Source organism: Pantoea sp. alder81 (assembly GCF_020179835.1).
In the GTDB taxonomy this organism is placed as follows: Bacteria; Pseudomonadota; Gammaproteobacteria; order Enterobacterales; family Enterobacteriaceae; genus Pantoea.
On sequence record NZ_JAIUDA010000002.1, the window covers coordinates 576,717 to 692,059 of the forward strand.

General features: G+C 52.9%; 103 protein-coding genes, 1 tRNA gene and 1 riboswitch (1 of these 105 only partly in view). Of the genes, 45 read left to right on the forward strand and 59 right to left on the reverse strand.

Annotated features, from left to right (window positions below; translation table 11 throughout):
• Positions 1–702: 702 nt before the first annotated feature.
• Complete coding sequence (locus LBW88_RS07570; protein WP_224931231.1) at positions 703–1,242, forward strand: recombinase family protein; 540 nt, start codon at positions 703–705, stop codon at positions 1,240–1,242.
• A 529-nt stretch (positions 1,243–1,771) separates the two neighbouring features.
• Here LBW88_RS07570 and LBW88_RS07575 read toward each other — a convergent pair.
• Both LBW88_RS07575 and LBW88_RS07580 read right to left on the reverse strand, forming a co-directional pair.
• Positions 1,772–2,902 carry an HNH endonuclease gene (locus tag LBW88_RS07575; RefSeq protein WP_224931229.1) on the reverse strand — a complete coding sequence of 377 codons (1,131 nt, stop codon included), beginning with the start codon at positions 2,900–2,902 and terminating at the stop codon, positions 1,772–1,774.
• A 1-nt stretch (position 2,903) separates the two neighbouring features.
• Entirely contained in the window at positions 2,904–4,181 is a 1,278-nt protein-coding gene (locus LBW88_RS07580; RefSeq protein WP_224931227.1) for a tyrosine-type recombinase/integrase, read from the reverse strand.
• 66 nt (positions 4,182–4,247) lie between these two features.
• Positions 4,248–4,342, reverse strand: a riboswitch (TPP riboswitch).
• 234 nt (positions 4,343–4,576) lie between these two features.
• On the opposite strand from LBW88_RS07580, the gene LBW88_RS07585 reads away from it, so the two are divergent.
• On the forward strand, positions 4,577–4,870 hold the full coding sequence (locus tag LBW88_RS07585) for a hypothetical protein (RefSeq protein WP_224931225.1): 294 nt from the start codon (positions 4,577–4,579) through the stop codon (positions 4,868–4,870).
• Between the two features lie 64 nt (positions 4,871–4,934).
• Here the strand turns inward: LBW88_RS07585 and ahpF are convergent, their stop codons facing one another.
• Positions 4,935–6,503 carry an alkyl hydroperoxide reductase subunit F gene (gene ahpF / locus LBW88_RS07590; RefSeq protein WP_224931223.1) on the reverse strand — a complete coding sequence of 523 codons (1,569 nt, stop codon included), beginning with the start codon at positions 6,501–6,503 and terminating at the stop codon, positions 4,935–4,937.
• 70 nt (positions 6,504–6,573) lie between these two features.
• Positions 6,574–7,137 carry an alkyl hydroperoxide reductase subunit C gene (gene ahpC / locus LBW88_RS07595; RefSeq protein WP_224931221.1) on the reverse strand — a complete coding sequence of 188 codons (564 nt, stop codon included), beginning with the start codon at positions 7,135–7,137 and terminating at the stop codon, positions 6,574–6,576.
• A 337-nt stretch (positions 7,138–7,474) separates the two neighbouring features.
• Here ahpC and LBW88_RS07600 point away from each other — a divergent pair, with 337 nt between their 5' ends.
• The gene (locus LBW88_RS07600; RefSeq protein WP_224931219.1) at positions 7,475–7,927 is read left to right on the forward strand and encodes a GNAT family N-acetyltransferase; all 453 of its coding nucleotides are present in this window, start codon (positions 7,475–7,477) and stop codon (positions 7,925–7,927) included.
• Here the strand turns inward: LBW88_RS07600 and apbC are convergent.
• Positions 7,924–9,036: an iron-sulfur cluster carrier protein ApbC gene (gene apbC, locus LBW88_RS07605; RefSeq protein WP_224931217.1), complete on the reverse strand. Its 1,113-nt coding sequence runs from the start codon at positions 9,034–9,036 to the stop codon at positions 7,924–7,926. The two genes, LBW88_RS07600 and apbC, sit on opposite strands and share 4 nt — an antisense overlap.
• Positions 9,037–9,124: 88 nt before the next feature.
• Here apbC and metG point away from each other — a divergent pair, with 88 nt between their 5' ends.
• The 6 genes from metG to sanA all read left to right on the forward strand — a co-directional run bounded on the left by metG (position 9,125) and on the right by sanA (position 16,064).
• Positions 9,125–11,212 carry a methionine--tRNA ligase gene (gene metG, locus LBW88_RS07610; RefSeq protein ID WP_224931215.1) on the forward strand — a complete coding sequence of 696 codons (2,088 nt, stop codon included), beginning with the start codon at positions 9,125–9,127 and terminating at the stop codon, positions 11,210–11,212.
• Positions 11,213–11,269: 57 nt separating this feature from the next.
• Positions 11,270–11,644: a CidA/LrgA family protein gene (locus LBW88_RS07615; RefSeq protein ID WP_224931213.1), complete on the forward strand. Its 375-nt coding sequence runs from the start codon at positions 11,270–11,272 to the stop codon at positions 11,642–11,644.
• Entirely contained in the window at positions 11,637–12,329 is a 693-nt protein-coding gene (locus tag LBW88_RS07620) for a CidB/LrgB family autolysis modulator (RefSeq protein ID WP_224931212.1), read from the forward strand. Before LBW88_RS07615 ends, LBW88_RS07620 begins: the two co-directional genes overlap by 8 nt.
• 124 nt (positions 12,330–12,453) lie before the next feature.
• On the forward strand, positions 12,454–13,350 hold the full coding sequence (cdd, locus tag LBW88_RS07625; RefSeq protein WP_224931210.1) for a cytidine deaminase: 897 nt from the start codon (positions 12,454–12,456) through the stop codon (positions 13,348–13,350).
• A gap of 160 nt (positions 13,351–13,510) precedes the next feature.
• Positions 13,511–15,208 carry an NAD-dependent malic enzyme gene (locus LBW88_RS07630; RefSeq protein ID WP_224931208.1) on the forward strand — a complete coding sequence of 566 codons (1,698 nt, stop codon included), beginning with the start codon at positions 13,511–13,513 and terminating at the stop codon, positions 15,206–15,208.
• A 136-nt stretch (positions 15,209–15,344) separates the two neighbouring features.
• Complete coding sequence (gene sanA, locus LBW88_RS07635) at positions 15,345–16,064, forward strand: outer membrane permeability protein SanA (RefSeq protein WP_034824903.1); 720 nt, start codon at positions 15,345–15,347, stop codon at positions 16,062–16,064.
• A gap of 288 nt (positions 16,065–16,352) precedes the next feature.
• Here the strand turns inward: sanA and mglC are convergent, their stop codons facing one another.
• The 7 genes from mglC to LBW88_RS07670 form a co-directional block, all read right to left on the reverse strand.
• Entirely contained in the window at positions 16,353–17,363 is a 1,011-nt protein-coding gene (gene mglC, locus LBW88_RS07640) for a galactose/methyl galactoside ABC transporter permease MglC (RefSeq protein ID WP_038645867.1), read from the reverse strand.
• An 18-nt stretch (positions 17,364–17,381) separates the two neighbouring features.
• Positions 17,382–18,902: a galactose/methyl galactoside ABC transporter ATP-binding protein MglA gene (gene mglA, locus LBW88_RS07645; protein WP_224931205.1), complete on the reverse strand. Its 1,521-nt coding sequence runs from the start codon at positions 18,900–18,902 to the stop codon at positions 17,382–17,384.
• A gap of 70 nt (positions 18,903–18,972) precedes the next feature.
• The gene (gene mglB / locus LBW88_RS07650) at positions 18,973–19,968 is read right to left on the reverse strand and encodes a galactose/glucose ABC transporter substrate-binding protein MglB (RefSeq protein WP_224931203.1); all 996 of its coding nucleotides are present in this window, start codon (positions 19,966–19,968) and stop codon (positions 18,973–18,975) included.
• A gap of 272 nt (positions 19,969–20,240) precedes the next feature.
• Positions 20,241–21,281: an HTH-type transcriptional regulator GalS gene (gene galS, locus LBW88_RS07655; RefSeq protein ID WP_224931201.1), complete on the reverse strand. Its 1,041-nt coding sequence runs from the start codon at positions 21,279–21,281 to the stop codon at positions 20,241–20,243.
• A 141-nt stretch (positions 21,282–21,422) separates the two neighbouring features.
• Complete coding sequence (gene yeiB, locus LBW88_RS07660) at positions 21,423–22,583, reverse strand: DUF418 domain-containing protein YeiB (RefSeq protein WP_224931199.1); 1,161 nt, start codon at positions 22,581–22,583, stop codon at positions 21,423–21,425.
• A gap of 51 nt (positions 22,584–22,634) precedes the next feature.
• On the reverse strand, positions 22,635–23,300 hold the full coding sequence (gene folE, locus LBW88_RS07665) for a GTP cyclohydrolase I FolE (RefSeq protein WP_100701043.1): 666 nt from the start codon (positions 23,298–23,300) through the stop codon (positions 22,635–22,637).
• A 125-nt stretch (positions 23,301–23,425) separates the two neighbouring features.
• Positions 23,426–24,556: a YbfB/YjiJ family MFS transporter gene (locus LBW88_RS07670; protein ID WP_224931198.1), complete on the reverse strand. Its 1,131-nt coding sequence runs from the start codon at positions 24,554–24,556 to the stop codon at positions 23,426–23,428.
• A gap of 104 nt (positions 24,557–24,660) precedes the next feature.
• On the opposite strand from LBW88_RS07670, the gene ptrR reads away from it, so the two are divergent.
• Genes ptrR through fghA form a run of 3 tightly spaced genes read left to right on the forward strand, consistent with a single transcriptional unit; the run spans position 24,661 to position 27,598 of the window.
• A complete protein-coding gene (gene ptrR / locus LBW88_RS07675) occupies positions 24,661–25,572 on the forward strand; it encodes a putrescine utilization regulator PtrR (RefSeq protein WP_224931196.1) in 912 nt (303 codons plus the stop codon).
• A gap of 46 nt (positions 25,573–25,618) precedes the next feature.
• On the forward strand, positions 25,619–26,743 hold the full coding sequence (locus LBW88_RS07680; protein WP_100701046.1) for an S-(hydroxymethyl)glutathione dehydrogenase/class III alcohol dehydrogenase: 1,125 nt from the start codon (positions 25,619–25,621) through the stop codon (positions 26,741–26,743).
• A gap of 12 nt (positions 26,744–26,755) precedes the next feature.
• The gene (gene fghA / locus LBW88_RS07685) at positions 26,756–27,598 is read left to right on the forward strand and encodes an S-formylglutathione hydrolase (RefSeq protein WP_224931194.1); all 843 of its coding nucleotides are present in this window, start codon (positions 26,756–26,758) and stop codon (positions 27,596–27,598) included.
• A gap of 139 nt (positions 27,599–27,737) precedes the next feature.
• Here the strand turns inward: fghA and LBW88_RS07690 are convergent, their stop codons facing one another.
• The 6 genes from LBW88_RS07690 to LBW88_RS07715 form a co-directional block, all read right to left on the reverse strand.
• On the reverse strand, positions 27,738–28,526 hold the full coding sequence (locus LBW88_RS07690) for an ABC transporter ATP-binding protein (RefSeq protein ID WP_224931193.1): 789 nt from the start codon (positions 28,524–28,526) through the stop codon (positions 27,738–27,740).
• Positions 28,526–29,605, reverse strand: coding sequence for a FecCD family ABC transporter permease (locus tag LBW88_RS07695; protein ID WP_224931191.1), 1,080 nt, complete (start codon positions 29,603–29,605; stop codon positions 28,526–28,528). Before LBW88_RS07695 ends, LBW88_RS07690 begins: the two co-directional genes overlap by 1 nt.
• A gap of 250 nt (positions 29,606–29,855) precedes the next feature.
• A complete protein-coding gene (locus LBW88_RS07700) occupies positions 29,856–31,322 on the reverse strand; it encodes an amino acid permease (protein ID WP_224931189.1) in 1,467 nt (488 codons plus the stop codon).
• Between the two features lie 137 nt (positions 31,323–31,459).
• Entirely contained in the window at positions 31,460–32,326 is an 867-nt protein-coding gene (gene yieE / locus LBW88_RS07705; protein WP_224931187.1) for a DNA-binding transcriptional regulator YeiE, read from the reverse strand.
• 9 nt (positions 32,327–32,335) lie between these two features.
• Positions 32,336–32,713 (reverse strand): YkvA family protein, encoded by a 378-nt coding sequence (locus tag LBW88_RS07710; RefSeq protein WP_224931186.1) that lies wholly within the window; start codon positions 32,711–32,713, stop codon positions 32,336–32,338.
• Positions 32,714–32,833: 120 nt separating this feature from the next.
• Positions 32,834–33,151, reverse strand: coding sequence for a hypothetical protein (locus tag LBW88_RS07715; protein ID WP_224931184.1), 318 nt, complete (start codon positions 33,149–33,151; stop codon positions 32,834–32,836).
• A gap of 230 nt (positions 33,152–33,381) precedes the next feature.
• Between LBW88_RS07715 and nfo the strand changes: the two genes are divergently transcribed.
• On the forward strand, positions 33,382–34,227 hold the full coding sequence (gene nfo / locus LBW88_RS07720; RefSeq protein ID WP_224931182.1) for a deoxyribonuclease IV: 846 nt from the start codon (positions 33,382–33,384) through the stop codon (positions 34,225–34,227).
• A gap of 51 nt (positions 34,228–34,278) precedes the next feature.
• Here the strand turns inward: nfo and fruA are convergent, their stop codons facing one another.
• From fruA to fruB, 3 genes are read right to left on the reverse strand one after another with little or no spacing between them, the layout of a single operon-like run.
• Complete coding sequence (gene fruA, locus LBW88_RS07725; protein WP_224931181.1) at positions 34,279–35,973, reverse strand: PTS fructose transporter subunit IIBC; 1,695 nt, start codon at positions 35,971–35,973, stop codon at positions 34,279–34,281.
• A 16-nt stretch (positions 35,974–35,989) separates the two neighbouring features.
• Positions 35,990–36,928: a 1-phosphofructokinase gene (gene fruK / locus LBW88_RS07730; protein WP_224931179.1), complete on the reverse strand. Its 939-nt coding sequence runs from the start codon at positions 36,926–36,928 to the stop codon at positions 35,990–35,992.
• Positions 36,925–38,055 carry a fused PTS fructose transporter subunit IIA/HPr protein gene (gene fruB / locus LBW88_RS07735; RefSeq protein ID WP_224931177.1) on the reverse strand — a complete coding sequence of 377 codons (1,131 nt, stop codon included), beginning with the start codon at positions 38,053–38,055 and terminating at the stop codon, positions 36,925–36,927. Before fruB ends, fruK begins: the two co-directional genes overlap by 4 nt.
• On the opposite strand from fruB, the gene LBW88_RS07740 reads away from it, so the two are divergent.
• Positions 38,026–38,220, forward strand: a complete 195-nt coding sequence (locus LBW88_RS07740) for a hypothetical protein (protein ID WP_224931175.1) — start codon at positions 38,026–38,028, stop codon at positions 38,218–38,220. The genes fruB and LBW88_RS07740 overlap by 30 nt on opposite strands.
• A 111-nt stretch (positions 38,221–38,331) precedes the next feature.
• Here the strand turns inward: LBW88_RS07740 and LBW88_RS07745 are convergent, their stop codons facing one another.
• Positions 38,332–38,586 (reverse strand): YkgJ family cysteine cluster protein, encoded by a 255-nt coding sequence (locus LBW88_RS07745; RefSeq protein ID WP_200569278.1) that lies wholly within the window; start codon positions 38,584–38,586, stop codon positions 38,332–38,334.
• A gap of 152 nt (positions 38,587–38,738) precedes the next feature.
• On the opposite strand from LBW88_RS07745, the gene yeiP reads away from it, so the two are divergent.
• The 9 genes from yeiP to yejF all read left to right on the forward strand — a co-directional run bounded on the left by yeiP (position 38,739) and on the right by yejF (position 49,677).
• Complete coding sequence (gene yeiP / locus LBW88_RS07750) at positions 38,739–39,311, forward strand: elongation factor P-like protein YeiP (RefSeq protein ID WP_224931173.1); 573 nt, start codon at positions 38,739–38,741, stop codon at positions 39,309–39,311.
• 95 nt (positions 39,312–39,406) lie between these two features.
• Positions 39,407–40,381 carry a CobW family GTP-binding protein gene (locus LBW88_RS07755; RefSeq protein WP_224931171.1) on the forward strand — a complete coding sequence of 325 codons (975 nt, stop codon included), beginning with the start codon at positions 39,407–39,409 and terminating at the stop codon, positions 40,379–40,381.
• A gap of 45 nt (positions 40,382–40,426) precedes the next feature.
• Complete coding sequence (locus tag LBW88_RS07760) at positions 40,427–41,134, forward strand: phosphatase PAP2 family protein (protein ID WP_224931169.1); 708 nt, start codon at positions 40,427–40,429, stop codon at positions 41,132–41,134.
• 516 nt (positions 41,135–41,650) lie between these two features.
• Positions 41,651–42,226 carry a bifunctional murein DD-endopeptidase/murein LD-carboxypeptidase gene (mepS, locus tag LBW88_RS07765; protein ID WP_224931167.1) on the forward strand — a complete coding sequence of 192 codons (576 nt, stop codon included), beginning with the start codon at positions 41,651–41,653 and terminating at the stop codon, positions 42,224–42,226.
• A 298-nt stretch (positions 42,227–42,524) separates the two neighbouring features.
• Positions 42,525–44,090: a cyclic di-GMP phosphodiesterase gene (locus LBW88_RS07770; protein ID WP_224931166.1), complete on the forward strand. Its 1,566-nt coding sequence runs from the start codon at positions 42,525–42,527 to the stop codon at positions 44,088–44,090.
• Between the two features lie 65 nt (positions 44,091–44,155).
• Positions 44,156–45,964 (forward strand): extracellular solute-binding protein, encoded by a 1,809-nt coding sequence (locus LBW88_RS07775; protein ID WP_224931164.1) that lies wholly within the window; start codon positions 44,156–44,158, stop codon positions 45,962–45,964.
• Positions 45,965–45,974: 10 nt separating this feature from the next.
• Positions 45,975–47,066: a microcin C ABC transporter permease YejB gene (locus tag LBW88_RS07780; protein ID WP_224931162.1), complete on the forward strand. Its 1,092-nt coding sequence runs from the start codon at positions 45,975–45,977 to the stop codon at positions 47,064–47,066.
• A complete protein-coding gene (locus LBW88_RS07785; protein WP_224931160.1) occupies positions 47,066–48,091 on the forward strand; it encodes an ABC transporter permease in 1,026 nt (341 codons plus the stop codon). Before LBW88_RS07780 ends, LBW88_RS07785 begins: the two co-directional genes overlap by 1 nt.
• Positions 48,088–49,677, forward strand: coding sequence for a microcin C ABC transporter ATP-binding protein YejF (gene yejF / locus LBW88_RS07790; protein ID WP_224931158.1), 1,590 nt, complete (start codon positions 48,088–48,090; stop codon positions 49,675–49,677). The genes LBW88_RS07785 and yejF overlap by 4 nt, the downstream gene beginning before the upstream one ends.
• Here yejF and LBW88_RS07795 read toward each other — a convergent pair.
• From LBW88_RS07795 to rsuA, 3 genes are all read right to left on the reverse strand, one after another.
• Positions 49,671–49,997: a hypothetical protein gene (locus LBW88_RS07795; RefSeq protein ID WP_224931156.1), complete on the reverse strand. Its 327-nt coding sequence runs from the start codon at positions 49,995–49,997 to the stop codon at positions 49,671–49,673. The genes yejF and LBW88_RS07795 overlap by 7 nt on opposite strands.
• 415 nt (positions 49,998–50,412) lie before the next feature.
• A complete protein-coding gene (locus LBW88_RS07800; RefSeq protein ID WP_034824979.1) occupies positions 50,413–51,603 on the reverse strand; it encodes a Bcr/CflA family multidrug efflux MFS transporter in 1,191 nt (396 codons plus the stop codon).
• A 12-nt stretch (positions 51,604–51,615) separates the two neighbouring features.
• On the reverse strand, positions 51,616–52,338 hold the full coding sequence (gene rsuA / locus LBW88_RS07805) for a 16S rRNA pseudouridine(516) synthase RsuA (RefSeq protein ID WP_224931154.1): 723 nt from the start codon (positions 52,336–52,338) through the stop codon (positions 51,616–51,618).
• Positions 52,339–52,506: 168 nt separating this feature from the next.
• Here rsuA and LBW88_RS07810 point away from each other — a divergent pair, with 168 nt between their 5' ends.
• Both LBW88_RS07810 and rplY read left to right on the forward strand, forming a co-directional pair.
• Positions 52,507–54,261 carry a DEAD/DEAH box helicase gene (locus LBW88_RS07810; RefSeq protein WP_224931153.1) on the forward strand — a complete coding sequence of 585 codons (1,755 nt, stop codon included), beginning with the start codon at positions 52,507–52,509 and terminating at the stop codon, positions 54,259–54,261.
• A 128-nt stretch (positions 54,262–54,389) separates the two neighbouring features.
• Positions 54,390–54,674: a 50S ribosomal protein L25 gene (rplY, locus tag LBW88_RS07815; protein ID WP_224931151.1), complete on the forward strand. Its 285-nt coding sequence runs from the start codon at positions 54,390–54,392 to the stop codon at positions 54,672–54,674.
• Between the two features lie 56 nt (positions 54,675–54,730).
• Here rplY and yejK read toward each other — a convergent pair whose 3' ends face one another.
• A complete protein-coding gene (gene yejK / locus LBW88_RS07820; protein ID WP_224931149.1) occupies positions 54,731–55,735 on the reverse strand; it encodes a nucleoid-associated protein YejK in 1,005 nt (334 codons plus the stop codon).
• A gap of 158 nt (positions 55,736–55,893) precedes the next feature.
• Here yejK and LBW88_RS07825 point away from each other — a divergent pair, with 158 nt between their 5' ends.
• The 4 genes from LBW88_RS07825 to LBW88_RS07840 all read left to right on the forward strand — a co-directional run bounded on the left by LBW88_RS07825 (position 55,894) and on the right by LBW88_RS07840 (position 59,040).
• Complete coding sequence (locus tag LBW88_RS07825) at positions 55,894–56,121, forward strand: YejL family protein (RefSeq protein ID WP_034824987.1); 228 nt, start codon at positions 55,894–55,896, stop codon at positions 56,119–56,121.
• A 23-nt stretch (positions 56,122–56,144) separates the two neighbouring features.
• On the forward strand, positions 56,145–57,896 hold the full coding sequence (gene yejM / locus LBW88_RS07830) for an LPS biosynthesis-modulating metalloenzyme YejM (RefSeq protein WP_224931148.1): 1,752 nt from the start codon (positions 56,145–56,147) through the stop codon (positions 57,894–57,896).
• A 72-nt stretch (positions 57,897–57,968) separates the two neighbouring features.
• Positions 57,969–58,045 (forward strand) — tRNA-Pro (locus LBW88_RS07835).
• A gap of 347 nt (positions 58,046–58,392) precedes the next feature.
• A complete protein-coding gene (locus LBW88_RS07840; protein ID WP_224931146.1) occupies positions 58,393–59,040 on the forward strand; it encodes a hypothetical protein in 648 nt (215 codons plus the stop codon).
• A 207-nt stretch (positions 59,041–59,247) separates the two neighbouring features.
• Here the strand turns inward: LBW88_RS07840 and LBW88_RS07845 are convergent, their stop codons facing one another.
• From LBW88_RS07845 to LBW88_RS07885, 9 genes are all read right to left on the reverse strand, one after another.
• On the reverse strand, positions 59,248–59,472 hold the full coding sequence (locus LBW88_RS07845) for a hypothetical protein (protein ID WP_224931144.1): 225 nt from the start codon (positions 59,470–59,472) through the stop codon (positions 59,248–59,250).
• A gap of 71 nt (positions 59,473–59,543) precedes the next feature.
• On the reverse strand, positions 59,544–60,560 hold the full coding sequence (locus LBW88_RS07850) for a major capsid protein (protein WP_224931143.1): 1,017 nt from the start codon (positions 60,558–60,560) through the stop codon (positions 59,544–59,546).
• Between the two features lie 17 nt (positions 60,561–60,577).
• A complete protein-coding gene (locus LBW88_RS07855) occupies positions 60,578–60,997 on the reverse strand; it encodes a hypothetical protein (protein WP_224931141.1) in 420 nt (139 codons plus the stop codon).
• 458 nt (positions 60,998–61,455) lie between these two features.
• Complete coding sequence (locus LBW88_RS07860) at positions 61,456–61,815, reverse strand: hypothetical protein (protein ID WP_224931139.1); 360 nt, start codon at positions 61,813–61,815, stop codon at positions 61,456–61,458.
• 105 nt (positions 61,816–61,920) lie between these two features.
• On the reverse strand, positions 61,921–62,538 hold the full coding sequence (locus LBW88_RS07865) for a hypothetical protein (protein WP_224931137.1): 618 nt from the start codon (positions 62,536–62,538) through the stop codon (positions 61,921–61,923).
• 11 nt (positions 62,539–62,549) lie between these two features.
• Positions 62,550–63,446, reverse strand: coding sequence for a hypothetical protein (locus LBW88_RS07870; RefSeq protein ID WP_224931136.1), 897 nt, complete (start codon positions 63,444–63,446; stop codon positions 62,550–62,552).
• Positions 63,424–63,621, reverse strand: coding sequence for a hypothetical protein (locus LBW88_RS07875; protein WP_224931134.1), 198 nt, complete (start codon positions 63,619–63,621; stop codon positions 63,424–63,426). Before LBW88_RS07875 ends, LBW88_RS07870 begins: the two co-directional genes overlap by 23 nt.
• A gap of 85 nt (positions 63,622–63,706) precedes the next feature.
• On the reverse strand, positions 63,707–64,165 hold the full coding sequence (locus tag LBW88_RS07880) for a hypothetical protein (protein WP_224931132.1): 459 nt from the start codon (positions 64,163–64,165) through the stop codon (positions 63,707–63,709).
• Between the two features lie 397 nt (positions 64,166–64,562).
• Entirely contained in the window at positions 64,563–64,799 is a 237-nt protein-coding gene (locus LBW88_RS07885) for a hypothetical protein (protein WP_224948296.1), read from the reverse strand.
• Between the two features lie 1,401 nt (positions 64,800–66,200).
• Between LBW88_RS07885 and LBW88_RS07890 the strand changes: the two genes are divergently transcribed.
• From LBW88_RS07890 to LBW88_RS07910, 4 genes are all read left to right on the forward strand, one after another.
• A complete protein-coding gene (locus LBW88_RS07890; RefSeq protein WP_224931128.1) occupies positions 66,201–66,752 on the forward strand; it encodes a tyrosine-type recombinase/integrase in 552 nt (183 codons plus the stop codon).
• A 469-nt stretch (positions 66,753–67,221) separates the two neighbouring features.
• Positions 67,222–67,482: a type II toxin-antitoxin system HigB family toxin gene (locus LBW88_RS07900; protein WP_224931114.1), complete on the forward strand. Its 261-nt coding sequence runs from the start codon at positions 67,222–67,224 to the stop codon at positions 67,480–67,482.
• The gene (locus LBW88_RS07905) at positions 67,482–68,693 is read left to right on the forward strand and encodes an ImmA/IrrE family metallo-endopeptidase (RefSeq protein ID WP_224931112.1); all 1,212 of its coding nucleotides are present in this window, start codon (positions 67,482–67,484) and stop codon (positions 68,691–68,693) included. The genes LBW88_RS07900 and LBW88_RS07905 overlap by 1 nt, the downstream gene beginning before the upstream one ends.
• 16 nt (positions 68,694–68,709) lie before the next feature.
• Positions 68,710–69,834: a beta family protein gene (locus tag LBW88_RS07910; protein WP_224931110.1), complete on the forward strand. Its 1,125-nt coding sequence runs from the start codon at positions 68,710–68,712 to the stop codon at positions 69,832–69,834.
• Between the two features lie 84 nt (positions 69,835–69,918).
• Here the strand turns inward: LBW88_RS07910 and LBW88_RS07915 are convergent, their stop codons facing one another.
• Together LBW88_RS07915 and LBW88_RS07920 are read right to left on the reverse strand one after the other, a co-directional pair.
• On the reverse strand, positions 69,919–70,908 hold the full coding sequence (locus LBW88_RS07915; RefSeq protein WP_224931107.1) for a tyrosine-type recombinase/integrase: 990 nt from the start codon (positions 70,906–70,908) through the stop codon (positions 69,919–69,921).
• A gap of 168 nt (positions 70,909–71,076) precedes the next feature.
• A complete protein-coding gene (locus tag LBW88_RS07920) occupies positions 71,077–71,628 on the reverse strand; it encodes a GNAT family N-acetyltransferase (protein ID WP_224931104.1) in 552 nt (183 codons plus the stop codon).
• Positions 71,629–71,838: 210 nt separating this feature from the next.
• On the opposite strand from LBW88_RS07920, the gene LBW88_RS07925 reads away from it, so the two are divergent.
• Positions 71,839–72,042: a hypothetical protein gene (locus tag LBW88_RS07925; RefSeq protein WP_034824993.1), complete on the forward strand. Its 204-nt coding sequence runs from the start codon at positions 71,839–71,841 to the stop codon at positions 72,040–72,042.
• A gap of 80 nt (positions 72,043–72,122) precedes the next feature.
• The gene (locus tag LBW88_RS07930) at positions 72,123–72,848 is read left to right on the forward strand and encodes a 4'-phosphopantetheinyl transferase family protein (RefSeq protein ID WP_224931100.1); all 726 of its coding nucleotides are present in this window, start codon (positions 72,123–72,125) and stop codon (positions 72,846–72,848) included.
• Positions 72,849–73,003: 155 nt separating this feature from the next.
• On the opposite strand, the gene LBW88_RS07935 is transcribed toward LBW88_RS07930, so the two are convergent.
• The 3 genes from LBW88_RS07935 to apbE all read right to left on the reverse strand — a co-directional run bounded on the left by LBW88_RS07935 (position 73,004) and on the right by apbE (position 76,436).
• Entirely contained in the window at positions 73,004–74,656 is a 1,653-nt protein-coding gene (locus tag LBW88_RS07935) for a multidrug ABC transporter permease/ATP-binding protein (protein ID WP_224931097.1), read from the reverse strand.
• 85 nt (positions 74,657–74,741) lie between these two features.
• On the reverse strand, positions 74,742–75,383 hold the full coding sequence (alkB, locus tag LBW88_RS07940; RefSeq protein WP_224931094.1) for a DNA oxidative demethylase AlkB: 642 nt from the start codon (positions 75,381–75,383) through the stop codon (positions 74,742–74,744).
• 15 nt (positions 75,384–75,398) lie between these two features.
• Positions 75,399–76,436, reverse strand: coding sequence for an FAD:protein FMN transferase ApbE (gene apbE, locus LBW88_RS07945; protein WP_224931091.1), 1,038 nt, complete (start codon positions 76,434–76,436; stop codon positions 75,399–75,401).
• Between the two features lie 399 nt (positions 76,437–76,835).
• On the opposite strand from apbE, the gene LBW88_RS07955 reads away from it, so the two are divergent.
• On the forward strand, positions 76,836–76,988 hold the full coding sequence (locus tag LBW88_RS07955) for a hypothetical protein (protein ID WP_224931088.1): 153 nt from the start codon (positions 76,836–76,838) through the stop codon (positions 76,986–76,988).
• Positions 76,989–77,303: 315 nt separating this feature from the next.
• On the opposite strand, the gene ompC is transcribed toward LBW88_RS07955, so the two are convergent.
• Positions 77,304–78,404, reverse strand: a complete 1,101-nt coding sequence (gene ompC, locus LBW88_RS07960; protein WP_224931084.1) for a porin OmpC — start codon at positions 78,402–78,404, stop codon at positions 77,304–77,306.
• A gap of 910 nt (positions 78,405–79,314) precedes the next feature.
• Between ompC and LBW88_RS07965 the strand changes: the two genes are divergently transcribed.
• Genes LBW88_RS07965 through rcsB form a run of 3 tightly spaced genes read left to right on the forward strand, consistent with a single transcriptional unit; the run spans position 79,315 to position 83,802 of the window.
• Positions 79,315–80,469, forward strand: coding sequence for an MFS transporter (locus LBW88_RS07965; protein ID WP_224931081.1), 1,155 nt, complete (start codon positions 79,315–79,317; stop codon positions 80,467–80,469).
• 23 nt (positions 80,470–80,492) lie between these two features.
• A complete protein-coding gene (rcsD, locus tag LBW88_RS07970) occupies positions 80,493–83,150 on the forward strand; it encodes a phosphotransferase RcsD (protein ID WP_224932013.1) in 2,658 nt (885 codons plus the stop codon).
• A 1-nt stretch (position 83,151) separates the two neighbouring features.
• Positions 83,152–83,802 carry a response regulator transcription factor RcsB gene (gene rcsB, locus LBW88_RS07975; protein ID WP_034825012.1) on the forward strand — a complete coding sequence of 217 codons (651 nt, stop codon included), beginning with the start codon at positions 83,152–83,154 and terminating at the stop codon, positions 83,800–83,802.
• 41 nt (positions 83,803–83,843) lie between these two features.
• Here rcsB and rcsC read toward each other — a convergent pair whose 3' ends face one another.
• Complete coding sequence (gene rcsC / locus LBW88_RS07980) at positions 83,844–86,696, reverse strand: two-component system sensor histidine kinase RcsC (protein ID WP_224931079.1); 2,853 nt, start codon at positions 86,694–86,696, stop codon at positions 83,844–83,846.
• A gap of 168 nt (positions 86,697–86,864) precedes the next feature.
• Positions 86,865–89,501, reverse strand: a complete 2,637-nt coding sequence (gyrA, locus tag LBW88_RS07985; protein WP_224931075.1) for a DNA topoisomerase (ATP-hydrolyzing) subunit A — start codon at positions 89,499–89,501, stop codon at positions 86,865–86,867.
• A gap of 177 nt (positions 89,502–89,678) precedes the next feature.
• On the opposite strand from gyrA, the gene ubiG reads away from it, so the two are divergent.
• Positions 89,679–90,404, forward strand: coding sequence for a bifunctional 2-polyprenyl-6-hydroxyphenol methylase/3-demethylubiquinol 3-O-methyltransferase UbiG (ubiG, locus tag LBW88_RS07990; RefSeq protein WP_224931072.1), 726 nt, complete (start codon positions 89,679–89,681; stop codon positions 90,402–90,404).
• A gap of 180 nt (positions 90,405–90,584) precedes the next feature.
• Here the strand turns inward: ubiG and lsrG are convergent, their stop codons facing one another.
• Complete coding sequence (lsrG, locus tag LBW88_RS07995) at positions 90,585–90,878, reverse strand: (4S)-4-hydroxy-5-phosphonooxypentane-2,3-dione isomerase (protein ID WP_200570469.1); 294 nt, start codon at positions 90,876–90,878, stop codon at positions 90,585–90,587.
• A 210-nt stretch (positions 90,879–91,088) separates the two neighbouring features.
• Here lsrG and lsrK point away from each other — a divergent pair, with 210 nt between their 5' ends.
• From lsrK to yfaE, 4 genes are all read left to right on the forward strand, one after another.
• The gene (gene lsrK, locus LBW88_RS08000; protein WP_224931069.1) at positions 91,089–92,660 is read left to right on the forward strand and encodes an autoinducer-2 kinase; all 1,572 of its coding nucleotides are present in this window, start codon (positions 91,089–91,091) and stop codon (positions 92,658–92,660) included.
• A 466-nt stretch (positions 92,661–93,126) separates the two neighbouring features.
• Entirely contained in the window at positions 93,127–95,412 is a 2,286-nt protein-coding gene (nrdA, locus tag LBW88_RS08005) for a class 1a ribonucleoside-diphosphate reductase subunit alpha (RefSeq protein WP_224931066.1), read from the forward strand.
• A gap of 65 nt (positions 95,413–95,477) precedes the next feature.
• Positions 95,478–96,608 carry a class Ia ribonucleoside-diphosphate reductase subunit beta gene (gene nrdB, locus LBW88_RS08010; protein WP_224931063.1) on the forward strand — a complete coding sequence of 377 codons (1,131 nt, stop codon included), beginning with the start codon at positions 95,478–95,480 and terminating at the stop codon, positions 96,606–96,608.
• A gap of 2 nt (positions 96,609–96,610) precedes the next feature.
• Positions 96,611–96,871 (forward strand): class I ribonucleotide reductase maintenance protein YfaE, encoded by a 261-nt coding sequence (gene yfaE / locus LBW88_RS08015; protein ID WP_224931060.1) that lies wholly within the window; start codon positions 96,611–96,613, stop codon positions 96,869–96,871.
• A gap of 81 nt (positions 96,872–96,952) precedes the next feature.
• On the opposite strand, the gene LBW88_RS08020 is transcribed toward yfaE, so the two are convergent.
• Both LBW88_RS08020 and elaB read right to left on the reverse strand, forming a co-directional pair.
• Positions 96,953–98,149 carry a nicotinamide mononucleotide deamidase-related protein YfaY gene (locus tag LBW88_RS08020; RefSeq protein WP_224931057.1) on the reverse strand — a complete coding sequence of 399 codons (1,197 nt, stop codon included), beginning with the start codon at positions 98,147–98,149 and terminating at the stop codon, positions 96,953–96,955.
• Positions 98,150–98,415: 266 nt separating this feature from the next.
• Complete coding sequence (gene elaB / locus LBW88_RS08025) at positions 98,416–98,724, reverse strand: stress response protein ElaB (RefSeq protein ID WP_084934616.1); 309 nt, start codon at positions 98,722–98,724, stop codon at positions 98,416–98,418.
• A gap of 291 nt (positions 98,725–99,015) precedes the next feature.
• Here elaB and LBW88_RS08030 point away from each other — a divergent pair, with 291 nt between their 5' ends.
• On the forward strand, positions 99,016–100,674 hold the full coding sequence (locus LBW88_RS08030) for a glucan biosynthesis protein D (RefSeq protein ID WP_224931054.1): 1,659 nt from the start codon (positions 99,016–99,018) through the stop codon (positions 100,672–100,674).
• A gap of 151 nt (positions 100,675–100,825) precedes the next feature.
• Here LBW88_RS08030 and LBW88_RS08035 read toward each other — a convergent pair whose 3' ends face one another.
• From LBW88_RS08035 to nuoC, 13 genes are all read right to left on the reverse strand, one after another.
• Entirely contained in the window at positions 100,826–101,278 is a 453-nt protein-coding gene (locus tag LBW88_RS08035) for a GNAT family N-acetyltransferase (protein WP_224932012.1), read from the reverse strand.
• A gap of 132 nt (positions 101,279–101,410) precedes the next feature.
• Positions 101,411–102,757, reverse strand: coding sequence for an HdeD family acid-resistance protein (locus LBW88_RS08040; RefSeq protein WP_224931051.1), 1,347 nt, complete (start codon positions 102,755–102,757; stop codon positions 101,411–101,413).
• 116 nt (positions 102,758–102,873) lie between these two features.
• The gene (gene nuoN, locus LBW88_RS08045) at positions 102,874–104,337 is read right to left on the reverse strand and encodes an NADH-quinone oxidoreductase subunit NuoN (protein ID WP_224931049.1); all 1,464 of its coding nucleotides are present in this window, start codon (positions 104,335–104,337) and stop codon (positions 102,874–102,876) included.
• A gap of 6 nt (positions 104,338–104,343) precedes the next feature.
• The gene (gene nuoM / locus LBW88_RS08050; RefSeq protein WP_224931046.1) at positions 104,344–105,864 is read right to left on the reverse strand and encodes an NADH-quinone oxidoreductase subunit M; all 1,521 of its coding nucleotides are present in this window, start codon (positions 105,862–105,864) and stop codon (positions 104,344–104,346) included.
• Positions 105,865–105,948: 84 nt separating this feature from the next.
• On the reverse strand, positions 105,949–107,784 hold the full coding sequence (nuoL, locus tag LBW88_RS08055) for an NADH-quinone oxidoreductase subunit L (protein ID WP_224931043.1): 1,836 nt from the start codon (positions 107,782–107,784) through the stop codon (positions 105,949–105,951).
• On the reverse strand, positions 107,781–108,083 hold the full coding sequence (gene nuoK / locus LBW88_RS08060) for an NADH-quinone oxidoreductase subunit NuoK (RefSeq protein ID WP_034825057.1): 303 nt from the start codon (positions 108,081–108,083) through the stop codon (positions 107,781–107,783). The genes nuoL and nuoK overlap by 4 nt, the downstream gene beginning before the upstream one ends.
• Entirely contained in the window at positions 108,080–108,631 is a 552-nt protein-coding gene (gene nuoJ, locus LBW88_RS08065; protein ID WP_200569185.1) for an NADH-quinone oxidoreductase subunit J, read from the reverse strand. Before nuoJ ends, nuoK begins: the two co-directional genes overlap by 4 nt.
• Before the next feature lie 10 nt (positions 108,632–108,641).
• Entirely contained in the window at positions 108,642–109,184 is a 543-nt protein-coding gene (gene nuoI, locus LBW88_RS08070) for an NADH-quinone oxidoreductase subunit NuoI (RefSeq protein WP_084934609.1), read from the reverse strand.
• Between the two features lie 11 nt (positions 109,185–109,195).
• A complete protein-coding gene (nuoH, locus tag LBW88_RS08075) occupies positions 109,196–110,173 on the reverse strand; it encodes an NADH-quinone oxidoreductase subunit NuoH (protein ID WP_160869127.1) in 978 nt (325 codons plus the stop codon).
• Positions 110,170–112,893 (reverse strand): NADH-quinone oxidoreductase subunit NuoG, encoded by a 2,724-nt coding sequence (gene nuoG, locus LBW88_RS08080; protein ID WP_224931040.1) that lies wholly within the window; start codon positions 112,891–112,893, stop codon positions 110,170–110,172. Before nuoG ends, nuoH begins: the two co-directional genes overlap by 4 nt.
• A gap of 104 nt (positions 112,894–112,997) precedes the next feature.
• Positions 112,998–114,338, reverse strand: coding sequence for an NADH-quinone oxidoreductase subunit NuoF (gene nuoF, locus LBW88_RS08085; protein ID WP_224932011.1), 1,341 nt, complete (start codon positions 114,336–114,338; stop codon positions 112,998–113,000).
• Positions 114,339–114,340: 2 nt separating this feature from the next.
• A complete protein-coding gene (gene nuoE, locus LBW88_RS08090) occupies positions 114,341–114,856 on the reverse strand; it encodes an NADH-quinone oxidoreductase subunit NuoE (protein ID WP_224931038.1) in 516 nt (171 codons plus the stop codon).
• Positions 114,857–114,858: 2 nt separating this feature from the next.
• Positions 114,859–115,343, reverse strand: partial view of an NADH-quinone oxidoreductase subunit C/D gene (nuoC, locus tag LBW88_RS08095; protein WP_224931035.1) — the 3' end only. Its footprint extends 1,315 nt past the window's final position; 485 of the gene's 1,800 nt are visible here — the last part of the coding sequence; the start codon falls outside the window, past its right edge — the gene reads right to left on this strand; it ends in the stop codon at positions 114,859–114,861.

Sequence of the window (115,343 nt, forward strand, 5' to 3'; positions counted from 1 at the left end):
CAAAGCTTTGCATGATGCTCTTCAGAAACCTGAAGAAGGTTAATATAAAAAAAAATTCCCTCGTCAGGGGATGGCGAGGGAAAACACAAGATAAGCGATGGATTTCGTAACACTTCCAGCTTAGCCCTTCAGTTTTAACCGTGCCACATTTTTTCATAATCTTTTCATATTTTCTTATTGGATTCCTCCACCTAATAATTCAATCTCTAATGTGTTCTGGCCTTGTGCCGCCCTACTAAGAGAGGTGAATGTGTCTGTATTGAGCCAACAACTGGAACAGAACTTCGATGATGCGTGCCAGATTATTGGGCAAGTGGCTATCCAGAAAGCAGCCAGGGGAGAAGATACGAGCCGCCCTCTTCTTGTTGCGGAGATTAACAAGCTAGCTGACAGATACAAGGAACTGACTGGAGAGGAACATCTAGCTATGAGGATGGCAATTGAATCCCTAGCGCACCCTGTCTGACTATCCATAATTTTTGTGAGCTACCAGAAAGGGGCTATGCATGTAGTGACAAGCCCCCGTAGCCCCCCTTATAGCCCCCAGCAAAGCAGGCAGGATAATTTCAAAGGGAGGGGGCAATCTTTCAGTAGATCAATATTACCAATCTCCGTCAAGCTATTTAATTTGTGTACACAGTCTTGTGAAACAGTGAACAATACATCACAATAACTACTTTATTAACTAGGTAGGTATTAGTGATGAAATACGGATATGCCCGAGTGAGTACACAGGAACAGAATACAGGCTTACAGGTAGCCGCATTAACTGAGCTTGGCTGTGAGCGTGTATATCAGGAGAACATCTCAGGGAAGAATGCTGAGAGGCCTGAGCTAATGCGTATGCTTGCTGATGCACAGGCTGGAGATACTGTGATTGTGATGAAGTTAGACCGCTTAGCGCGTAATACACGTGATGCTCTGTCTATTGCTGATGACCTGAAGGCTAAAGGGGTTGGCTTGGTGTGTATGGATTTAGGGCAGACTGACATCAATTCAGATATAGGCCGAGTTATATACACTGTTATTGCTGCTGTTGGTGAGTTTGAACGTAAGCGTATTCTAGAGCGTACCAACGAAGGTAAGAGAGCAGCAATGGAACGTGGAGTTACCTTTGGGCCTAAGCCTGATGAAGATCTTCACGCTTCTATCCGTGAGCTATACGCACAGGGAATGAATAAGCTAACCATTAGTAAACACCTCTCTATCTCACGCACTACAGTACACAAGGTATTGGGCTAACTATTTCGGTAGTAGGTATTACACATCCTGAAAATTAGACATGTTTAAACGGTAATGTCAGTCAGGACACAGGGTGTTCAATTTAGAATTTAATTCGGTAGTAGGTAGTAACAAAGGGAACGAATAGCCCTAGCTGTGAGAGAGTCTTGGTGCGTTTCTGTTGACCTATGCAGCTCTGCTGCGTGCCCTATGATAGCATTGTTGGGTTAGTCAAAGTGATAAACGCCAGTGCCCTCCCGTGCACCTTTCCATTCATACACCCTCCATAGACCATTCAAATCTCCCCCTAAATTTATATACTTTTAAATACCCTCTCGTTCAGACTATTGTTCTCTCCTCTGTACATGCGTACGAATTCACTGACGTGTAGCAGAGTGTTAACGATGCTGTACGCTGACTCCAACACACTTGTTCACAGGAGTGAACGGGAGTCTCTGCTCCTCATATCGGAAAAAAAAGAAAATATTCATTTAGGCTTAACGCGAGCACTGCTATTGAGCTTGGGAGTCAATAAAAGTATGCGTAAAATTTAGCACCCTCCTTTTTTAATTCGACTTAATATGTAAGGTAGAAGCTGAGAGTTGCTTAATACCTCATTATATATTTGGCTAAACTCTTGCCGAGTAAATTCATTTTCAAGCTGACTCAGCTTGCTTATTAACTCATTTGAAAAAGATTCTGTCACTCGGTTTCTCTCCCTGTCTTCCCCTTTCACCTGAGTATAATTCAAAAACTCAACCATACTGGCCCTTTGAATTGATGCATCACATTTTCTATATGAATAAACATCATTTAGTTCTTTAATAGAAACGTTAATTTCAAAATCAAATTCACTTTCCTCCCAATCTTCAGGAGCTAAACAATAAGATGACTTGAAAGCATCTCCTTTATATTCATTTGAAAGGCATGCAACAATTCTCAATACCCCGAAGAATTCAAGATAGCCCAATAAAGTTCCTTCTGAAGGATTTCCCTGTATAGCTAAACAGTGCATAGGTTTGGTAAAGTTTCGTTTTATAATAATATCATCTTCTTGATAATACCATCCAAAACATGCTTCCCCTTCTTCTCTTAAAAAAGAGAGAGCTGTATTACACATTGATGGTGCAATACCTCTACTAAAACAGAATGCAAGAAGAGATTTTATCAATGATCTACCTTCATTCAGACCTCCAAAACGTAACTCCATATGCAAGGGATCATCTGTAATATAAACTTCTTCTACTTTCATGTTGCCTAGATAACTGTCTATATCGAAATTAGGAAAATCTCTTTTAATACTTTTCAGAAATTGCTGAGCTTCTCTTTCATCTCTAGCCACAAAAGAAAAATTGTAGCCTTTATCCATAGGAGTTTTATTGAAAGTAGGTTTGAAAGGAATCATCGAGCCATTTGCTCTTAAGTAATACTCCTTGCCAGATATAGTCTTGAAGGCTTGTGGTCTAACCTCACCTCTATCTCTTCTGATTACCAAAAGTAGATTGAGTGGATTGAGTTGGTTAGTAAGCTTAACATCCCAATCCTTACCAGTTTTATTATTACAAGGATTACATATAAAACCTTTAATTGTCCTTCGACCTCCTATAGCGTTTGGAATGATATGCTCATTACTATCATTAGATGAGGTGATTTGATTTCCACACAAAAAGCAATTATTCATATCAATTCTCCATTCGCCAATTTAGCCCATCAATAATATGACAAATTATTTGTAACGGAAAGGTGTGCATGTATCTAGCCGTGATGCCTGTCCCTGTCTTCTCGTGCCCTATCACCTGTTGTAAATGAGCAATGTTATTCACCCATCCGGAGGCAGCAGTGACAACGCTATGCCTGAAGCTGTGCACTATGCGGCGCTGATTATGGATGTCCCTGTATGGAATCCCCAATCTCTCCCTCAGCTCCGCCATCTCCTTACTAATCTTATTCATGTTAGAGCCTGACACTTCAGGGAATAACTGATGCTCACAGCTTTCGACAAACTCAAGGAAACCAAGCTCAATAAGATATTGATGTAACGGCACTTGCCTAGCTGCGTTATCAGTCTTACCGTCAGTAATGAGAAGATAATGTCGAAAGCTATCATCATCAAAGCAAACCTGAGCTTTGGTAAGCGTTGCTATCTCACCACGTCTAGCGCCAGTGTATGCCAATAATAAGATGATCCACTTAAGCCATCCATCAGCATGATTGATTGCGTATGAGACAAACGAGCGCATCTCTCCAACTGAGTAGGCACCAAACCTTTTGGAAGATGGGGGAGCTGTTACACCGTCTGTAGGAGATTTGGTTAATATTCCCTTATCATCTGTCAGGAACGTTTTGAACAGAGATTTATACAGCTTCAGGTGTTTGTGTATTGCTTCAGTGCCTATCAGGTCTTCCTGTGCTACATCGTCACAGGCTAACAGCTGTTGAATAGTCATAGCCCTGTAAGGCTGTACAACTCGTTTAGGCAGCCCCTCCACTGCTTCCATCACGATGTGTATATCCCGTTTACTTATCCTCTCTATATCGCTCTCAGCCCCTAATAAAGCCAGTAATGGCTCAATGTATCGCTCATTGGCTGAAGCTATGGCAACTGTCCAATTGCTCCCTCGCTGAGCTTTGTATTGATTCCATGCAGCACCAAGCGTGAAAGCTGGAGGTTCAACAATAACGGGAGCTGGCTTAGCCACTGGAGGAGGAAGCGCTCTGTCTGCCCTCTTGACCATCCTATTTTCAATCAAAGAACTGATGGCAATGTTGAACTCTTCAGAGGAAGACAAGCCCCCCTTAACCATTAGGAGTTGAGGCATTAAAGCTATCATCAATGCGCTAGCTTCCCTGTGGCTATCGGTGTCCAGAGATCTCCTGAACATCTTTCCCTCGGGGAGAGAGAATTGAACGTAGTAGATTGAGCTGCGTTTGAAGGTGTAACGAATGCGTTTAGATAACAAAGCTGTTCCTCATCTTGTATCAGTAGTGAATGAAAACAAGATGGAAATATCTTTATCTATATGAAGGGAAAGGGAAAGTAGCCCCCTACGCTGGCATTATCCAGATCAGGTCAGCGGGTGTATCTCAGCCCTGCTTTACAGGGGCACCCCGAGTCATGGCATGGTAAACATGCCGCACACAGGATAAGACGCGTAGGGGGAATTGTAAATCGTGGTGGTGTGCAGGGCGCGCAAAATGGCACTGAATCAAATGAGTGAAAATAATTTGATATCGTGAATTTAAAAAAGGCCTGCCTCGATCAATTTTTATTAATATTCAACCTGCGACTGAATCTGCCAAATTTATTCTGATCATTGAAAAATCGACTAATAAACACGCGCATAAGCATTCATTGATGCACATCAACGCTACGCCCGGCGTGGCAAGGCCTAATCCCCCTCCGGACTTGAAGAGAGTCACTGCCAATCCAATTCCGGAATCGATAATGATCTCAAAATTATTCAGCTTTATTCCGCACGCCCATAAATGGCACGACATTCGTATTTCACGTAAAGGCGCAATTTGCCCTTCCGGCCGCCATTATTTTTCTACCCATGTTGAAGCCCAATGCAAAGGTTGCGGCGAGCGTTTGCATAAAATTTATTATCGCGACATTAGCGATGCGGAAGCACGCCGTTGGTTAGGATGAATAACAGGCAAAAAAAAGCCCCGCAACATCCGTTGCAGGGCCTTGGTGTGGCTATCGCAGAAACTTATTCAGCAGGCTGGGTGCGGATCAGGTAGTCAAACGCGCTGAGTGAGGCTTTCGCGCCTTCACCGCTGGCGATGATGATCTGCTTGTACGGCACCGTGGTGCAGTCACCCGCCGCGAACACGCCTTTCAGGCTGGTTTCGCATTTGGCGTCGATGATGATCTCGCCCATCTTGTTACGTTCTACCGCGCCTTCAAGGAAGGTGGTGTTCGGCAACAGACCAATCTGCACGAAAATACCGCTCAGCGCGATCTCGTGGCTGGTCTGGTTGTTACGATCGATATAAGCCAGACCGGTGACTTTGCTGCCGTCGCCTTTCACTTCGGTGGTCTGCGCATTGAGAATCACATCCACGTTTTTCAGGCTGCGCAGTTTGTCCTGCAGCACTTTGTCAGCGCGCATTTCGCTGGCGAATTCCAGCAGTGTCACGTGCTCAACCAGACCTGCGAGGTCGATAGCCGCTTCAACGCCGGAGTTACCGCCGCCGATCACCGCCGTGCGCTTGCCTTTGAACAGCGGGCCGTCGCAGTGTGGGCAGTAGGTCACGCCTTTGGTGCGATACTGCTCTTCACCCGGCACGCCCATGTTGCGCCAGCGTGCGCCGGTGGCAATGATGATGCTGCGTGATTTCAGCACCGCGCCAGACGCGGTTTCAATCGCGTGCAGACCGCCCTCTTTCGCAGCTGGGATCAGCTTGATGGCGCTCTGAGTGTCGATAACGTCAACATCGTAATCATCGACGTGGGCACGCAGTGAACCGGCCAGCTTAGCGCCTTCGGTTTTCTGTACTGAGATGTAGTTTTCGATGTCCACGGTGTCGAGCACCTGGCCACCAAAACGCTCGCCCATCAGGCCAGTGCGGATACCTTTACGTGCAGAATAAATCGCTGCCGCTGCGCCCGCTGGGCCGCTGCCGACGATCAGCACTTCATAGGCGTCACGCTTGTTCAGCTCTTCTGCTGCACGCTTCTCTGCGTTGGTGTCCACTTTGCCGACGATTTCCGCCAGGCTCAGACGGCCCTGACCGAACTCTTTACCGTTAAGGAATACGGCTGGAACGCCCATCACATTACGTTCGGTGATCTCGTTCTGGAACATGCCGCCGTCAATCGCGGTGTGGCTGATGCGTGGGTTCAGCACCGCCATCAGGTTCAGTGCCTGTACCACATCAGGACAGTTGTGGCACGACAGTGAGTAATAGGTTTCGAAATGCAGGTCGGTGTCCAGAGCCACCACTTGCTCCAGCAGGCTCTGCGACTCTTTCGAAGGGTGTCCACCGGTCTGCAGCAGGGCCAGCACCAGTGACGTAAATTCGTGCCCCATTGGCGAGCCGGCGAAACGCGGGCCGTTATTGCTGCCAGGGTTAGTGATCAGGAAAGAGGGTTTACGAACCGGACGATCATTCTCTTCACGGAAGCTGACTTTTTCTGACAAGCTCGCGATATCGGCTAACAGAGAACGGATCTCCGCAGATTTAGCGCCATCATCCAGTGTGGCAATCAACTCAACCGGTTTCGTTAATTTCTCAAGGTAAGCCTTGAGCTGTGTTTTTAAATTGGTATCGAGCATAGTGAGTTCCTGTCATGAAAATCGGGTGCCGTAGCACCCGATTGAGAAAGATCGAATGGCTGGGTGTTGCTTAGATTTTGCCAACCAGGTCCAGAGATGGAGCCAGTGTTGCTTCGCCTTCTTTCCATTTAGCTGGGCACACTTCACCTGGGTGAGAAGCCACATACTGAGCCGCTTTGATTTTACGGATCAGGTCAGATGCGTCACGACCAATGCCTTCAGCGGTGATTTCGATAGCCTGGATGATGCCCTGTGGGTCAACAATGAAGGTACCGCGATCTGCCAGACCTTCGTCTTCGCGCATGATTTCGAAGTTACGGGTCAGTGCGCCAGTTGGGTCGCCGATCATCGCATATTTGATTTTTGCGATGGTGTCAGAAGAACCGTGCCAGGCTTTGTGGGTAAAGTGCGTGTCAGTAGAAACAGAGTAGATATCTACGCCCAGTTTCTGCAGTTCTTCGTGATGGTCTGCTACGTCACCCAGTTCAGTCGGGCAAACGAAGGTGAAGTCAGCCGGGTAGAAGAAGAAAACACTCCATTTACCTTCAACGTCTTTCTCGGTTACGTCGATGAATTCGCCGTTTTTGAACGCTGCATTTTTAAATGGTTTGATTTTGGTATTAATGATGGACATAGGTGACCTCCGTTAAAAGATGTGATGCAAGTTACAGTTTTTTCGGGCCAACTTCTAATACGCAGACGTTATCAATCAGATAATCAAAAGCTATCAAAACGCTGATGCCAGATTCCATGCGGCTTGCCGCGGCATTCTACACAGAAAGCCTGATGATTTGACAGGCTTTATCTTTTTCCGTCGGCTACTGTTACCTGGGGTCGCCATTTAACGCGACCGTCACGAATGACAAACGGTGCGCATAAATGCTTACCCTACGAAAATCCTGCTTTGTTGTAGGGTTGCCATTTATGGCGACCGTCACGCGTCATCCCTTTTGATATGCTGGAGCCCCTGTTTGGACATTCGATTATTTGAGGAAGCCGACCGCCCTTTTCTGCGCACGCTGTTTCTGGCGTCGCGTCGTCATAACTGGACCTGGCTGGATGGCGATGATTGGGCGCTGGAAGATCTGGATGGCGTGATTTTGGGGGAAACGGTGTTAGTGGCTTTAATCGATGGGCATCGCGCCGGATTTGCCGGCATCCTGCCTAACGATAATTTTTTGCATAGCCTGTATGTCGATCCCGCGTTTCAGGGACAAGGGGTGGGCAGCGCCTTGCTGGAAGCGGTGCATCAGCGCTTCACCTCAACCGGTGCGTTGAAATGCCTGATGCTGAATGAGCCCGCGCAGGCGTTTTACCTGAAACATGGCTGGCAACGTGAAGCCACCGGTGAGAGCGAACAGGGAAAATATGTGTTGATGCATTTTCCGCTGACGACACGCGCCAGCGGAAAAAGGGTGCGTTAAACCGCGCGGAAAGCAATATCGGCCGGAATCACTTCGCCCTGCCAGTAGAGCTGGGCGGCCACGCGACCGGCTAGCTGACGATACAGCGCGGTGAATTCGCTGTCCGGACGGCGGATCACCGTCGGTTCACCATCATCCAGATCCTCACGCAGATTGATGTGCAGCGGCAGTTGCGCCAGCAGTTGGGTGTGGTAATCCGCCGCCAGTTTCTGCGCGCCACCGGTGCCAAAAATCGGCTCATGATGGCCGCATTCGCTGCAAATATGAATGCTCATGTTCTCCACCACGCCCAATACCGGCACGCTAACCTTCTCGAACATCACAATGCCTTTGCGCGCATCAATCAGTGCGATGTCCTGTGGCGTCGTCACCACCAGCGCGCCGGTCACCGGCACGTTTTGCGCCAGCGTCAGTTGGATGTCGCCGGTACCCGGTGGCATATCCAGGATCAGATAATCAAGATCCGGCCACATCGTCTCGTTCAGCAGCTGCATCAGCGCTTTGCTGGCCATCGGGCCGCGCCACACCATGGCATTCTCATCGGTGACCAGGTAGCCAATCGAGTTGGTCGCCAATCCGTGCGCCATAATTGGCGCCATGTGCGTGCCATCCGGCGAGGTCGGACGCTGGCTTTCGGTGCCGAGCATATTGGGAATCGACGGGCCGTAAATATCGGCATCGAGAATGCCGACCTTTGCGCCTTCGGCAATCAGTGCCAGCGCCATGTTCACCGCGGTGCTGGATTTGCCCACGCCGCCTTTACCGGAACTCACTGCGATGATGTTCTTCACACCTGTCGCGCCGGGATGATTTTTCACGCGCTTGAGCGTGGCGATGTCATGGCGCAAGCGCCAGTCAATGGCGCTGGCCTGCGTCAGACGCAGCAATTCGGCACTGACTTGGGCTTTCAGCTCTTCAAAGGCGCTGGCCCAGGCAAAGGGCATCACCAGTTCGATGTGCAGCTTGCCATCCAGCAGAGCCACATGGCGCAAGGCTTTCAAGGTCGTCAGATTGTGATGCAGTGTCGGATGTTCAAAGTCACTCAGCACGCCGATAACCACAGCGCGCAATGCTTCGGGTGAATGATGTTCCCGGGATTGTGATGTCATCCCAACTCCTTGTGTTTTCATCACGCCAGATATCGGCGATGTGCTTTCAATAATATCAGATGCTGTCCAGTTGTGTTTACGCCAGAGGGTGCTTCGGGTAACATCTAAGCCCGATTTTTATTCACGGAACGCTACGCAAACTATGACTCAAGTCGCTAAAAAAATTCTGGTAACGTGCGCACTGCCGTACGCAAACGGTTCAATCCATCTCGGTCACATGCTTGAGCACATTCAGGCTGACATTTGGGTCCGTTACCAGCGAATGCGTGGCAACCAGGTTTACTTCATCTGCGCAGACGATGCTCACGGCACGCCGATCATGCTGAAAGCACAACAGCTCGGTATCCCACCTGAGCAGATGATCGCCGAGATGAAGCAGGAGCACGAAACTGACTTCGCTGGCTTCGACATCAGCTACGACAACTATCACTCCACGCACGGCGACGAAAACCGTCAGCTGTCAGGGTTGATCTACGCTCGTCTGAAAGAGAACGGTTTCATCAAGAACCGCACCATTTCACAGCTGTACGATCCGGAAAAAGGCATGTTCCTGCCCGATCGTTTTGTGAAAGGCACCTGCCCGAAATGTAAGTCACCGGATCAATACGGCGATAACTGTGAAGTGTGCAGCGCGACCTACAGCCCAACCGAGCTGATCGATCCGAAATCCGTGGTATCCGGCGCGACGCCTGTGCTGCGTGATTCTGAGCACTTCTTCTTTGATCTGCCTTCATTCAGCGCGATGTTGCAGACCTGGACCCGTTCAGGTGCGTTGCAGGAGCAGGTCGCCAATAAGATGCAGGAGTGGTTCGACTCCGGTCTGCAGCAGTGGGATATCTCCCGTGATGCGCCTTATTTCGGTTTCGAAATCCCTGACGCGCCGGGCAAATACTTCTACGTGTGGCTGGATGCGCCAATCGGCTATATGGGTTCCTTCAAGAACCTGTGTGACAAGCGCGGCAACATCGATTTCGACGAGTTCTGGAAAAAAGATTCTTCTACCGAGCTGTATCACTTCATCGGTAAAGACATCGTTTATTTCCACAGCCTGTTCTGGCCAGCAATGCTGGAAGGCAGCAACTTCCGCAAGCCGACCAACCTGTTCGTGCACGGTTATGTGACGGTGAACGGCGCGAAGATGTCCAAATCGCGCGGCACCTTCATCAAGGCCAGCACCTGGCTGCAACATCTGGATGCGGACAGCCTGCGTTACTACTACGCGGCGAAACTCTCTTCACGCATCGACGACATCGACCTGAATCTGGAAGATTTCGTGCAGCGCGTGAACGCCGATATCGTCAATAAGGTGGTGAACCTCGCGTCCCGTAACGCCGGTTTCATTACTAAACGCTTTGGCGGCAAACTGGCGAGCGAACTGGCCGATCCGGCGCTGTATCAGACCTTCGTGGATGCGTCAGAGAAGATTGGTGAAGCCTGGGCGAGCCGCGAGTACAACCGTGCCATCCGTGAAATCATGGCGCTGGCAGATATCGCCAACCGTTATGTGGATGAGCAGGCACCGTGGGTGGTGGCGAAACAGGAAGGCCGCGATGCTGACCTGCAAGCAATCTGCTCAATGGGTATCAACCTGTTCCGCATTCTGATGACCTGGCTGAAGCCGGTGTTGCCTTCACTGAGCGCACGTACTGAAGCCTTCCTTAACACGGAACTGAGTTGGGATGCGATTGCGCAGCCGCTGCTGGATCACGATGTGGCACCGTTTAAAGCCTTGTATGGCCGTATCGAAATGGCCAAAGTTGAAGGGCTGATTGAAGCCTCTAAAGAGGATGCGGCTGCGGCGAACAAGCCTGCGGTTACCGGTCCTCTGGCTGACGCGCCGATTGGTGACACCATCACCATCGACGATTTCGCCAAAGTCGATATGCGCGTGGCGCTGATCGAGAAAGCCGAGCTGGTTGAAGGTTCTGACAAGCTGCTGCGTCTGGAACTGGATCTTGGCGGTGAGAAGCGTCAGATTTTCTCGGGCATTCGCGCGGCTTATCCGGATCCATCGGTACTGGTTGGCAAGATGACCATCATTGTCGCTAACCTGGCACCGCGTAAGATGCGTTTCGGCATCTCAGAAGGCATGGTGCTGTCAGCCGGTTCCGGTGGTTCAGACCTGTTTGTGTTGTCCGTTGATAGCGGTGCACAACCTGGGATGCAGGTGAAGTAATTGAACAAGCCGCCTTCAGGGCGGCTTTTTTATCGAGCCTCTGTTGTGGAGCCTTTCGTGCTAACTGCCTGCTGGCACTATTTGCGTGCCTTTATGATTATTTATGCCGCGCTCTATGCCGGAAACGGTATTGCTGCCCTGCTGCCGTTTACTATTCCGGGCAGTATTATCGGCATGCTTCTGCTGTTTACCTTGCTGGCGCTGCAAATCCTGCCGGTCGGCTGGGTGAAACCGGGCTGTCATTTGCTGATCCGCTATATGGCGCTGCTGTTTGTACCGATCAGCGTCGGCGTGATGGGTTACACCGATATCCTGAGCGCACAGTTTGGACCGATTGTCGTCTCCTGCGTGGTGAGCACCTTTATGGTGTTGCTGATCGTCGGCCTGAGCGCCGAGCGTTTGCAACGTCCAAAGGAGCAGCCTCATGACTGACGCCTGGTGGTCATTGCCGCTCACCGTAGTGGCTTATTTGCTGGCGCGTAAGCTGGCAGCCAAAATCAATATCTCGATCATTAACCCGCTATTAGTGGCGATGGCGATTGTCATCCCGATTCTGCTGCTGACGCATATCCCTTACACACGCTATTTCGCGGGCAGCGCATTCCTCAATCAGCTGTTGCAACCCGCCGTGGTGGCACTGGCCTTGCCGCTGTATGAGCAAATGCATCAGATTCGCGCACGCTGGAAAACCATTATCAGCGTCTGTTTTATTGGCAGCATTACGGCGATGGTCTCCGGCACGGCTATTGCGCTGTGGATGGGGGCAACGCCGGAAATCGCGGCGACGATTATGCCGAAATCCGTCACCACGCCGATTGCCATGGCAGTGTCCGGTTCGCTGCACGGCATCCCGGCCATCAGCGCCATCTGCGTCTTGATTGCGGGCGTGCTTGGTGCGGTATTCGGCCATATGCTGCTGAATCTGTTTAAGGTGCACAGTAAGTCTTCACGCGGTCTGGCGATTGGCAACGCCTCGCATGCGTTAGGCACAGCGCGCGCGGCGGAGATCGATTATCAGGAAGGGGCATTCAGTTCGCTGGCGTTGGTGATCTGCGGCATTATTACCTCGCTGCTGGCACCCTTCCTTTTCCCGCTGCTGATGCACTGGTGGGGCTAAAACTTGCGAGAGATCTCGCAAAGTTGAAACAACTCAATCAGCTTACATTGTCACAGCGACACAGATCACATATAACCCTTCAGGCGGCGCATCGCCGCTAACGCGTTAATGAGGTCATCACATCATGCATCCACGATTCACTGCTGCTTTCTCCGCCCTGCCCGCTGACTTGCAAACTGCGATTCATCCCTTGCTGGATTCAGCTGATTTTGACGGCGTACTGCGCCCACAGGACGTGGCACGCCTGAAGCAGGAAACGGGGCTGGATGAGGATGCCTTAGCGCTAGCGCTGCTGCCGATTGCCGCCTGCTGCGCGGTCGCACCGGTGTCTCACTTTAATGTGGGCGCCATTTCACGCGGCGTGAGCGGCCACTGGTACTTCGGTGCCAACATGGAGTTTGAACACGCACCGCTGCAGCAAACCGTGCATGCCGAACAGAGCGCCATTACCCACGCCTGGCTGCATGGCGAAGAGAAACTCGACGCCATCACCGTCAATTACACGCCTTGCGGCCACTGCCGTCAGTTTATGAACGAACTGAACAGCGGCACGGCGATTCGCATCAGTCTGCCAGGACGTGCAGTGAGTACGCTGGGCGATTATCTGCCGGATGCTTTTGGTCCTGCCGATCTCAATATCACTGAACGTCTGCTGACACCGATTCATCACGGATTCGCGGTGCACGGTGATGCGTTACAACAGGCGGCTATTGAAGCCGCGAACAATAGCCATGCGCCTTACAGCCACAGCTACAGTGGCGTGGCCTTGCGCAGCCAGAGCGGCAACATTTTTACCGGGCGCTATGCGGAAAATGCTGCTTTCAACCCAAGTCTGCCGCCGTTGCAGGCTGCGCTGATTCTGATGAACATGCGTAATGAAGCGCTGGATACCATCCAACAGGCGGTGCTGGTCGAATGTGAAGTCAGTACTTTGAGCCAGCGCGATGCCACGCGCGCCACCCTCGCGGCGCTGGGCTGTGAAGATTTCTCAGTTACTTTAGTTTCGAAAACATCAGTTTAGTGATCCTTTCATCGCTTTTGTGACTTTCTATTAACAAAAGCTGTACATCCGCAAGAATCCTCTTAGGATCGGGCGCCAGAACCACTTCACAAGAACCTGGTCTGGCGTTACCTTTTCCCGGTGATACGTCAGCAAACACTGCAACCGGAGCCAACATTGCATGGAACTCGACTACGAAAGTAAACGTCCGCTGTATATTCCTTACGCGGGCCCGATTCTGCTGGAATTTCCGCTGTTGAATAAAGGCAGCGCCTTCACCCTGGATGAGCGTAACGAATTTAACCTTAACGGCTTACTCCCTGAAGCCGTTGAAACCATCGAAGAGCAGGCCGAACGTGCCTGGCGTCAGTTCCTGGACTTCAAAAACAATAACGACAAGCATGTCTATCTGCGTAACATCCAGGACACCAACGAAACCCTGTTCTACCGCCTGCTCGACAATCATCTGGAAGAGATGATGCCGATTATCTACACCCCAACCGTCGGCGCGGCTTGTGAACACTTCTCTGAAATTTATCGTCGTGCACGCGGGGTTTTCATCTCGTATAACAACCGCGATCGCATTGAAGACATGCTGCAAAACGCCACCAAGCAGAACGTGAAAGTGATCGTGGTAACCGATGGCGAGCGTATTCTCGGCCTCGGTGACCTCGGCATCGGTGGTATGGGTATCCCGATCGGTAAGCTGTCGCTTTACACCGCGTGTGGCGGTATCAGCCCGGCTTATACCCTGCCCGTGGTGCTGGATGTCGGCACCAACAATCAGCAGTTGCTGAACGATCCGCTGTATATGGGCTGGCGTCATCCGCGTATTACCGGCGAAGAGTACGAAGCCTTCGTGGATGAATTCATTCAGGCAGTGAAACGCCGCTGGCCGAACGTGCTGCTGCAGTTCGAAGACTTCGCGCAGAAGAACGCCATGCCGCTTCTCGAACGCTATCGCGACGAAGTGTGCTGCTTTAACGATGACATTCAGGGCACCGCCGCTGTCACCGTCGGCACGTTGATCGCTGCCAGCCGTGCCGCAGGCAGCCGTCTGTGTGAGCAAAAAGTCGTGTTCCTCGGCGCAGGTTCTGCCGGTTGTGGTATCGCCGAGCAAATTATTGCCCAGATGAAGTCTGAAGGTCTGAGCGATGACGAAGCGCGTGCCCGCGTGATGATGGTGGATCGTTTTGGTCTGTTGACCGACAAATTGCCAAACCTGCTCGATTTCCAGAGCAAGCTGGTGCAGAAGAGTGAAAACCTGAAAAGCTGGGATGTCACCAGTGACTCAATTTCACTGCTGGACGTGGTGCGCAACGCCAAGCCAGATATCATGATTGGCGTGTCCGGTCAGCCAGGTCTGTTCACGGAAGAGATCATCCGTGAGATGCATAAACACACCAAGCGTCCGATTGTAATGCCGCTGTCGAACCCAACCTCACGCGTTGAAGCCACACCAGCGGATATCATCTCCTGGACCGACGGTGAAGCGCTGGTTGCTACCGGCAGCCCCTTTGCGCCGGTGACCTGGAAAGGTAAAACCTACCCGATTGCCCAGTGCAATAACTCCTATATCTTCCCAGGTATTGGTTTGGGTGTTATCGCCGCAGGAGCCACCCGCATCACCGATTCGATGCTGATGACCGCCAGCCGTGCATTGGCTGACTGCTCACCGCTGGTGAACGATGGAGAAGGCCCGGTGCTGCCAGAATTGAAACACATTCAGGGCGTGTCGAAACTGATCGCCATGGAAGTGGGCAAAGCAGCCCAGTTGGCTGGCGTGGCCGTGGTCACTTCAGAAGACGTACTGTCTAAAGCCGTGAATAATAACTTCTGGCTGCCGCAGTATCGTCATTATCGCCGTACTTCTATTTAATCAGCCAGCGCAGCCGGTGAATACAGTACCGGCTGCGCTTAAAATATCGCCAGCCAACTTGCGTAAACTTGCTTCATGTCCCCGCCTCAAGTAGCCTTTAGCCATCCTGAATTTTGCCATCCGAGTGCTTACGCGCATGATTAAACGCGTTTTCTTTGGTCTGTTTTTCATCATCTTATTGATGGTGGCGACCGCGCTCGGCCTGGATCGCTGGATCAGCTGGAAAACTGCCCCGTTTATTTATGAAGATGTCACCTCGCTGCCGCATCGTCAGGTCGGGGTGGTCTTAGGGACTGCTAAGTATTACCGCACCGGCGTGATCAATCAGTATTACCTTTATCGCATACAGGGTGCGCTCAACGCCTATAACAGTGGCAAGGTGAATTACCTGCTGCTGAGCGGTGATAACGCGCTGCAAAGCTATAACGAACCGATGACCATGCGCCGCGATTTGATCAAAGCCGGTGTCGATCCTGCTGATATCGTGCTCGACTATGCCGGATTCCGTACGCTGGATTCGATTGTGCGTACGCGCAAAGTGTTCGATACCAATGATTTCATCATCATTACGCAGCGTTTCCACTGTGAGCGCGCACTGTACATCGCCCAGCATCTGGGGATTCAGGCGCAGTGTTATGCGGTGCCGTCTCCGAAAAATATGCTGTCAGTGCGTTTCCGCGAGGTTGGCGCACGTTTAGGCGCATTAGCCGATTTGTATCTGATGAAACGCGAACCTCGTTTCCTCGGCCCGCTGGTGCCAATTCCGGCGGTGCATGAAGTGCCAGAAGATGCACAGAGTTATCCGGCGGTGACGCCTGAGCAGCTGTTGGATTTGGAAGAGAAGTTGCAGAAGTGAGTGCGTTTTAGCCGCTGAGTTTGCAGTGATAACGTTGTCTGGTGTCGCTTAGGGCTACTGTGATAACGCTGTCTCTGGTGCCGCTTCAGGCATTGTGATTACGCTGTCTGGTGTCGCTTTGGGGGCTGGCGGTCCTCGCCCTTCGCAGTTGCAGTTGCAGTCGCAGTTGCAGTCGCAGTTGCAGTTGCAGTTGCAGTTGCAGTTGCAGTTGCAGTTAGCGCAAATAAAAAAGGCTACCATTCATAAAATGGCAGCCTTTTACAGTGATGTTTTGCTGTGTGCTAAGTCTTATTTTTTACGTGCGTACTTCAGTGAATCCAGTGCAACGGCGAAGATAATGATGCCGCCCTTGATAATGTACTGCCAGTAAGGGTTCACGCCGATATAGGTCAGACCGTAGTTGATGACGGTGAAGATAATCACACCGGTCACTACGCCCGCAACGGTACCCACACCACCGGCAAACGACACGCCGCCTACCACACAGGCCGCAATCGCATCCAACTCATACATAAAGCCGAGGTTGTTGGTGGCACTCCCGATACGGCCCGCTTCCAGCATCCCGCCGAAGGCGTAAAACACACCTGAAAGCGCATACACCAGAATCAGGTTCAACGGCACGTTAACGCCTGAAACACGTGCGGCTTCCGGGTTACCGCCGATAGCGAAAATGTTCTTACCGAAGCGCGTCTTGTTCCACAGAATCCACACGAAAATAATGGCAATGAATGCATAGAAGGTGATGAACGACAGCTTAAAATCACCGAAGCGCAGGAAGCCCTGAGCGAAGGTAGAGAAGCCGGAGTCAAAACCAGCCACCGGTGATGCGCCAACAAAGTCGTAATACAGCGAGTTAATGCCGTAAACGATAATCATGGTGCCCAACGTGGTAATAAACGGGGTCACTTTCAGGTAAGCGATGATGACGCCGTTCACCAGACCAATCACGCCACCGATGATGCACACGGTCAGAATGACCAGTGGAATCGGCACGGTATCCAGATGTGGGAACACCTTGTTGGCGTTATCCATGGATTGCAGCAAGGTAGCCGCAACCACTGCTGCCAGACCAACCTGACGCCCTGCTGACAGGTCTGTACCTTGTGTTACGATCAATCCGGCCACGCCCAGTGCAATAATAATACGCACCGAAGACTGGGTCAGAATGTTACTCAGGTTCATCAAACTTAAAAACGTCGGATCCTGGAAAATAATAATTGCCAGCAGTACCAACAGGACAACGTAAATGCCGCCCTCTTTTAACCAGGTTAGCGCATTCTTTTTAGTAGTCGCTTTCATGTTAAAGCCCTTGCTTCATTAAAGGTGTAATGACGCTAAACGCAGGATTTCATTCTGCGAGGTCGTTTTGGTCTCGACAATGCCCGCTACCAGGCCATTACTCATCACTAAAATACGATCGGTAATTCCCAGCAATTCTGGCATTTCAGAAGAGATAATAATGATGCCCTTCTCTTTCTTCGCCAACTCAGAAATCAGCTGATAAATTTCGAACTTAGCACCGACGTCAATGCCGCGCGTCGGTTCATCCAGCATCAATATTTCTGGCTGCGTTAATAACCAGCGACCAATAATAACTTTCTGCTGGTTACCACCGGAAAGCGAACCAATTTGCGTATGATGACCCGGTGTTTTCACGCGCATCGAATCGATCACCCATTGGGTGTCGCTTTTCATACGTTTATTGTCGAGCAAGCCGATGCTGGATTTATACTTCTTGATATTGGAAATGAGTGAGTTAAATCCAATATCCAGATAAGCATAAATACCGGTTGAACGACGCTCTTCCGTCACCAGCGCAAAACCGTGGTTAATGGCTTCATTGGCGCTGTGGTTATTGATCGCTTTACCGTGCAGCTTAATGGTGCCGCCTGATTTCTCGCGAATACCAAACAGCGTCTCAACGATGTCAGTACGTTTTGCGCCCACCAGCCCCGCTACGCCCAGGATCTCGCCTTTACGCAGGTCGAATGAGATATCGCGAATCGACGGCTGACGCAACGAGGTTAAATGGCGCACCTCAAGAATGGTTTCGCCCGGCACGTTGGTCTTGTCGGGGAAGCGCTGATTCAATGAACGGCCAACCATCATCGAGATGATCTTATCCATGTCCAGCCCTTCCAGCGGCTGGGTGGCGATCCACTGTCCGTCACGTAAAATTGTAATCTCATCACACAGCTGGAAGATCTCTTCCATCTTGTGCGAGATATACACAATGCCGCAGCCACGATCTTTCAGCTTACGGATAATGGTGAACAGGTGATTCACTTCTTTTTCGGTCAGCGACGAGGTTGGCTCATCCATGATGACAATTTTCGCGTCATAGGAGAATGCCTTGGCAATTTCAATCATCTGCATTTGCGAAACAGACAGATTGGCTACTTTATCGCGCGGATCGATATCAATATCTAATTCATCAAAGATCGCTTTAGTATCGCGATACATTTTATCCTGATCGACAAACACGCCTTTACGTGGATAACGGCCAAGCCACATGTTATCCATTACGTTGCGCTGTAATACCAGGTTTAATTCCTGATGCACCATCGAAACGCCATTTTCCAGCGCTTCTTTGGAGCTCTTGTAATCAATCTCTTCACCCTGAAACAGGATGCTCCCCGTATCTTTTTTATAAATGCCAAACAGGCATTTTAATAATGTGGATTTTCCGGCGCCGTTTTCGCCCATTAAGGCATGGACTGAGTGCGGCCGCACTTTCAAATTCACATTATCTAAGGCTTTCACCCCTGGAAATGATTTCGAGACATTCGTCATCTCCAGCAGATATTCACGCTGTGCGGTCGGATTCTCACTGGCCATAATTTACCTGGCTAAATAAAACGTGGGGCAGATGCAATAAGGCGCGGCGTACTGCCGCGCCCGGTACGTATTACTTCACAAACTGAGACAGGTTTTCTTTATCTACTGGTACGTAAGGAACACGTACGATTTTGTTTTCCATCTTGAAGTTTGTACCGGCAGTTGGCTCTTTGCCATCGGCCAGGTTCTTCGCGATATCAATGGTGGCTTTCGCCTGGTTTTCCGCATCGTTCAGCACGGTACCGGCCATCGCACCGGATTTCACCAGCGACAGTGCTTCTGGCAGCGCATCCACGCCAAACACAGGAATGCTGGTTTTGTTGTGGGCTTTCAGCGCTTCAACCGCACCCATCGCCATCGCATCGTTGTTAGCGATAATCACTTCAATTTTGTTGCCGTTCGGGCCAGACAGCCAGGCATCCACTTTGTCTTTTGCCTGAGCGGTATCCCACATTGCAGTGTCCATCGCCAACTGCTGAGTTTTCATGCCATCGGTGTTCAGGGTTTCGATCACGTATTTGGTACGCGCTTCAGCATCCGGGTGGCCTGGCTCGCCTTTCAGCAGGGCAAACTGAATCTGACCATCTTTGTTCAGATCCCAGGCTGGAGTGGCTTTCCAGTGCTTCTCAATCAGCTTGGCCTGAATGATGCCTGACTCTTTAGAGTCGGTACCCACATAGTAGGCTTTCGGGTAGCTGGCCAGCACTTTCGCGTTCGGTTCTTTGTTGAAGAACACTACCGGCACGTCATTGGCTTTTGCTTTGTCGATCACTACTGCCGCAGCAGCAGGGTCAACCAGGTTGATTGCCAGCGCTTTCACGCCTTTGGCCATCAGTACGTCAATCTGGTCGTTCTGGGTTGACTGGCTGTTCTGCGAGTCATTCATCAGCAACTGAATGCCGCCCAGTTTTTTGGCTTCGCTGTCGATGTCCTTGCGAACCATAGACATAAAGTTGTCGTCATATTTATAAATTGTCACGCCAATGCGGGTATCGGCGGCGTGCGCAGTTGCACCAAACATCATGCTGGCAACCAGTGCTGTGAGCGTGAAAACCTTCTTATTCATGGTATCTCCGGTTTTTATGTAGGGCATATCATCGCGCTGTGCTGCCTGCGGGCAACCAGCGCAGTCGGTTCAAACTCATTCACCATCGCAATCCTGACTTCCCTGTACGTAAACGCTTCCTGAAGAGTGTTGTGAACTATTTCAATCGGCTACTGAAACCTGACGGGAGAAGGAGAACCCGGCGTTACATGATGTTTCAGTCCGGTAAGACGCTGCCATCATAGTGAGCGCCATGTTAATTAACTGTGAATGTAATCACAGATTGGAAACGGTTACACAGCGCTATCGCCTGAATTAGTGACCGACTCCACAGTTTGCCGTTGAGCAACGGAATGGCGGCGCACCAGGGTCGGCATAAAGCAGTGTGAGGATTCAGGATCAAGCTCTCCCGCCGCGCCTTTCAGGGCCAGCTCAGTGGCTAATTTTGCCATAGAAACAATAGGATAGCGCACAGTCGTTAATTGCGGGTCGGTGTAACGCGAAATCGGAATGTCATCAAAGCCCACCACAGAGAAATGCTGCGGTACCTGAATGCCGTTGTCTTTCAATGCAGTCAGCGCACCGGCGGCCATGCCATCGCAGTAGGAGAAGATGGCGGTCAAATGCAGGTTACGGCCCAGTAACTCAACCATTGCAGCTTCGCCGCCCTGCATGTCCGGTTCACCGTGCGCAATCCAGGACTCCTGCGGGCGGATGCCCTGCTCTGACAGGGCCTGCAGCCAACCTTCACGCCGTTGCGTCACATCTTCAATCGGGTGGCTGGAGCTGAGATAACCAATGCGTTGATGCCCCTGTTGTAACAGCATGCGCGTCGCCATCAGCGATCCCGTTACATTATCCAGGCAGACACAACGATGCTCGTAACCGGGAATAGTCCGGTTAATCAGCACCATACCGGGAACCTGGTCCATAAAATGGCTTAGTTCTGCGTCTGAAAGCGTTTTCGCGTGTACCACCAGAGCGTTACATCGTTGACGTATCAGCACCTCAATGGCATGACGCTCTTTCTCTTCCTGATGCCAGGAGTTGCTGATTAACACGTGTTTGTGCACGCGCTGGGCGACGGTATCCACCGCTTTTACCAGCGCGCCAAAGAAGGGATCGGAAACGTCCATCACCACCACGCCAATGGTATCGCTGACCTGGGTCGCGAGTGCCTGCGCGTTGGCGTTGGGACGATAACCCAGTGATTCCGCCGCCTGGAGTACGGCTTCACGGGTATCAGGGGTGACTGCACTGCTGTTATTGAGCACACGCGACACGGTGGCTACTGATACACCGGCCTGACGGGCGACATCTCGAATCGTTATCATGCAGCTGTTCCACAGAGGAGAAAATGCGCGACAAGCGCGTAACGGCGCTATTTTGTCAGGGCATTTTGTTCAGCTGCGTGAATCACGTCACACGAATGAAAACGGTTACATACAAATCTGCAACCTTTGTGATGAACATCATTATCTGATGCGTGAGGAAGGTGGTGTTTTGCCGGCAGCGAGACGCGTAAGTTTGCGCCAGATCCACTCCATCGGGCCCTGCGGGAAAAAGCGCAGCCAGAGCACAGAAAACAGGATGTTAACCAACCAGATAGCCGGGACCAGCGCCAGCAGGTGCAGGCGATCAAACTTGAGGAACAGATTGAAGCGATAGAACAGCGTGGTGCAGATGAGGGTCTGTAACAGGTAGTTGCTGAGCGCCATACGGCCAACGCATTGCAGCGCATAGCTGAAGCGCGTTGCACCAATTTGCGGCCAGAATCCAAAGCAAAGTGCCGCATAGCCAAGACTGATAAACGGGCTGGCGAGATCGCGCGGTACCTGCAGTAAGAAGCCACTCCAGCGGAATTCCCAGCCCAGCAACCACTGCGCCACAATACCGGGGATGGCAATCAGCCAGCCGACCGTCAGCAGCAGCGCTGCCGAGCGACGATAGTGCTGCACGCTAAACTCGCCCTTCAGCCAGCCGCTGCGCATCAACGCCGCGCCAATAAGCATCAATCCCGCCAGTTGCCAGCCGTATTGTGCGGCGAGCGCCATTAAACCCGATGAGAGATGATCGAGGCGGTTCTGTATCGCTTCCCAGCCGCCGGTCAGTTTCCAGTAGCTTTCATACTCGATATCAGCGGCACCCGGCAGCCACGAACGGCCAGGTTCCGGGCTGGAAATGCCCCAAAACACCAGCAGCACGCCGCAACCGATCAGGTAAAGCAACGCGCCAGTTTGCAGCAGAGCTTTGTCCGAAGGCACTTCACGCAGCATCCGCCAGATAATCAGCCCAATCAGGCCGTAATCCAGCAGGATATCCCCTTCCCAAAAGAAGATGCTGTGCATGAAACCCAGCAGAACCAACAGCGTCAGGCGCGCCGACATCCAGCGGCTGCCGCGCGAGATTTGCAGATAAAGGCCACCACCGAACAACAGCGCAAACAGGGTGAGGAATTTCAGCTGCGCCAGCCCATCCATCATCGCCCAGGTCCAGGCATCAGAAAGCGAGATATCGCCCTGCCACGCCGGATTGAGATAGGCGGCAGAGGGCAAGCCAAACCCTACGATGTTGAGCAATAGAATGCCGAGAATGGCGCAACCACGAATGAAATCCAGCGCAAGATAGCGTTGCATCGAGTGACCTGACGGAGAGAGAAAACGGGCGGCAATAAGCCGCCCAAAGGATTAGCTGTGACGCACCGCGCGTAAGAACTCCTGGCGCGTATTCTGGCTGGACTTGAACAGGCCACCCAGTGATGTGGTGGTGGTGGCGCTGGTGGCATCTTTCACGCCACGCGCTTTCACGCAGTAGTGCACCGCATCAATCGACACCGCCACGTTGTTGGTGCCGAGCAAGGTTTGCAGCGCCACCAGCACTTGCTGGGTCAGACGCTCTTGTACCTGTGGACGCTGAGCAAAGAACTGCACGATGCGGTTGATCTTTGACAGACCAATCACCTTCTCTTTCGGGATGTAAGCGACAGTGGCTTTACCATCGATAATCACGAAGTGGTGCTCACAGGTGCTGGTCAGAGTGATATCGCGCACGGTGACCATCTCATCCACCTTCATCTTGTTTTCGATGACGGTGATTTTCGGGAAGTTGGCGTAATCGAGGCCTGAGAAGATCTCGTCCACGTACATCTTGGCGATGCGATGTGGCGTCTCCATCAGGCTGTCATCTTCCAGATCCAGATTCAGCAGCTGCATGATTTGGGTCATATGACCGGCGATTTCATGCTTGCGGGTTTCGTCATCCATTTCACGCACCGGGGCGCGTAACGGCGTTTCCAGGCCACGCGCCAGCAGCGCTTCGTGAACCAGGGCGGCTTCCTGACTTAAGGTGCTCATCGTACTCTTTCTCCGGCAGGTGATGCGCCCGCAGATCGTCGCCTGCGGGGGAAATTCTGAGCGCGTATTGTGAAACACAACGCGCGCGTAATCCAGCAATCAATCCAATCGGAGATGAAAGCTTTTCATAGTGTCGAACGGCGCAGCACCAGCAAACCCGCCAGAATCAGCGCGCCACCCGCCACCCACAAGGCAGGATCGAGGCGATGCCACAGCACACTGGAAATCCAGGACAGCAGCGGTCCGCCCAACTGTCCGACCGCATAACCGGTGGTCAGCAATCCGGCCAGATAACGCGCATGATGCGGTGCCAGTTCACGGCCATATTGCAGTGCCAGCTGCACCACGCACAAGAATCCGCCGCCGACTAACAGCGCGCTCATCAACAATCCATCCAGCCCCGGCAGGACAATGGCGGAGATGACACCAAGCGCCTGCGCCCAAAGCACGATCGCCAGCCGCACGTGGCTGCTGCCCCAGCGCCGCGTCAGAATGCCGAGCACGATGCCGATCACTGCTGCGCCGCCAAATACCGGCCAGACAAACTGTGCCAGCGCGCTGTCGGGGAAACGCGCGGCGGTCATCTGCGACAAGAAGGTCGCAGGCAGAATGTAGCCAAAACCGGCGAGACTGTAGCTCAACACTAAGCGTTTCAGGTCACCGTTCAGTACCAAAGGCGCGGGGGCCTGATCGGGACGATGTAACTGTCCTGTGCGCGGTAAAAAACGTGCAATGGTTGCGATAAGAATCAATGCCAGCAAACCATAAGCCGCCCAGCCCAATGCCGCACTGGCACCGCTGGCATGCAGCGCCACCGCCAGCATGCCGCTGATGAAAATACCGGTGCCGGGTCCGGCAAACACCGCCGCGGACAATCCTGGACGCCCATGATGCAGCAGCTGCTCATTGCTCCAGGCTGCTAACAGCACCATGGCCCAACCGCTGGCGCCGCCAATCACGAAGCGGATCAGACCGTGCAGCCACGGCCCGCTGACGCAGGCAGACAGCAGCGTCAGGATCACCGCGCCCCATACGCCAGCCTGCAGCCGCCATTCGACACGCTTATGCGCGCGCATGGCATCAAAGGAGCCACACAGATAGCCGAGATAGTTGAGCGCTGCCACCAGACTGGCGCTGGTGAGGGTTAACTGATGGTCCTGAATCATCAGTGGCACCTGCGGGGTGAAAGCAAATCGCCCAATCCCCATTGCAACCACTAAACTTAAAAACGCGCTCAGCGCGACACGAAAAGCCATTTCCACTCCCGTTCAGATTCTTTTAGCACTTGTCATTAGCATGCATGACGATTAAACTCACGAAAAGTGAATAATATTAACCAAGTTGTTTACGGAAAGAGAATATGGATTTAGTACAACTCCGCATGTTCTGTTCTGTGGCCGAAACCGGTTCGCTGGCGCGCGCCGCAGAGTTGCTGCATCGCGTGCCCTCCAATCTCACCACTCGTCTGCGCCAGTTGGAAGAAGAGATAGGTGTGGATCTGTTCATCCGTGAGAAGCAGCGTATTCGATTATCGCCAATGGGCCACAATTTCCTTAATTATGCCCAGCGTATTCTCAGCCTGAGCGATGAGGCAATGAACATGGCGCGCGCCGGTGAACCGGGCGGGAATTTTGCCTTCGGCTCGATGGAGAGCACCGCGGCCACCCGTTTACCGGGTTTGCTGGCGGCCTATCATCAACGATTTCCCACCGTGGCGCTATCGCTGGTGACCGGCACCTCGGGCGATATCATCGATAAAGTGCGCGCCGGTACACTGGCCGCCGCGCTGGTAGATGGCCCAGCCACCCATGACGATCTCAACGGCTGCATCGCGTTTCGCGAGGAGATGGTGCTGATCACCAGCCTCGATCACGAGCCGATTACCAGCGCCCGCGACACGCAGCATGACACTCTGTTTGCCTTTGGTAATAGCTGCTCGTATCGCAGCAAACTCGAGTCCTGGTATCGCGAAAGCCAGACCTCACCGAAAAGCGTGATGGAGATTCAGTCTTATCACGCGATGGTGGCGTGCGTGGCAGGCGGCGCGGGCGTGGCGATGATCCCGGCGTCGGTACTGACGCAGATGCCCGGCCGCGCGCGCGTGCAGGAACATGCACTGCCGCCCGCTTACCGCGATACCGCCACCTGGCTGATGTGGCGCCGTGACGCCTTCACGCCCAACGTGGAAGCGCTGAAATATTTGATTATTGAAATGTTTGACGACCGCCCACTCAACGATGAGTTGCTGCATCCGCTGCAAACCGCTGAGTGAGTTTTTAATTTTAAGTAAATCACGACATCTGAAGAAGAGGGATTGCATGAACATGATTAAAACCCGCGCTGCCGTTGCCTGGGCAGCGGGCGAACCGCTGAAAATCGAAGAAGTGGATCTGATGCCACCGCAGAAAGGTGAAGTGTTAGTACGCATCGTCGCCACCGGCGTATGCCACACCGATGCCTACACCCTGTCCGGTAAAGATCCGGAAGGCGTGTTCCCGGCAATCCTCGGTCACGAAGGCGGCGGCGTGGTGGAAGCAGTGGGCGAAGGCGTGACCAGCGTGGCGGTCGGCGATCACGTGATCCCCCTATATACGCCAGAGTGCGGCAAATGTAAGTTCTGTCTGTCGGGTAAAACTAACCTGTGCCAGGCGATCCGCTCCACTCAGGGTAAAGGCCTGATGCCAGACGGCACTACCCGCTTCTTCAAAGACGGCAAGCCGATCTTCCACTATATGGGTACTTCAACTTTCTCTGAGTACACCGTGGTGCCGGAAATTTCACTGGCAGTGATCAGCAAAGAAGCGCCACTGGAAGAAGTGTGCTTGCTGGGCTGCGGCGTGACCACCGGTATGGGCGCAGTGATGAACACCGCCAAAGTCAAAGAAGGCGATACCGTGGCCATCTTCGGTCTGGGCGGCATTGGTTTGTCAGCGATTATCGGCGCGAAAATGGCGAAAGCCGGTCGCATCATCGGTATCGATCTGAACACCAGCAAATTCGACCTGGCGCGCAAACTGGGTGCCACCGATCTGATCAACCCGAAAGATTACGATAAGCCGATTCAGGATGTGATTGTTGAGCTGACCGACGGCGGCGTCGATTACTCCTTCGAATGTATCGGTAACGTTAACGTGATGCGCTCCGCACTGGAGTGCTGTCACAAAGGTTGGGGCGAGTCAGTGATTATCGGCGTTGCCGGTGCCGGTGAAGAGATTTCCACCCGTCCGTTCCAACTGGTGACCGGTCGTGTATGGCGCGGTTCCGCATTTGGTGGCGTGAAAGGCCGTACCCAGCTGCCGGGCATCGTGCAGGATTATCTGGACGGTAAGTTCGCGCTGAATGATTTCATCACGCACACCATGCCGCTGGAAGAGATTAACGAGGCCTTTGATCTGATGCACGAAGGGAAATCCATTCGTTCGGTTGTGCATTTTAACAAGTAAAAAGGAGGCGTTATGGCATCCACTCTGGAACTGCTGGAAGAACATCGTATCTTCGGCGGCTGGCAGCAGCGCTGGCGTCATCAGTCGGCGGTGCTGAACTGCCCGATGACCTTCAGCATTTTCCTGCCGCCACCGCAGGATGACACGCCGCCGCCGGTGGTGTGGTTTCTCGCCGGACTGACCTGTACCGACGAAAACTTCACCACCAAAGCCGGTGCGCAGCGTGTTGCCGCTGAGCTGGGTCTGGTGCTGATTATGCCGGACACCAGCCCGCGCGGTGACGAAGTGGCCAACGACAGCGGCTACGATCTCGGTCAGGGAGCAGGTTTTTACCTCAACGCCACGCAGCAGCCCTGGGCGGCACACTATCGCATGTTCGATTACCTCAGCGAGGAGTTGCCGGCCCTGCTGGCGGACAACTTCAAAGTGAGCGAACGTCAGTCGGTAATGGGCCATTCGATGGGTGGCCATGGCGCGCTGATATTGGCGTTGCGTCAGGGTGGACGTTTTGCTTCGGCATCCGCGTTCGCTCCCATCGTCAATCCAACCGAAGTGCCGTGGGGACAAAAAGCCTTCGCTGCCTATCTGGGTGAAGATCGCCAGACCTGGCGCGAGTGGGACAGTTGCCTGCTGATGCGTGAAGTGGAACAGCGCTTACCGATTCTGATCGATCAGGGGGATAGCGATCAGTTCCTCGCCGATCAGCTGCGTCCGGATCGTCTGGAAGCGGTAGCGCGTGAGCAAGGTTTCCCGCTGGAGCTGCGTGTGCAGCCGGGTTACGATCATAGCTACTTCTTCATCGCCAGCTTTGTCGAGGACCATCTGCGGTTCCACGCGAAGCATTTGTTGGTGTAGAACGGGATAGTTGATGTCGATGACATAAAGGGCGCACCGGGTGCGCCCTTTATGGTTCTGGCAGGCGGCTAAAAATTCGCCCCCTGCCGCCGCTCTTCGGCACGATGTTAGCGTCGAACCTCAGCGTCTTTTCCAACGTTTAGACCAGCGATTCCGCCACCAAACCATCGATCATCACCTGCGGCATACCCTGCGAGCAGTGCTCAATACGACCCCGCACGCCATACACCTGCGCCAGCGTTTCCGGCGTAATCACTTGTGACGGCTCGCCGTCCGCCAGTAAGGTGCCCTCTTTCAACATCAACGCATGATCGGCATGACGCAGCGCGATATTGATATCATGCACCACCACCACGGTCACAATATTGCGCAGGCGGGTTTCGCGGCGCACCAGATCCATTACGTGGAACTGGTAGTTCAGATCGAGCGCACTTAGCGGTTCATCCAGCAACAGCAGTTCCGGACGGCGAATCAGCGATTGCGCCAGACCCACCAGCTGTTTCTGGCCACCCGACAGCTGATCGAGATAGCGCATCGCCAGATGGGCGATACCCAACTGCTCCAGCAAGTTCATGATCTCGGCTTCACTGGATGCGCTGTGCAAGCCACCTGACGCACGTTGCGCCACGATGATCGACTCCAGCACATGCAGGTGCACGCCTGCCGGCAAACTTTGCGGCAGATACACCACGCGCTGAGCACGGCGGGCAAACGGCTGTGACATCAGCTCTTCGCCGTTCAACCACAGTTCGCCCTGCCCTTTGCTCAGGCCTGCCAGCGCACGCAGCAAGGTAGATTTACCGCAGCCGTTGGGACCGAGCAGCACGGTGATCTTGCCACGCGGCAGCAATGGCACGTTGAGATCTTCAATGACTTTACGCTTCGGATAACCGGCGTAGAAATGGCTGAGACCTAATCCTTGTTCCATTACACCGTCCCCCTATGACGCAGAATAATACTCAGGAAGAACGGCACGCCGACCAGCGAGGTCACAATGCCCACCGGTATGATCACACCTGGAATCAGGTTTTTCGAGGCGACGGACGCCAGCGACAGCACCAGCGCACCGACCAACGCACTGGCTGGCAGATAGTAGCGGTGATCTTCACCAAACATCATACGGGCGATATGCGGCGCCACCAGGCCAATAAAGCCAATCGGGCCAACAAAGGCTACTGCCAGCGCGGAGAGAATACTGATACGCAGCAGTGTGGCGAGGCGCAGACGGCGCACGTCGATACCGAAGCTCACCGCACGATCTTCGCCGAGGCGCAACGCGGTCAGTTTCCAGCTGCTGAGCATCGAGAAGGGCACCAGAATGGCGAACGCGGCGGTCAACACGCCGAGTTTCTCCCAGGAGGCTCGCGCCAGGCTGCCCATGGTCCAGAACACCAGGCCCTGCAAGGTATCTTCACTGGCGATGAACTGCATCATCGAGACTAGCGCGTTAAAGGTGAACACCAGCGCTATACCGAACAGCACCACGCCAGAAGTGGACACTTTGGTCCAGCGCGTCACGCCATCCAGCATCAGTGCCGCAAACAGCGCAAACACAAAGGCGTTCGCTGAGATAAACCACTGGTCTGGCACGCCGGGAATACCGATGCCAAGAATAATCGCCAGCGCCGCGCCGAAAGCGGCTGCTGAAGAGACGCCGAGTGTAAACGGACTTGCCAGTGGGTTATTGAGGATAGTTTGCATCTCAGCACCGGCGAGACCCAGCGAGAAACCAACAACCACGGCCATCAACGCATAAGGTAAGCGGATATCCCAGACGATCACGCGCGTGCCCGCATCTACCGCATCGGGATGGGTAAGCGTTTGCCACAGAGTGTTAAGGGAGAGCCCGGCCGGGCCGAGGGTGAAATCAAGAATCACTGACGCCAGAATGGCCAGCACCAGTACGCCAATCAGCATCAGGCGCTGACGTAATACCTGACGATAACGCGTCATGGTATCGGCTTCGCGGTTATTATCCGCCAGCAGCGCGGAATCCGTGGTCTGCATTGTTCTACCTGTTTCTTATCGAAATCATAACGGCAGCCACAATAGTGCAGGTGATAATAATTATCAATTATATCTGTATGACAAAGCCCAAAAAGCATGTGCGTGTAGACGCGTCATTTAACTTATGCGGTTGTGGACTTGGTGCGCATGAATACGTGAGAGAAATGAAGCGGTTATCGGCCATGTGCGCATCAATAATGCGCACCCTAGGATTTGTAGGGTCGCCATGAATGGCGACCCGGACGGGGTATTACTCTTTAAAGGTCGGGAATTCCATTTCGCTGTACTTCACGAAGCGCGAGCCGCGTGTCAGCTTATAGCCCAGCCAGATCAGCAGGAACAGTGGAATGCCGATGTACGTTGCCGCCACGCCATACCAGTCGATACGATCCGCCAGGAAGGCCTGGTAGTTCTGCCCTAAAGTAATAATCAGACACAGCACGAAGGCAAAAATCGGACCCAGCGGGAAGAAGCCGGAACGGTATGGCAGAGCCGCTAAATCAAGCCCCTGCGCCACGTAGCCGCGACGGAAGCGATAATGGCTAATCGCAATGCCCAGCCAGGCGATAAAGCCTGTCATGCCTGAGGTATTCAGCAGCCACAGATACACTTCCTGATTACCAAATTTCGAGCTGAGGAAGCAGAGCCCCGCCACCACGGTGGTCGCAATCAGTGCATTACGCGGTACACCGCCTTTCGACAATTTGCCAAAAATACGCGGGGCTTTGCCTTCACGCGCCAGATTGAACAGCATGCGCGTTGAGGCATACATGCCTGAGTTACCCGCTGACAACACGGCGGTCAGGATTACCGCATTCATCACCGCGGCTGCTGACAGTAAACCGGCATTCTGGAACACCAGCGTGAACGGGCTGATGGCGATATCGGTGACATCGTTATGCAGCAGCTTCGGATCGGTGTACGGCAGAATCAGGCTGATAATCAGAATCGCGAAGATATAGAACAGCAGAATACGCCAGAACACCTGACGCACGGCGCGTGGAATATTTTTCGCCGGATCCTGCGATTCACCGGCGGCAATACCGATCAACTCTGTGCCCTGGAAGGAGAAGCCGACAATCATCGCCACACCGATCATCGCGGAGAAGCCACCGGCAAAAGGTGCATCGCCCACGGTCCAGTTGTGCCAGCCAGCATTTTCAGCGCCGCCCATGATGCCGACGATCATCAGCACGCCAACAATAATAAAGACGACTACCGTGACCACTTTGATCAGCGAGAACCAGTATTCCGCTTCTCCGAAGCCTTTGACCGAAATGTAGTTCAGTAAGAACATCAGGCCGAGGAAGAGCGCGCTCCAGATCCAGCCGGGCGTATCCGGGAACCAGTAGTTCATCACCAGCTGTGAAGCCACAAGATCGACGGCGATGGTGACTGCCCAGTTGTACCAGTAGTTCCAGCCCAGCGCGAAGCCGAAACCTTCTTCAACGTATTTGGCGCCATAAGTGGCGAAAGAGCCCGAGACCGGCATAAATGCCGCCAGTTCGCCCAGGCTGGTCATCAGGAAATAAACCATCAGGCCAATCAGCGCATAAGAGAGTAATGCACCGCCGGGACCTGCCTGAGAAATGGTGGCACCTGAGGCGACAAACAGGCCGGTGCCGATGGAACCGCCGATGGCGATCATGGTGAGATGGCGCGCTTTTAATTCACGGCGCAGCCCAGGTTGTTGTGTTGTTTTTGAGTCATTATGCATGTGTAAACGCTATGCTGGATAAAAATAAGGCGCGATTGTAGCAGCTAACCCCTGGCTGTATAGCATTCACGGCGGGTTATTAGTTACCTTCATAATCGGCGCGAAATTATTAGCCGTTCACGTCATAACAGCCGCGATTACTCGCGGCAGTAGGAGAGAAATCGGTTTAACGCTTTCGACAAATGCTTCTGCCGATGATGGATGCGATACAGCGTGCGCGTCAGGCGTGGCAAGGGTACGGCCACTTCCACCAGCGTGCCTGCCTCCAGCAGATCGCTGATCACCCGGCGTGATAAACAGCTGATGCCCATGCCGTGTCGCACTGCATGTTTGATCGCCTCGGAATTGCCTAACTCCATGCCGAGTTGAAACTGCGGCAGGTGTGAGAGCAGCAGGTAATCGACAATTTCACGCGTGCCTGAACCGCGCTCACGCAGGATCCAGGGCGCGGCCGCCAGCGATTCCAGCGTGATCGGCTGCTGCAGGATGTCGGCATCCGGTGCAGCAAACACCACCAACTCATCTTCCAGCCATGCTTCACTAACGATATCCGGCTCATGGCACGGCCCTTCAATCAGACCGATATCCACGCGGAAATCCGCCACAGCGTTAATCGCATCCTGGCTGTTACCGACGCTAAGTTCGAGCGGCAGCATCGGGAAGTCACGGCGATAGGCAGCGATCATCCCTGGCAGTAAATAGTTGCCGATGGTGCTGCTGGCGAACAGGCGAATGGCACCATTATCTTCTTTAAACAGCTGTTCAATCTCTCCAGCCTGTTCCAGCAATCCTACCGCACGCGGATACAGCAGACGGCCATGCTCATTCAGCGCCAGTCGTTTGCCCACTCGGTCAAACAGTTTCACCCCGAGCTGATTTTCCAGATCGGCCAGCGCAGCACTGACCGCTGACTGCGACAGTGCCAGCACCTGCGAGGCCTGAGTGGTTGAACCGCTTTTCAGCACTTCGGTAAAGACTTCAATCTGACGCAGCGTGATATGCATGCGCCCTCCTCACATTGCGTAACGTTGCACAAGATAAGCCACTACCGCTAACCAGACGATCACCGTCAGGAAGAATCCTGCCCAGCTGACGATCTTCTTGCCGCGTGCCCGCTGTACATCAGCCCGCTCTGCGCTGCTGATCCGAATTTCACGTGGGAGCAAACGCAGCAGGATGATCACACCCAGCGGGACGATGATGGCGTCGTCGAGTAAGCCGATGATGGGAATGAAATCAGGAATGAGATCGATGGGGCTGAGTGCATAGGCGACAATGCTAAATGCCAGCAACTTAAACCACCAGGGGGTACGCGGATCGCGGCAGGCAAACCACAGCGTAAGCACATCACGTTTAATTAAGCGTGCCCAGCGGCGCAAGCGCATAAACATCCCGACTCTTCCTTATTAGTTATACTGGTCAATGGACAATATATTACCAATTTAACTTTTAAACCAGTCAGGCATGGGCGCAATTAAGCTGCCGCCATGTGAATGGCGGCGGAGTGAGTGTCAGGCTTTCATACCAATCAGTTCTTCCAGTTCTGTGTCACAGGCCGTGAACTCATCGGTGATAGTGCGGATCAGCCAATCCTGGTAGCCGAAGTTTTCCCGGCGAGAGTAAAGGCATTCAGAGCGGTACAATTTTTTCGGATCGCCGTGATTTACACCATAACGATAGAAGTGGACCAGCGAATTATCGGTATCGGGCACGGCAAGCGTGAAACCGACTGCGCCGTTTCCATTATAAAAAAGGGTGACTGCGTTGGTTTTACCTAAAGTTAATTTATGGATTACGTTGAATTTTTCATGCTGCAAAGCGGTATCCAATGTACTTCTATAGGCTGTTTTCATGGTTATAGTTAAAAGTTTCTAATTTGTTAAACTATAGTTAACCAGAAAAAAAGTGCACCTGCCAAATTTAGTAGGTGTCTCTCCGTGTTAAATAAGTGTCTACCCGTGCCGTTTTTATCCCTGCAGGCAATGCGACATTTCATGGGCGTAACGCATCCGCTATGATGTGCGCTTTGCAGCAGCAATCGCCCAATCAGGAGAGCGGCATGAAATATATCGGCGCACACGTCAGTGCATCAGGCGGCGTAGACCAGGCAGTTATCCGTGCCCATGAACTCGAAGCCACAGCCTTTGCGCTGTTCACCAAAAATCAGCGCCAGTGGAAAGCCGCCCCGCTTTCAGGTGAGGTGATCGATGCCTTCAAAACCGCCTGCGAGAAATACAACTTCACTTCCGCGCAGATTTTGCCGCATGACAGCTACCTGATTAACCTCGGCCATCCGGTGATGGATGCGCTGGAGAAATCCCGCGAGGCATTTCTTGATGAGATGCAGCGCGCCGAGCAACTGGGGTTAACGCTGCTGAATTTCCACCCTGGCAGCCATCTGAAGCAGATTGACGAAGAGGCCTGCCTGAAGCGCATCGCCGAATCAATCAATATCGCGCTGGATAAAACGCACAACGTGGTGGCGGTGATTGAGAATACCGCTGGTCAGGGCAGCAATCTCGGCTTCCGTTTTGAACATCTCGCCACCATCATCGACCACGTCGAAGATAAGTCGCGCGTCGGCGTGTGCATCGATACCTGCCACGCGTTTGCTGGCGGTTACGATCTGCGCACCGAAGAAGCTTGCGTGGAGACCTTTGCGGAATTTGAACGTATTGTCGGTTTCCAGTATCTGCGCGGCATGCACCTGAATGATGCCAAAAGCGCGCTTGGCAGCCGCGTGGATCGTCACCACAGCTTAGGTGAAGGCAACATTGGCAAGACGGTGTTTAGCTGGCTGATGAAGGATAAGCGCTTTGATGGCATCCCGATGATTCTGGAAACCATCAATCCGGATATCTGGAAAGATGAGATCGCGTGGTTGAAGTCGGAACAGCAGGCGTAACGCAGACAGCAAAAAGGGAGCCGCAGCTCCCTTTTTCATATCCCGTGAAGATTACGCCGCTTTCGCCAGCTCTTCTTCCGGACGTTTCAGAATCGCGTAGCCGAGGCCAGCCACTGCGGTACCAATCACAATCGCCATCAGGTAACCCAGCACCGGAGTGATTGCGCCTGGAATCAGCAGGACGAACAGACCACCGTGCGGTGCCATCAGTTTCGCGCCAATCGCCATCGAGATTGCACCCGTCACCGCACCACCGATGATGCAGCAAGGCAGTACACGCATTGGGTCACGCGCCGCAAACGGAATCGCACCTTCAGAGATGAAGCACAAGCCGAGCACCAGTGCCGCTTTGCCACCTTCCTGCTGACCTTTGTTGAACTTGCGACGTGCCACAATTGTCGCCAGACCCATCGCTAACGGTGGCACCATACCGGCGGCCATGATCGCGGCCATCGGCGCATAGGTTTGCGAACTTAGCAGGCCGACACCAAAGGCGTACGCCACTTTGTTCACCGGCCCCCCCATATCGGTACACATCATGCCACCGAGAATCGCGCCCAGCAGTACCGCATTGGCGGTGCCCATGTTCGCCAGCCAGTGAGTCAGGCCGCTCATGATGCCCGCAACAGGTTTACCCACCACGTAAATCATCAACAGGCCGGTAATCAAACTCGCTACCAGCGGAATGATCAGAATCGGTTTTAACGCTTCCATACTTTGCGGCAGTTTGACTTTGCTGCTCAGCATCTTCGCTGCGTAACCGGCAATGAAACCGGCGATGATCCCGCCAAGGAAACCGGCGTTAATGCTGGTGGCGATCATACCGCCAATCAGACCTGGGGTCAGACCCGGACGGTCGGCAATCGAGAAGGCAATAAAGCCTGCCAGCACGGGTACCATCAGCGCAAAGGCACTACCGCCACCAATCTGCATCAACGCAGCCGCTAAAGTGCCCTGCTCTTTGAATGCGGTGATACCAAAGGCGAAGGAGAGCGCGATGCTCAAACCACCCGCCACCACCATCGGCAGCATGTAAGACACGCCGGTCAGCAGGTGACGATAAGCACCGGCTTTCTCTTTGCTGTCGCTTTGCGTGCTGGCAGACGCGTTGCCGCTGGGTTGATAGGTTTTGGCTTCAACCTGCGCTTTATCCAGTTCCTGCGCGGTTTTCTTCAGCGCCAGGCTGGTTGAGGTGCGGTACATCGGCTTCCCGGCGAACTTCGCCAGGTCCACATCGATATCCGCCGCCACGATCACCAGATCGGCCGCCGCAACTTCTTCTGGGGTGATGGCGTTGCCGGCACCCACAGAACCGCGGGTTTCGACTTTTACCCACCAGCCGCGTTTGGTCGCTTCAGCCTGAATAGCTTCTGCCGCCATAAAGGTGTGCGCTACGCCGGTTGGGCATGCGGTTACCGCGACAATGCGTTTCTGACCGGTGCTCTGAGCGGTAGCCGGAGCAGCAACCGCCGCAGCAGCATGCCAGACTTTGGCACTGGCTTTAGCCTGGTTAATAGCAGCCAGCGGATCGCGCAGCGCCTGCTGCACATCCACCAGCGCCACGGATTTGCCTGCCAGCTGCGCATCGTTCGGCACATCATGGCCAGCAACCAATACCAGTTCAGCATCGGCCGCGTTGTCGGTTAGCGTCAGGCCAGCCTGTGCTGCGGTTGCGCGCAGACGTTCTAAAGCCAGATGTCCTGATGCCAGTCCCAGTGAAGAATCTTTTATCAGCAGCGTTTTCATTATCGCTCTCCTGCTGTTAGTTAACGGGTTGTAAGTCGACGCGCGCCATCATCGCGGCCAACTGGGTACGATCGGTTACACCAACGTTGCTCTGGCTCACCGCCATGGCAGCCACTGCAGTAGCCAGACGCAAGGTATGCTCGCTGGATTCACGCATCAGCAGCCCGTAAATCAGGCCACCGACCATTGAATCTCCTGCGCCTACGGTGCTGACCACTTCACAGGCTGGTGGTTTGGCGAGCCATTCGCCAGAGGCGTTGACCCACAGTGCACCTTCCGCACCAAGGGAAATCACCACATGGGCAATGCCCTGCTCACGCAGTTCATGCGCGGCACCAATCACATCCTGCAGCGTAGGCAATTTGCGATCGGCCCAGATTTCCAGTTCACGACGGTTCGGTTTCACCAGCCACGGCGCGGCTTTCAGTCCGGCCACCAGCGCTTCACGGCTGCTGTCGAAGATAATGCACGGGCACAGGGCGCGCAGATCGCTCATCCATTTGGTGAACGCTTCTGGTGCCACGCCCGCTGGCAGGCTGCCGCTGACGCACACCATGTCGAACTGTCCCAGCCAGGTCAGGGAATCGGCAGTGAAGCGATCCCAATCCTGCGCGGTGACGTTAAAACCAGAGAAATTCAGATCGGTGACTTCACCGTCTTTTTCCGTCAGCTTAACGTTGATGCGGGTACGGCCCTGCACCACCTGGAAACGGTTGGCGATGCCCAGTTCGCTGAACAGCTGCTGGAAACCGTCCTGATTCTCTTTACCCAGGAAACCGCCTACGGTGACGTCAATGCCGAGATCTTTTAGCACTTTGGCAACGTTGATGCCTTTACCCGCCGCGTGCAGACCGGTGGTTTTCACCAGATTGACTTCGCCACGTTCGATTTCTGGCGTGTAACCCACCAGATCATAGGCTGGATTCAGTGTGATTGTGGCAACGCGGCGGCTCATGCTACCCCCTCGCCCAGGCCAGAGTTGATGGCTTCTTCGATGGCATTCAGTGCCTGCTGTGCATCTTCACCGCTGGCGGTAAAGCGCAGGCGATGGCCTTTCTTCACGCCCAGCGCCACCACTTTCATCAGGCTGCGTCCGTTGGCCGGTTTGCCGCTGCCATCGAGGTTGGTGACGGTGATGTCACTGTTGAACTGTTTAATCACGGTGACCAGCGCGGTGCCCGGACGTGCGTGCAGTCCGTGCTCGTTGCGGATGGTGAATTCAGCCACTAACTGCTCGGCGCTTTCGTCCACTTCACTGGTCAGCAGCGCCAGAATGCCGGCAGCATCGGCTTTCAGCAGACGTTCAGCTTTGTTGCTCAGCAGCAGATTGCTCAGATAACCCAGCACTTCCAGTGGACGGTCGTCCGTGGCTGCCACGGTCAACAGTAGCGCCACATTTTCGCCCTGATGCACAAATGGCGTAGCGGTGCGGCTAACGGCGATGGCGCTATTCAGGTTGCCGTTGGCGCTGTCACTCAGCCAGATACCCTGACCGAGGCTCAGTGGGGTGCGCGATACCGCATCCGCCACAAACGCCGCTTCAACGGCACCCGCTGCCTGTAAACGTCCCGCGTTCAGCGCCTGCAGGGTGATGAGATCGCTGGCTGCAACGTCAACCGCAATCAGCGAGGTATCGAATTTGAATTCAGCCGCCTGCTTTTCACCCATCAGGATGGCGCGAAGGTCTTCGGCCGATGCCGTTTTCAGCTGCTCAGCGATGCTGTCATCGCTCAACACGTGCGTCAGCTGGCGCAGCAGCGCAAGATGTTCATCTGATTTCGCCGCAATACCGATGGCGACATAAGCCGTTTGCCCATCGCCCCACTCCACGCCTTGCGGGAACTGATACACCTGAACGCCGGTTTTCAGCACCAGATCGCGCGTATCAGTGGTGCCATGCGGAATGGCAATACCATTTCCCAGGAAGGTGGTGGTCTGCTGTTCGCGCGCCAGCATGCCGTTGATGTAGCCCTCCGACACATTACCGGCTGCGGTTAACGCAGCGGCAACCTGACGGATAGCCTCTTCTTTATTCTGTGCACTGGCACCGGTATGGATGGCCTGAACGTCGAGCTGGAACATATTTCTCCTCGCTTGCTGAAATTGAATCGTTTCAGCTTAATGGCGAAAAATTACGCTGCACATATCGGGGTGAGCCGCGATGACAACGCTGAAACGTTTCAGGGAATATGGTACAGCTTGAGAAAGCAGGCAAGAAAATGCGCGATCGGCGTAGCAGATTTTTGATGTTCCGCACACTTCATATTGGATTTAAGATTTTTCAGGCCTGTGCGGCTGACGTTTTTGCTGTAACGCATGGGTCACATAAGGCAAATTCTTCAGCACCGCGTCAGCAAATTAAGGCGCGGTATCCGCTTCGAGTTGTAACAGGAAGGTCATCGCAGCTTCGCGACTGCTGCCGCACATCTCTGCACTGGGCTGTAAACCCGCACAGACTGCGGGACGCAGCGGAGAACCAAAAATTTTGCAGCGCTGATTGTCATCAAGCTGAACGCAGCGGGTATTGGCCGGTTTGCCATGGGGCATGCCGGGGATCGGGGAAGAGATTGAGGGGGCTGTGCAACAGGCACCGCACTGGTCACGACAAAACATCAATGCGCTCCTGAGGGATTTCGCCGCGACAATAGCAGGCTGATGCCGGGAATGCCATGCGCGCTCAACAATTTTACACCGCCTCACTTGCCTGTTTTTCACGGCGCGAGTAACGTGGCGCGCATTAACCTTCTCACAGCGAGTCACACATCATGCCAAAGGCAAATGAAATCAAAAAAGGAATGGCTGTCACCTGGAACGGCAAACTGTTGCTGGTGAAAGACATTGATGTCCAGAGCCCGAGCGCACGCGGTGCTGCCACCCTTTATAAGATGCGTTTTACCGATGTACGCACCGGCCTGAAAGTGGAAGAGCGCTTTAAGGGTGATGATATTATCGATGCCATTCAGCTCAGCCGTCGCGCCGTGACCTTCTCTTATATAGACGGTGACGAATACGTGTTTATGGATGATGAAGATTACACGCCGTACAGCTTCAAGAAAGATCAGATTGAAGAAGAACTGCTATTCATCCCGGAAGGCGGTATGCCTGGCATTCAGGTATTAACCATGGATGGCCAGGTGCTGGCGCTGGAACTGCCACAGACGGTGGATATGGAAATTGTCGATACTTCACCAGGCATTAAAGGCGCGTCTGCCAGCGCACGCACCAAACCGGCGGGCATGAGCACTGGCCTGTCGATTCAGGTGCCGGAATATCTGAGTAATGGCGACCGCATCCGCATTCACGTGGCTGAACGCCGCTATATGAGTCGCGCGGACTAACCGCACGATTTTATCCGGCCGCCGAAGGTTGTTATAGTATAACAACGTCGTGCGCGCCGGGTATGTTGTCCGCGCGCCTGTAAATGGAGCCTATAATGACGCGCGTTAATGTAATCACCGGATTTCTCGGCAGCGGTAAAACCACCACCCTGCTGCATCTGTTAGCCCACAAACCGGCCAATGAGAATTGGGCGATTCTGGTTAACGAGTTTGGCGAAGTGGGCATCGACGGCGCACTGCTCGCCGATCGCGGTGCCACGCTAAAGGAAATTCCTGGCGGTTGCATGTGCTGCGTGAACGGCCTGCCTCTGCAGGTCGGGCTCAATATGCTGCTTAAGCAAAATAAGCCCGATCGTCTGATTATCGAACCCACCGGCCTTGGCCATCCTAAACAACTGCTGGATATGCTACGTGCCGCCGTGTATCAACCCTGGATTCAGGTTGATGCCACCATCACGCTGCTTGATCCGCGCCAGTTAGCCGATGCGCGCGTTGTCGAGAATGAAAACTTCCGCGATCAGCTGACCGCCGCCGATATTATCGTCGCTAATAAAAGCGATCGCTGGAGCGAGGAAGATCGTCAGCGCTTGCAGCAATGGCAGCAGCACAATCTGGGCGATCGCCAACTGGTCGAGTCGGCGTGGGGAAAAGTCGATCCCACGTTGCTGTGCCAGCCCGCGTTGGCGGATCGTGCGATTCCTGAAGCCGCCCATCATCACCATGCGTCACGGCCAAAAGGACTGGCGGCGCTTAAACTTGAGGGTTCCGCGCGTTGGCGCCGTGCACTAAATGAAGGCCAGGGCTATGCTTCCTGTGGCTGGATTTTTGATGGTGATACGGTGTTCGATACCATCCCGGCGCTAGAGTGGGCGCGGCTTGCACCGGTGGATCGCGTCAAGGGCGTTCTCCGCACGCCAGACGGTCTGGTGAATATCAATCGTCAGGGAGATGACTTCTTTATGGAAACGCGCACCACCACGCCGCCGGACAGCCGCATTGAGCTAATCCACCACCAATCTGTGGACTGGAACGTTTTGCAATCAACCTTGTTGAAGATTCGTTTAAATTAGCTGCGTTAGGTTGCCCCGTTATTTTTCTTTTTGAGTCTATTTTTTATGCGCGCGTCTCGTTTAATCACCATCCTGTTGCTTAATGCATTGGGGATCATGCTGTTCTTCTCGTGGTATCTGCCGCCAGACCATGGTTTCTGGTTTGGTATCGATAAAGCCATCTTCTTTAGCTTTAACGATAAGATGGTGGATCATCACGGTTTCGCTTTGCTGGTGGCGATCACCAATTACCGTGGTTTTGATGCGGTATCGCTGCTGGCGATGGGTCTGCTGTACTTGTGGTTCTGGCGTCGTGAAACGCCACAGGGCCGCCGCCGCATGCTGGCCATTGGCATTACCATGCTGCTCACCGCCGTGGTGCTTAATCAACTGGGTCATTTGATTCCTGTGCAACACGCCAGCCCAACGCTGTTCTTTGATAACGTGCATCGCGTGAGTGAACTGACAGGAATTCCAGCGAAAGATGCCTCCAGTAATAGCTTCCCTGGCGATCACGGCATGATGCTAATTATTTTTGCCTGCTTTATGTGGCGTTATTTTGGCTTCCGCGCATTTCTGGTGGGTTTAGTGATTGTGGTGGTGTTTGCCCTGCCGCGCGTCATGGCGGGTTCCCACTGGTTTACGGATATTGCGGTGGGATCGATGTCGGTGATTCTGGTGGGATTGAGCTGGTGCTTATTAACCCCACTCAGTGACAAACTGGTCAATTGGCTCAATCGCACCCTGCCCGGGAAATATAAGCCACGCACATAATTGTTAAGCGCGGATGACAATAAGCAGAAAAGTCGATCATCCGCGCTTATCGAATTCAGAAATACATTATTAGCAGACTAACGTTTTTCTATTAAAAGAAAACATTATGATGCAAAACGCGTAACAATCGCCTTTTTCCTGGGTTGTCCAGCCAGAAGCCTCTCAAAATCAGCCTTAGCGCCGGAATTAGCACCTGAAAACCCGCCTTATTGGCTATTAAATCGCTACCAATCGTTGATAAAGTAACCATTGTGTTACGGATTGATTTCACATCAATAAAAGCGATGAAAATTTATATAAAAGCACTCGCCACGCGGTCTGTAATCGGTTAACCTCAAACGCGATTACTTAGAGTGCAGCATAAAATTCGGTGCCTTATGCAACAAAAATGTGTTCATTAACACATTTCAGTAATTAAGGAATTGTCTTAAGCGCTTGCTCTTATTAATCTCAAACCCGTTTTGTCATCTGGCTGACGACATTGTGTCGTAAGGACATCAAAGGAACACACGTATAATGGTCAAGTCTCAACCAATACTGAGATACCTCAGGCGGATCCTTCCCGCAGTAGCATTAGCAACACTCTTATCGGCATGTAGCAGTACGCATAACGGTCAGAACGCGAATAACGAGAATCATGAAGTTAACAACCAGAATGGTTTTTTACTTCAAGCGTCTCAGGACGAATTTGAACAGATGGTGCAGAATGTGGACATTAAGTCCCGCATCATGGAACAGTACAGTGACTGGAAAGGTGTTCGCTATCGCTTAGGCGGTGACACCAAACGTGGCATTGATTGTTCTGCTTTTGTTCAGCGCACCTTTCGCGAGCAGTTCGGTTTAGATTTACCTCGTTCAACGTCAGAACAGCAGGATACTGGCAAAGAAATTTCTCGCGGCAAATTGCGCCCGGGTGATTTAGTGCTGTTCCGTGCCGGTTCTACCGGACGACACGTTGGTATCTATCTGGGCAACGATAACTTCGTTCACGCGTCCACCAGCAGTGGTGTGATGATCTCCAGTTTAAACGACAGTTACTGGAAAACGCGTTACCGTGAAGCCCGCAGGGTTTTAGCTAAAAATCCTAGCTAACGTATCCTTTTGAAGATCCTCTCAGCCAGAGAATCAGAAAACGCTGCCCAGGCAGCGTTTTTTTTCGCCTGATGTTTCTTAACGCAAATCCGATTGATAAAAAGTAATTGAGAATCAGAAATATAACGAGACTTTTCGCGCTTCCTCGTTATATTCTCGTTTGCTTACTGGCAGCAAATTCTTGCGTCTTCGTCGGCTGAAAAAACCCGCCCTGATGCAATGTTTTACGCCAGACACCAGCGAGCAGTAGTGCACGATGTACATAATAATAATGGCGCCATAAAGGGGAATGCACTCCATGCCACTGTCGGGGACGTTAAAACGTCATGCAACCTATTCGCGCCGTATCGCCTGGAGTAGTGCGATTATCGGCGGGGTGTTCTTTCTGTTGTTTGTCATCGTACTGCTGACGCTAACCTGGCAAAAACGTGTACAACAACATGAACAGTTGCTGATCCATAGCCGCGACGATCTACAACAGGTGATGTCGACCCTGGTGGATACCCTTTATCCATTGCAACAGTACACCCAGCTTGAATGCAATAGCGTCAGCCGCGAACTCACTTCACGCGCTGCTTTCGCCGGCAATATCCGCGCGATTTTGCTGGTACGTAACAGCAATGCCTACTGTTCGTCTGCCACCGGCGCCTTTCTGCTCCCCGCGAATGATATCTCTCCGCAATCGGAGCTGGAACGCGATCGCGATTTGCGCTTACTGGAAGGGACGCCGCTGCTGCCAACCAAACCGGCGCTGGCGATGTGGATGAAGAATCCCGGGTCTGCTGAAACCGGCATTCTCGCCACCATGAATATCAGCCTGACGCCTTATCAGCTACTGGCTTCCTATCATCCTGAAATCACCGGCATGGCGCTGGTGATCGGCGATAAAGCACTGCTGAGTGGTAAAAATCAGGTGTTGAACATCCACGATTTACCGCCCGCATTGAAAGAAATCAGTTTTAAAGATAATGGCATGCGCTTCGTGCTGTACGGCACCACGCTGGCACAACGTGATTATCACCTGATTCTGCTCACCGGGTTGCTCTCAACGCTGTTTATGAGTGCGGCAAGCTGGTTGCTGTTAACGCTGTATCAGCGGCCTGGCAAAGAGATTATGCAGGGGATTAAACGCGGTCAGTTTCATGTTGAATATCAGCCACTGGTGACCGCCCAGGATGGGCAACCGTACGGCGTTGAAGCGTTACTGCGCTGGACACATCCTACTGAGGGAATGATTCCGCCCGATGCCTTTATCAGCAATGCTGAAGCGCAAAATCTGATTATTCCGCTGACTCAGCACCTGTTTAAGCTGGTGGCACGCGATGCGAAATTCCTCTGCCAGCAGCTGCCGCGTGGCACGCGTATGAGCCTGAATCTTTCCCCTTTGCACCTTGCCTCTGAGAGCTTCCGTCAGCATGTGCAGGAGTGGATTGCCGACATGCCAGAAGACCATTTCAACTATGTCTTCGAAATTACCGAGCGCACCATTGTGGGCGAGAAAAATGCCGGAGAGATTTTTGCCTGGCTGCATGAGCAGGATATTAAAATCGCCATCGATGACTTCGGCACTGGCCACAGCGCACTGATTTATCTGGAGCGCTATCCGTTTGATTATCTGAAAATTGATCGCGGCTTTGTGCAGAGTATCGGCACCGAAACCGTCACCTCGCCGGTACTCGACGCTGTGTTGTTGCTGGCCAAAAAGCTCAATTTGAAAACGGTGGCGGAAGGCGTTGAAACCGGCGATCAGGCTGCGTGGTTGGTGAATCGTGGTGTCACGCATCTGCAAGGTTATCTGTTTAGTCGCCCTCTTCGTCCGGAAAACCTGGTGCGTTATTACCAAAACCAGGCAGCGCTCGGTTAGCGTCACGCTATCGTCACGAAACTGCTACCATTCAGTGCGGATTATTTTAGGAGAGCGCCCCACTTATGCTGCTGCGTCTTGTCACAGCGTTGTTGGTTTGTAGCGCCATAGCGCCACTGCATGCGGAAACCATCAATGAGAGTTATGCCTTTGCTAAGCTGGGCGAACCAAAGTATGCGGTGAATTTCACCCATTACGACTACGCGAATCCCGCTGCGCCCAAAGGCGGCAAGATGACCATCGCCGTGGTGGGTACTTACGACAACTTCAACCGTTATGCCTCACGCGGTAACCCAGGCGCTGGCACCGATACTCTGTATGACGGGCTGTTCACGACCTCCGATGATGAACCCGGCAGTTACTATCCCCTGATTGCTGAATCCGCCCGCTATCCCAGCGACTATCACTGGATGGAAGTGTCCATCAATCCGCACGCGCGTTTTCAGGATGGCAGCGCGATTACCGCCAAAGATGTCGCCTTCACCTTCCAGAAATTTATGACCGAAGGGGTGCCGCAGTTCCGCGTGGCGTTCCGTGGGGTTGAAGTAAAAGCGCTCAATACGCTCACCGTGCGCATCGATATGCCGAAACCGGACAAGGACATGATCCTGAGTTGGTTAACGCTGCCGGTCTTGCCGCAAGCCTTCTGGCAGAATAAAAAATTTAATGAGCCGATCGGTTATCCTCCGCTCTCCAGCGGACCTTATCGCGTCACCTCTTATAAGCCAGGCCAGTTTATTCAGTACAGTCGGGTGAAAGATTATTGGGCGGCGAATCTGCCGGTCAATCGGGGACGTTTTAACTTCGATACGCTGCGCTACGATTACTATCTTGACGATAACGTCGCCTTTGAAGCCTTCAAAGCCGGCGCATCCGATCTGCGCGAAGAGGGTTCGGCGAAGAAGTGGGCCACGCAATACCGTGGGCGCAACTTTGACAGCCACGCCATCGTGAAATCGACCACGCCGAATACCGTCTCCACCGATACCCGCTGGCTGGCCTTTAACAATGAAAAGCCGCTGTTTGCTGACCGCCGGGTGCGTGAGGCGCTGACGCTGGCGTTTGATTTCGAGTGGATGAATAAAGCGTTATTTTACGGCGCCTACAAACGCACTGACAGCTATTTCCAGAACACCGCATATGCGGCCAAAGGTTACCCTAAAGCCGACCAGCTCATTCTGCTGGCACCTTACAAAGCGCAGTTGCCCGCTGAAGTCTTCAATAACGAATACGCGCCGCCGCGTTCCGATGGCAGCGGATTTGATCGCGGCAATCTGCTAAAAGCCATGACATTGCTTAAAGAAGCCGGCTGGCAGATTAAGAATCAGCAATTGGTGAACGATAAAACCGGACAACCCTTCCGCTTTGAATTGCTGATGCGCAGCGGCACGCAAAATGACTGGGCTCTGCCGTACCAGCACAGCCTGCAGCGTCTGGGGATCCAGGTCGAGCTGCGTCAGATCGATACTTCGCAATATCTACGTCGTTGGCGCGAAGGGGATTACGATATGATCCCGACGCTTTATCAGGCCAATCCGTGGCCCTCCACCAGCTTACGCACCAGCTGGCAATCGCAATACATTGACTCCTCATGGAACACGCCACGGGTGAAAGATCCCATCGTGGATCACTTCGTGCAGGAAATTGTTGATCATCAGGGCGATGAAAAAGCGCTGCTGCCGCTGGGCCAGGCACTGGATCGCATTCTGTTATGGAATGCCTATATGGTCCCAATGTGGTACAACGCCGAACAGAGGCTGGCATACTGGGACAAATTTTCCCGTCCCGAAATCAAGCCGGCGTACGCAACCGGGTTAGATAACTGGTGGTATGACGTGAACAAAGCCGCACGATTGCCGGCCGATAGACGCTGAGGAGAGCGGTTTGGGTTCCTATTTCCTGCGCAGGTTGCTGCTGATTATTCCCACGCTGTGGGCGATCATCACCCTGAACTTTTTTATCGTGCAGATTGCGCCTGGTGGCCCGGTGGATCAGGCGCTGGCCAATGCGCAATTTGGCCACAGCACCGGATTTTCTTCGGGCACCGCTGGAGATGTCGGCGGGCGCGGTGCGCTGGCGCATGACAATCCGGGCGATAGCCAATATCGTGGCGCGCGTGGCCTTGATCCCGAAGTGATTGCCGAGATCAAACACCGTTACGGCTTTGATAAACCGTTGCTGCAGCGCTATGGCGAAATGCTATGGAACTATATCCGCTTTGATTTTGGTGACAGCCTATTCCGCAGCGCCTCGGTGCTTCAGCTCATTAAAGAGAGCTTACCGGTTTCCATCAGCCTGGGTTTATGGAGCACGCTGATCATTTATCTGGTGTCGATTCCCTTAGGGATTAAGAAGGCGGTGCGCAATGGCAGCGCTTTCGATATCTGGAGCAGTACCTTTATCATCATCGGTTACTCCATCCCGGCATTTCTGTTTGGCATCATGCTGATTGTGCTGTTTGCCGGGGGCAGCTATTTTGACTGGTTCCCGCTGCGCGGCCTCACCTCGCCGCAGTTTGATACGTTGCCGTGGTACAGCAAGATTGGCGATTACCTCTGGCACATCACGCTGCCGGTACTGGCCACGGTGATTGGCGGTTTTGCCACGCTCACCATGTTGACCAAGAACTCATTCCTCGATGAGATCCGCAAACAATATGTGGTGACCGCTCGCGCGAAAGGGCTGGATGAAAAACGTATTTTGTACGGCCACGTATTCCGTAACGCCATGCTGCTGGTAATCGCCGGTTTCCCTGCCACCTTTATCAGCATGTTCTTCACCAGCTCAGTACTGATCGAGGTGATGTTCTCTCTCAACGGACTCGGTTTGCTGGGCTACGATGCCACCATTCAACGCGACTATCCGGTGATGTTTGGCACGCTGTATATCTTCACGCTGATTGGCTTGCTGATGAACATTCTCAGCGATCTGACCTATACGCTGGTCGATCCGCGCATCGATTTTGAGGGGCGCTAATGGGCTTATCGCTAATCAACCAGCAACGCTGGCAGCGCTTTCGCCATAACCGCCGTGGATACTGGTCGCTGTGGATTTTTCTGGTGATTTTTGTGCTGTCACTCGGTGCAGAGTTGCTGGCCAATGACAAACCGCTGCTGGTGCACTATCAGCAACGCTGGTACATGCCACTGCTGTTCAATTACAGCGAGAGTGATTTTGGCGGCGACTTTGCCACCCCAGCCGATTACCAGGACTCGTGGCTAAAACAGCGCATTGACCAGCAGGGCTGGGCATTGTGGGCACCGATCCGTTTCAGTGACAGCACCATTAATTTCGCCACCGATGTGCCCTTCCCTTCTCCGCCTTCGAAGCAGAACTGGCTCGGCACCGACGCCAATGGCGGCGATGTGCTGGCGCGCTTGCTCTATGGCACGCGCATCTCGCTGCTGTTCGGGATCTTGCTAACACTGTTCTCCAGCGTGATCGGTATCGTCATCGGTGCGGTGCAGGGTTATTTTGGTGGTCGTGTCGATTTAGTTGGCCAGCGCCTGATTGAGGTGTGGTCTGGCATGCCGTCGCTGTTTTTACTGATTTTGCTTTCGAGCGTGATTCAACCCGGCTTCTGGTGGCTGTTGCTGGTTACCGTGGTGTTTGGCTGGATGAGCCTGGTGAGCGTGGTGCGAGCGGAGTTTCTGCGCACGCGTAACTTTGATTATGTACGTGCGGCACGCGCACTCGGCGTTAGCGACGGGCGCATTATGCTGCGTCATATGTTGCCGAATGCGATGGTGGCCACGCTCACTTTCCTGCCCTTTATTTTATGCGGTTCGATTACCACCCTGACCTCGCTGGATTTCCTTGGCTTCGGCCTGCCGGTGGGTTCTCCCTCGCTGGGCGAACTGCTGTTACAAGGCAAAAACAACTTACAGGCACCGTGGCTGGGGCTTTCCGGCTTCTTTGCCCTCGCCCTGCTCCTCTCACTGCTGATCTTTATCGGTGAAGCGGTGCGTGATGCCTTTGATCCAAGCCGGGGGGTAAAATGAGCCTGTTACGCGTCAATCATCTTGCCGTGGCCTTTAATCAACGCCGCGTGGTGGAAGATATCTCACTGCAGATTGAGGCCGGTGAAACCCTGGCGCTGGTCGGTGAATCTGGCTCTGGCAAAAGCGTCACCGCACTCTCGATTATGCGCCTGCTGCCGCAACCGCCCGTGACGTATCCGCAAGGCGAGATCCTGTTCAATGGTCAAAGCATCTTGCAGGCCAGCGAGCGCGAAATGCGCGGCCTGCGTGGCAATCAGATGGCGATGATTTTCCAGGAACCGATGATGTCGCTCAACCCGCTGCACAACGTTGAGAAGCAACTGTATGAGGTGCTGTCTTTGCATCGCGGGATGCGTAAAGAAGCGGCGCGCGGCGAAATTCTCAGCTGCCTCGACCGCGTCGGCATCCGCAATGCGGCATCCCGCCTCGGCGATTTCCCGCATCAGCTTTCCGGTGGAGAACGCCAGCGCGTGATGATTGCCATGGCGTTACTGACGCAGCCAAAACTGCTGATTGCCGATGAGCCGACCACCGCGCTGGATGTCACGGTGCAGGCACAGATTCTCCGCTTGCTGCGTGAACTGCAGCGTGAAATGAATATGGGCATGTTGTTCATCACCCATAATCTGAACATCGTCCGCCAGCTGGCGCATCGCGTAACAGTGATGCGTAATGGCCGGGAAGTGGAGCACAATCTTTGCCAGCCATTGTTCAGCCAGCCGCAGCATCCTTACACGCGTGAATTACTCGCCGCCGAACCGGATGGTCAACCTGTGCCGCTTACTGATTCACAGCCGCTGTTGCAGGTCAAAAATCTGCAGGTGGGCTTTCCGATTAAACGCGGATTGTTCAAGCGCACCGTGGCGGAAAAAACCGTGCTCAGCGACCTTAACTTCACGCTGCGCCGCGGTGAAAGTCTCGGATTGGTCGGTGAATCCGGTTCAGGCAAAAGCACCACCGGATTGGCGCTGCTGCGTTTGATAGCCGCGCGCGGTGAGATTTGGTTTGACGGTCAGCCACTGCATAGCCTGTCGCGTAAACAGCTTTTGCCGCTGCGACCGCATATTCAGGTGGTGTTTCAGGATCCCAACTCATCACTCAATCCGCGCATGACGGTGCAACAGGTGATTGCAGAAGGGCTGGCAGTGCACCGCCCTGAATTGAGTGCCGCCGAGCAGGAAGCGAAAGTGATCGCCGTGATGCAGGAAGTGGGGTTGGATGCGGAAAGTCGTTCACGCTATCCCGCTGAATTTTCCGGTGGTCAACGTCAGCGCATCGCCATTGCCAGGGCACTCATTCTCGAACCACAGTTAATCGTGCTGGATGAACCGACTTCTTCGCTGGATCGCTCAGTGCAGAAGCAAATTCTCACCCTGCTGCGCCGTTTGCAGCAGCAGCATCAGTTAGCGTATCTGTTTATTAGCCATGATTTGCAGGTGGTGCGCGCACTCTGCCATCAGCTGATTGTGCTGCGCCAGGGTGAAGTGGTGGAACAGGGGGAGTGTGAGGCGTTGTTTAACGCACCGGCCAGCGATTATACGCGGCAGCTTTTAGCTTCCGCGCAGGGCGAATCGCTCATTCAGTGACCTTCGAAGGTTTCCGCGATGGCAACACCTTGATTTTTCAGGCAGCAGTTGGTGGTGCTTTCGTCACCGCGCTGGATCAGCAAGCATGGCTGACCTTCACACAGGGCAATTTTGCATTCGACCTGAATCTGCGCCAGCGTCTCTTGCAGTTGGTGCAGAATTTCCAGCGCGGGATGGCCATCGTGGCTTAACAGGCGCAGTGCGACGAGATCCTCATCGTGCACCCCGTTTACCGCTTCCTGACGTTCAATTTCACCGACATGATCGGATGACCAACGATAATGTTGCGGTAAGCGATGCATAACCGAAAGTTGCAGCATAATTACAGTCCCCAGAGACGTTAACGCTTATTCACGACGACGGCGATTACGCAGTGAATCCCTACCTGGTAAACTCAGAATACGGACGTCAAGGTTGGCCTTCTCGTTTTAAACACAAAGCATGTAGCAAAGTTATTATTTGAGAGCTTTCTCGCATTTATGCCTATGTGTACCTTGTTCGGCGGCAGTTAACAATCATTTTAGACGCAATGTCGTTACTTTTTTACACCTAAATTTTCACATTATGGAAACATTAAGCATAACGAATATGTGGGGATTCGCGAGTGAGCGTGAGGGATTGATCGTATACGGCAAGTGGGAATGTGATAACGGCGCGGTTTTTAATCGCGAATTCAGTGGATCTAAAAGCCAGTGAACTCCGCGATTAACCGCGCCGTGAGAGGAAAGTGCAGATTTACGCGTGGCGTGGACGTGCGGCGTAGCTAAACAACACAATCGATACGGTTGCGCACAGTGCAATGGTGGCCACCATCGGCCAGGCGCTGTTGATACTCACTAATGACAGCAATGCCCCCACCAGCGCGCCGACGCCAAAGCGCAAGGTTCCGGCCAGCGACGATGCGGTGCCCGCCATATGCGGAAACTCATCAAGGATCACCGCCATGGCATTTGAAGAGACTGTCGAAACGCAGCCGATAAACATCGCCACGCCAAACACCAGCGACAGGAAACCTAAATCCAGCGCACTGGCAATCAGCAGCCAGATGCCCATCGCGAACTGAATGATCAGCCCAATACGGAACATTGCCAGCGGCCCAAAGCGGCGTACCGCGCGACTGTTGATCAGCGTCATGACAAACAGGAACACCACGTTCAGGCCAAAGTAGTAGCCAAAGTTTTGCGGTGAAACGTGATTCACTTCGATGTAAACAAAGGGCCCGGCATTGAGGAAGGTAAACAAACCCGCAAAGGAGAAGCCGCTTGCCAGCATGTAGCTGAACGCGCGTTTATGGCGCACCAGCGCCACGAAGTTACTTAGCGTAGTGCGCAGATGGAAGCGCTGCCGCTGTTCAGGTTTGAGCGTCTCGCGGATCTGCGTCACCACCAGCACGGTGGTGATTAACGCGGCCACGGCCAGCGTCCAGAAAATCGCGTGCCAGTTCCACAGCAGCAACAGCCAACCACCGATAATCGGTGCCAGTAACGGCGCAATGGTGGTCACCAACATGACAAACGACATCATGCGCGAGAAATCCTCTTTCGAGTAACTGTCTCGCATTAACGCATTAATCACCACGCTGGCCGCCGCCGCCGACAAACCGTGCAGGAAGCGCATAAAGATCAGCTGATCGATGGACTGCGACAAGGCACATGCCGCCGCAGCGCAGGCAAAGATCAGCGTGCCCAGCACAATCACCGGTTTACGTCCGTAGCTGTCCGCCAGCGGGCCATAGACCAGCTGCCCGATAGCAAACCCCAGGATGTACAGGTTAAGCGTCATCTGCACGCTGCCCGCCGAAACGGCAAATTCGCGTGCGATTTGCGGCATGGCCGGCAAATACATATCAATGGAGAGCGGCATCAGCATCGCCAGCAATCCCAGAATCACGACCAAACCTACCGGTGAATTCTTTTCCTTACGCACCGCTCTCTCCCGCTATTTGCGTTGTTTCAGCTCTTCTGGCAGGCCGATGCTGTCGACCTCCTCTTCCGTGAGTTCACGGTATTCACCTTCAGCCAGATCTTCATCCAGCACAATCTCGCCAATACTTTCGCGGTGCAGCGCAGACACATGGTTACCCATCGCGGCAAACATGCGTTTAACCTGATGATAGCGGCCTTCACTGATGGTCAAACGGGCTGCCTTTTCATCGAGGATTTCCAGCACCGCCGGTTTGGTCAGATCTTTCTCATTGTGCAGTTGAATCCCCGCAGCAAACTTCTCCACCAGCGCAGGATCAATCGGCTCTTCCACTTCCACCAGATAGGTTTTTTCGAGGTGATGGCGCGGAGAGGTAATACGGTGTGACCATTGGCCATCATCCGTCAGCAGAACCAGACCGGTAGTATCGATATCCAGACGCCCTGCAGCATGCAGCTTGAAGGCAGCCGGCTCTTCAATGAAGAACAATACGGTGGGATGATCGGGATCGTCGGTGGAGCAGACATAACCCTGCGGCTTATTCAGCATGAAGTAGCGTGGACCGGTTTGCACCACCAGTGGGTTGCCGTCGTATTCGATTTCGTCGTCTGGCAACACTTTGTAGGCCGCATCGCGAACCACTTCACCGTTGATGGTGACTTTCCTGGCGCGGATTTCGCGGCCAGCGATAGCACGGCTGACTTCCAGCTGCTGAGATATGAATTTTTCGAGTCGCATGAATTCGTTTTGCCTGTTACTGCGGAGGGAAACTGAAACGGCGTTTTGTCCGTTAAAAAAGTGGGGTCAGTATAGCTTGATCCTTCGCCTGCTAACAGTACCGCGCCTGCGTTTCAGCTGTTTTCATGGCATAATGTGTGCCCGTTTGAAAAAAAAAAGTTTGCCCTGATGTCCTTCACCCTGCGCCCATATCAGCAAGAGGCGGTTGACGCCACACTTCAGCATTTTCGCCGCCACGATGCGCCAGCGGTGATCGTGCTGCCGACGGGTGCCGGTAAAAGTCTGGTGATTGCTGAGCTGGCGCGAATCGCCCGAGGCCGTGTGCTGGTGCTGGCGCATGTGAAAGAGCTGGTCGAGCAGAACCACAGCAAATATCAGGCGTATGGTCTGGAAGCCGATATTTTTGCCGCCGGTTTGCAGCGCAAACAGAGCGAAAGCAAAGTGGTGTTTGGCAGCGTGCAGTCTGTAGCGCGTAATCTGGATCGCTTCGACAGTGCGTTTTCGCTGGTGATCGTCGATGAGTGCCACCGCATCAGCGACAATGAAGAGAGCCAGTATCAGCAGCTGTTCGCCCATCTGCGCCAACACAATCCGCAGCTGCGTCTGCTCGGATTGACTGCCACGCCCTTTCGGCTCGGCAAAGGCTGGATCTATCAGTTTCACTATCACGGCATGGTGCGCGGCGATCAGCATGCGCTGTTCCGTGACTGTATTTATGAACTGCCACTGCGCTACATGATCAAACACGGTTTCCTCGTGCCGCCCGAACGGCTGGATATGCCGGTGGTGCAGTACGATTTCAGTCGCCTGATCCCGCAAAACAACGGGTTGTTCAGCGAAGCCGATCTCAATCGTGAACTGAAGCAGCAGAATCGCGTGACACCGCACATCATCAGACAGATTGTCGAATTCGCTGAGGATAGACGAGGCGTGATGGTGTTCGCCGCCACGGTGGAACATGCGCGAGAGATTCTGTCACTGCTGCCGGAAGACAGCGCGTTAGTGTCAGCAGAAACCGTGGTGAAAGAACGTGACCGCTTAATCAGCGAATTTAAAGCGCAGCAGTTGAAGTTTCTGGTGAACGTGGCGGTGCTGACCACCGGCTTTGACGCGCCGCATGTGGATCTCATCGCCATATTGCGCCCAACTGAATCGGTCAGTCTGTACCAGCAAATTGTCGGGCGCGGCCTGCGTTTGTCGCCGGGCAAAACCGATTGCCTGATCCTCGATTATGCCGGCAATCCGCACGACCTGTTTACCCCAGAAGTCGGCGCGCCAAAAGGGGCCAGCGACAATCAGCCGGTGCAGGTGTTTTGCCCTGCCTGTGGTTTCGCCAATACCTTCTGGGGAAAAACCACCGAAGATGGCCACATCATCGAACATTTTGGCCGTCGCTGTCAGGGCGTAATGGAAGATGACGAAGGCAACCGCGAACAGTGCGACTATCGCTTCCGCTTTAAAAGTTGCCCTGACTGTGGCGCAGAAAACGATATTGCCGCTCGCCGCTGTCATCAGTGCGATCGCATCATGGTCGATCCCGATGATATGTTGAAAGCTGCGTTAAAACTCAAAGATGCACGCGTGCTGCGCTGCGGCGGCATGACGCTGGAACAGGGGCGTGACGAGAAAGGAGAATGGCTGAAGGCCACCTATTTCGATGAAGATGGCACCAGCGTCAGTGAGCGTTTTCGCCTGCAAACACCCGCACAGCGTAAAGCCTTTGAACAGCTGTTTATGCGTCCGCACCAGCGTGCACCGGGCGTTGAACTGGGCTGGCAAACTGCCGCCGATGTTATCGCCTTGCAGCCATTGCTGCGCCATCCCGATTTTGTCGTGGCGCGTGCCAAAGGGCATTTCTGGCAGATTCGCGAAAAGATGTTTGATTATCAGGGACGTTACCGTCGCGCGAATGAGCTGCGATAAGCGGCGGAATCATTTGCCCATGCCCCCTATTACGGCTATAATGCCGCCCGCTTTTGCATCCGTAAAAGCGTTTGAATAACCGTCTGTTGCTGGGTCGCCTGTAGCAGAAATGATTGAAGAGAAATCAAATGTTAACTATTAACGCTGAAGTACGTAAAGAGCAGGGTAAGGGTGCGAGCCGCCGTCTGCGTGTAGCAAATAAATTCCCAGCCATCATCTATGGCGGAGACGAAGCTCCAGTAGCAATCGAACTGGACCACGATTCAGTGATGAACCTGCAGGTTAAGCCTGAGTTCTACACCGACGTGCTGACCATCGCTGTTGATGGTAAAGAAATCAAAGTTAAAGCTCAGGCGGTACAGCGTCATCCGTTCAAGCCAAAACTGCACCACATCGACTTCGTTCGCGCTTAATCGCCAACGAGTCGAAAAGAGAACGCCGCTTACGCGGCGTTTTTTTTGTCTGAAATTCAGTTGCCGCCGGTTCGACGCTGTAACTGATCGCGCAGATTTGGCGGGGTGCCTTTAATGGTCAGAGTGTCGGTTGTCGGATCCCAGAAGATGCGCTCGCCCAGCAGCATGGCATCAAAATTCAGCGTCAGACCGCCACCGCTGCCGGAGAACTTGGTCAGCTGGCGTAACGTGCTACGGTCAGCCGGGAAATGCTCCTCCAGCTCGTAACCCTGCTCCTGCGTAAAGGCCTGGAAAGTCTTCTCTCCCAGCGGCGGCAGCTCAGTGGACAAATCCTCCAGCGCAATCTCCTCACCCGCCTGCAGTTGATCGTTACAATAGCTATACACCTGCTGACGGTAATTTTGACGCTCGTTCTTATCGAGATTCGATTCCGCACAGTAGTCGTCTACCGCCTGTAGCAAACCCCGGTTCTGCGCTTTGGTGTCGAGGCCCACGCTGGCACCGAGGAAATCCATAAAGAAATCGGCCACTTTGCGCCCGACGCGTCCGCGCAGGAAGGTCAGATAACGGGTGGATTCTGGATTGGTTTCCCATTCGGTAAGATCAATACGCGCCACAATATCCGCATGATTGATGTCAAGATAATGGGTGCTGCTGATATCCAGTTGCTCATTGACGCGCATGCTCGACTGGCTGCTCAACATCGCCACCAGCAAATACTCCACCGCCAGATAGCGATAATGCAGGAACAGCACCACGCCACTTTCCGCAAACGGATATTTGCCCAGCTCATCACGCAGACGCCCGGTCGCGGCACGGCTAAAGGCCAGAAAGTCATCTTCCCCTTTGCGGCAGTTACGCAGCGCATCGGCCAGCTCGCTCTCTTCATTGAACAGGCCATAGGCTTTGCTTTTGGCGCTATACACCCGATGCAGCTCTTCTGCCATCTCTTCTACCGCACGGGTCGCGGGCAGCAAAGTGTCGCGCAGAACCACTTCCAGCTGGTTTTCATCACGTTTAACTAACTGATGCAGGGCAATCTGGTCGATATCCAGACTCATGGTAGACTCTCCTTTAGGCTCAGGCGCGTATTCAAACACCGCCCGCCGCTGCTTTCAACTCCACGCACAAACTGATCGCTCTGCTTGCGATTTAATTGCGGAAAAAAGTGCGTTGTTACGGTAATATACCGCCTTTTCACACTTGATTAGTCGACGATATGCCACAATCATCCCGTTATAGCGACGAGCGCGTAGAGAAACTTCTCGCGCAGATGGCGCAGATTCTTGAAAAAGATAAAGCGCCAACCGACCTTTCCCTGATGGTATTAGGGAACATGGTAACCAATTTGATTAACACCAGTGTCTCCCCGGCCCAGCGCCGCAGCCTGGCGAAATCTTTCGCGGAAGCGTTGCAGTCTTCCGTACGCGATGACAACGCCCACTAAATTGCAGATCTGACCTCATAAATATGGTAACCAACCGGCAGCGCTACCGCGAAAAAGTCTCCCAGATGATTAGCTGGGGGCACTGGTTTGCCCTGTTTAACATCATCTTCGCGCTGATTTTAGGCAGCCGCTATCTGTTGGTCGCCGACTGGCCCGCCTCGCTTGCGGGCCGTGTTTATGCCTATACCAGCTGGATTGGCCACTTTAGCTTTATCGTGTTTGCCGGTTATCTGCTGATCATTTTCCCCCTCACCTTTGTGGTGATGTCTCAGCGACTGCTCAGGGTGATGTCGGCGATTATCGCCACCGCCGGGCTGACGCTGATTATGGTCGATAGCGCGGTGTTCAACCGCTTCCACCTCCACCTCAATCCGGTGGTGTGGGAGTTGGTGATCAACCCTGACCAAAGCGAAATGGCGCGTGACTGGCAGCTGATGTTTATCAGCGTGCCCGTCATCTTCCTTGTGGAGATGTTGTTTGCCACCTGGAGCTGGCAAAAGCTACGCAGCCTGAATCGTCGCTCATTTGGCAAGCCGCTGGCCGCGCTGTTTATCAGCGCTTTCTTTGCCAGCCATTTGTTGTATATCTGGGCCGATGCCAATTTCTATCGCCCGATTACCATGCAGCGCGCCAATCTACCGCTCTCCTATCCAATGACCGCGCGACGTTTCCTTGAACGCCATGGCTTGCTGGATGCGCAGGAGTATCAGCGTCGCCTGGTGCAACAGGGCGATCCTGAAGCGCTGTCAGTGCAGTATCCGCTGAGTGATATTACCTTCCGCGATGGCGGTACGCGCCATAACCTGTTGCTGCTCACCGTTGATGGTTTGAGTAACGACAATCTGGATAAGGCACTGCCGTCGCTGAATCAGTTTGCCAGCGATAATGTGCGCTTTACCCAACACTACAGCGCCGGAATTGCGCCGGAAAAAGGCATGTTCGGGCTGTTCTACGGCATCTCCTCCAGCTACATGGATGGCGTGCTTGCCGCGCGTATGCCTTCGGCGTTACTCGGTGCGCTAAATTCTCAGGGTTATCAGTTTGGTCTGTTCTCCTCCGACGGTTTCAGCCAACCCTTGTATCGTCAGGCGTTGTTAGCGGATTACAGCCTGCCAGAAGCGGATTCTCAACCAAATAGCACTACAGTGAACCAATGGCAAAACTGGCTCAACGGCCAGAAAGCCGATGGCGCACCGTGGTTCTCCTGGATTTCACTTGATGGCGTCAACGTCAATGGCGAAAGCACCAAGGCGCGTCAGCGCAGCTATTTGCGCCAGGCCACGGGGGTTGATGAGCAGATTGCGGCCGTGCTACAGACGTTGCAACAACGCGATTTACTCAAGAATACCGTGGTGGTGATCACCGCCCAGCGTGCGGTTACGCCGGAGAATGATGATAATCCGGGCAACCGAGCGACGTTGCGGGTGCCTCTGGTGGTGCATTGGCCGAATACGCCGGCGCAGACCATCGATCGTCTGACCGATCAGCAGGATGTGATGACGACGTTGATGCAACGTCTGCTGCATGTGCGCACCAATCCTGCCAACTATTCACAGGGTGAAGACCTGTTTGCTGCTCAGCGCAGCCACAACTGGGTGGCCAGCAGCGAAGAGGGAAAACTGGTGGTGACGACGCCAACCGTGACGCTGGTGCTGAATAACAACGGCAGTTATAGCGCCTACGATGCACAGGGCAATAAGCTGAAGGATCACAAACCGCAGCTGGCGCTGTTGCTTCAGGTGTTGACGGAAGAGAAGCGCTTTACCGCAAACTGATTAATTATGAGGCAGTTAAAACCTGCGCATATTGCAATCACGAGCGGAACCAGTAGACTACTTCTCCACGTTCGGCACGTAGCGCAGCCTGGTAGCGCACGGTCATGGGGTGTCCGGGGTCGGAGGTTCAAATCCTCTCGTGCCGACCAACTAATTTCCCCGCCATAGCAGCGTTTGATGAGAGTCAAGCGCTGCTAAGTCTATGGGGATTCTCATTCGTTCACAACTGTTCGTTCACAGTTGGTGTGAATGAGATATAGACACACCATTATCGTGCGCTACCAAACTGCGCTACGTGCCGCCACGCGATACCATTCAATAACTCCCTACATTCGCTGGGTCTCAGGCCAACAACTTTATGACCCCATAACCCTTGTACAGCTCATCTACTTTTAAGAGCCCTTCTTCTGTCGTAACTATCTCACATTGCCAGATATTCACCTTTTATAACTTGTTGGTATCATCTGTTGTCGGTCATGACTAACACAGGGATGAAATGAACTTCTCAGACTTCACCAACTTCTTGAGCTTGCAAGAGTGGGATAACGTTGTCTCTATCACGTCAAACGCGGTTGTGATCGGAGGCGTTCTCTTTGGCGGTTCAAAACTTCGCGAATTCGTGAAAAACAAAAAGCAAGGTTACGCAGTTGATGCGGCACTTGCACTTAAACACGAGATTGATATCACCAGAGGCAACTACAATCAGATGCGATTTCGCATCAACCAGATAATGACCTTCCTAACTACCCTTTCAGAACGTCAGCAACGAGCAGACGCGCAAGGTTATTACGATGTCCAGTTGGCTATGAAAGATATGGCAGAGAACACTTTCCGGGTTGGTAGTGCGTTTGTTAAAACTCGTTTTTACAGCGTCGAGATCAAGCCACAATCATGGAAAGCGTTTAATAATTTGCTTGATGCCACTGGAAACACTCAGCTCGCTATTTCTTCTCTGATGTCCAATGTGATGACTGCTCTTGCAAAACCACTGATAGAACAAGCCGATCTTGATGAGATAAGGAAAGCCTACGATCTGCACGGTGAGCGAATGAAGGAAGTTAACAAAGCTGTGTCAGAGATGGACGGCATAAACTTCGATGATCTGTTTGATTTTAGCAAGGTCAATAAAAAAGCCGGGAAATAATCCCGGCTTTAAGTGTTCAGTTTCTTCATGCGCTTTGCTGTTGCTGCTTCTCTGATCGCTGTCTCCAGCCCTTTGGACTGGATGTGATCAAACAGCACTGCTCGTTTCATGCCCAGATAACGTGCCAGTACAAGCAATTGATTTATAATAAATAATGTTATTTTAGTATTATTTGCATTGCAGACGTCAAGAAACCTCGCTGCGTCTTTAATCTGACAGCGTGGCGAGCATGTCCCGCTGCTTTTTGAGAGTGACGTAATGCATAATCGCCTGTTCAAGGCCATGCGTCGCCACGTATGATAAAAATGTGCTGCGGTGTACACCCAACGCTCTGGTGAGCGCAGATACGTTCAGCAACCCTGCATCGTCCAACGTCTTAACCTTAACTGACAGCAGCGGTGCGTTTCCCACACCCAGAATTTTCAATTGCATAGATTTACCTCTCCAACAATTTTGAAGCCATAAGTACGGGGGCGGCAATCACCGCCCTAAGCCGCAATTTCTTAGGCTGCGTCGTCCATTGTCACTTTCAAAACGAAGTCCGGACGCATTGGGATCTGAATCTGAGAAAGCTCACTGACTGTCTCATAATTCATAAATTTGTCACGGAGGACGTAATGATAACTCGGATAAACCGGGCCAGATGCAACCTCTGCATGGCGTGAGGCAGGCGTTTGATAGGTCATGTACGGACTCAAATCACCTTCAACAATGTTGGAAAAAGTCGCCAGCATGAAGCCATCACCATCAGCTATTTGGTACATCGGGTCATCTACCTGGATCACGGTTACACGCCCAAGGTTGAAGCGGTCATACGCTCCCAGCTCAGTTGGGAAGACGATATCGTTAGAAGTCGCTCCAAATAAAGCCGCTTGATACGCCGTTGGGTTCCCTTGGATCGCAGTGAATAACGAAGGTGAGGCCAGCAGATAGATCTGCTTAATGCTGCTTGACCAGCCGCCCAGCGCTTTCTTGAGCTTGGTGACAGCGCTCTGCATCTCAGTGATTACGTTGGCACTTACGCCAGTTTTCACCGTGGTAGACGGCTGCTCAATTCCCCAGAAGTCCGTCCAATCGATGGTTGGGCCTTCACGGAGGTGAGTGGCTTCTACAGTGTTATGCAGCAGACTCTGTGCCATTGCGTACTCTACATCACGACGTGTTTGCAGATAGTGTTTCACGGCGTGATTAGTAACAACTTCCTCCGCCGTTAGCTGGCGATTCTCACCCGGCGCACGTTTGCCCTGCCAGTCCTGGCTTGTCACGGTTGAGCTGTAAACGTGGAGTGGTGCTTGGATAGTGATGTTAGCTGCTTTTGGGAAGTTGAGAGCACTCATGGAGCTGCCATACCTGGCTTGGCTCAGCGTCACTTCACGTTGCACATCTTCCAGGGTATCGAGGGCGATGATCTGCGTATCACTTGGGTGTGCAGTGAAGATGCCGAGGGAACTCAGCAAGAAGCCATCACCATACGGCTTGACGAATTGACCGGAAAGGTTTGTGAAATCGGATAATTTCATTTTAGTGTCGTCCTTGATTAGATTGAAGTTTGTGGGATGTTTGCATCAGCAACGCGGTTGCCCTGCTTGATTAAGGCGGTGTATGCAGCATCTTTTGCGGCGGCAGCTACAACCAAACCGGCAGGGTTGAACACACAACCGGTATCACTGATAACCACACTGCGATCAGCACCTAAATCAACGTTGTCCAGCGCGACAGCACAGTTATCACCATCAGCAACGACATAGGCCGCACCAGTTGTTGGGTTAATCACATCACCACATTCGACATCATCAGCAAGGGTTAAGATGACTGTACGCTTATGCATGATCGGGTCAGCCGTATAGACCAGAACATCAGCGGGGGTCTTGCTATCATATTCAAAAATCATAATTTTTTTCTCCGTCAGTTTTGAGTTTCGTGGCTGATACGCCACTGTTATTACCTGTTTTGCCATTTATTCGCACCATCAGAAAAAAGGTGCACCGAAACCGGAGGCTGTTAGCAAACAGCCCCGGCACGGTGACGGAAACACGAATGAACGTAAGTTTTCTGAGGGAGAGAATTGGAAGAAGGGAACGGCAACGGCGGCTGGAGACCAATCGCACCGCCGTTGCGCTCGATGCCGTTTTATGTCCGGCAGACAACCCGAGGAGGGCAAACCCCATCGTGGTGGCATACCACAACAGGAGAATAAGCGGCGCTGGGAAGCAGGATGACCCGTTAGAGGTATCCAGGAGCCAGTGCCTGAGAGGAGATTAAATGCGACAATTGGCAGTAGTACGCAGTAGACTCTTTCGAATCCATCAATCACCCTACGTTAGTATTTTACCATACATCGTCAGATTTTACAACAAAAATGACGATTACTTATTGACTTACAATTCAGACTGTGCATTAAGAGCGACTCTGCCTTCAATCATTCGTCCCTTTAATCGGTGTTGATTCGATAATGTGCGAATAACGTTCAGGGTCTGAGGCGACCACCTGTCGGCATTTCTCCCGCGCCAAGCGGAGCATTTCCGGGTCAATCTCGTGGGCCTGGAAACCACCTGCCCCAGCCCCCAGACTCTTTTTGATCCTTGCGGTTTTCTGCTTGCTGTCTCTCACTGGCGCTGGCTTAGCAGACGGTTTCCAGTCCGGGTTAGACTCAAGAAAACGACCAACGGCGGCGCAGACTGCTTCCTGGCGCTGGGCGTCCTCTATCTCTTCGACCGTCCTTCCTTGAAGCACGGCGGCAATGCCGTCTCTGACTTTTTGCAATGTTGTTTTCATTCTTATGATTCCTGTACAGGGCAAGCCCGTCACGGGCGCAGCGATACGCCAGCCATGCAACGGGCAGGTAAGGTAAGATTTCTAAGAGGTTCAATTCTGGAACTATCAGGCTTTAGCTGTCGTGCCTGCGGCGGCTGTCTGGTTCGCTTTTTGACCTGCGGCTTTTTTAATGCCGCCCGCTTTACGCTGGTTAGCTTCGCTAACGTCACCTCGTGACGCTGGACTAACGCGTCTCACCGGGTTTATCTGGATCGGTTTAAAACGGCTCGATGCCTTCCGCTCACAGACTTTCCGATACTCCACATAGAGCGGGTCATCTGCTGGCGGCAGACGTGAATTGATCGCGGATTCAGCAACGCCATTCTGCCGGAGGGACATCACCACCCAGTACAGGGACAATCCCAGCCCCGCTGCGATATCGGCGAGCGTCTCACCCTCGTTAAATGAGGTCAGCGCCAAGCGAGCATTGGTGTGTTCGTTCTGTTTGGCAAATCTGCGACATCTTGGGTTATACGAGTTGTCGTACAGTTCCATGACACGATCCAGAGGTAAACGCAACAGGCAAGCCACGCGGCCTGGTGAGTAGCCAGCAATTAAAAGGTGTTTGGCCTTCTGGATAATATCGTCGGAGCGGCAACGCCGTTTGTAGAGAAGGGTCAGGTCTGGTTTTTGTTTTGGTTCGTTTTGGTCAGCCGTCAGGCTGTTACGCTTCTCATCAGTCATAGTTCCTCACGTTAAAAATTTGGATCTTCTTCGTATTCCGGCTCTGGTGTCGGTGTCGATAACAGGTGCGACGGAATATGCCACTCGCGGGCCTCTGCCATGTATTCCTCACGGGTGCGAACGGTATCGCTGTCTCGCTCATCCAAGGTGTGACGTGCCACCCAATAAACATACTGGAAACTCTGCAATGTACCGTCAGCGTTGCGGTTAGGAGCCACATCACCTGTCAGGCTGTTAATAAACGCCTCAGTAATGACGCCGTGCTCATCAAAGATCTTCGGCTCCTGCGGCTTCATCGCATCAGTATCATCGGTGCCAGCATCGCTGCCGCGCTCAGGATCAACTTCCACGCCAGATGGCTGTCCAGCAACAACCGGGGCAGGCTCAGGGGCCAGGTCAGGATTCTGACCAGCGGGCTGGTTAGCGAGCGCATCAGTGGCTGGTGTAGCAGCGGTTACTGCCTGTAGTTCTGCCTGTGGTGCCTGTAGTTGAACCTTCTCATCGGATATTTTGCTCTTTTTGATCACCTTCCGTTTGCCAGGTGAAGGTGGAGTGACACCCAATGTAACAACGGAGGCAGGCGGGATCGCTACGTAATTGCTGGAGTTGACGTTACCACGTACTTTTACGGTGTGTTTTATCACCACCTTCGCAGCATCCAGCGCTTTGAGCGCATCAATCACCGCCTTTTCTGATACACCCATTTCCCAGGCGATAACGTCGGTATTGGTATGAATCGGATCATCATTACCGCGACCTTCATTCTCCTGGAAGGTCCAGATGTAGGCATAGATCAGCTTCATCAGGGAAGTAAATTTAATATCCCCGGCTGGGGTGTGTAACTTTGTCATCCGGCGGACGCTGGTAGAAACCACGTCGTAGGTTTTAGTTTTTGCTGCTGCGCTCATTGTCCAATCCCTGTGGGTTCGTTATCAGTCGTTCGCCGTTCACGGCGTCTATTTTTTTAATATCCAGCGCCAGTTTCTGGCACATAATGCGGATCATGCGGGGAACCGGCATCCCCAGACGGTCCGATTCCTCGCGTAGAATCGCGTATGTTTCATCATCAAGTGAAAGTTTCATGGTGCGTTCCCTCTATAGGTAGACACAAACAAACCTCGCCAGTGGTCGCTCAGAAGGCGAACCGGCTCAGGTTGTCAGTAATTATTTAAAGGGTGGTGATCGGTGTGGTAGCAGTAGGAAAGTTGCCCGCGACTCTATAACCGTGTTGTTCCAGGTTCTCTACGCCGTGGGTGGCAACCAGGAATAGAATCACCTCTTCCGGCGTCATACCGAGATTGAGTTTCTCTCTATAGAGGCGGCTGTAACCCTGGAGCACCGGGGCCAGAATCTCAGTCAGGGATTGACCGTCAGCGTACTGGCGGGATAGCGGCTTGAGGATCGACTTGACCGCACGAGCACTTTTTGCTTTCTTCCGTTCCTGTTTCAGGATATGAAGTGCAACGGCAAGCTGCGGGTACTTAGCGTGCGCCGCATCTGCTCCGCCATTTCTGGAGATGAAAGACCAAAGCGCGGTTTTGGTGTACGTGTCGTAAAGGATCGCGTCTGCGATCTGCTCGCCAGTCATGGTGGCTGGGGTGATGCGTTGGGATTTCGGTTTGTTCATTTGGGTTCCTCCGTAGGATAGAAATTATCGGAGGGTCTGCGTGTACCCATTTAGTCAGGAGCCATCACCGGGCGGCGATGCACCTTATTTGTTAAAACCATTGTATCAGGGATACTTACAAATAGCAAGCATATTTAAAGATATACAATTATTTCGTCATCTTACTATTGCACAATCCTGATTTCAATGTCAAGATCTTTTTGATTAACGCTAAAACGCTCTACAGCGCTCTGTAATGCGTTCTGATGCCTACCCGCTACATCGATATTATGTTAGGTGTTACAGCGCCGCGTAGACCCCTTTCGTTAAGGATTTGATGGCGCAGCGGACGTATAGTTGGCGTGGGTCTTGCTTAACCACTTCCCCACTCACCCTCGCGGCCCCATTGACTCTCACACTACGTGTTCGTGACAGTTTCCAAATTACTGCGCGGGCTGTCGCCCTTGCTGCCCAAAAGGTGGCGAGCCTGTTCGGTCAGAACAGGATAACGAGTCACCGCATGGGCGATGGATATCGCGAAGCGTTGAGCGTAGCGACTGAACAAGGCCAGAACGATAGCCATCACATTGGCGATCTCTAAAGGTGTTTGTCGTTTGCCCTGCGGTAAGGTCTTCACGGCCAGGGAAGACCGCATAAGGTTTTACTGATCTGGTCAAAGGTTTTAAGTGATCGTAGTTATCTGATCTTAGTACACTGAACTTTATTCAGTGGTTACCACTTACCTTTATTCAGTGGTAATGGCTGATTTACCACTTACCTTTATTCAGTGGTGGATTCTATTAGTAGAGGATCTTTACTAACGCACGCACCAGAGACACCATACTGTCTCACCCTCTGGGACACCATACTGTCCCTACCCCAGTAGTGTCGAAATCTGGCAGGTCAGAACCGACGCCGAGTCAAAACGCCGTCGTGTTGGTAGCGCATCCACTGGTAATGCAGAAACAGATGCACGATGTGCTGTACCACCTCTGGCGGATCTTTTCTCAAAATAAATGCCATTAAATAGCCTGATAATAATGATTAAGTGCAACTAAATACGCCGTAACCTGCCCTATTTCGCCCCGTCTGGGCGACTCGCCACGCGTGGTTATGGTCAAGTATCGACCTTCGCTATGGTGGGGATTATACAGCGGTATGACCTGAGCGCCACGGCTGGCGGGGGTTCGTCAATTTTGTCTGCCGATATCGTGGCTTGCCTGTTCATCGCGGTGCTAAACCGGATTCACTCATAACGCCTCATTTCTCTGCAAAAAAAAATCACTTCGCCAAAGCCGGAAACGATGAGAGTCAGGCCGATTTTCAGGCACATGGGACGCGTTCTGGAGGGCGCTTTGCTTGTGGTAATCGTGATTCAGATCGCGACGGTAAACGCCGCTAAGGGCTTCTGATGAAACGTGGCAAGTGTTGCCGGATAGTGGAAGAGTTGAGGCCGTACATGTTGTGGAAATGAGATCAAAGCCAGGGCCGGGAGCCGGGGCACATCACCAGCACCAGGCGTCATGTTGGTGGGAAATCTGCCGCCAGCAGGCAGGAGACGAAGCGGCGCTCTAAGTTAGGTCACACTATTCAAAACTGTGACCTAAGCAAGGAGGCACACAGGCAACTCATTGAATGATAATAACTTTTATCGCATCGCCGTCTCTCCCGCCGCTGTACCGTAGTTTTATGCAGTCACTAAAAGAATAAAAATGCAGAAAACGCGAATGAAAACTCAATAACCGCATAGATTGATGATGTTCAGCCAAGAGCCGGGGAACCGGGCGAGGACTCGAACGATCACCCAGTAAGATATTTTGAAATTATGTTTCATTTTTATTGAGCCAGCCAAACAGGCACTTAACCGTGCTCTGAGTCCGAAGGATATTTTCCGGCCTGCCCGTCTTCGGCATAGCCCCTTATTGGTATACCTCCCGGCGGGGGTTGCATCCATCACACTTGTTGTGACCTAATAAAAATGATTAAAAAAACCCTTTAAAATGATCATGTTGCGATCAATAATTCACTCATAGGAACAATTACGGAGAAACAAATCATGGCAAAAACCAACGCGCCAACGCTGGAGGAAGCAGCGGCAATTGAGAAGGTTTTGAGGTATCGCAATGAGACCTACGCAGACGCCTGGGCGCTTAATCTCAACCTGGCGTTACGCATTAGTGATCTGTTGGCACTGACTTATAAAGATGTTGCCGGGACGGAGATTCGCATCACAGAGGGCAAGACCAAAAAGGCGCGGGTTATCCCGATTAACGAAAAGGCGCGGGAGATCATCAACCGCCGCCGTGCGGCATATCCCGAGGATATCTTCCTGTTTCAGTCCCGATCAAACCGGGTGAAGAATCAGGCTGCGAGGCCAGTCTCCAGAGAATCGGCGAGCCGGGCATTCAGTGAGGCTGGGGAGATGGTCACGGATAAGAACATCGGAACACATAGTGCCCGCAAGTGTCGCGGGCGTGCATTGTGGGAACGTGGTGTACCTATCGAGACAATATCCAAAATGCTGAACCACAGCAGCCCGGCAGTTACCATGACGTATCTCGATATTACACAAGATGAAGTGAATCAGACCTACGATCTGAACATTTAACAACACGGGGTGGAAAAGATGAAAAAATGTACAACAACATTAACCTTAATGGCCCTTCTGGCATGTCAGCCACTGACAGCACACGCAGGCCGGATCACGATGCAACTCACTGAACAAGAGGAGACAGCAAACAGCAAAACCTTATGCCGTTATGAAAATTCCATTTACTCATTCAGCTATGTGACGCGGAGCAAACACTGCCCAAGCGTGAAAACCTTCGATACAGCGGATTCAGGTTGACGAAGCATGTAGAAAAATCAATCGATTGATGGCTGATTTACTGGTTAGAACAGTATGTGACGTTACAATCTCTAAGAGATAAAATGTCTATTCTGTTGATTGAATTCATGAAAATAATTACTGTAACAGGGTAAAATGTAACCACTTAAATTTCTTGAGTTCCACTTTTGGGAACAAGTTGACACAGCAAACAGAGAACACTATGATGTTCCCATATTAGGAACAAATTATGCGATTGTGCGGAAGAAATCATCTGGATGAGTTAAAGAAAACCACACCTGCCTGCATTGTTTGGATCAATGCATGGGCAGCAGAGATAGATTTAGTGGTTTGGAAATCAGTCCATGATGTTATGAACCAGTTTCCAAACGCCTCCAGTGTTGATGGACGCTCTTTCATATTCAAAGTTGATGGTAGCAACATCGCTGTTGAAACTATCATTGATTTCAACATGTTACTGGTGCTTATTACCTCAACAAAGGTAATGTAATGGATATCAAAGTAATAAAAACAGAGCAACAGCATCAGGAGTATTTGAAGGAAATTCACTCCTTAATGTTGGAAATGCCCCCTATTCATTCCAAGGCGCATGAAGACTTGGAGTTGTTAATAACTATTGTTGAAGCATATGAGAACTCAAAGTATCCAATCGAACTTCCGGATCCTATCGATGCCATTCTTTTCAGAATGCATGAAAAAGGTCTAAAGCAGGTCGATCTTGTACCCTATCTGGGAACAAGGAGCAGAGTTTCGGAAATACTTGCACGCAAAAGACCTTTGACTGTGTCTATGATCAAAGCACTTTCTATTGGGCTGGGTATTTCCACAGATACGTTAGTTGGGATAAATGCTGTGAATGAGCATTCTTCTGACGATCACATTGACTGGTCTAAATTTCCAGTTAAGGAAATGATTAACAGAGGTTGGCTTCCAGATATAGTTGATAGAACGAAGAAAAATACCGAAGAAATTATAAAGAGCTTCATTGATCAAGTGGGTTGGCAGGCAAGTAGCAGTGTTTCGTTCAAACGGACGCTTTCTGGCGATGCTTATTCACCTGCAACAAAGTATGCGCTGTTTGCATGGGTCAGCAGAGTGGTGCAACAAGCACGTAAGAAAAAATCTAAGCTTGATCTTTTTGATCCTACTATTCTATCAACAGGTTTCTTAAGGGATTTGGCGCAACTCAGTTGGTTTGAAAAAGGACCGCTGCTTGCCATAGAATTTCTTGAAAAACATGGAATTGCTGTGATTATTGAACCAAGTTTAAAAGGTACTCGTATCGATGGTGCGGCTCTTAAAGATATAGATGGGCTGCCAATCATTGGCCTTACATTGAGACATGACCGTTTAGATAATTTTTGGTTTACCTTGCTTCATGAAGTAGTCCATATTTGGAAACACGTTCATAATGAAGAAACTTTCATAGACGACTTGGATGCATCCTCTGACGATAAAAAAGAAGCAGAGGCAAATAGATTAGCAAAAGAGTCCTTTATTCCAAGAGCAATTTGGAAACGCAGCGATGCTTATATATCCCCATCAAAAGAAAGCATTGATACCTTATCACGGGAATTAAAAATCACTCCTGCAATAATAGCGGGGAGATTAAGAAGAGAATCAGGCAATTACCGACAGTTCTCGGATCTTATTGGACAAGGCGAAGTAAGCAAAATTTTAGCTATTGTTATTAACGAGTGATTTTAGGAGGCCGTCTATGTACCCTACTTACGTTCCTATTCTTAAAGCAAAGCCAGGTGAATTTTCGGCCTTGGATAATCTAAAACCTATTTACTCGGAAAAAATAACTCCTTTTTTTGAAATTCCGAAATTTACCAAAAAGGTTAGCGAAGCTGCCTATTTACGCGGTTCAACACAACCTAAAAAAGACTATCTCGATAAAGTTTGTCGTGATATCAAAGCCTCATGCAATTCCTCAAGCATATTTTTTGACCAGTTTGAATGGAAACCAAACGTTTATACTGAGACAGGTGAACATGTATACAGTTATGTGTTTCGAAAATTATCATCGAATGGATTGAAGGTTTATCCTGTTATCGGCTTAGATCGCTGGGAAGATATTGATTATCAGAACTCACTGAGAAACCTATCAGTACCTGGAGACACATTATATTGTCTACGCATTGACTCTGAGACCATTGAAGATTCATATGATGAAGAGCATTTCATTGAAAGTATTGAGAAAATAATGCATGAACTTCACCTAACGGGTGAACGAATGATTATCCTTTTTGATTTTGGAGATGTAACAAAAAAATCAATTGTTTCTCTTCTCGCTGATATGCATCATCTTCTTAAGGTTGTTGAGCAATTTTATTTTGGTGCAAAAATGATTGCAGGTGCATCTTTTCCTACATTCATTAATGAAGCAGTTAAAGATGAAGACTCAACCGGTTATGTTGACAGGCGTGAAATGGTTGTTTGGAAGACATTGCTGGACGAAAACTTTGAAGATCTCATTTTTGCGGACTATGGAATAAGAAACCCAAGCTCAGCGGATGATATTCCTGCTACACATGCTAACGGTAAGATTAGGTATACCATAAACAATAGATATTTTGTCGCCCGAGGTCACTCTAAGCAGAAAGGAAACAAGGGAGATCAAATCTACGATCTTGCAAAAGTTATTGTTAGTTCTCAACATTACTTAGGGGTTCCTTTTTCATGGGGAGACGAGAAAATTAATGATTGTAGCCTTAAGAAACTCAAGGGTAGGCCTCAGGATTGGATTGGTTTCGACACTAACCATCACATTAGCTATGTAGTTGAAGAAGTTCTTGAATTCTATAGAGTCAAAACAACTAAAAAAGCTCTTGCATAATAATTGATAATAAAGCCCGCCATTGGTGGGCTTTATTTTAACAACTAATCAGACATTAATAAAAATTATTCCGGGTTTAAATTTTCACCCCATTAAGACTGCTACAGAACTTGCTTTTAAGTGACTATATCGTGCCAGCATTCCGATACTTTTATGTCCAGAAATGCACTGTAGCTGAATTGTGTTTAGCCCTTTCTCAGCGTAGCGAGTGATCGCAGTGTGTCTTAGGCTATGAAAACACACGTCAGATAATTTTATACGCTTTGCAGCTCTTCTGAATGCCTGTGAAACCGTGTAATCCACGTATGGAAACAATATCTGGTCGCTATCTCTGCCATCGCATAGCTCTTTTAATAAGGAGAATGCTACTGATGAGAGTGGAACATCTCGGCTTTCGCCATTTTTTGTTTCCGTCAGATGGATAACCCTCAGTTTGAAGTTCACCATGTCGGGTCTCACACTCAAAATCTCACCACGCCTCATCGCAGTTTCGTATGCAAGTATCACAATTGGCTTAATTCGCAGACTAATGACATCAAGCAGCATCTGATATTCCAGAGGTTCAATAATCTTTTCACGTGGCTTTCCAGGCGGCGGTAACTTAACTGGTTGCACCACATCTTCACATTTGATTCCTTTCTCAGCACTCGCCCAACGCAATAATCGCGAAAGTAACTGCATCTCAAGTCGCACAGTGCTGCCAGCCACAGATTCCATGCGTTTGCTGCGATACCCAGCCACCGCTTCACTTGTGATGCATTCAATCTGAGTGTCGTTGAAGTAACCCGATAGTGTGTTGAGCTTATACATAATGGCTTCATAACCTCCACGTTGTTTCCCGCTTATGGTCATAACTTCCTTGAGGTAGTCTGGTGCTAACTTAGCGATAGTGTTGATTTTGGGTCTGCCACGATGGGGCGAGTCTAAATTTTGATTGGGATGATTTTGCTCATGAGATTTAGCCCATGCTTGAGCTTTTTCTCGTGTCAGATGAGTAGATGAAACAGGTTTACGTCCAGCGATTCTTATTTGAACATTCCACTTGCCAGAAGGTAGTTGTCTTATTGCAGCCATTCACATTTTCCTCTTGTGTGAATGCTGCTATGAAAAGGAATACCATGACCTAATGAAGTTCCAAGTAGGTCATGGGGTGTCCGGGGTCGGAGGTTCAAATCCTCTCGTGCCGACCAAAATCCCAAAAAAAGCAGCCTTTATGGCTGCTTTTTTGCTATCTGAAGGCCACTACTCCTTACCACGCTGCGCCAGCCACTCTTCACGCGTCAGCTCCCAGGTTCCTGCTTCTAACTCGCCCTCCACGAAGGTTTTGCGGTAGGTCTCGACTAACCGCATGCCGGTGCGTTCTGAGATGCGGCGAGAAGCCAGATTATCCATTGCCTTGGGCACGCGCAGACGCGTCTGGTCGAGGTGAGTAAACCAGAATTCGGTGACCGCTGCACAGGCTTCACTCATCAATCCCTGCTTCTGCCATTCGGGCACCAGCCAGAATCCACGGTTATCTTCCTCCCCCAAACGCAGCGAGATTAAGCCAATTAAGCTGTCGGGATCAGAGCGATGGCGAAGGCTCCAGTGCCATGCCTGCCCTGCTCTCATCGCGGGCAGCGCCATGCCATCAATATACTGACGGGCGCCATCATCAGGATAAGGCCAGGGCACGGAACCAATCAGATGGCGCACAATCTCCCAACGGGGAAAAACCTGCTGCACCTGTATCGCATCTTCGCTTTGCAGCGGTTGCAATAGTAAACGGGGTGTTTCCAGACGGGATATTTCCATAATGGCCTCCTTGGTTAACCCTTTCAGTATTATCGGAAAATCGATTTGATGAGAAATCCTCCGTCAAAAATTCAATCACTTACCGAAAGCAATCAAAGCGGAGCGGGATCACATTTTTCATCAAATATGACAGCATTTCACCTGATTGAAACAAAACTGTCATACAGTTTAATTACTCTAATCCTTCCTGTTTTTCGATGGACACCTATTATGGTCATCAAAGCAAAAAACCTGCAGGACGCGGAAGAACTCCTGCACTCAGGTATCAGTAAAGTAGAACTGGCTTACGATATCGGCAGCGACGATTTTTTCCGCCTGGCTTCGCGGTGGTGTGACCGCGGTGCACGCATTACCAAAGGCAATGAGCACTTTGTGGTGCAGATTAAAGGCATGTCCATTCCGCCTAATCACTAAACGCGTGTGAGCCGCTTTGGCTTGCGCTTTTCACGGCTGACGGGTAAAAATAACGTTTTAACCGTCAGCCGTGATGCTTAATGTTTGCTTCTGAAATTCCTCTTGCACTCCCCTCTTCTCCTTTTATCACCGCTGCGGCAATAACGCAGTCACCGCTTGCCATTGCATGGTGCGAATTTAATCAGCAGGCATGGCACAGCGACCTGCATCAACAATGGCAACTTCCGCTTCCAATAGCGCTACAAAATGTCGTGACCAAGCGTAAAGCTGAACATTTAGCCAGCCGCTGGCTGGCACAGCAGATGCTGTCACGCTTCGCGATGCCTGATTTTGTGTTGCGTAATGCGCCCGACCGCTCGCCTTTGTGGCCCGTGGGGATTCAGGCCTCACTTTCCCATTCGCAGCAGATGGCTGTGATTGCAGCAACTCGGGAACCTCTGTGCATCGGGGTGGATGTCGAGCAAGTGATGAAGGAACAGACCGCAGAGGAAACGGCGGAGATGCTGATGAGCAGTGCAGAGCGTCAGCGATTAGCATCAGAAACACTGCCGTTTGCCGCGGCGGCCACCCTGCTATTTTCGCTAAAAGAGAGTGTGTATAAAGCGTTGTGGCCACAGTTGCATCAGCCGATGGATTTTCTGCAAGCGGAGTTACTGGAGTGGGATCTGGCGCGAGGCCGCGCCACGCTCACGTTGACGCAGGACTTTTCACGCGAGTTTAACGCCCGTACACGCCTGCAGGCGCACTTCTGGCGGCGCGGCGACCGCGTTATCACTCTGATCGCTCATCCACTGAACAACCCATAAAAAAACCGGCTCAGAATCAATCTAAGCCGGTGACAACACAAGACGACAGAAGTGTTCCAGGGAGACAGAGACGAGGAATCTCCGTTGAAACTTACCTTACCCGTCAGACAACCCCTTGCCCAATAACGGTTTTTGCTAAGCTTTCCCGACTGTCGTTAATGGCCGGTGTCGGTGCGCTTCACCGCATCCAGCGTGGCCATCTCACGTTCGTTACCGGTAAGTTCACTAAGCTGGCCTTCGCGCATCTCCAGCAACCGATCGGCATGAATGAAGTAGTGATCATCATGGCTGATAGCAAACACCGTTTTACCTGACGCCTGTAACCATGGCAGCAGTTCGCGGTAGAAGATACGACGGAAATGCGGATCCTGATCGGCGGCCCACTCATCCAATAGCAGGATGTCGCGTTCTTCTGCCGCCGCCAACAGCAGCGCCAGTCGCTTGCTTTGCCCTTTAGAGAGCTGCAGATTCAGCACCTTATTGCCCTGTAGCTTAAGTTTGTCCTGCATCTTCAGGCGTTCCAGCCACTGCTGCACCAGCCCAGGATTGGCTGGCTGACCGCCGTGACTGATCAGGCGATCAAACAAATGTACATCGGTAAACACCGCTGAGAAGTGTTTACGGTAAGCATCGAGGTTGTGCCAGTCGACCACTTTACCGTCTAAGAGCAAACTGCCCGATTGTGGCTGATACAGGCCAGTGAGCAGCATCGCCAGCGTCGATTTGCCGCTGCCGTTGCCCCCAATCAGGAACACTAACTCGCCACGTTGCAGCGTCAGATTAATCGGGCCAACCTGGAAACCGTGCTCGCCATAATGGAAGCAGACATCGCGCAGCTCCAGTGTTTGCCAGTCACTCACCTGTGGCAGCGCTTTGAATTGGGCATCGTAAGGCGCGAGATCGAAGGTGTTGATTTTACGGAAGGCGACCTGCGCACTGAGTAAGGTCGGCAAGGCTCCCACCGCCGCCAGTAACGGCGTACGTAAGAACAACAGCGTCAGTGAATAGGTGGCAGCCACCGCCGTGTTCGCCCAGCCCAGCCCATTGGCCATAAAGAACACAATGCCAATCGCGCCCAGCATCATGATATTTGACCAGTTAACCGCGCTGAGATGGAAGGTGTCGGCACGAACAATATGATGGCGATAGCTTGTGGCGTTTTCCTGATAGACGCTGTCGTAAATCATCTGCGCACGCTCGCGGTTAAGCTGTAGCTCCTTGCGCCCTTCAATGATGGTCTGGAAATCACGGTATAGATCGTCTTCGATTTCACGCAGCTTTGCCATGTGTTGATAAACGCGTGACACCAGCAGCCAGCCGCCCACCAGCGTGATCACTAACCACAGGGAGGTTATCAGCAGCATTTTTGGTGACAGCCACGCCAGATAGAGCGCGGAACCCATGGTAATAATGATGCCCTGAATCAGCTCCGGCAGGCGGACAAAAGCGATAGTTATCGCACGCACATCACTGGTGAGTCCCGCCAACAGTTGCGCGTTACCGATCTGTTCGATGCGTTCAACGCGGGTGTCCAGAATACGTTTGATGAACTCACCGCGCAGCCGCCAGACAAAGTGGTGGCCAAGCTGAGTTAACGCCAGTTGCGAACCCAGCGTCACGGCCATCAGGAGAAACAGCTGCCCCAGAAAGCTCGGCAGCACCGAAATCGAGGTATTTACCGCGACGATCAGCTCGTTATTGATATAGGCGATTAAGCCGATGCCGAGCGCGGCGCTTAACAGCGTAAGCAGAATGACGCCAATAAAAGGCCAGCGATACTGGCGATAAACCACTTGCAGCAATGCCATTAACAGATTCCGGAGGTCAACCAAGCAGCCTGCAGTTTAATGGCGCGTCGAATGATAGCAAGATCAATTCTCATTCACCGCGCCGTTAATGGGCGCGGCGAAAAGTGAGGTTAAAGCGAAAGGCGCCCGCCGCCGGATGAATACCCGGTTTGAGCGGCAGAATGCCGTGATAGCGCAAGCGCGAAGGACCGCCCCACACCACGATATCCCCGTGCTCCAGCAACACGCGTTGCGTGGCATCACCGCGCTCAAAACCGCCGAACTGGAACACCGCAGGCAACCCTAAGGACACTGAAACTATCGGCTGACGCAGATCCTTCTCGTCTTTATCCTGATGCAGCGTGAGTTTGGCACCCGGTTCGTAGCGGTTGATTAAGCAGGCATCCGGGTTAAAGCCGGAGAATCCCGCTTCCTGCGCGGTTTGCTGCGCCAGCGTGCGGAACAGCGCAGGCATTGGCGGCCATTTGTGTCCACTGGCGTTATCCTGCTCAGTGTATTGGTAGCCGCGCGAGTCCGTTGACCAGCCTAAATCGCCACAGTTGGTCATCGCCACCGACATGCGATGCCCTCCGGGTGTGATGCGATGAGCAAAGGGATTTTGCCTGGCAATGTCATGTATTGCCGCCAGCAATGCGTCCGCATCGTCGCGTGCGCGGCGGCGTAAAATCACTGCGCCTTCCGCCAGCGGCTCTTGCCACGGCGCCTCTTCGCTAAACAGATCCAACATCTGCGCCTCCTGCCGTTATTTGCTTTCCTGATCGATCAGGAAAGATTTGAACTGGGGCGACATCCAGTGCGTAAAGCCGTCACCCTGTTTGCTGATCAGATAAACCGCCAAATGCTCTTTCAGTGCCAACGCTTGTGCCCGCTCGCTTCCCAGTACCATCAATCCGGTATCCCAGCCATCGGCTTCCAGCGCAGTGGTGGCAATCACGGTGGCCGACACCAGTTTATGTTCGATGGGTCGTCCGGTCGCGGGATCGATCACGTGTGAAATGCGTTTGCCGTCCAGTTCATAATAGTTGCGATAGCTGCCTGAGGTACTGATACCGTGCCCCTGTAAGTCAACGCGCGCCTCGACGGCGTTTTCACGATCGGTCGGTTTTTGAATCGCTACACGCCAGGGCTGGTTGCTGGCATTTTGCCCACGGGTTAGCACCGCACCGCCCACTGAGACCAGATAATCGGTAATGCCTTGCTGCTCCATCAATCGCGCCAGATGATCGGTGGCGTACCCTTCCCCCATCGTCGAAAGGTCGACATCCAGGGCGGGCAGATCTTTCTGCAGCCATTGCCCGTCCACGCTCTGAATCACATGCAGATGTTGTAAGCCGGTTTGCGCTTTCGCTGCATCAATCTGCCCCTGGCTCGGGGTGTGAGCTGGCTGTTTGGCGGGGCCGAACCCCCACAAATTGACCAGCGGGCCGACGGTGATATCCATCGCACCCTCGGTTTTATGGCCAATGCGCAGAGCTTCAACCACGATATCCGCCATATCCGCACTGATCGGCTGCGGCTGATTACCCTGATACTGGTTGAAGCGCGACAAAACTGAATCCTGCTTCCAGGTGGAGAGCTCCTGGTCATCACGATCAAGCTGCTGCTGAATAGCCTGCTGCAAAGCCGCCTGCCGTTGGGGATCCACGCCCGCCAGGCTGACACGCCACTGAGTGCCCATGGTTTTCCCCTCAAGAACCAGTGCGCTACGGGAGGCCTGTTGGTCGCAGCCGATCAACGCACCTGCCATAACACCACTTAGCAGAATATTCTTAATATCCATCACTTCCTCATCTGTAACGCATTAATTCATCCTGTTTCAAAGCATAAACCGCTTGTAAAACAGGCTAAAGCTGCTTGATGTTCATACCAGACTGCCACAGGATGGAGCGTTCAAGCCCCCAACCACACAGGAGCGACAGATGATTTTTATGATTCTCGCTGTATCCGCCGTTCTGTTTATCTTCGGGACTTTCCGCTGCTGGCAACACTATCGCCATCGCTTGATTCAGCATTACCCTTCGCGCAAACGTTAAATTTTTGCACCATGGATTGATAATATGCACCGCTTCAGCGCTGCCGGAGTGTAGCAAATTAGTTTGAGGCCGCGTGGCGCTGAGAGCGGTGATCTGGCATGAATTCTGCACCGTTGAGACTGAGTTGAATATCAGCGAGGTGCAAAATGGATAAGACGAAAACACAACAAACCTGGCAACACTGGCTGCGCTTCTCAGCGTTTACGCTGGCAGGCGTTGCGCTGGAAGGCAGTACACCGACGCCCAATACGTCCTCGGCGCCCGCGCCAAAAGCCAAAAAATGGCGCCCTGTATCGTAAATTTACCCTCCCAGCTCGCCCACGCCCGGATGTTCATCCGGGCGTCTTCCTGCCGCCAGGTGAAACACACGCTGCCCTGCCACTATTGATAAATCATTGAGAAAAGAGAAACGCTGAGAAATTGCCAGCATAAGGGCAGTTTAAAACTGCGTAAGTTGTGTTGTTAGTCGAAGGAACTATCGTGCAGGCGCAAATTGGGGAAAAGGCTGAAGAGAGAGCAAGTATTGCGGAGTGCGCTTAATGCCATTACTGCAATAGCGGCGGCCCGAAGGGAGACGAAGGGCGCACCGTGGCGCGCCCTACAGATCCTGCAACTTAGAACTGGTAAACCAGACCCAGCGCTACAATGTCATCGGTGTTGATACCGGCGGCATTGGTGAAGTTGTTGTCGTCCAGCATGTTGATCTGGTAATCAACATAGGTCGACATGTTTTTGTTGAAGTAGTAAGTCGCACCCACATCAACATATTTTTTCAGGTTCTGATCGCCGTAGTTCTGCACATTGCCGCGAGAAGAGACGAAGGCCAGGGATGGACGCAGACCGAAGTCGAACTGATACTGTGCCACCAATTCCCAGTTATCCGCAGTATCCGCATAACCGTAAGAAGTTGCGCTGCTTGAACCAAAGCGCGTCGCGTTGTACGAACGGGTGTACATCGCGGCCAGATACACGTTATTCGCGTCATATTTCAGCGCGCCGGTATAGGCATCTGCTTTATCACCACGTCCAAGAATGGCACCGGTGTTTTGGTTGTTAGTACGGTCAGACTGGAACATCGCTGCACCGATACCGAAACCAGAACCGATGTCATAGGTGGTGCTCAGGCCGTAACCATCACCGTTCTCACCCAGCACATCACGGCCAGTTGTAGACTCGGTTGGGTTATCGTTTTTGCCCTGATACTGAACGGCAAAGTTCCAGCCATCCACCAGACCAAAGAAGTTGGTATTACGATACGTTGCCATACCATTACCGCGCTGGAACATGAAGTTATCCGCGCCATAGGTATCGCCACCGAACTCTGGCAGAACGTCAGTCCAGCCTGAGACATCATAGATCACGCCGTAGTTACGACCGTAATCAAAGGATCCGGCATCACCGAATTTCACACCGGCAAAACCAACACGGGTGAAGCTGTTAGCGGTGCCTTCACTTTCTGAGGTGTTCAGTGCTGCCTGGTATTCCCACTGGCCGTAACCGGTCAGTTGGTCGGAGATCTGAGTTTCACCTTTGAAGCCGAAACGCAGGTAAGACTGATCACCGTCTGAGCCTGAGTTGTCGGAGAAATAGTGCAGACCATCGACTTTACCGTAGAGGTCTAATTTGTTGCCATCTTTGTTGTAAATTTCAGCTGCGCTTGCTGAACCTGCAACCAGCAATGCAGGGATCATCAGGGAGAGAACGCGACGTTTCATTTTATTACCCTCTTTAATGTGCCTTTATTTATGCCACTGCAAACTGAACGATTAAAAATTCAGCCGGCAAGCCATTGTTATTTTATACGGGGCAATAATCTATCACGAAAATGATACTAAATTTCCAAAAGTGTTTCATTGTATTTAATAGTTATTTCTAAATGTAAATATAGTGGAACTTATAATCAGCACGGATCAACAAAAAATACAGCACATATTGATAATCGATTATTTATTCATTTAATAACAACACTTTACATTGCAATATCATGCCGCACTGAATGATAAAACTAAAATCACCTCAGCGCATACAATTACTCCCGCTATCATCATTTATTTCATTATTCCCTTCATTCACCCCGAATGAGTTGTTTTACCCTAATTCCCGCCGGACATGTTTGTCCGGCATTTTTTTGGCCAAAATTCATCACCTTTCGGTAATTTTGAGTAAAGTTAGTTGATTGGGTTAAATTAACACAATCTCTACGGCGCATTATTTGTATTTTTCCGCACATTTTGTTCAATCGTTAGCCATCATTTTGCAATGTTAATTTCTGTGCGCAACTAAGAATACTGGAAAATACTCTGGTCCAGACTCCCTCCTATTTACCGACATGAGTTTTCTCTTATTCAATCGGTTAAGCCGAAGTGCAGCGATGATTTATTACCGCTGATGGTTTTATATTCATCCTGCTCAATCATGAAATCTCGATTTTCGACTAAAGATTCAGAGCAAAAAGGCTGTTCAGCCGCCAGGAAAGTTCTGGAAAAGCGTCACGCCACGCCAAAACTCGGTAATATGCCTGTTTCTGACGTTCATCTTTTCTGAACTCACCGGTTCTGAACAGCGGTGTGACACCAGCTTTAATGCTAAACTTCGTCGCTTTATTGGCTATTGAAAAAGACTTTTATGACAGCACTGGACGCCGCACAGCGCAATAATTTGCATCAGCGTGTCAACATGGGAACACGCATCGTCTTTCTGATCGCCGGACTTTGCATGTCGGCATGGGCGCCTTTGGTGCCGTATGCCAGCCAGCGCCTGGCACTGAGCGGTGCTTCTCTGGGTGGGCTGCTGCTGTGTCTCGGCATGGGATCGCTGGCAGCGATGCCGATCACCGGTGCGTTGATTGCCCGCGTAGGCGGCCGTCGGGTGATGTTATGTTCCACTTTAGTGGTGTTGGCGATCCTGCCACTGCTCACCCAGCTTAATGAGATGTGGTTGATGGCGGTGGCATTGATGATCTTCGGTGCCGGCTTGGGCATGCTGGATGTCGCCATGAATTTGCAGGCCGTTGAAGTGGAGAAAGCTGCAGGTAAGCCGATGATGTCGGGTTTCCATGGTTTCTTCAGCCTGGGCGGCATTATTGGTGCCGGTAGTGTCAGCCTGTTGCTGGCCAGTGGACTCTCGCCCTTGCAAGCCGTTGCGGTGGTGATGCTGTTGATTGTGGTGCTGTTGGTGATCAGCCTGCCAACGTTAATGACCGAACGTCTGCATCAGCCCGATCAGCCATGGCTGGTGATCCCACGCGGTTGGGTCGCCTTCCTGGGGTTACTGTGCTTCATTCTGTTTTTGGCAGAAGGCGCGGTGCTCGACTGGAGCGCGCTGCTGTTGCTGCAAAACGCCGGGATGGACGTAGCGCACGCGGGGCTGGGTTATGCCATCTTCTCTGTGGCGATGACAATCGGTCGTCTCACCGGTGATAAAGTGATTCAACGTTTTGGCCGTTACCCCGTGATGGTTACCGGTGCGTTGGCTGCTGCAGCGGGCATGACGCTGGCAGTGTTGCTGCCGTGGCCTCAGATTGCACTGCTGGCTTTCTTGCTGGTGGGATTCGGCTTAGCCAATACCGTGCCCATGCTGTTTAATGCGGCAGGGAATCAACACGATATGCCGTCGAATCTGGCGATTTCTGCCATGACAACATTAGGCTATGCAGGTATTCTTTCAGGTCCGGCTCTAATCGGATTTATTTCCCAGTGGCTCAGTTTGAGTGGCGCATTTTTATTGATCGCCCTACTGCTGCTGGCCGTTGCCGCCAGTGCTCGCCTGGTGGCGCGCTAATCGCAGGATCCTGAGACACTATGCTGCCTTACAAATTTCCGCTGACCTCGGGTAACGTTACCCGTTTCTTCGTGGTGTTCAACCTGGTGCTGTTTCTGGCGCTGGGTGCCATGGTGCACAACAGTGTCAACGCCTGGATCACCGAGAAGCGTTACGCGATGACCGATTTAGCGCGTGCGGTGCAAAAACGTATCGATGCCTCGCGTTTCGCCACCTGGCAGATTTATGAAAATCTCGCCACCAGTGCGGCCGGCTCAGCGCCCAATGCCAACCTTCAGGAAACCCGCCTGCGCCCGGATGTTTACTATCTGGAAAAGACGCGCCGTAAAACGGAAGCGCTGATCTTTGGGTCTCACGACAGCAGCACACTGGATATGACGATGCGCATGTCCAATTACCTCGATACGCTGTGGGGCGCTGAGAATCCCACCTGGTCGATGTACTTCCTGAATGGTCAGGACAACAGCCTGATCATGATCTCGACGCTGCCGTTGAAAGACATGGCGACGCGTTATAAAGAGAGCGCCATCAATACGCTGGTCGACAGCCGTCGCGCTGAGATGTTGCAACAGGCAAATGCCCTGGATGAACGCGAAAGCTTCTCACCGCTGCGCCACTTCGCCTGGCAAAACGATCACTACTTTACCCTGCGCACCACCTTTAATCAGCCTGGCCACCTCGCCACGGTGGTCGCCTTCGATTTGCCGATCAACGATTTGATCCCACACAGCATGCCGCTGGAAAACTTCCAGCTGATTCAGGATGCCACGCAGTCTTCCAGCACCAGCGGCGACGATGCCACCAGCGAAACCACTCATGTGTCGCTGGCGAATCCAAATCTGGAAATTGCGGCGTCATTGCCCAGCACGTCGTTACAGCTGGTTTATCGCGTGCCGCTCACCAGCCTCGCTATCGATACCCTGCATAACCTGATGTGGCCGCTGTTGATCAATCTGGTGCTGCTGCTGCTTTCCATTGCCGGCATCACCTTATTGCGCCAGCAGTCCTTGCGTCCGAATGAGAACCAAAGCGCCGAGTTAGATTCGCTGCGCATGCTGAATGAAGAGATTGTCGCCAGCTTGCCGGTGGGTTTGCTGGTGTATGACTTCGCCACCAATCGCACGCTGTTGAGCAACAAAATTGCCGAGCATCTGTTGCCACACCTGAATCTGCAGAAAATCATCAATATGTCCGATCAGCATCAGGGCGTATTGCAGGCCACCATCAACAACGAGGTGTACGAGATCCGCCACGCCCGCAGCGTGCTGTCGCCGCACACTCAGCTGTTTATGATGCGCGATCAGGACCGCGAACTGCTGGTGAATAAAAAGCTGCAAAAGGCACAGCAGGTGTTGGATCGTAATCATCAGATGCGTCAGCAGTTGATGCAAAATCTTGGTCACGCTCTGAACCGCCCACTGGAAAGTATGGTGGCGCAACTGGTGCAACTCAGCCAGCGTGATGACGATGAGAGCGTGCTGGATTTGCTGGATGAAAGTCAGGGCCTCGCGCGTTTGGTCGATGACATTGTGTTGTTGAACCGCCTGGAGGCGCACGACTGGTCGCCGGATGCCAGCGTGTTTAATTTGCAGGAACTGCTGGACGACATCGCGCTGGAAACCCTGCCGCTGATGCGTCGTAAAGGGTTGGCTCTGGTGGTTAATAACCATCTGGCAAATGACGAGATGCGCTTTGGCGATCGCCGTGCACTGCGCAAAGTGCTGACCACCCTGATGCACTACGCACTCACCACCACGCAGTGGGGCAAGATTACGCTGGAGATTAAGGCCAGTGAGGACAAACCCAACTCGGTGCTGCTGCATCTGGTGGATACCGGCTCAGGCCTGAGTGTCGATGAACTGGCGAATGTTGATTTCCCGTATCTGGGCGAAACCACCCAGGATCGCTATGGTCAGGCCTCCGGCATGGCGTTTTTCCTCTGCAAACAGCTGTGCAAGCAAATGGGTGGCCAGCTGGAGATCATTGCCAAACCCGATATCGGCACGCGCTATAATATTCAGCTACCGCTCGCGCTGGAACTGCAAGGCGAGCAGGAAGAGAAGCTGCTGGAAGGTGTAACCGCACTGGTCGATATCGCCGTTGAAGATGTGCACAAAATTGTATGCCGCCAGTTAGAGAACTGGGGAGCGAATTGCCTGACTTCTGATGAACGTTTATCAGGGCAAGACCATGATGTACTGGTCACCGACGATCCCGCCCGCCTTAATGGCTGGGCCCTGTTATTAGCTGGTGACGAAATGGGTCACCACGCATTGAACGATCAGCAATACCGGGTCAATTTCAATCTCAGTAATGCGCTGCTTGACGCGCTGCTGGCACTGATTGAAAAGCAAATGGCTCATGATTTGATGGAGGAAAGTAGTGAAGATGAGGCTGCCACGCCGTTAATGAGCGGAGGCTATTTCCAGCTGTTTACCGAGACAGTACCGCCTGATGTGAAGAGACTGTATACTGAGGCAGCGGAGAAGGATTATCCCTCGCTTGCTCAGACTGCACATCGCCTGAAAGGCGTGTTCGCCATGCTAAATCTGGTTCCAGGTAAACAGCTTTGTGAAGAGTTAGAACAACACATAAAACTATGTGACGATTTAACCATTATAAATACCACCAGTGAAATTGACGCATACGTCAACCAACTGCTGCAGCAAGGTAACCCATAAGATGAATAACCTGAATGTAATTATTGCCGATGACCATCCGATTGTTCTGTTCGGTATCCGTAAGTCTCTGGAACAGATCGAATGGGTCAACGTTGTAGGTGAGTTTGAAGACTCAACAGCACTGATTAATAGCTTGTCCAAACTGGATGCCAACGTTCTGATTACCGATCTCTCTATGCCAGGCGAGAAATACGGTGATGGCATCACACTGATTAAGTACATCAAACGTCACTATCCGGATCTCTCAATTATCGTTCTGACGATGAACAATAACCCAGCGATCCTGAGCGCCGTTTTGGATCTGGATATCGAAGGGATCGTACTGAAGCAAGGTGCGCCGACCGACCTGCCAAAAGCGCTGGCAGCCCTGCAGAAAGGCAAAAAATATACGCCTGAAAGCGTGGCTAAACTGCTGGAAAAAATCAGTGCTGGCGGTTACGGAGACAAACGTCTGTCGCCGAAAGAGAGTGAAGTTCTGCGCCTGTTTGCAGAAGGTTTCCTGGTAACGGAAATCGCGAAAAAGCTGAACCGCAGTATCAAAACCATCAGTAGCCAGAAGAAATCGGCAATGATGAAGCTCGGGGTGGAAAACGATATCGCCCTGCTGAACTACCTCTCTTCCGTGAGCGCGACTCAGGTTGAAAGAGATTAAGATATAACAAAGGCGCACTTCGGTGCGCCTGTTCTGTTGTACTACCCTTCCCTGCTTTTTCTCACGCGCTCTGCGTAAGTTGCCAGCGTCACTTTCAACACATCCAGTGTGACAGGCTTGGATAAGCAGTTATCCATACCGGCATCCATACAACGCTGCTTCTCTTCTGCCAACGCATTAGCCGTTACGCCAATCACCGGGAAGGCATGTCCCAGCTGACGCAGGCGCTGCGTCAGGCGATAACCGTCCATATTCGGCATGTTGACGTCACTCAGCACGATATCAATGTGATTGCGACTCAACACGTTCAGCGCATCAACGCCGTCCTGTGCGGTTTTGGTCTGGTAGCCCAGCGTGCCAAGCTGCTCGGACAACAGCATACGGTTAATTGGATGGTCATCAACAATCAGCACCATGATGTCATCGTAACGATTGGCTTCCTGCGGCGCTGCTAACTGCAGCGGCGTGCTGGTTTCGCTATCAATATCAATGCGATAAATGCGCCCCAGTAATGAAGGCAAATCATGCAGCATGGCGCTACTCTGCACCCATTGACCCGGCGCGGTTTCCTGCGGCATGTCGATGTGCTCGCCACAGATGTGAATCTGCGCGCGCACGGGCTGTGACACCGTATCCTGATGATCGCTAATGATCACATCATCACTACCGGCACTGCCCTGATAACGGGCTATCGCGATGCCCTGCTGTTGCAGCAGACGCAGCAGGAAGACAGCAAGATAGTCGTTACGCATGTCCAGCCAGATAGCTTTTTCCTGCAAGCCATCCAGCAGCGGCGGCGCGGGTTGCTGTCCAGCGTAAATTGGAATGCGGATGATAAACTGGCTGCCCATGCCCGGTTCAGAGTCGACCTCAATATCACCGTCCATCATGTTGATCAGCTTTTCACAGATCGCCAGACCTAGCCCGGTGCCCTGGAAGTTGCGCTGTACGCCAGATCCCACCTGGAAGAAAGGATCGAACAGACGCGTGACTTCTTTCGCCGGAATACCGACGCCGGTATCGCGCACGCGGAACGCTAAATAGCCATCTTTAACGTAGGCATGCAGAATGATGCAGCCAGTATGGGTGAACTTGATGGCGTTATTTAGCAGGTTAGAGATCACCTGCTGCAGGCGCATTGGATCGCCATCCATCGTCAGCGGCACATCATTTTCGATCATGACATATAACGTCAGACGTTTGCGCACCACCAGCGACAGATAGTTGCTGGCGATGTGATTGACTACCTCACGCGGCGAGAACGGGCGCGGCTCAATTTTTAGCTGCTCCGACTCAATTTTCGAGAAGTCGAGAATATCACTGATGATTTTCAGCAGCAGGCTCGATGAGTTGTTCATCGCCGTCACCAGCGTTTCCACGCCTTTCGGCAACGACTTGGTTTGCAGCAGGTCGAGGTTACCGATAATACCGTACAGCGGGGTGCGCAGTTCGTGACTGACGGTGGCAAGGAACATCGATTTCGACTGGCTGGCCTGCTCTGCTGCATGCGCCATCTCCTGCAACGACTGCTCCATGCGCACACGCGCCGAGACGTCTACCAGCACGCAAATCGCTACGTTTTCATTACGATAACGTGAATGCACAAAGCTGATTTGCAGGTTGGTGTTGGTGCCGGTAAGCACATCGACAAAGTTGACCTGCTGGCCCCCGATGATCTCATTCAGACGCTGGCGGTCTTCCTGCGTCAGCAACGTCAGGTAATTGTGCGCCAGTTCGTTACTCAGAATATTGGTGCCATCGCTGGTGCGCAGAATACAGATGCCGACCGGCGCCGAGGCGACAATTTTGCGGTTGAACTGCTCGTGCTCTTCCAATCTATGTGCGTTGTCTTCCGCCGGCAGGAACATGCGACGTTCGAATATCCATGCCAGCGTGAACAGGATCAATGCGCTGAGGATATTCAGCAACAGGGCGTTGATCAGCATCAGCTTGAGCTGATCCACCAGCACATCGGTTGAGAGTGACCACACCACGTTAAGATTGGACGGCGGCAGTGGTTTCTTCAGCACTAACTGGCGATAGCTATCCAGATAACCAAACCAGGTGCTGTCATCTGGCAGATCGTCAAACGAGTAGCCGGGGCCACCGCGACGCGAACTCAGCAATGGACGGTAGTTCTCATCAGTGATGGTGGCAACCAGCGGTAAGCCGCCCGGCTGGATGAACTCATCGAGACGAATATTTTGTTCCACGCCCAGCAACGCCTGCAGCTTGTTAGCCACATACACCGGCATCACCATGTAGAAATTGCCGACGCCAGGCTGACTGCTCGGCGTAATCCAGTACATCGGATTACGGCGCTCTTCTTCATTGCCGCTGCGATAGTGCAGCACGCGCTCGCGCAGGGCTTTCAGGCTCCGTTCACGATCGACTGAATTGTTGTTACCAATGGCGAAATCGGCCAGACACTGGTTTTCACCCCCAATAAAGAACACCCGGTTGAGTTCGTAAGCGGAGGTGAAGTTACTTTTCCAGTAGTTGATGAAGTAACCCAGCGAATCGAGCGAGTTGCGCCAGGTGTTGCTCATTGAGGTGCAATCACCGTCGGAAAACAGCGGCGTGAACTGTGGCAAGGTACTTTTACCCGCAGGCAGACCATTCAATACATCCAGCCCGTTACTACTGTTACTCAGGCGATTTTCCGTAATGTATTTCAGTTCACGCATCACATCCGCCGAGTGGCGTACATACCATTCGGCCTGACCATAATTAGTGTCAAATTCCTGACGAACCGAGTTCTCTTTCTCGTGCAGTACGTTGATGATGAAGAAGGTGGTCAGCAACGCACCCAGCGTCCAAAGCAGCAGCGCCAGCGCACGGAACAGATAGCGCGAGATGCGAAGCGTGGTACGAAAGGAGACGAGATATTTCAAAAGAGACTCACTGGCGGCAAGGGGTTGTCAGGATGTTGAAAAGCTTTCATACACTAGCTTTATCGGGCCTAAAAAGCCAGTCAGGACGCGACTTTGGGAGTGAAACTCGGACAAAAAAAAACGGCAGGTCAGTTGCCCTGACCTGCCGTCTGTTTTCACCGTGACGGATTACTCTTCTTCGTCCGCTTCCGGTGCGTCGTCGTTGTCGACTTCCGGCGCGATATCCTCTTCGCCTTCTGCGACGCTGCCGTCGATGGCGTCGAGTTCTTCCTCTTCCACCGGCTCAGCGACACGTTGCAGACCCACAACGTTTTCGTCTTCAGCGGTACGAATCAGAATTACGCCCTGAGTGTTACGACCCACAACGCTGACTTCCGACACGCGAGTACGCACCAGCGTACCCGCATCGGTGATCATCATGATCTGATCGCCATCCACCACCTGTACCGCACCAATCACTGGCCCGTTACGTTCGGTGACTTTAATCGAGATCACACCCTGAGTCGCACGCGACTTGGTTGGGTATTCGCTGTTGGCGGTACGTTTACCGTAACCGTTTTGCGTCACGGTGAGGATTGCACCCTCTTCACGCGGCACAATCAGCGACACCACTTTGTCGTTTTCAGCCAGCTTGATACCGCGCACACCGGAGGCCGAACGGCCCATGGCACGAACAGCGGTCTCAGCGAAGCGCACTACTTTACCGGCAGCAGAGAACAGCATCGCTTCGTCGGCACCGTTGGTCAACGCTACACCGATCAGCTCATCATCTTCACGCAGGTTGATGGCAATAATACCGGCGCTACGTGGACGGCTGAACTCCTGCAGTGCCGTTTTCTTCACGGTACCGTCAGCGGTCGCCATGAAGATGTTGAAGCCTTCAGTGTATTCACGCACCGGCAGAATAGCGGTGATACGTTCGTTGGCTTCCAGCGGAAGCAGGTTGACGATCGGACGACCGCGCGCACCACGACTCGCTTCTGGCAGCTGATAGACTTTCATCCAGTACAGACGGCCACGGCTTGAGAAGCACAGAATGGTGTCATGGGTGTTGGCCACCAGCAGACGGTCAATAAAGTCTTCTTCTTTAATACGTGCAGCAGATTTGCCTTTGCCACCACGACGCTGAGCTTCATAGTCTCTCAGCGGCTGATATTTGACGTAACCCTGATGCGACAGCGTGACCACAACGTCTTCCTGAGTGATCAGGTCTTCGATGTTGATGTCGGCGCTGTTGGCAGTGATTTCGGTGCGACGTTCATCACCAAACTGATCGCGCATCGCCACCAGCTCTTCGCGAATCACTTCCATCAGACGATCAGCGTTCTGCAGGATGTAAATCAGTTCAGCAATTTGGTCCAACAGCTCTTTGTACTCGTCGAGCAGTTTTTCGTGCTCAAGGCCGGTCAGTTTCTGCAGACGCAGATCCAGAATCGCCTGAGCTTGCTGTTCAGTCAGGTAGTACTGACCATCACGGATACCAAACTGCGCTTCCAGCCACTCTGGACGTGCAGCGTCATCACCTGCGCGTTCCAGCATGGTAGCCACGTTGCCGAGATCCCATGGCTGTGCCAACAGGCCCGCTTTTGCTTCGGCTGGCGTTGGCGCACGACGAATCAGTTCGATAATCGGATCGATGTTAGCCAGCGCAATCGCCAGGCCTTCAAGAATGTGCGCGCGGTCGCGTGCTTTACGCAGTTCGAAGATGGTACGACGCGTCACCACTTCACGACGGTGGCGCACGAAGGCTTCAATGATGCCTTTCAGCGTCATGATCTTCGGTTGGCCCTGATGCAGGGCAACCATGTTGATGCCGAAAGAGGTCTGCAGCTGCGTCAGTGAGTAGAGGTTGTTAAGGACCACTTCACCCACTGCATCGCGTTTGACTTCGATGACGATACGCATACCGTCTTTATCGGACTCATCACGCAGGCCGCTGATGCCTTCAACACGCTTCTCTTTCACCAGCTCGGCAATTTTCTCGATCAGGCGCGCTTTGTTTACCTGATACGGGATTTCATTGACGATGATGGTTTCGCGGCCGGTTTTGGCGTCGGTTTCAATCTCACCGCGTGCGCGGATGTAAATTTTACCGCGACCGGTGCGATACGCTTCTTCGATGCCACGACGACCATTGATGAATGCCGCAGTTGGGAAGTCAGGACCGGTGATGTGTTCCATCAGGCCTTCAACGGTGATGTCTTCATCTTCGATAAAGGCGAGGCAGCCGTTGATCACTTCCGTCAGGTTGTGCGGAGGAATGTTGGTCGCCATACCTACGGCGATACCGGACGAACCGTTCACCAGCAGGTTAGGAATTTTGGTCGGCAGAACTTCAGGAATCTGCTCGGTGCCATCATAGTTCGGCACAAAATCGACGGTCTCTTTTTCGAGGTCCGCCAGCAGTTCGGAAGAGATTTTCGCCATACGTACTTCGGTATAACGCATCGCTGCGGCGGAGTCGCCATCAACGGAACCGAAGTTACCCTGACCATCTACCAGCATGTAGCGCAGGGAGAACGGCTGGGCCATACGAACGATACTTTCGTATACCGCGGAATCACCGTGTGGGTGATATTTACCGATCACGTCACCGACCACACGGGCCGATTTCTTATAAGCTTTATTCCAGTCGTTACCCAGTTCGCTCATGGCAAAAAGCACACGGCGGTGCACCGGCTTCAGGCCATCACGCACATCGGGTAATGCTCGGCCAACGATGACCGACATGGCGTAATCGAGGTAAGAGTTTTTTAACTCTTCTTCGATATTGACCGGTGTAATTTCTCTCGCAAGGTCGCTCATGGAGCCGCTATCCCTCTACATAATGCCGGTTTTTAATGGTGCGAAAGTATATCACAGTGGTTGCCCTCGGTGAACGTAAAGCAGGGTTTAATGCCGCTTTTCCTTGCAGGTGAGAGATGCGCTGGCGAGAGTTAAGCGTTTATACTGAGGGAATATTTTGTCAGGAGTCGTGATTCAATGAGTGAACAACCGCAGGAAAGCCGCCAAAACGTCGACCACGCTGAGATTGCCAAGTTTGAAGCGGTCGCATCGCGCTGGTGGGATTTAGAAGGTGAGTTTAAGCCGTTACACCGCATCAATCCCCTGCGTCTCGGCTGGATTGCCCAGCATAGCAACGGTCTGTTTAGTAAGAAGGTGCTGGATGTCGGCTGCGGCGGCGGTATTTTAGCGGAGAGCATGGCGCGTGAAGGTGCCAACGTGACCGGGCTGGATATGGGCGCGGAGCCGCTGGAAGTGGCGCGTTTGCATGCGCTGGAGAGCGGTGTGAGCGTGGACTATGTGCAACAGACCGTGGAAGATCATGCGCTCAGCCATGCTGGGCAGTACGACGTGGTGACATGCATGGAGATGCTGGAGCACGTGCCGGATCCGCGTTCAGTGGTGCTGGCTTGCGCGCAGTTGGTGAAACCCGGCGGCGAGGTGTTTTTCTCTACCATTAACCGTAATCCAAAGGCGTGGTTGCTGGCGGTGTTTGGTGCCGAGTATGTGATGCGCATGGTGCCGCGCGGTACCCATGACGTGAAGAAGTTTATCCGTCCGGCTGAGTTGCTGAATTGGGTTGATGAGACGCCGCTGCGTGAGATGGGCATGATTGGCCTGCATTATAATCCGCTGACTAACCAGTTCCGTCTGGGACGTGGCGTTGATGTGAATTATATGGTGCATACGCATCGTCAGGATTGAGTGTTTTCGTGGTTGCTGTTTGGATGGTGCATGGTTGCTGTGTGAACTGTGCATCGGCCAGTAAAGCCCCGCCCGATCGCAAAGGAAACACGCATCCATGCAGATCGGCCGCCGCATCCCTGCGGCGGACGCTTTGCTCCTCGGGCGGGGCTTTACTGGCCCTGAACGTTGATCATGGCTTCACTGAGGGAATATCCCCTTAAACGCGGTTTTCTTTCTCGGTTCACTCATTAATGCTTCCAGCGCCTCAACGCACGTCAGGTAGTGTGGCGTTTGTTTGTGCGCCAGCACGGCGGCCTCATCGGTGTAAGCTTCATAAATAAAGAAACGCGTAGGCACATGGCTGTCCTGCAATACATCAAAGCGCAGGTTGCCAGGCTCCTTTAAAGCTCCCAAATGATTTAACTCAAACACCCGCAAAAATTCGTCGATACAGTCGGGTTTGACGTTGATCTCTACCAGCGTGACTTCCATCGGCATGTCCTTTTTTATCGCTATTGGCAAAGTGGCAATCCTGGTAAAGCTTGTTTAATAAAACTCTCGCAGCGATCACAGTTCAAACTTTCAGCAGTAGGCTAAGCCCTTCATCTGGAGGTGAAAACCTACACGCGCAGCTATCTTTGCAGTAACACCCGTTGGGCCGTCGGTGTGGAGCACCCGTTCCGTTTCAACAGGAGTTTTGCGATGACACACGCCCCGCATCTGATGGCGCTCGACGCCGGTACTGGCAGCATTCGCGCCGTGATTTTCAATCTTCAGGGCGAGCAGGTCGCTGTGGCGCAAGCTGAATGGCGGCACCTCGCCCTGCCCGATGTGCCGGGATCGATGGAGTTTGATCTGGAACACAACTGGCAACTAGCCTGCCAGTGCATTCGACAGGTGCTGCAACAGTCACAGTTGCCTGCCAAGGCGATACGTAGCGTGGCATGCTGTTCAATGCGCGAAGGTATTGTGCTTTATAACAAAGCGGGCGAGGCGATTTGGGCATGCGCCAATGTGGATGCCCGTGCCAGCCGCGAGGTGAGTGAACTTAAGGAAATTCACCACGGCCAGTTTGAACGTGAAATCTATCAGTGTTCAGGACAAACGCTGGCACTGGGCGCGATGCCGCGTCTGCTGTGGCTGGCGCATCATCGACCTGATGTTTATCGCCAGGCCGCCACCTTAACCATGATCAGCGACTGGCTAGCAAAATGTCTCAGCGGTGAACTCGCCGTGGATCCCTCCAACGCTGGCACCACTGGCCTGTTGGATTTACACACCCGCAACTGGCGGCCTGATTTGCTGGAGATGGCAGGTTTGCGCGGCGATATCTTATCTCCGGTCGCCGAAACCGGCACCAAGCTAGGCGAGGTGACGGCCGAAGCCGCTCACCAGTGTGGACTGGCGCAAGGCACGGTGGTTGGCATGGGCGGCGGTGATGTGCAACTCGGTACGCTCGGCTTAGGCGTGGTCAAGGCAGGGGAGACCGCCGTGTTAGGCGGCACCTTCTGGCAGCAGGTGGTGAATTTGCCACAGCCGCAGGTCGATCCGGACATGAATATTCGTGTGAATCCGCATGTCATTCCCGGTATGGCGCAGGCGGAAGCGATCAGTTTCTTCACCGGCCTGACGATGCGCTGGTTCCGTGACGCCTTCTGCGGCGAAGAGAAATTGCTGGCGGAGCGTCTGGGCGTGGATTGCTACAGCCTGCTGGAAGAGATGGCCGCACGTGTGCCCGCCGGATCCTGGGGCGTGATGCCAGTGTTCTCGGATGCGATGCATTTCAACAAGTGGTATCACGCTGCGCCTTCATTTATTAACCTCTCCATCGATCCCGAACGCTGTAACAAGCAGACGCTGTTTCGTGCGCTGGAGGAGAACGCCGCGATTGTTTCGTCCTGCAATCTGGATCAGGTGGCCGCCTTTTCCGGTGTTCACACCTCGCAGCTGGTGTTTGCGGGTGGCGGCGCTAAGGGCAAATTGTGGAGTCAGATTCTCAGTGATGTCACAGGTCTGACAGTGAAGGTGCCACAGGTAAAAGAGGCCACCGCGCTCGGATGCGCGATTGCCGCTGGGGTGGCGGCGGGCATTTACAGCAGCTTGCAGGAAACCGGACAAGCATTGGTACGTTGGGAACGGGAATTCCTGCCCAATGCAGAACATCATCAGCTGTATCAGCAGCAAAAAACCAACTGGCAGAAAGTCTATGCTGACCAACTGACTTTGGTGGACAGTGGCTTAACCACCTCGATGTGGAAAGCGCCCGGTTTGTGACCCTGCCGCTATCCAGATCAATTTCCTTTTAGACGCGTACCAGGCTTTTTTGTAGTCTGCACAGGTCACAAAAAATTCATAAGCAATTTTAGATAAGTTCGCTACTGGCGGCCTTGTCAGGGCTTTTTTTACTTCAGAAATTTCCGGCACAGGAGCCTTTGAGCAATAAACACGCGCTCGATCAAAAAGTGAAAAAAAAGTCGCTGGCAGTTGACAGCAGTGGCAGGCCTTACGGAATGGGGATCCAGGAATTTCGCCACCCCCCAGGACGTATTTTTTCGCGAAAATCAACTCTTGTGATGATCTGAATGCTGACTAGAATACTCACCATATTGTTGTTCAAACTTCCCACACCCCCTATATATAGTGTTTATCCACAGGCTTACTCACAACGAGCGGCTTGTGCATAGACCTTGTGCATAGTTGGGGGATAACTCTCTATTTCATGGACAGGTAAACACGCGACATGAACCAAAGTCTGCTCGTTACTAAACGCGATGGCCGTCAGGAGCGCATTGATCTCGATAAGATTCACCGAGTACTGGATTGGGCCGCTGAAGGGCTGACCAACGTCTCTGTGTCTCAGGTTGAGCTGCGCTCCCACATTCAGTTTTACGATGGCATTCGTACTTCTGATATCCACGAGACCATCATTAAGGCCGCTGCAGACCTGATCTCCCGTGATGCGCCGGATTACCAGTACCTGGCTGCGCGCCTCGCCATCTTCCACCTGCGTAAAAAAGCATACGGCCAGTTTGAACCGCCGAAGCTGTACGATCAGGTAGTGAAAATGGTTGAGATGGGCAAGTATGACCGTCACCTGCTGGAAGATTACAGCGTAGAAGAATTCGAGCAGATGGACGAGTTCCTCGACCACTGGCGCGACATGAACTTCTCTTACGCCGCCGTGAAGCAGCTGGAAGGGAAATACCTGGCGCAGAACCGTGTGAGTGGTGAAATCTACGAGAGCGCCCAGTTCCTGTACATTCTGGTCGCTGCTTGCTTGTTCTCCGGTTATCCGCGCGAAACGCGTATGGATTACGTGCGTCGTTTCTATGATGCCGTGTCGACCTTCAAGATCTCACTGCCGACGCCAATCATGTCGGGCGTGCGTACCCCAACCCGTCAGTTCAGCTCTTGCGTCCTGATCGAGTGCGGTGACAGCCTTGATTCAATCAACGCCACCTCCAGCGCCATCGTGAAATACGTTTCTCAGCGCGCCGGTATCGGCATTAACGCCGGTCGCATTCGTGCGCTGGGCAGCCCGATCCGTGGTGGCGAAGCCTTCCACACCGGCTGTATCCCGTTCTATAAGCATTTCCAGACGGCCGTAAAATCGTGCTCACAAGGCGGCGTGCGTGGCGGTGCAGCCACCCTGTTCTACCCGATGTGGCATCTGGAAGTGGAAAGCCTGCTGGTTCTGAAAAACAACCGTGGTGTTGAAGGCAACCGCGTGCGTCACATGGATTACGGCGTACAGATCAACAAGCTGATGTATACCCGCCTGCTGAAAGGCGAGGACATCACCCTATTCAGCCCGTCTGACGTACCAGGCCTGTACGATGCGTTCTTCGCCGATCAGGACGAATTCGAGCGTCTGTACACCAAATACGAAAAAGACGACAGCATCCGCAAACAGCGCGTGAAAGCGGTTGAACTGTTCTCACTGATGATGCAGGAACGTGCTTCAACCGGCCGTATCTACATCCAGAACGTCGATCACTGCAACACCCACAGCCCGTTTGATCCGGCTATCGCGCCAGTACGCCAGTCTAACCTGTGCCTGGAAATCGCGCTGCCGACCAAACCGCTGACCGACGTGAATGACGAAAGCGGCGAAATTGCCCTGTGTACGCTGTCTGCGTTTAACCTGGGTGCCATTGATAGCCTCGACGATCTGGAAGAGCTGGCGACCCTCGCAGTACGTGCGCTGGATGCGCTTCTGGATTATCAGGATTACCCAATCCCCGCGGCAAAACGTGGCGCTATGGGCCGTCGTACCCTGGGTATCGGCGTGATCAACTACGCTTACTATCTGGCGAAGAACGGCGTGCGTTACTCTGATGGCAGCGCCAACAACCTGACGCATAAAACTTTCGAAGCGATTCAGTACTACCTGCTGAAAGCATCGAACGAGCTGGCGAAAGAGCAAGGCGCTTGTACGTGGTTCAAAGAGACCACCTACTCACAGGGCATTCTGCCGATCGATACCTATAAAAAGGATCTCGACGCCATCTGCAGCGAGCCGTTGCACCTGGATTGGGAAGGTCTGCGTGAGTCAATCACCACACACGGTCTGCGCAACTCCACGCTCTCTGCGCTGATGCCGTCTGAAACCTCTTCGCAGATTTCGAACGCCACTAACGGTATTGAGCCGCCACGCGGTCACATCAGTATCAAAGCATCCAAAGACGGTATTCTGCGTCAGGTGGTGCCAGAGTATGAGCGTCTGAAAGATCAGTACGAGCTGCTGTGGGAAATGCCGTCAAACGACGGATATCTGCAGCTGGTTGGCGTGATGCAGAAGTTCATCGACCAGGCAATTTCGTCGAACACCAACTACGATCCAGGCCGTTTCGCCAATGGCAAAGTGCCGATGAAACAGCTGTTGAAAGATCTGCTGACCGCTTATAAGTTTGGCGTGAAAACCCTGTACTACCAAAACACCCGTGACGGTGCAGAAGATGTGCAGGACGATATGGCCCCTTCCATCCAGGATGATGGCTGCGAAAGCGGCGCTTGTAAGATCTAATTACTCGCACACCTCATCTTGTCAGGGCCGGCAGCGGTCGGCCCTCATCACTTTTGGACTTAGTCATGGCTTACACCACATTCTCGCAGAACAAGAATAACCAGCTGTTGGAACCGATGTTCTTCGGCCAGTCAGTGAACGTTGCCCGTTTCGACCAGCAGAAATATGACATCTTTGAAAAGCTGATCGAAAAGCAGCTCTCCTTCTTCTGGCGTCCGGAAGAAGTCGACGTGTCACGCGATCGCATCGATTATCAGGCGCTGCCGGATCATGAGAAGCACATTTTCATCAGTAACCTGAAATATCAGACGCTGCTGGACTCCATTCAGGGTCGTAGCCCGAACGTGGCGCTGCTGCCGCTGATCTCGATTCCAGAACTCGAAACCTGGATTGAAACCTGGGCGTTCTCTGAGACCATCCACTCGCGCTCTTACACCCACATCATTCGTAACATCGTGAATGATCCGTCGCTGGTGTTTGACGATATCGTCACCAACGAGCAGATTCTGGCGCGCGCGCAGGATATCTCGAAGTACTACGACGATCTGATCGAGATGACCAGCTACTGGCATCTGCTGGGTGAAGGCACGCACGAAGTGGCGGGTAAAACCGTAACCGTGAATCTGCGCGCGCTGAAAAAGCAGCTGTATATCTGCCTGATGAGCGTTAACGCACTGGAAGCGATTCGCTTCTACGTCAGCTTTGCCTGTTCCTTCGCGTTCGCTGAGCGTGAGTTGATGGAAGGTAACGCCAAGATCATCAAGCTGATTGCCCGTGACGAAGCGCTGCATCTGACCGGCACGCAGCATATGCTGAACCTGCTGCGCACCGGTGAAGACGATCCGGAAATGAAAGAGATCGCTGCCGAGTGCCGTGATGAATGTTATGACCTGTTCAAGAAAGCCGCCGAGCAAGAGAAAGAGTGGGCAGAATATCTGTTCAGCGGCGGCTCGATGATTGGTCTGAACAAAGACATTCTGTGCCAGTACATCGAGTACATTACCAACATCCGCATGCAAGCGGTTGGCCTCGATCTGCCATTCCAGACGCGTTCTAACCCGATTCCATGGATCAACTCGTGGCTGGTGTCAGACAACGTGCAGGTGGCACCGCAGGAAGTGGAAGTGAGTTCTTACCTGGTGGGTCAGATTGACGCCGAAGTCGGCGAAGACGACTTCAACGACTTCCAGCTGTAAGCATGAGCCGTTCTGTTGTTATTCTGCGCAGTTCCGGCTCCCGGCTGGAGTGCGCAGAAGATCATCCCAATCTGCTGACGGCACTGGAAGCGCACAATGTCTGCGTGGAGTTTCAGTGCCGGGAAGGCTACTGCGGTTCTTGTCGCATGCGCTTGCTAAAAGGCGAAGTGGCTTACGCGGAAACCCCGTTGGCGTTTATCCAGAAGGGGGAGATTTTGCCCTGCTGCTGCCGCGCCAAAGGGGAGATTGAGATCGAGCTGTAACCGCCTGGTCGCCTTCCATGGCGACTCTGTGGATATCGTAGGGTGCGCATTCACGCACAAACCGCGCACCTGACCACAAATTTACTGTTTTACCGCTTCCAGCACATCAATCCAGCCGTGCCCGGTGCTCACTTCGCTGCCGTGCAGCCAGCGGCGCAGCATGTTCATCGCCATCATCGCCACCACCTTCTGACGGGTCTCAACGTTGTGACGCCCATGAGTGAATTTCACACGCTGGCCCCAGCTGGCTTCCGGCGTATGCAGCGCAATGGCCACTTCGCCCTCTTCCAGATTACCCACAGACAGCGCCAGTACCGTGCCATGATGCGCGGCAAGTTCACGCGTACGTTCGACCTGCGCTTCCAGCGGTTCATCTTGGGGTGGCAGAATCTCTGCTGCGCTCAGAGGAACTTCTGCTGAAGCCAGCTGCCAGTTCAAAAGTCCAGCGGTGTATTGTTCGCTGAGCGCCATTCTGAAACCGCGCTCCTGCAGTTCACGCGCTAACAAAGCAGGCAAACCTTCCGTACCTTCAAAGATGGTGCATTCGGCCAGCAGCAGTTTAACTTGTTGCCACGCCTGCTCCATCGCCACACGCTGACTGGCTGGGCCGGTGAGTTTGATTTCGATGATCGGCATTGATGAGCGATAGCCCATCACTACGCCTTCCGGTAGCGGTAACGGCTCCAGTTCGGCGGCAATATCACTTTCACCACGACCAAAGGTGGTCAGGCGCAGACACAACGGCGGCTCGGGTAGATCAAAACGCGCTTTCAGACGCGGAATAATCTCCTGCTCCACCATTACTTTGAATTCTGACGGCACACCCGGCGTGAAGAAGATCCAGCAGCGATTGAGCTGTAACGCGAAGCCACACGCAGTGCCCACTGGATTATCAATCAAATCTGCATTGGCCGGGATTTCTGCCTGCTTACGGTTGCTCGGTGCCATGATGCGTCCACGGCTGGCAAACCATGCTTCCATTTTCTCCAGCCATTCCTGCTGGATCACTAATTCGGTGCCACACGCGGTAGCCGCCGCCAGCGCGCTGAGATCGTCGCTGGTTGGCCCAAGGCCGCCGTTCACAATCAGCACATCGGCAATCTGGCTGCGACTCTGCAGCGCCTCCACCAGCGAGGACATCGCATCGCCCACCGTGCTGCGGCTGGTCATCGGTAAGCCGTTCTGAAACAGTACATCGGCCAGCCAGGCCGCGTTAGTATCCACAATCTGACCATGTAACACTTCATCGCCCGTTGAGAGCATTTCAACTCGTATCACGTTACGTTCTCCTTTTCCCTGTCGCTTTACTGTAGAAAGCGTGCACGCGAAACACAATCGCCGTTGATGCGAAACAAGGGTTCGAGACAAATAAATCGATTTACCCTAAATAATTCAAATGCAGGAAGGGAGTGAATGTCCTGGAGACTACTGAGGGAAGTGACTGGGGGGCATGCGCGCAGCCTAAGCATCTGCAGCTAGAAGTATGACGGGTATAGGCGGTAATTGAGAGGAATCGGGCGCAACTGACGTTACGCCCCGATAATTTAACGGCGGGCCAGCAGTAAACCAACAAACAGACCAGCGGCGGCACCGATGCCAATCCCCTGCCACGGTTTTTCATGCACATAATCATCGGCCTGATAGGCGACTTTTTTGGCACGATAGTAGTAGCTGTCGGAGGCCTGACTGACGCGGTTTTTCACGTCTTCCAGCGCCTGTTCCGCTTTGAGTTTCAGTTCGATGTACTTTTGGTCGGCCGGATCGCCCGACGATTTCAGTACTTCTTCCAGTGTTTCTGTCAGTAGCGCCAGGTCGTCATCCAGGCGGGTTTCGAATTGATCTGTAGATGACACGTTATACTTCCTCCATGCTCGTCATTTATCGTCGTTTAACTATAGTCATTAATTCGGTATTTGCTGCGTACAAGGGATTAGGATTACGCTGGGTTTTGCCCGACTCAATGCAAAGTTGCGTAATCCGCGCTGTTGCCGCGTGAATTCTGCTTCGCTTATTTGATTAATCTGATAAATTTTCGTCAGACTGAATTTTTTAATTTCGCGACTGTCGTAACCCCCTGTAGCCAGACGTAAAGCGTCTTTCGATAGTCACAACACACCAGAGCAGCTAAGGATTAGATTTCCGGCATGAATCGTAGAAAATTTATGAAAGCGTCCATGGCCCTCTCTGCCGTTAGCGGTATGACCGGGCTCTCCTCGCTGTTTGCGCAGTCCGCCTGGGCCGATGATGGTATCGCCGACGGCACCGCAGTCCGCTTCGATTTCGACTCACTGAAAAAGAAAGCCTCCGCGCTGGCGAAACAGCCCTGGGGCGGCGCACCCGGCCCGCTACCCGACACCCTGGCCAATCTGACACCGCAGGCCTACAACGAAATTCAGTATGATGCCAACCTTTCGCTGTGGAACAACATTCCCGATCGCGAACTGGATGTGCAATTCTTCCACGTGGGGATGGGCTTCAAGCGCCGTATCCGCATGTTCTCAGTGGATGCCGATAGTCGCGAAGCGCGCGAAATCCACTTCCGCCCGGAACTGTTTAACTATCACAACGCCAACGTCGATACCCAACAGCTGGTGGGCAAAACCGATTTGGGCTTTGCCGGTTTCCGTGCGTTTAAAAAGCCGGAACTGGCACGTCGCGACATCGTCTCGTTCCTTGGCGCGAGCTACTTCCGCGCCGTCGATGAGACTTTCCAGTACGGTTTGTCCGCACGTGGTGTAGCAGTCAATACCTTCAGCAACGGTCATGAAGAGTTCCCGGATTTCACTGCATTCTGGTTTGAAACACCGAAAGCGGATGACACCACTTTTGTAGTCTATGCGCTGCTGGACGGCGCCAGCTTGACCGGTGCTTACAAGTTCACCATCCATTGTGAAGATAAACGCGTGGTGATGGAGGTGGAAAACCACCTGTTTGCGCGCAACGAAATTCGTCAGCTCGGCATCGCGCCGATGACCAGTATGTTCAGCTGCGGCACCAACGAACGTCGCATGTGCAACACCTATCATCCACAAATCCATGACTCCGATCGTCTGGCGATGTGGACCGGTAAAGGCGAATGGATTGCGCGTCCGCTCAACAACCCACAGCGCTTGCAGTTCAATGCCTATGAAGATGAAAACCCGCGCGGCTTCGGCCTGCTGCAGCTCAATCATGACTTCAAAGATTATCAGGACGTGATTGGCTGGTATGACAAACGTCCAAGCCTGTGGGTGGAGCCGATTGGTAAGTGGGGCAAAGGCGCCATTAACCTGATGGAGATTCCTACCACTGGCGAAACGCTGGATAACGTGGTGTGCTTCTGGCAGCCAACGGAACCAGTTAAAGCAGGCAGCGAGTTTAACTTCCAGTACAAACTGTACTGGAGCCAACTGCCGCCAGTGCGCAGTGGCCTGGCGCGCGTGGATGCAACACGTACCGGTATTGGTGGCTTCCCGGAAGGTTGGGCACCGGGCGAGCACTTCCCGGACCAGTGGTGCCGTCGTTTTGCTATCGACTTCGTCGGTGGCGATCTGAAAGCTGCAGCACCGAAAGGTATTGAGCCGGTGATCACTGTGAATGCCGGCACCATCAAACAGGTTGAGATTTTGTATGTGGAACCAATTAATGGTTACCGCATCCTGTTTGACTGGTATCCGAACAGCGACTCCACCAAGCCAGTGGATATGCGCCTGTTCCTGCGTACTAAAGATGAGACCTTGAGTGAGACCTGGCTGTATCAGTACTTCCCGCCACCGCCAGATCAGCGTAAATATACCGATGACCGGCAGATGACGCCGGGCTGATATACCCAAAATAGTTCGAATTTCAGGAAGGCGGCAAACGAGAGAGTCCCGATGAGCTTACTCAAGTAAGTGATTCGGGTGAGCGAGAGCAGCCAACGCACCTGTAATTCGAAATATGAAGGGTATAAACGGCGAGGCGCAATCCTCGCCGTTATGCTTTCTGCATGCCGATGTGCGGAATGTTATCTTCTAAATAAACGTCCCCCACTGCTTTAAAGCCCAACCGACCGTAGAAGCCTTCAAGATGTGCCTGCGCCGAGAGATAAATCGCTCGCTGCGGCCAGTGATTAGCGCAACTCTCTAATGCATGCTCCATCAACCGATAACCCAACTTCAACCCTCTTGCCTCTTCAGAAACAATCACCCGACCAATCAGCACAGGTGCGGTATCAATCGAGGGGGTGAGCACACGGGCATAGGCCAGCAATTTTCCGTCTAAAAAGCCCAAAATATGGCGATTATCTGCCCGCAAATCCTGACCATCGACATCCTGATAAGGGCAGTTTTGCTCCACAATAAAGACGTGATTGCGGAGCGCCAGCACGGTATACAACTGCTGAGCGCTCAGTTCGCTGTGGTGGCAATCAAGCCATTGCATTTGCATATCCATGATGCTTCCTTGTTAGAGCGAAAAAATTGATCCCATGAGATTATCATATCGTGCAAAGTTAGCAGAGCGGGCCGCTCTCCTTGCCTGATGAGTTACGTGACCAATATCTCATTTTTATCTCATGGCCTACTTCACGATACCGCTTGAGGGCAATCGCTTCTGCTGCCGTAGCGCATGTCGTAAGCGTAACCCCTGCCATAAACGCAGCGGCCATAACTGGCTGGATTGCGGTTCCAGCACGCGCTTGAGCAAGCGCACGTAGTCCAGCACTAAGCCCGGCGTCCACGTCATCTCTTCTGCGCGCCCTCGCACCACTCCCAGTAACCAAAAATTGGGATCAATAATCAAACGAATACCCGCATAGGATTGATTCGCCAAAATCCCTTCCATCGCCACATCGAGTGCCTGAATCACCGTTGATGAGCAGTTGCGAGCCGTCAGGTTGTAAGTGCTGTCACTGCTGTAATTTCGCCAATAATTCTGCAGTGCGACGAGATTATAATATTTGAATTCCACCTGTTTATCGGGTGAACACCATTCGGCAACTTCACTCGCCAGCGAGGGAAGAAATCGCCCCGCATCGTCATTATGCTTGCCTGAACGTAGTACGGCGCGGAAATTACCACTATCACGATCTATCTGGTTGCGCGGATAGTGGCTGATATAAAGTCCATCTTCTGCCTCCATCGCCGCATGGCCGGTAGAGATCACGCCCTGCTGGTCTATTGCCGCAATATAACGATCAATTAATCGATAACGTTCACGCACCTGACAAGATCCCGCCGGGGTCCAGATATGCACGAGGAGCGGACTGGCAACACATGTTTCTGGAAAAGGAGGATGAGAATAGTGGCTGCTATGCCAGCGGCGTAACCCCGCGGCTTTGAACAGCGGTAGAGCCGTGACGGAACTGTCATCTTTCAACAACGTGGCCTGACGGGCCATCTGCAAGAGATTGGTGCCAATACTTAACAACATTAAAGCGAAGCAGAGGGGTACAGCGATATGGTGATGGAACGGCCAGTTACTGATGATCAAGATGCTTAATATGACTTCGATTACGCCGGTAAAACAGTGTTTACGCCAGCGTACGCCACGTAGTACCCACGCCGCAGAGATGCGAAATAATCCATCAAGCATAAAGGCCAACCCAAATAGGGCTGCCGAAACATCATTGTTATCCCCGGGAATGTTGAAGATCAGGAAGGCAATAAACAGAAAGCCCGCTGCTTTAAACAACGTTAACCAGTCGATGAGCATCTCTTTGGTGAGGGCAAAAAACAGCTGCACCACGCCCTCAACCACAAAAAAACAAGCCAGCACATCTAATGGCACTGACAACAGGCCATCGCTACCAATATCGTACAGCATGGAAGCGGATAAAATGAGTAAGGCGACGCCGACTATCGCCAGCCAATACCAGCGCCTGCGGAGTACCTGCGCGCCGGTAAGCAGAAAGATAAGTTTAATCATATAACCTCTGCGCATCGGGCAAACCCTGCTTAAAAATTAGCAATGCACATCAGTCTTGTCAGATTACAGGCAAAAAAAATCAGGCCCGTAGGCCTGATTCTCTTAGTCACTTCACATTACATCAGCGGCTGTGCCATCTGCACCAGCGAGATGAGTGGTTGTGGATAGACACCCAGCAGCAGCACCAAAATCGCCGAGATCAGCACCACCACACCACCTGCAGTAAAGGCCCAGTTGGCTGGCGTATCACGATCGCGCGTGTGCATTTCTGGTGGGCTGAGGTACAGACTCACCGTCACGCGCAGATAGTAATAGAGACCAATCGCACTACCGGCAACCACTGCAGCAGTCAGCCACCACAGGTGCGCGTTCACACCGGAAGCAATCACGTAGAACTTACCAATAAAGCCCAGCGTCATCGGGATACCGGCCAGTGACAGCATCATCACCGTCATTACCGCTGACAGAATCGGACGGTGCCAGAACAGACCACGGTAAGAGTAAAGCGTATCGGCATCCGGGCCACGGTACGGGCTGGACATCAGGCTCACCACGCCGAACGCGCCGAGGCTGCTGAACAGGTAACCGGCCAGGTAAACACCCGCAGTTTCCAGCGACAGCTGATGGGTTTTCACCGCAATCAGCGACACCAGCAGATAGCCAAGGTGCGCGATAGACGAGTAACCGAGCAGACGTTTGATGTTGCTCTGCGAAATCGCCATCAGGTTGCCGAACAGAATCGACACAAAGGCGATGACACCGAGTACGGTGCGCACCGCCTCACTGTCCGTTACTGGCGCATACAGGAACAAGCGCATTACCACACCGAAGATGGCGATCTTGCTGGCGGTGGCCAGGAAGGTCGACACCGGCGCAGGCGCACCCTGATAAACGTCTGGCGTCCACAAGTGGAACGGCACCAGCGACAGCTTGAAGCCAAGGCCGATAATCATCATGCCCAGACCGACCAGCAGCAATGGCTGTTGGATCATGCTGTCATTCAGGCTTTTACCCAACTGCACAAAGCTCAGGCTGCCTGAATCGGCATAGATCAGCGCAATACCGAAGATCAGGAACGAAGATGCCGCTGCGGACAGGATCATGTACTTCAGAGCGGCTTCCAGCGAGCGTTTCTGGCGGAAGGCATAACCAATCAAGCCAAACAGCGGCAGTGACAGCAGCTCGATACCGATGAACAGCGCTGCCAGATGGTTAGCACTGGCCAACACAATCCCACCCAGTGCCGCAATCAGCACCAGCAGATAGAACTCATCTTTGTTGTCCGGGAAACCGGCCAGCCAAGGATATGCAAAGGTGCAGGTCGCGAGGCTGGCGAGCACCACCAGCGCGGTGTAGAACATTGAGTAGCCGTCAACGCGCAACAGCGGCGTGACATCCATGGCACCGACATGACCGACAAACCACAGTGAAAACAGCGCAACGTTCAGGCCAATGACCGTCAGCGTGGCATTAACAAAGTGGTTGCGTCGCCACGCAATGGAGAGCATCACCACCACCACCGTCAATCCGACGATCAACAGCGGCAGTAACGCAATCAGATGTTGAGGAGTTATTGTCATGGCGAATTACGGCCTTGTAGTTGAAATTGAAGCGGTAAACCACTGCTGAATATTGCTCATCGCAGCATGAGAAGTATCAAGGATCGGCTGAGGATAGATACCCAGCAGAACCAGCAGCACCACCAGCACGCCGATCGTCATGAATTCACGCGGTGACATGCCCGGCAACGGATCTTTCGATTTCGCTTCGCCGTAGTAAGCACGCTGCATCATCACCAGCGAATACACCGAGGCAAACACCAGGCCAAAGGTCGCAATCACGATAATCACTGGCACCACCTGGAAGCTGCCGGTCAGAATCATAAATTCGCCGACAAAGTTACCGGTGCCTGGCATACCAAGGTTGGCCACCGCGAAGAACAGCGACAGTCCCGGAATCCATTTGATACGTCCCCACAAACCGCCCATCTGGCGCAGGTCACGGGTATGCAGGCGCTCATACAGCTGGCCACACAAGATGAACAGTGCCGCGGCGGACAGACCGTGCGCAATCATCTGGATAACCGCCCCCTGGAACGCCAGCTGGCTGCCGGTGTAGATGGCAATCAGCACGAAGCCCATGTGCGAAACGGAGGTGTAAGCAATCAGACGTTTGATATCCGTCTGCGAGAACGCCATCCAGGCACCGTAGAAGATACCCAGCAGACCAAGCCACATGGCAATCGGCGCAAACTCTGCGGAAGCATTCGGGAACAGTGGCAGGCTGAAACGCAGCAGACCGTAAGCGGCGGTTTTCAGCAAGATACCCGCGAGGTCAACCGAACCGGCGGTTGGCGCCTGGCTGTGTGCATCTGGCAACCAGCCGTGTAATGGCACCACCGGCATTTTCACCGCGAAGGCGATGAAGAAGCCGAGCATCAGCAGATATTCAACGGTGTGTGACATCGGGGTTTTCAGCAGTTCTTCATAGCTGAAGGTCCAGACGCCGGTAGCGTTGAAGTGCACAAACACCAGCGCCAGAATCGCAATCAACATCACCAGACCCGACGCCTGGGTATAGATGAAGAATTTGGTTGCTGCGCTGATACGCGTTTTACCGTCAGAGGCTTTATGACCCCAGAGCGCGATGAGGAAGTACATCGGCACCAGCATCATTTCCCAGAAGAAGAAGAACAGGAACATGTCGATGGAAAGGAACACGCCAATCACACCACCGAGGATCCACATCAGGTTGAGGTGGAAAAAGCCCTGATACTTCTCGATTTCATTCCAGGAACAGAGCACTGCCATCAAACCGAGTAAACCGGTCAATACCACCATCAGCAACGACAGACCGTCGATAGCCAAATGGAAGTTGATGCCAAAGCGCGGAATCCACGGCACAGAGAAAGTCGATTGCCACTGCGGAATGCCAGCGGCCTGCGTCAGTGAATAGCCTCCCTGCAGCCACAACTGCAGGCCGAGTGCCAGCGTCAGGCCCATGGTGATCATGGCGATCCAGCGTGGCACTTTCGCACCGAGGCGTTCTGCTAACCAGCAGAGTAAGCCCCCGACGAAGGGGATGATTATTAGCCAAGGTAATAACACGGCGTACTTCCCTTTTTATTGCCTTACTTCAGGCAATTTTTGACATTCTAATTGGGCGAGCGAACCCGCCCCGCTCATCAATCTTTAAATCACCAGCATCAGCGCCAGCACCACCACGGCACCGACACTCATGGAAGCCACATACCAGCGCAGGTAACCGTTCTCGCTCACCACCAGGCCTTTATTACCGATGCGCGACAGCAGCGCAGGCAGGTTCATCAGTGAGTTAAGCGGATCGCGCTTCAGCAGCCAGGCAATGCCGAGATAAGGTTTCACGAACACCTTGTCATACAGCCAGTCGAAGCCCCATGCCGCAAACCACCAGGTGCCGAAGAAGCGACCCGGCGCGCTGTTGGCGACACTCGTGACCAGCTGGCGTTTGCCGAGCCATAGGGCAGCAGCAATCAGGATGCCGACAATCGCGACTACGCCTGAGGTGATTTCCAGCGCCACTTTACCGCCTTCACCGAACTCATTCTGCGGCAGCACACCCGCCAGCGGTGGCGTAATCATGGCGCCAACGAAGGTGGAGAGTACTAACAGAACAATCAGCGGCAGATGGTGAGTGATGCCTTTGCCCGCGTGCGCATGAATTTTCTCTTCGCCGTGGAACACGATGAAGATCATGCGGAAGGTGTAGATCGAGGTCAGGAATGCACCGACCAGACCGGCCACCATCAGATTGATGTGACCATTTGCCAGCGCACCGAACAGGATTTCATCCTTACTGTAGAAACCTGCGGTAATCAGCGGCAGTGCCGCCAGCGCTGCGCCACCGACCAGGAAGCAGGTATACACCAGTGGGATGCTCTTACGCAGGCCGCCCATTTTGAAGATGTTCTGCTCGTGGTGGCAGGCCAGAATGACCGAACCGGAAGAAAGGAATAGCAGTGCTTTAAAGAAAGCGTGCGTCATCAGGTGGAAAATCGCCGCGTCCCATGCCTGAACGCCCAGCGCCAGGAACATGTAGCCGATCTGACTCATGGTGGAGTAAGCCAGCACGCGTTTGATATCGGTCTGCACCAGAGCGGCAAAACCTGCCAGCACCAGCGTAATCGCACCGATGATTCCCACCAGATGCAGCACTTCTGGCGTTAACAGGAACAAGCCATGGGTACGCGCAATCAGGTAGACACCCGCGGTCACCATGGTGGCGGCGTGGATCAGTGCCGATACCGGCGTAGGACCGGCCATCGCATCGGCCAGCCAGGTTTGCAGAGGGAGCTGTGCAGATTTACCGACCGCACCACCCAACAGCAAAAGGGTCGCCCACTGCAGCATGTGGTTGTCAGCCGCGAAGTGCGCCGGCGCCAACTCCACCAACTCGCGGAAGTTCAGCGTACCCAGTTCGTTGTAGAGAATGAACAGCGCGAATGCCAGGAACACATCACCCACACGGGTAATGATGAACGCTTTCATCGCCGCTTTGCCGTTCTCTGGATTGCTGTAGTAGAAGCCAATCAGCAGATAAGAGCACAGGCCCACGCCTTCCCAACCGAGATACATCAGCATCAGGTTGTCGGCCAGCACCAGCACCACCATGCTCGCGATGAACAGGTTGGTGTAAGCGAAGAAGCGTGAATAGCCCTCTTCACCACGCATGTACCACGAAGCGAACATGTGGATGAAGAAGCCGACGCCGGTCACCACTGAGAGCATGGTCAGCGACAAGCCATCCAGCACCAGGTTCACTTTGATATCAAAGTGGCCGACCTGCATCCAGGTCCACAGCGCCTGAGTAAAAGGTTGCTGACCGTTGCTGAAGAAATCCATACCGACGAAAACGGTGGTCAATGCCGCCAGACCTACCGATCCCATCCCCACCGCTGCCGACAGGTTCTCCGACCAGCGACCACGGGAAAACGCCAATAGCAGGAAGCCAATTAGCGGAAATAATACGGTTAAATAGAGAAGATTCATCCGCGCATCTCGCTCACTGTGTCAATGTTCAGCGTCTGACGACGACGATAGAGCTGGAGCAGCAAGGCCAGGCCAATACTGGCTTCCGCCGCCGCGAGGCTGATCGCCAGAATGTACATCACCTGGCCGTCAGCTTGTCCCCAATAGCTGCCTGCTACCACTAACGCGAGCGCGGCGGCGTTGATCATGATCTCCAGACCAATCAGCATAAACAGCAGATTGCGGCGCAGCACCAGCGAGGTCAGGCCGAGAACAAACAGCACAGCAGCCAACATCAGGCCGTGTTGTAACGGGATCATGCGTGATCCTCCTTATTCGCATGTGCATCAGCATGGCGATTGCTCAGCACTTCGCCCTGACGCTCTTCACGTCCGATATGGAAGGCCACTACCAGACCGGCCAGCAGCAGCATCGACGCCAATTCAACCGCCAGAACGTAAGGACCAAACAGGCTGATACCCACCGCTTTAGCATCAATGACGGTGCCATCAATACCCTGATCGTGTGCGGTGCTGATAGCGTAAATCATCACCGCCAGCAGCAGCAGTGACACGATGCCAGGACCAATCCACAGCGATGGCTTCAGCCACTCGCGTTCCTGGTCCTGCTGGGTTTTGCCCAGGTTCAGCATCATCACCACGAACACGAACAGCACCATAATGGCACCCGCGTAGACGATGATTTCCAGCGCACCGGCGAAGTAAGCACCCATCGAGAAGAACACGCCCGCAATAGAGAGCAGTGAGACAATCAGGTACAGCAGCGCATGTACCGGATTGGTGTGGGTGATGACGCGCAATGTCGTCAGCACCGCCACCAGTCCGCAAAGATAAAACGCAAATTCCATACCCGGCTCCTTAAGGTAACAAGCTTTTGACGTCGATTGGCTTGGCTTCGTTTTCCGCTTCGCCTTTCTCTTTCCCGTCGATCGCCATACCCGCCATGCGATAGAAGTTGTACTCCGGATATTTACCCGGACCGGAAATCAGCAGGTCCTGCTTCTCGTACACCAGATCCTGACGCTTGAACTCACCCAGCTCGAAATCGGGGGTCAGCTGAATCGCCGTGGTCGGGCAGGCTTCTTCGCACAGACCGCAGAAGATGCAGCGCGAGAAGTTGATGCGGAAAAATTCCGGATACCAACGGCCATCTTTGGTTTCGGCTTTCTGCAGCGAGATACAACCCACTGGGCAAGCTACCGCACACAGGTTACAGGCAACGCAGCGCTCTTCGCCGTCCGGATCGCGCGTTAACACGATACGGCCACGATAGCGCGGCGGCAGGTAAACCGGCTCTTCTGGATACATCTGGGTTTCGCGCTTGGCGAAGGCATGCATGCCTATCATCCAGATACTGCGCACTGTCGTGCCGAAGCCAACGACAATATCTTTTAAAGTCATCTCAAAACCCCTTACTGCGCGCTGTACAGAATCACTGCGGCGGTCGCCAGCAGGTTCAATAACGTCAACGGCAGACATACTTTCCAGCCGAACGACAGCACCTGGTCGTAACGTGGACGCGGCAGCGCAGCACGAATCAGGATAAACATCACCATAAAGAACGCCGTTTTCAAGGCGAACCAGATGAATGGCGGCAGGAATGGACCGTGCCAGCCACCGAAGAACAGCGTCACAATCAGCGCTGAAACGGTGGTGATGGCCACATATTCACCTACGAAGAACAGACCGAACTTCATACCGGCATATTCGATGTGGTAACCATCGGCCAGTTCCTGTTCCGCTTCTGGCTGGTCAAACGGATGGCGGTGACATACCGCAACACCCGCGATACAGAAGGTCACGAAACCGAAGAACTGCGGAATGATGTTCCACAAGTGCGTCTGGCTCTCGACGATGGCATTCATGTTGAATGAGCCGGCTTGCGCCACCACACCCATCAGCGACAGGCCAAGGAACACTTCGTAGCTCAGGGTCTGCGCCGAAGCACGCATCGCACCCAGCAGCGAGTATTTGTTGTTACTCGACCAACCGGCGAACAGCACGGCGTAAACCGCCAGACCGGCCATCATCAGGAAGAACAGCAGACCGATATTCAGGTCTGTGACCATCCAGGTCGGTGAAACCGGCACGATGGCAAAGGCCAGCAGCAGCGAAACAAAGGCAATCACTGGCGCCAGGGTAAAGATGAAGCGATCGGTAAACGGCGGAACCCAGTCCTCTTTAAAGAACATTTTGATCATGTCCGCCGCGAGCTGCAGCGATCCGCCCCAGCCGACGCGGTTTGGACCGTAACGGTTCTGCCATAAGCCAAGCAGACGACGCTCGGCGAAACTCATGAAGGCACCACAACCCACTACGACCAGCAAAATGACGATCGTTTTGAGGATCTGGAGGAGGATGTCGATAACGTCCGGTGTCAGCCAGCTCATTGCACGGCCTCCTGCAATTTGTCAATTTGCGCACCTGAGAGGAATGGCGGCACACCCGGCATTCCCAGCGGCAGACCCACCTGCCCTGCTTGCAGGGAAGTTGAGAAGCGCACTGGCAGACGCAGCGTTTCACCGGCACAGACCAGTTCAACTGCAGACCCGTTATTCACGCCCAGTTTTTCCGCATCCGCCGGGTTAATCACCAGCGTGGCAGGCGACATACGCTTCTGGAACGTCGGCGAACGCTGAGTCATCTCTTCGCTACCAAACAGTTGGTAGTAAGGGGCGACGCGATATTGGCTGCCTTCAACAAAGCTTTCTGGCACGGTGGTGAACCATGGCAGTGAACCTTCACCGGTTTCAAACAGACGTACACCTGGATCGCCGAATTTAAGCTTACCACCCACTTCAGCCTGGAACTTGTTCCATGCCTGCGGGGAGTTCCAGCCTGGCGCCCAGGCAAAAGGAATCTGCGAACGCGGTGCACCTGGCTGGTTGTTACCTTCCATCGAGAAGGCAAACATGGTGTCGTTATCCTGTGGCTGACGCGGTTCGTGCACGCTGATGTTGGCACGCATCGCAGTACGGCCACTGTTACGATGCGGTGAACGCGCCAGTTTCTGACCACGAATACGGAAGCTGGCATCTGGTGCCGCATCTTTGATGCCTTTCAGCTGTGGCAGCGCCGCAACGGTGGCATCGATCACGTGATCCAGCAGCGTCCAGTCGATCTGGCGGCTTTCAACGGTGCTATGCAGCGAGTGCAGCCAGCGCCAGCTTTCCAGCATCACAATGCTGTTGTCGTAGTAAGCCGGATCGTAAACCTGGAAGAAACGCTGTGCGCGGCCTTCCTGGTTGATTGAGGTGCCATCGCTCTCAGCGAAGCTCGCCGTGGAGAGCACCAGACCCGCTTTTTCCAGCGTGGCGGTACGTTGGTGATCAACCACAATCACGTGTGCGGTGTTGTGCAGTGCCGCATCAACGGTGGCTTTTGGTGCGTGACGATAGAGATCGTTTTCCAGCACCACCAGCGCTTCCGCTTCACCTTTATCCAGCTGCTCCAGCGCGCTATCCAGCGAGTGTCCGCCCATCAGGCCAAGACCAAAGCTGTTGGCTGCGCCGGCAAGGAAGGTGATGCCGACATCAGCACCGCGACCTTTTAGCGCTTTCGCCACGTTGGCTGCCGCTTCAATCATCGCGATGCTGCCAGAGTGGGTACCGGAAATGATCAGCGGTTTTTTAGCACCGGCTAATGCCTGTACCACCACATCCAGCTTACCGTTCAGTTTGCTGTCGAAGCCGTTCACGGCAGGCGCCGTTTCATCCAGGGCGTTAGCGATGGCGAAACCAAGACGCGCCTGATCTTCCACCGGTGCGCGATAGCTCCACGCAGCGATATCATCGAGACGGGTTTCATCGACGTTGGTGACGAACAGCGGATGTTTGGCGTGCTGACCAATGTTAAGGATCGCCGCGATCTGCCAGTCAGCCACTTTTTGTGCCGCTGCCATTTCACGTGCTTTACCTTTTACAGCCTGACGCACAGACAGCGCGACACGTGCGCCGACCTGAGTAAGATCTTCACCCAGCACCAGTACCGCATCGTAGCTTTCCATTTCGCGCAGCGATGGCGTATAAATACCGCCTTCCTGCAGCACTTTCAGCATCAATTCAACACGTGCTTGCTCAGCGGCGGGCATACCGGTTGAGAAGTTTTCCGCGCCGACTAATTCACGCAGCGCAAAGTTGCTTTCAATGCTGGCACGCGGTGAGCCAATGCCGATCACGCGCTTCGCCTGGCGCAGCACGTCAGCCGCCGCATTCACCGCTTGTTCAGCATTCAGGCTGACCCAATCGTTGCCGCGCTTCTGTACCGGATGACGTGGGCGATCTTTAAGGTTTACATAGCCATAACCGAAACGGCCGCGGTCACACAGGAAGTAGTGGTTCACGGTACCGTTGTAACGGTTTTCGATACGGCGCAGTTCACCATAACGCTCGCCTGGGCTGGTGTTACAGCCCACGCTGCACTGCTGGCAGATGCTCGGTGCGAACTGCATATCCCATTTACGGTTGTAGCGTTCGGAGTGGGTTTTATCGGTGAACACGCCGGTCGGGCAGATTTCGACCAGGTTGCCGGAGAATTCGCTCTCCAGCGTGCCATCTTCCGGGCGACCGAAGTAGACGTTGTCATGCGCACCGTAAACGCCAAGATCTTTGCCGTCGGCATAATCTTTGTAGTAACGCACGCAGCGATAACAGGCGATGCAGCGGTTCATTTCATGGGAAATGAACGGGCCAAGATCCTGATTCTGGTGCGTACGTTTGGTGAAACGATAACGACGGAAGCTGTGGCCCGTCATCACCGTCATATCTTGCAGGTGGCAGTTACCGCCCTCTTCGCACACCGGACAGTCATGCGGATGGTTGGTCATCAGCCATTCCACCACGCTTTCACGAAACTCTTTGGCCTCGCCATCGTCGATGGAAATAAAGGTGCCGTCCGACGCCGGTGTCATGCATGACATAACAAGGCGACCGCGGGTATCTTCGGCATTCTGGAATTGCTTCACCGCGCACTGGCGGCAGGCTCCCACGCTTCCCAGCGCCGGATGCCAGCAAAAATAAGGAATATCAAGGCCCAGAGAGAGACACGCCTGCAACAGGTTGTCCGCTCCGTTCACATCATATTCTTTACCGTCTACATGGATTGTAGCCATAGTGAACATGCTTCCGTAAGGCTCGCCCTAAGACGAGCGTTAAACATCTAATTCTGTCCCCCAAGCCGTGTCGGCTCAGGGTGAATTCCGTGTACGGCGGCTGATTACCAGCGCGCTTTCAGCAGGTTGGGCTGAATACCACCGATCGATCGGGTATTGCCAAACACCTGCGGCGCAATGCCGGCTTCAAACTCTTCACGGAAATATTTAATCGCGCTCTGCAATGGCTCAACGGCACCCGGTGCGTGGGCACAGAAGGTTTTACCTGGGCCGAGCTGGCGGCAAAGCTGCAGCAGGGTTTCGATATCACCCGGCTGGCCTTTTTTCTGCTCCAGCGCACGCAGGATCTTCACGCTCCATGGCAAGCCGTCACGGCATGGCGTACACCAGCCACAGGACTCGCGCGCAAAAAACTCTTCCAGATTACGCACCAGCGAAACCATGCCGATTTCATGATCGACCGCCATCGCCAGTGCCGTGCCTAAACGACTGCCCGCTTTACCGATGCTGGCAAATTCCATTGGCAGATCAAGATGCTGATCGGTCAGGAAGTCGGTACCTGCACCGCCCGGCTGCCAGGCTTTGAACTTTAAGCCATCGCGCATGCCACCGGCATAATCTTCCAGAATCTCACGTGCGGTGGTGCCAAACGGCAGTTCCCACACGCCAGGATTTTTCACGCGGCCGGAGAAGCCCATCATCTTGGTGCCGGTGTCTTCGCTGGTAGAGATGTTTTTGTACCAGTCAACGCCGTTAAGAAGGATGGCGGGCACGTTGGACAAAGTTTCCACGTTGTTCACGCAGGTTGGCTTGCCCCACACGCCAGCACTCGCCGGGAATGGCGGCTTAGAACGCGGGTTCGCGCGGCGGCCTTCCAGTGAGTTGATCAGTGCAGTCTCTTCGCCACAGATATAACGACCTGCGCCGGTGTGGACGATCAGCTCAAAGTCGAAACCGCTGCCAAGAATATTTTTACCGAGATAGCCCGCTTCGGTGGCTTCTGCAATCGCACGGCGCAGATGCACCGCCGCTTCGATATACTCGCCACGCAGGAAGATGTAGCCACGGTAGGCTTTCAGCGCGAACGCACTGATCAGCATGCCTTCCACCAGCTGATGCGGCATCTGCTCCATCAGCAAGCGGTCTTTATAGGTGCCCGGCTCCATCTCATCGGCGTTACACAGCAGGTAACGGATGTTCATGGATTCGTCTTTCGGCATCAGGCTCCACTTCAGGCCGGTGTTAAAGCCTGCACCACCGCGCCCTTTCAGACCGGAGTCTTTAACTAAGGCGACGATGTCGTCCTGGCTCATGCCTTTCAATGCTTTATCAGCACCGACGTAGCCGTTTTTACTGCGATATTCATCGATCCAAACCGGCTGCTTGTCGTCACGCAGACGCCAGGTCAGTGGATGGGTTTCCGCAGTACGAATGATCTGTTTAATGGTCATTGATACTGCTCCAGCAGGTTGGCGATGCCTTCCGGCGTCAGATGAACATGGGTATCTTCATCCACCATCATGGTTGGGCCTTTATCGCAGTTGCCCAGACAACAGGTTGGCAGCAGCGTAAAGCGGCCGTCAGTGGTGGTCTGGCCTGGCTTGATGTTCAGATTCTGCTCGAGTGCCGCCTGAATACCCTGGAAACCGGTGATGTGGCACACCACGCTGTCGCAGTAACGAATGACGTGGCGTCCCACCGGCGTGCGGTAGATCTGGCTATAGAACGTTGCCACACCTTCCACGTCACTGGCTGGAATGCCGAGAACATCAGCAATGGCACCGATAGCACCATCTGGCACCCAGCCACGCTGCTTCTGCACGATCTTCAACGCTTCAATTGAGGCGGCGCGCGCATCTTCATAATGGTGTTTTTCGTGCTCGATAGCGTGGTGCTCGGTCTCGCTCAGCACAAAGACCTCATCAGGGTCGATAGTGTGAATGGCAATTTTTTGATCGTGCATAATTAGCGGTCCACGTCTGACATAACAAAATCGATACTACCGAGGTACACGATCAAGTCGGATACCAGGCTGCCGCGGATCACCGATGGGATCTGCTGCAGGTGCGGGAAGCTTGGCGTACGCACACGGGTGCGGTAGCTCATGGTGCTGCCATCGCTGGTCAGGTAGTAGCTGTTGATCCCTTTGGTCGCTTCAATCATCTGGAAGGATTCGTTGGCCGGCATCACCGGGCCCCACGACACCTGCAGGAAGTGAGTGATCAGGGTTTCAATGTGCTGCAGCGTGCGCTCTTTCGGTGGCGGCGTGGTCAGCGGGTGATCCGCCTTGAACGGGCCTTCCGGCATGTTGTTCAGGCACTGTTCAAGAATGCGCAGTGACTGCCACATCTCTTCCATTTTGAGCTGAACACGGGTGTAAGCATCACTGATGCCAGCACCAACCGGGATCTCAAAGTCGAAGTTTTCATAGCCTGAATAGGGACGCCATT

Bases quoted from the DNA above. Each gene is read 5' to 3' on its own strand.
- ompC (WP_224931084.1), bottom strand. From the start codon at position 78,404: ATGAAACGTCGCGTTCTCTCCCTGATGATCCCTGCATTGCTGGTTGCA.
- LBW88_RS07870 (WP_224931136.1), bottom strand. From the start codon at position 63,446: ATGAGCGCAGCAGCAAAAACTAAAACCTACGACGTGGTTTCTACCAGC.
- LBW88_RS07930 (WP_224931100.1), top strand. From the start codon at position 72,123: ATGTTTGCTTCTGAAATTCCTCTTGCACTCCCCTCTTCTCCTTTTATC.
- LBW88_RS07915 (WP_224931107.1), bottom strand. From the start codon at position 70,908: ATGGCTGCAATAAGACAACTACCTTCTGGCAAGTGGAATGTTCAAATA.
- LBW88_RS07575 (WP_224931229.1), bottom strand. From the start codon at position 2,902: ATGAATAATTGCTTTTTGTGTGGAAATCAAATCACCTCATCTAATGAT.
- LBW88_RS07860 (WP_224931139.1), bottom strand. From the start codon at position 61,815: ATGAAAACAACATTGCAAAAAGTCAGAGACGGCATTGCCGCCGTGCTT.
- folE (WP_100701043.1), bottom strand. From the start codon at position 23,300: ATGAGCACCTTAAGTCAGGAAGCCGCCCTGGTTCACGAAGCGCTGCTG.
- nrdA (WP_224931066.1), top strand. From the start codon at position 93,127: ATGAACCAAAGTCTGCTCGTTACTAAACGCGATGGCCGTCAGGAGCGC.
- LBW88_RS07880 (WP_224931132.1), bottom strand. From the start codon at position 64,165: ATGAACAAACCGAAATCCCAACGCATCACCCCAGCCACCATGACTGGC.
- nfo (WP_224931182.1), top strand. From the start codon at position 33,382: ATGAAATATATCGGCGCACACGTCAGTGCATCAGGCGGCGTAGACCAG.
- LBW88_RS07905 (WP_224931112.1), top strand. From the start codon at position 67,482: ATGGATATCAAAGTAATAAAAACAGAGCAACAGCATCAGGAGTATTTG.
- cdd (WP_224931210.1), top strand. From the start codon at position 12,454: ATGCATCCACGATTCACTGCTGCTTTCTCCGCCCTGCCCGCTGACTTG.
- yeiP (WP_224931173.1), top strand. From the start codon at position 38,739: ATGCCAAAGGCAAATGAAATCAAAAAAGGAATGGCTGTCACCTGGAAC.
- LBW88_RS07890 (WP_224931128.1), top strand. From the start codon at position 66,201: ATGGCAAAAACCAACGCGCCAACGCTGGAGGAAGCAGCGGCAATTGAG.
- rplY (WP_224931151.1), top strand. From the start codon at position 54,390: ATGTTAACTATTAACGCTGAAGTACGTAAAGAGCAGGGTAAGGGTGCG.
- fghA (WP_224931194.1), top strand. From the start codon at position 26,756: ATGGCATCCACTCTGGAACTGCTGGAAGAACATCGTATCTTCGGCGGC.
- LBW88_RS07620 (WP_224931212.1), top strand. From the start codon at position 11,637: ATGACTGACGCCTGGTGGTCATTGCCGCTCACCGTAGTGGCTTATTTG.
- yejK (WP_224931149.1), bottom strand. From the start codon at position 55,735: ATGAGTCTGGATATCGACCAGATTGCCCTGCATCAGTTAGTTAAACGT.
- fruB (WP_224931177.1), bottom strand. From the start codon at position 38,055: ATGTTCCAGCTCGACGTTCAGGCCATCCATACCGGTGCCAGTGCACAG.
- LBW88_RS07630 (WP_224931208.1), top strand. From the start codon at position 13,511: ATGGAACTCGACTACGAAAGTAAACGTCCGCTGTATATTCCTTACGCG.
- ptrR (WP_224931196.1), top strand. From the start codon at position 24,661: ATGGATTTAGTACAACTCCGCATGTTCTGTTCTGTGGCCGAAACCGGT.
- LBW88_RS07920 (WP_224931104.1), bottom strand. From the start codon at position 71,628: ATGGAAATATCCCGTCTGGAAACACCCCGTTTACTATTGCAACCGCTG.
- LBW88_RS07745 (WP_200569278.1), bottom strand. From the start codon at position 38,586: ATGTTTTGTCGTGACCAGTGCGGTGCCTGTTGCACAGCCCCCTCAATC.
- LBW88_RS07755 (WP_224931171.1), top strand. From the start codon at position 39,407: ATGACGCGCGTTAATGTAATCACCGGATTTCTCGGCAGCGGTAAAACC.
- galS (WP_224931201.1), bottom strand. From the start codon at position 21,281: ATGATAACGATTCGAGATGTCGCCCGTCAGGCCGGTGTATCAGTAGCC.
- mepS (WP_224931167.1), top strand. From the start codon at position 41,651: ATGGTCAAGTCTCAACCAATACTGAGATACCTCAGGCGGATCCTTCCC.
- LBW88_RS07850 (WP_224931143.1), bottom strand. From the start codon at position 60,560: ATGAAATTATCCGATTTCACAAACCTTTCCGGTCAATTCGTCAAGCCG.
- LBW88_RS07855 (WP_224931141.1), bottom strand. From the start codon at position 60,997: ATGGCAAAACAGGTAATAACAGTGGCGTATCAGCCACGAAACTCAAAA.
- LBW88_RS08030 (WP_224931054.1), top strand. From the start codon at position 99,016: ATGAATCGTAGAAAATTTATGAAAGCGTCCATGGCCCTCTCTGCCGTT.
- mglB (WP_224931203.1), bottom strand. From the start codon at position 19,968: ATGAATAAGAAGGTTTTCACGCTCACAGCACTGGTTGCCAGCATGATG.
- mglC (WP_038645867.1), bottom strand. From the start codon at position 17,363: ATGAAAGCGACTACTAAAAAGAATGCGCTAACCTGGTTAAAAGAGGGC.
- nuoK (WP_034825057.1), bottom strand. From the start codon at position 108,083: ATGATCCCGTTACAACACGGCCTGATGTTGGCTGCTGTGCTGTTTGTT.
- LBW88_RS07680 (WP_100701046.1), top strand. From the start codon at position 25,619: ATGAACATGATTAAAACCCGCGCTGCCGTTGCCTGGGCAGCGGGCGAA.
- LBW88_RS07760 (WP_224931169.1), top strand. From the start codon at position 40,427: ATGCGCGCGTCTCGTTTAATCACCATCCTGTTGCTTAATGCATTGGGG.
- fruA (WP_224931181.1), bottom strand. From the start codon at position 35,973: ATGAAAACGCTGCTGATAAAAGATTCTTCACTGGGACTGGCATCAGGA.
- LBW88_RS07910 (WP_224931110.1), top strand. From the start codon at position 68,710: ATGTACCCTACTTACGTTCCTATTCTTAAAGCAAAGCCAGGTGAATTT.
- LBW88_RS07795 (WP_224931156.1), bottom strand. From the start codon at position 49,997: ATGCTGCAACTTTCGGTTATGCATCGCTTACCGCAACATTATCGTTGG.
- LBW88_RS08035 (WP_224932012.1), bottom strand. From the start codon at position 101,278: ATGCAAATGCAATGGCTTGATTGCCACCACAGCGAACTGAGCGCTCAG.
- nrdB (WP_224931063.1), top strand. From the start codon at position 95,478: ATGGCTTACACCACATTCTCGCAGAACAAGAATAACCAGCTGTTGGAA.
- LBW88_RS07955 (WP_224931088.1), top strand. From the start codon at position 76,836: ATGGATAAGACGAAAACACAACAAACCTGGCAACACTGGCTGCGCTTC.
- yfaE (WP_224931060.1), top strand. From the start codon at position 96,611: ATGAGCCGTTCTGTTGTTATTCTGCGCAGTTCCGGCTCCCGGCTGGAG.
- rsuA (WP_224931154.1), bottom strand. From the start codon at position 52,338: ATGCGACTCGAAAAATTCATATCTCAGCAGCTGGAAGTCAGCCGTGCT.
- fruK (WP_224931179.1), bottom strand. From the start codon at position 36,928: ATGAGCCGCCGCGTTGCCACAATCACACTGAATCCAGCCTATGATCTG.
- apbC (WP_224931217.1), bottom strand. From the start codon at position 9,036: ATGACATCACAATCCCGGGAACATCATTCACCCGAAGCATTGCGCGCT.
- sanA (WP_034824903.1), top strand. From the start codon at position 15,345: ATGATTAAACGCGTTTTCTTTGGTCTGTTTTTCATCATCTTATTGATG.
- apbE (WP_224931091.1), bottom strand. From the start codon at position 76,436: ATGGATATTAAGAATATTCTGCTAAGTGGTGTTATGGCAGGTGCGTTG.
- ubiG (WP_224931072.1), top strand. From the start codon at position 89,679: ATGAGTGAACAACCGCAGGAAAGCCGCCAAAACGTCGACCACGCTGAG.
- nuoL (WP_224931043.1), bottom strand. From the start codon at position 107,784: ATGAATCTTCTCTATTTAACCGTATTATTTCCGCTAATTGGCTTCCTG.
- alkB (WP_224931094.1), bottom strand. From the start codon at position 75,383: ATGTTGGATCTGTTTAGCGAAGAGGCGCCGTGGCAAGAGCCGCTGGCG.
- LBW88_RS07775 (WP_224931164.1), top strand. From the start codon at position 44,156: ATGCTGCTGCGTCTTGTCACAGCGTTGTTGGTTTGTAGCGCCATAGCG.
- LBW88_RS07840 (WP_224931146.1), top strand. From the start codon at position 58,393: ATGAACTTCTCAGACTTCACCAACTTCTTGAGCTTGCAAGAGTGGGAT.
- LBW88_RS07695 (WP_224931191.1), bottom strand. From the start codon at position 29,605: ATGCAGACCACGGATTCCGCGCTGCTGGCGGATAATAACCGCGAAGCC.
- nuoE (WP_224931038.1), bottom strand. From the start codon at position 114,856: ATGCACGATCAAAAAATTGCCATTCACACTATCGACCCTGATGAGGTC.
- lsrG (WP_200570469.1), bottom strand. From the start codon at position 90,878: ATGGAAGTCACGCTGGTAGAGATCAACGTCAAACCCGACTGTATCGAC.
- LBW88_RS07865 (WP_224931137.1), bottom strand. From the start codon at position 62,538: ATGACTGATGAGAAGCGTAACAGCCTGACGGCTGACCAAAACGAACCA.
- nuoN (WP_224931049.1), bottom strand. From the start codon at position 104,337: ATGACAATAACTCCTCAACATCTGATTGCGTTACTGCCGCTGTTGATC.
- LBW88_RS08040 (WP_224931051.1), bottom strand. From the start codon at position 102,757: ATGATTAAACTTATCTTTCTGCTTACCGGCGCGCAGGTACTCCGCAGG.
- ahpF (WP_224931223.1), bottom strand. From the start codon at position 6,503: ATGCTCGATACCAATTTAAAAACACAGCTCAAGGCTTACCTTGAGAAA.
- LBW88_RS07570 (WP_224931231.1), top strand. From the start codon at position 703: ATGAAATACGGATATGCCCGAGTGAGTACACAGGAACAGAATACAGGC.
- LBW88_RS07670 (WP_224931198.1), bottom strand. From the start codon at position 24,556: ATGGCTTTTCGTGTCGCGCTGAGCGCGTTTTTAAGTTTAGTGGTTGCA.
- LBW88_RS07900 (WP_224931114.1), top strand. From the start codon at position 67,222: ATGCGATTGTGCGGAAGAAATCATCTGGATGAGTTAAAGAAAACCACA.
- LBW88_RS07700 (WP_224931189.1), bottom strand. From the start codon at position 31,322: ATGCATAATGACTCAAAAACAACACAACAACCTGGGCTGCGCCGTGAA.
- LBW88_RS07935 (WP_224931097.1), bottom strand. From the start codon at position 74,656: ATGGCATTGCTGCAAGTGGTTTATCGCCAGTATCGCTGGCCTTTTATT.
- LBW88_RS07690 (WP_224931193.1), bottom strand. From the start codon at position 28,526: ATGGAACAAGGATTAGGTCTCAGCCATTTCTACGCCGGTTATCCGAAG.
- nuoJ (WP_200569185.1), bottom strand. From the start codon at position 108,631: ATGGAATTTGCGTTTTATCTTTGCGGACTGGTGGCGGTGCTGACGACA.
- LBW88_RS07925 (WP_034824993.1), top strand. From the start codon at position 71,839: ATGGTCATCAAAGCAAAAAACCTGCAGGACGCGGAAGAACTCCTGCAC.
- mglA (WP_224931205.1), bottom strand. From the start codon at position 18,902: ATGGCCAGTGAGAATCCGACCGCACAGCGTGAATATCTGCTGGAGATG.
- lsrK (WP_224931069.1), top strand. From the start codon at position 91,089: ATGACACACGCCCCGCATCTGATGGCGCTCGACGCCGGTACTGGCAGC.
- LBW88_RS07710 (WP_224931186.1), bottom strand. From the start codon at position 32,713: ATGTTTATGCGCTTGCGCCGCTGGGCACGCTTAATTAAACGTGATGTG.
- LBW88_RS07825 (WP_034824987.1), top strand. From the start codon at position 55,894: ATGCCACAATCATCCCGTTATAGCGACGAGCGCGTAGAGAAACTTCTC.
- LBW88_RS07740 (WP_224931175.1), top strand. From the start codon at position 38,026: ATGGATGGCCTGAACGTCGAGCTGGAACATATTTCTCCTCGCTTGCTG.
- yejF (WP_224931158.1), top strand. From the start codon at position 48,088: ATGAGCCTGTTACGCGTCAATCATCTTGCCGTGGCCTTTAATCAACGC.
- nuoI (WP_084934609.1), bottom strand. From the start codon at position 109,184: ATGACTTTAAAAGATATTGTCGTTGGCTTCGGCACGACAGTGCGCAGT.
- nuoH (WP_160869127.1), bottom strand. From the start codon at position 110,173: ATGAGCTGGCTGACACCGGACGTTATCGACATCCTCCTCCAGATCCTC.
- LBW88_RS07965 (WP_224931081.1), top strand. From the start codon at position 79,315: ATGACAGCACTGGACGCCGCACAGCGCAATAATTTGCATCAGCGTGTC.
- LBW88_RS07875 (WP_224931134.1), bottom strand. From the start codon at position 63,621: ATGAAACTTTCACTTGATGATGAAACATACGCGATTCTACGCGAGGAA.
- yieE (WP_224931187.1), bottom strand. From the start codon at position 32,326: ATGCATATCACGCTGCGTCAGATTGAAGTCTTTACCGAAGTGCTGAAA.
- ahpC (WP_224931221.1), bottom strand. From the start codon at position 7,137: ATGTCCATCATTAATACCAAAATCAAACCATTTAAAAATGCAGCGTTC.
- yejM (WP_224931148.1), top strand. From the start codon at position 56,145: ATGGTAACCAACCGGCAGCGCTACCGCGAAAAAGTCTCCCAGATGATT.
- LBW88_RS07770 (WP_224931166.1), top strand. From the start codon at position 42,525: ATGCCACTGTCGGGGACGTTAAAACGTCATGCAACCTATTCGCGCCGT.
- LBW88_RS07785 (WP_224931160.1), top strand. From the start codon at position 47,066: ATGGGCTTATCGCTAATCAACCAGCAACGCTGGCAGCGCTTTCGCCAT.
- gyrA (WP_224931075.1), bottom strand. From the start codon at position 89,501: ATGAGCGACCTTGCGAGAGAAATTACACCGGTCAATATCGAAGAAGAG.
- LBW88_RS07885 (WP_224948296.1), bottom strand. From the start codon at position 64,799: ATGCGGTCTTCCCTGGCCGTGAAGACCTTACCGCAGGGCAAACGACAA.
- rcsB (WP_034825012.1), top strand. From the start codon at position 83,152: ATGAATAACCTGAATGTAATTATTGCCGATGACCATCCGATTGTTCTG.
- nuoG (WP_224931040.1), bottom strand. From the start codon at position 112,893: ATGGCTACAATCCATGTAGACGGTAAAGAATATGATGTGAACGGAGCG.
- LBW88_RS07585 (WP_224931225.1), top strand. From the start codon at position 4,577: ATGCACATCAACGCTACGCCCGGCGTGGCAAGGCCTAATCCCCCTCCG.
- yeiB (WP_224931199.1), bottom strand. From the start codon at position 22,583: ATGCAACGCTATCTTGCGCTGGATTTCATTCGTGGTTGCGCCATTCTC.
- LBW88_RS07845 (WP_224931144.1), bottom strand. From the start codon at position 59,472: ATGCAATTGAAAATTCTGGGTGTGGGAAACGCACCGCTGCTGTCAGTT.
- LBW88_RS07810 (WP_224931153.1), top strand. From the start codon at position 52,507: ATGTCCTTCACCCTGCGCCCATATCAGCAAGAGGCGGTTGACGCCACA.